This window comes from Synechococcus sp. CCAP 1479/10 (genome assembly GCF_019038515.1).
Taxonomy (GTDB): domain Bacteria; phylum Cyanobacteriota; class Cyanobacteriia; order PCC-6307; family Cyanobiaceae; genus Cyanobium.
On sequence record NZ_JAFKRJ010000032.1, the window covers coordinates 1 to 94613 of the forward strand.

Sequence of the window (94613 nt, forward strand, 5' to 3'; positions counted from 1 at the left end):
CAGCAGCAGACCGGACCACCCCACGAAAACGAAGCGGTCGCGCTTGAGCCAGTCGTCGAGGACGTCGAACCATCCACGCGTGGCCGGAGCACGCCCTAGGGCGATCGTCATGGGAGGTGCTTCACGAAGCGTTACAAGGCGATCGTAAGAGAAGAGCCCCTTTCTGTGCGGCCAAGGAGGCCGTTGCCATCAGGGAATGAGTACAAGTACCCACCTCTCCTGGACGGCCGGCGATTCGCCAGAGTGGCCTGGCTCGCCCTCTCCACCGTCCCGGCCCCCAGCCCCCTCCACCATGTACGTCGTCGAGATCTCCCTCCGGCTCAGCCCCATGCCCGTTGCCGTCCAGCGCAAGGAACTGGACGGCGCCCAGGCCCTGTACGGGGACGTGCGTCAGGCGCTCGAGAGCGGGCACCCCAAGGTGCTCGAGCTCACTTGCGAGAAGGACGAGCAGAAGCGCGTCAGTCTGCTGAGCGGCGAGATCGTCGCCGTGCAGATTTATGAGAAGTCGTCGGTCGCCGGCGGTGGCAAGCGTCCCGGCTTCAACTTCGAGCCTTGAGCGCATCGGCGACCTCCGGGGCGGTCGAGCCCCCCCTGGAGATCGAGGGACTCCGCTTCGGCTGGGGCGAAGGCGTTCCGGCCCTGCAGGACTGCCGGCTGCGGATTCCGGGGCCGGGCCTGTGGATGCTCGTCGGCAGCAACGGCAGCGGCAAGAGCACCCTGCTGCGCCTGGTCGCCGGCCTGCTCACGCCGACGGCCGGCCGCATCACCTGCCAGGGCCGACCGGCCCTGGTGTTCCAGAACCCCGACCACCAGCTGCTGCTGCCCAGTTGCGGCAGCGATCTGCAGCTGGCCCTCCCCGAGGGACTCGACGGCGCTGCCCGTGCCGGGCGGGTGGCGTCGGCCCTGGCCCAGGTGGGGCTGGAGGGCCTGCAGCAGCGCCCCATCCACACCCTGAGCGGCGGCCAGAAGCAGCGGCTGGCGATCGCCGGGGCCCTGGCCAGCGCCGCGACACTGCTGCTCCTGGATGAACCCACCGCCCTGCTGGATCCGGACAGTCAGAAGGAGGTGCTGGAGCTGATCCATCGGCTCTGCCACCGCAGCCCATCCCCCCTCACCGCGCTGTGGATCACCCACCGTCTCGAGGAACTGGAGTGCTGTGACGGGGCCGCCCGCATGGAAGCCGGTGCGGTCGGCCCCTGGCAGAGCGGCGAAAGCCTGCGCCGCTCCCTGGCCCCCTTGCCCGCCGGCGGGGCCGAAAGGTAAGGTCTTCGGATCCCGGCCCGCCGGGTGTCTTCCTCGGTAGCTCAGTGGTAGAGCGGTCGGCTGTTAACCGATTGGTCGCAGGTTCGAATCCCGCCCGGGGAGTTTCTCCTTCCGCCCGTTGCCGGGCCCCATCACTCCGGTAACGGCCGGTGGCAGTGGTCGGCTGAGCCGGATTCAGCCCCCGGCCAGGTGCGCACCTGCACCCTCATCCCTGCAGTGTCAACGCAAAACCGCGACACTGTCCTCTCCCGTCCCCGTGCTCCCTACCCAGGCACCCACGACGACTCGCCTCGCCTCGAACACCCATGAAGCCCTCCATCCTGCTCATCGAAGATGACGGCGACATGCTCGATCTCGTCGCCGGACACCTTGAGCACGGCGGCTTCGATGTCCAGAGGGCCGCTGACGGCATCAAGGGCCAGGCCCTTGCCGTTCAGTACTGCCCCGATGTGATCCTGCTCGACCTGATGCTCCCCAAGGTCGACGGTCTCACCCTCTGTCAGCGCCTCCGCCGCGACGAGCGCACCGCCAAGATCCCCATCCTGATGCTCACCGCCCTCGGCAGCACCAAGGACAAGGTCAGCGGCTTCAACTCCGGCGCCGACGACTACCTCACCAAGCCCTTCGATCTCGAGGAGCTCATGGTCAGGGTCAAGGCACTCCTGCGGCGCAGCGAGCGCGCACCCCTCTCCGCCAAGCACAACGAGATCCTCAGCTTCAGCTCCCTCACCCTCGTCCCCGAGCGCTTCGAGGCCATCTGGTTCGACGCGCCCGTCCGCCTCACGCACACCGAGTTCGAACTCCTCCACTGCCTGCTGCAGCGCCACGGCCAGACCGTTGCCCCTTCCCTGATCCTCAAGGAGGTCTGGGGCTACGAGCCGGACGACGACATCGAGACCATCCGGGTCCACATCCGCCACCTGCGCACCAAGCTCGAGCCCGATCCCCGCAAACCCCGCTTCATCAAGACCGTCTACGGCGCCGGCTACTGCCTCGAGCTGCCTCCCGTCGATCAGATCGAACCCCTCGCTGCCGCCATCCGCTCCGCCAGGGAGGCCAGGCTCGCCGCGGTTCCCAAGACGGGCGAAGGGGCGGTGGCCTGAAGGCAGCCCTCAGCCACCTAGATCCAGCAGGGCCACCTCCCAGGCCAGCCGCGGCTGCACGTAGGCCAGCAGGTGGCTGCGCAGCTGCTCGATGCGCCGCAGGGGTGCCGGTTCCTGGCGCCGCCGCCAGAGGTGCAGCTGCCACCAGTCGAGCAGCCAGAGCTGCTGCTCGCCATCGAGGGCCTCGCTGAGGTCGCGGGCCAGGCCCAGGGCCTCCATCGGCTCCCGGCCCAGGGCCAGCAAGCGCTCCGCCAGCCCCTCGGGCAGGCCCTGCCAGACCCGCCGGTGGTGCAGCAGGGCGCCGGGAGATCCGGCGGCCAGCTCCAGCAGCTCGGGGGGATCGGCCACGGCCCGCTCCGGTGTCCCCTCGGCCAGCGGCAGCCGCCCCAGCACCTGGCGCACCAGGGCGGGGGACAGCCGCGCGAAGGGGATGGCCTGGCAGCGGGAGCGGATGGTGCTCAGCAGCCGGTCCGGCGTCGCCGTGAGCAGGATCAGCAGGCCGTGGCCCGGTTCCTCGAGGGTCTTGAGCAGGGCATTGGCGGCCGCTTCGGCCATCGCCTCGACCGTCTCCAGCACCACCAGGGAACGCTCCCCCTCCACCGGTCGGCGGGCCAGGAACCGGGTCACCTCCCGCACCTGCTCCAGGCGCAGCTGGGGGGGACTGCGGCGGCTGAGGCCCTGGGCCTCGGCCTCGGAAGCCTTCACCAGCCGGCCCTGGTGCAGGTAGGTGGGCTCGACCCAGAGCAGATCGGGGTGGTTGCCCGCCGCCAGGCGTCGCCGCAGCGGCACCGAACCGGCGGTGCCACCGGCGAGCACCCCCTCGAGCAGGCGCAGGGCCGCCAGCCGCCGGCCCACCCCGTCGGGGCCGACGAACAGGTAAGCGGGCGCCAGCCGCCGCCGTTCGAGGGCGGCCGTGAGCAGGGCCACCGCCTGGGGCTGGCCCACCAGATCGGCGAACAGCTCGGCATCGGCGAGCAACTCAGCCATGGCCCCCTGCGCCGGCGGCACCCAGGTGTTCCGTGATCAGGGAGCGGCAGCGGCCCGTCACCTGCTCGATCGGCCCTCCGGCCGCGACGCGGTGCCAGCCCCTCTCGGCGGCCAGGCTGGCGAAGCCGTCGCTGACCCGCTGCAGGAAGGCCTCGCCCGCGGCCTCGATGCGGTCGGCGGGCCGGTCGCCGCGGCGCTGCAGGGACCCGGCCAGGGGGAGATCCAGCCAGAGGGTGAGATCGGGCTCCAGGCCGCCGGTGGCCATCACTTCGAGCTGCCGGATGGTGGCCAGGGGCAGGCCGCGGCCATAGCCCTGGTAGGCCGCGGTGGAGCCGCTGAAGCGGTCGCTCAGCACCCAGTCGCCGGCGGCCAGGGCCGGACGCAGGCACTCCTCGACGTGCTGGGCCCGGTCGGCGGCGTAGAGCATCAGCTCGCAGAGGCTGCAGGGGGCGGCCCCCTCCGGCGGCCGCAGCAGCAGGGCGCGCAGGGCCTGGCCCAGGGCCGTCCCGCCGGGCTCCCGCGTCACCACCAGCCGGGCGCCGGGCGCCATCAGGCCGCTGAGCGGCAGCCAGGCACGCAGGGCCTCGATCTGGGTGGTCTTGCCGCAGCCGTCGATGCCCTCCAGCACCAGGAAGCGCCCGCTCATGGCGCGGAATCCCTTGGGAGACCCTGCAGGAGCAGGGCGTTGCCGACCACCGTGATCGAGCTGAAGGCCATCAGCAGGGCCGCCAGTTCGGGCGAGAGGCTCAGGCCGAAGCCCGGCAGGAGCGCACCGGCGGCGATCGGCAGGACGATCAGGTTGTAACCGAAGGCCCAGGCCAGGTTCTGGCGGACCTTGGCCATGGTGCGCCGGGCGATCTCCAGGGCCCGGACGATGCCGTCGAGTCCCTCGCCCATCACCACCAGGGCCGCGCTCTCCTGGGCGATCTGGGTGCCCGTGCCGACGGCGATGCCCAGGTCGGCGGCGGCGAGGGCAGGGGCATCGTTGATCCCGTCACCCACCATCGCCACGGCCCCCTGGCGATGGGCCAGCAGGAGCCGTTCCAGCTTCTGCTCGGGTCGCAGTTCCCAGGCCAGCTCCTCGGGCCGCAGGCCCAGCCGGTGGCCCAGACCCTCGACGCTGGCGCGCCGATCACCGCTGAGCAGGCCCAGCCGCAGCCCCAGCCGCCGCAGGCGGGTCACGGTGGCGGCGGCATCGGCCCGGGGCCGGTCCTCCACGGCCAGGAGTCCCAGCAGCCGGCCCTCGGCGGCCACCGCCAACAGGGTGGCACCACCCGATTCCAGGTCCTGCTGCAAGGCCGTGGCGGCGGGCTCCGCCATCACCCCCTGGCGGACCAGCCAGTCCATCCGGCCCACCCGCACCAGGCCGGTGCCCTCCACCAGCCCCTGCACCCCTTCGCCGGGGAGGGCCTGGGCCTCGCTGACGCTCAGGTGGGGAAGCCCCCGGCACTGGGCCTCCTGAAGCACGGCGTGGGCCAGGGGATGGCGGCTGTGCTGCTCGAGGCTCGCCGCCAGCTGCACCAGCCCGTTGGCGCCAGCCCCCTCCTCGGGGCTGCCCGGGGCCGCCCCCACGACCCGGACGGCCGTCACCAGGGGACGGCCGATGGTGAGGGTGCCGGTCTTGTCGAACAGCACCGCCTCCAGCCGGGAGGCGGTCTCGATCGCATCGCCGCCCCGGAACAGCAGGCCGGAGCGGGCCGCCAGCCCGGAGCCCACGGTGATCGCCGTCGGCGTGGCCAGGCCAAGGGCGCAGGGGCAGGCCACCACCAGCACCGCGATGGCCAGCTGCAGCCCCAGGCTGAAGGGGGTGCCGGCTGCACCGCCGTCATGGGCCAGGGCGCCGTGGGCGTGGGAGAGGTGCCCATGGGCCCCGTGGCCAACGGCCGCGCCCATGGTGAGAACCTCGGGCCAGTGCCGGCATCCCCACAGCCACCAGAACAGCAGGGTGGCCAGCGCCAGCAGCAGCACCACGAGGGTGAAGCGGCCGGCGACCCTGTCGGCCAGGCCCTGGATCGGGGCCTTGCGGGCCTGGGCCCGCTCCACCAGGCGCACGATGCGGGCGATGGCGCTGTCGGCACCACGGCGGCGCACCTCCAGCACCAGGGAACTCTCGAGGTTGAGCAGACCGGCGGCCAGCTCGCTGCCCGGTTCGACCGACTGGGGCAGGGGCTCGCCGGTGAGGCTGGAGGCATCGACGCGCGAGCAGCCCTCCAGCACCACCCCATCCACCGGCACCCGGTCGCCCGGCAGCAGCCGCAGCCGGTCCCCCGGCCGCAGCCCGCCCACCCGGACCTGGCGGGGGGGGCCGTCGCCCAGGAGCAGCAGGGCATGGTCGGGCTGGAGGGCGCCCAGCTCCTCGATGGCCCGGCCGGTGCGGTAGCGGGCGCGCTCCTCCAGGAAACGGCCGGTGAGGACGAAGCCGAGCAGCATCACCGGCTCGTTGAAGTAGCAGGGCCAGCCGCTGGCCGGCCACAGCCAGCCCACCAGGCTGGAGAGGTAGGCGCTGGCCACCCCCAGTCCCACCAGGGTGTCCATGCCGGGCACCCCGGCCAGGGCCGAGCGGACGCCGCGGACCAGGATCGGCCGGCCGGGGAAGGCCAGGGCCAGGGTGGCCACCAGGGCATGGAACCAGGGGCTGCCCAGCAGCGGCCAGGGACCGCGCCAGGCCAGCAGACCGGCGTCGGCCAGGTGCCCCAGGCCGGAGACAAGCAGCAGCAGCAGGGCCACCAGCAGCTGGCGCCAGTGGCGCCACCACTGCTCGGCCTGGCGCTGCTCCCGCTGGCTGGCGGGCTCCGGCTCCTGGGGGCGCAGGCGGGCCTGGAAGCCCAGGCCCTCGAGGCTGCCCAGCAGGGCGGGCAGCGGATCCACGCCGACCCCATCGGGACCGTCAGAGCGGGGCTCCAGGTCGACCCAGGCCGTGCGGGTCAGCAGGTTGACGCTCGCCTGGCGCACCCCTTCGGTCTGCAGGAGGCGCTGCTCCACGGCGCGGACGCAGCCGCCGCATTTCATGCCCTCCACATCGAGGAGCAACGGCTCGCGGGAGCTGCTGGCGGGGGGGGTGGCGCTCAAGCGGGGGGTGCCGGTGCTGGGTGCCGGAGCGGGGGGCCGGGCCCCAGGCTAGGGAGCCGCCACGCCGTTGCCCCGGCCGCCCAAGGCAGGATGGGTGGAAGATCCGGACCTGGACCCTTGCCCCGCTCGCAGCGCAACGACAACTTCATCGACAAGAGCTTCACGGTCATGGCCGACCTGATCGTCAAGCTGCTGCCGATCGATCCCAAGGCGAAGGAGGCCTACGTCTACTACCGCGACGGCCTGTCGGCCCAGAACGACGGCGACTACGCCGAGGCGCTGGAGAACTACGAGGAGGCCCTCAAGCTCGAGGAGAACAGCATCGACCGGGGCGAGATCCTCAAGAACATGGCGATCATCTTCATGAGCAACGGCGAGGAGGAGAAGGCCCTCGACTTCTATCGCCAGTCCCTGGACGCCAACGGCAACTCCCCCTCCTGCCTCAAAAACATGGGGCTCATCTATGAGAAGTGGGGGCGGCTGGCGGAGGAGACCGGCGACCAGGACGCCGCCGACCGCTGGTTCGACGAGGCCGCCGCCTACTGGACCAAGGCGGTGCGCCTCTACCCGGGCGGCTACCTGGACATCGAGAACTGGCTCAAGTCCTCCGGCCGCAGCAACGTCGACGTCTACTTCTGAGCCGCGCTCCCTGGGCCGCTCTCACGCGGCGGGGTTGACCCCCAGGCCGGCCACCAGGGCCTCCGCCACCGTGGCCGCCTCCAGCAGCTGCAGGCCCAGGCCGGCCGCCACCGGCCCGAGGGCGCTGCCGCGGGGCACCACCGCCCGGGCGAACCCCAGCCGGGCCGCCTCCTGCAGGCGCAGCTCCAGCTGGCCCACGGGCCGCAGCTGCCCCCCCAGGCCCAGTTCCCCCAGCAGCACCGTGCCCGCCGGCAGGGTGAGGTCGCGGTAGCTGGCCACCACGGCGGCCGCCACCCCCAGGTCCGCCGCCGGCTCCTCCACCTCCAGGCCGCCCGCCACCGCCAGGTAGCAGTCGAAGCGGGACAGGGGCAGGCCCATGTGCTTCTCCAGCACCGCCAGGATCTGGTGCAGGCGGTTGGTGCCGATGCCGGTGGCGGTGCGCCGCGGGCTGGCATAGCTGGTGGGGCTGACCAGGGCCTGAACCTCCACCAGCAGCGGGCGGGTGCCCTCGCAGGCCACGATCGTGGCGGTGCCGGGGCTGGGGCCATCCCCGGCCAGGAACAGCTCGCTGGGGTTGCTCACCTCCACCAGCCCCGCCCCCCGCATCTCGAACACCCCCAGTTCATGGGTGGCGCCGAAGCGGTTCTTCGCCGCCCGCAGCAGCCGGTGGCTGGCGAAGCGGTCCCCCTCGAAGGTGAGCACCGCATCCACCAGATGCTCAAGCACCTTGGGGCCCGCCAGCATCCCCTCCTTGGTGACGTGCCCCACCAGCACCAGGGCGGTGTGCTGCCGCTTGGCGATGCGCTGCAGGGCGGCCGCACATTCCCGCACCTGGGACACCGACCCGGGGGCACTGCCCAGCTCGGCGTCGTGCAGGGCCTGGATGCTGTCGATGATCGCCACCTCGGGCCTCAGGGTCTCCAGCTCCTGCAGCACCAGCTCCAGGTCGGTCTCCGCCAGCAGGCGCAGGCCCCCGCTCTCGCCGTCACCCGCCTCCGGCAGGGCATCGGGTTCCGCTCCGGGGCCGTCCTCGGCCAGGCGCCGCCAGCGCAGCTTCACCTGCTGGGCCGACTCCTCGGCGCTGACATAGAGCACCACCGCCCGGGCGGCCATGGCCCGGGCGCTCTGCAGCAGCAGGGTGCTCTTGCCGATGCCCGGGTCGCCCCCCAGCAGCACCAGGGAACCGGGCACCAGGCCGCCCCCCAGCACCCGGTCCAGTTCGCCGTAGCCGCTGGCCAGACGCTGCAGGGGCCGGTCCCCCACCGCCTGGATCGGTTCGGAGCGGCGCGGCCGCCCCGGCGTCCCGGCCCCGTCAGCCCCCGGAGCGGCGGCGGCGGCCACCGGCCGGCGGCGGCGGCTGTCGCCGCTCGGCTCGCTCTGCTCCACCAGGGTGTTCCAGCCGCCGCAGCCGGAGCAGCGGCCGAAGAACTGCCGCGTCCTGGCCCCACAGGCCTGGCAGACGAACGAGGAACCGGGACGGGCCAAGGGGAGCGGGCGGTGTGTATGAAGAAAGGTGGCGTTCGGTGAATTCCCGACCTTCCGGCCGGTTCAGTGGGTCGGAACCGTGTTGCATTCTCCTCGCCGCGCAATGACGGCCTCCCCCACCGCCAAGGAAACGATCCTCGTCGTCGATGACGAGGCCAGCATTCGCCGGATCCTCGAGACGCGCCTCTCGATGATCGGCTATCAGGTGGTCACCGCCAGCGACGGCGAGGAGGCCATCGAGGCCTTCCACCGCGTCCTGCCGGACCTGGTGGTCCTCGACGTGATGATGCCCAAGCTCGACGGCTACGGCGTCTGCCAGGAGCTGCGCAAGGAATCGGACGTGCCGATCGTCATGCTCACCGCCCTCGGTGACGTGGCTGACCGCATCACCGGCCTCGAGCTCGGCGCCGATGACTACGTCGTCAAACCCTTCAGCCCCAAGGAACTGGAGGCGCGCATCCGCTGCGTGCTGCGGCGGGTCGAGAAGGACCCGGGCGCCGGGATCCCCAACTCCGGGGTGATCCAGGTGGGCGATCTCCGCATCGACACCAACAAGCGCCAGGTGTACAGGGGCGACGAGCGCATCCGCCTGACCGGCATGGAGTTCAGCCTGCTGGAGCTGCTGGTGAGCCGCTCCGGCGAGCCCTTCAGCCGCGGCGAGATCCTCAAGGAGGTGTGGGGCTACACGCCCGAGCGTCACGTGGACACCCGCGTGGTGGATGTCCACATCTCGCGGCTGCGCTCCAAACTGGAGGATGATCCGGCCAACCCCGAGCTGATCCTCACGGCGCGGGGCACCGGCTATCTGTTCCAGCGCATCGTTGAACCCGTTGCCACCGAAGGATCCTGAAGGCGCAGGGCGCGACGGCCGTCGCTTCGCCTCCAACCGCCCCAAACCCAACCGCACGATCCGCCGCCTGGTGATCTGGTACCGCCGCAATGCGGCTGTCACCAGCCTCGTGGGCACCGCCACCGCCACCGCCAGCGGCGCCGCCTCCGGGGCGGTGTCCGTGGCCGGCAGCATGGCCGGCGCCGCCACCAATGTGGCGGGATCCGTGCTCCAGCCCCTGGTGTTCGACCCCCTGCGGCGTCTGCAGCAGGGCAGCCACACCGGCGCCGCCATCGACGACCGCCAGCGCCTCTGGGTGGCCGTCGACGGCATGGGCGGAGACCACGCCCCGGGGCCGATCCTGGAGGGCTGCCTGAGGGCCGTGGCCCTGCTGCCCCTGCGCATCCGCTTCGTGGCCGAGCCGGAGCCGCTGCGGCAGGCGGTGACGGCCATGGGCCTGGGCCAGGAGCTGGAGGAGGCGGTGCAGCGTGGCCTGATCCAGCTGGTGCCCAGCGGCCCGTCGGTGGGCATGCACGAGGAGGCCACCGTGGTGCGCCGCAAGCGCGACGCCAGCATCAACGTGGCCATGGACCTGGTCAAGAAGGGCGAGGCCACCGCCGTCTATTCCGCCGGCAACTCCGGCGCCGTGATGGCGGCGGCGATCTTCCGCCTCGGCCGGCTGGCCGGCATCGACCGCCCGGCCATCGGCGCCCTGTTCCCCACCAAGGACCCCAGCCAGCAGGTGCTGGTGCTCGACGTGGGGGCCAACATGGACTGCAAGCCCGAATGGCTGCACCAGTTCGCCCTGCTCGGGAACATCTACAGCCGTGACGTGCTGCAGGTGAAACGGCCCCGCATCGGCCTGGTCAACATCGGCGAGGAGGAGTGCAAGGGCAACGACCTCTGCCTGCGCACCCATCCGCTGCTGGCGGCCGACGAGCGCTTCGTGTTCGCCGGCAACTGCGAGGGGCGCGACATCCTCTCCGGCGACTTCGACGTGGTGGTCTGTGACGGCTTCACGGGCAACGTGCTGCTCAAGTTCCTCGAATCGGTGGGCAGCGTCCTGCTGGACGTGCTGCGGGCCGAGCTGCCCCGGGGACGCCGGGGCAAGGTGGGCTCTGCGTTCCTGCGCAGCAACCTGGTGCGGATCAAGAAGCGCCTCGACCACGCCGAGCACGGCGGCGCCCTGCTGCTCGGGGTCGATGGCATCTGCGTCATCGGCCACGGCAGCAGCCGGGCCCTCTCGGTGGTGAGCGCCCTGCGGCTGGCCCACTCCGCCGCCAGCCACGGCGTCATGGACGACCTGCACGCCCTCGGCGAGGGGAGCGCCGGAGTGGCAACCACCTGTGGTTGACTGTGGCCACCTGTGAACCGAATGGGTGCCGCTCGGCTCAGACACGACGGTGACCACGGCCGCCTTGCGGGGCATGGCCCTGGTGGGCTGCGGACGCGCCCTCCCCGCCGCCAGCATCAGTAACGACCAGCTGAGCGAGCGGGTCGAGACCAACGACGACTGGATCCGCAGCCGCACCGGCATCGGTGCCCGGCGCGTGGCCGGCCCCGGGGAAACCGTCACCAGCCTGGCCGCCGAGGCGGGTCGGGCGGCCCTGGCCCATGCGGGCTGGGCCCCCGAGCAGGTGGATCTGATCCTGCTGGCCACCTCCAGCCCGGACGACCTGTTCGGCACCGCCCCGCGGGTGCAGGCGGCCCTGGGGGCCCACCGGGCGGTGGCCTTTGATCTCACCGCCGCCTGCAGCGGCTTCCTGTTCGCCCTGATCACGGCGGCCCAGTACATCCGCGGCGGCACGATGCGGCGGGTGCTGGTGATCGGCGCCGACCAGCTGAGCCGCTGGCTCGACTGGGACGACCGCCGCACCTGCGTCCTGTTCGGCGACGGGGCCGGTGCCCTGGCCGTGGAGGCCTGTGACCCCGCCGACGACGGCCTGGTGGGCTTCCGCATGCGCTCGGACGGCAGCCGCAACGCCTGCCTCACCCTGGCCCAGGTGGCCGAACACCAGCCGTTGGTGGGGGATCTCTCCGCCCAGGTGGGCGGCTTCGCGCCGATCCACATGAACGGCCAGGAGGTCTACAAGTTCGCCGTGCGCGAGGTGCCTGCCGTGCTGGCGGAGCTGCTGGAGGCCACGGGCACCGCCGCCACCGACGTGGACTGGCTGCTGCTGCACCAGGCCAACCAGCGCATCCTCGACGCGGTGGCCGATCGCTTCGCCATGCCCGCCGAGCGGGTGCTCAGCAACCTTTCGGCCTATGGCAACACCTCCGCCGCCACGATCCCGCTGATGCTCGACGAAGCCGTCCGCGATGGGCGGGTGGGCGCCGGCGACCTGATCGCCAGCAGCGGCTTCGGCGCCGGCCTCAGCTGGGGCGCCGCCCTGTTCCGCTGGAGCGGTCCGGGGGTCCCCCCAGCCGAGCCCTAATCTCCTGCCGTTGCACGGGAGGCTTGCATGGCCATCGCCTGGGTGTTTCCGGGACAGGGTTCGCAGAAGCCGGGGATGGCCGAGGGGGTGATCGACCTGCCGGGGGCCCGGGAGCGTTTCGATCGGGCCTCCGAGCTGCTCGGCCGTGACCTGCTGGCCATCTGCGCCGGAGACGAGCTCAACGACACCCGCAACACCCAGCCGGCCCTGTTCGTGGTCGAGAGCCTGCTGGTGGATGCGCTCCACGGCCAGGGCCGCAGCCCGCGGCTGGTGGCAGGCCACAGCCTGGGTGAGCTGGTGGCGCTCTACGCCGCCGGGGTCTTCGATGCCGAGACCGGCCTGAAGCTGATGCGCCGCCGCAGCGAACTGATGGCCGCCGCCGGCGGCGGCGCCATGACCGCCGTGATGGGCTTCGACCGGGACGAGCTCGAGCAGGCGGTGGCCGCCACCGAGGGGGTGGTGATCGCCAACGACAACAGCGCCGCCCAGGTGGTGCTCTCCGGCACCCCGGAAGCGTTGGCCAGTGTCACGGCGACGGTGCGCTGCAAGCGGGCCATCCCCCTGGCGGTGTCCGGCGCCTTCCATTCCCCCTTCATGGCCGGCGCCGCCGAGGCCTTCGCCGCCGAACTGGAGGCGGTGCCGTTCGCTGACGCCCGGATCCCCGTGCTCAGCAACGCCGATCCCCGGCCCGAGACCGACGCCACGGTGCTCAAGGAGCGCCTGCGGCAGCAGATGACCATGGGGGTGCGCTGGCGGGAGACGATGGACCGGCTGCAGGCCGAGGGGATCAGCACCGCCGTGGAGATCGGGCCGGGCAACGTGCTCTCCGGCCTGATCAAGCGCAGCTGCCCCGGGCTCGGCACCGCCCAGATCGCCACCTCCGGCGACCTGGGCCAGTGAGACGCCGCCGCCGCCCCCCCGCCGATCCCCCCGCCCTGCTGAGCACGCCGAAGCCGAGCCTGACCTACCGGCTGATCAGCTACCTGCTGGTGTTCCCTGTGTTCCGGGTGCTGTTCCGGGGCCGGACCACCGGCAACGACAACGTGCCCCTGGAGGGGGCCGTGGTGGTGGTGGCCAACCACGGCTCCCACCTGGATCCGCCGCTGCTGGGGCACGCCCTCGGCCGGCCGGTGGCCTTCATGGCCAAGGCGGAGCTGTTCCGGGTGCCCCTGCTGGGGCCGATCATCCGGGCCTGCGGCGCCTACCCGGTGGAGCGCGGTGCCGGCGACCGCGAAGCGATCCGCACCGCCACCGACCGGCTGCTGCAGGGCTGGGCCACCGGCGTGTTCATCGACGGCACCCGGCAGGCGAACGGCCGCGTCAATGCCCCCCAGCCGGGGGCGGCCCTGCTGGCGGCCCGGGCCGGGGTGCCGCTGCTGCCAGTGGCGATCATCAACAGCCACCGGGCCCTGGGACCCGGCGGCCACGGCCCGAGGCTGGTGCCGATCCACATCCGCATCGGCACACCGATCCCGCCGCCGGCCTCCCGGCGCCGCCCCGACCTGGACGCCGCCACCCGCGCCGCCCAGGAGCAGATCAACCGGATGCTCGACCTGGGTCCGATCAGCGGATCCCTGCTTTTTCCAGCCAGGGAGCCACCCGCTCTTCCACCCACGGCCTGATGTCCTGACCGCTGATCACCCAGAGGGCCGCCCGGGCGCCGTCGCCCCAGAGGCGCCGCCGGCCCTCGACGACGCAGAGCTCGCCGCATGACACCGGAACCGGGGTGAGATGGATGCCGCGGCTGCCGGCCACGATCCGTCCCACCAGCAGGGCCCGCTCCATGTGGTCGGCGGAGGTGACCAGCAGGGCATGGCGGATGCGTGCCTTGCGCAGGTCGTCCACCAGGGAGGTGAAGTTGGACATCGTGTCGCGGGCCCGGTAGTCGAGCTGGACCTGGCGGGCGGGCAGACCCTCCTTCTGCAGGAACAGCCAGTGGGCGTACTCGGGGTTGGTGCCGCCGGTGACCACCACCGGCAGGCCGTCCACACGGGCCAGGCGGGCCGCCGCCGCCTCCCGATCCGCATCCCCCCCCAGCACCAGGATCATCTGGGGCGGCGGCGGCGTGGGCCACCAGCCACCGCGCGACAGCCACAGCAGGGCCAGTCCCGCCAGGCCCGCCAGCACCACCCGCCCCGAAACCGGTCGCCGGCGGCGTGGCCCGCGGCGGGAGCGCTGGGGGGCGACGGGCGGGGGCATGGCGGCGGCGGCTGGGCGACGGGAGCGGCGACGGCGCGGCCGCGGCTCGGGGCGGGGTCCGGGGCGGCTCAGCATGGGAGCGCCTCCACCGGGCTGGTGGGATAGAGGGGCAGCACCGGTTGCCAGGGGGCGTCCCGCCCTTCCGCGGCGTTGGCAGCACCGATGCCCAGCAGCTGGATCACGTCCTCCGGCAGCTGCACCTCGGCCGGATGGATCGGGTACGGGGTCAGCGCCTCGCTGCCCCGATGGAGACGGGGCGCCTCCAGCTCGGCGACGCCACCGGGCTGGTCCGGGTCGGCGCCGTAGAGCCCGGCCACCACACCGCGCCGCGGCAGTTCCTGCAGCAACCAGAAGGGGCCTTCGCTGGGGGGCTCGGATCCGGTGAGCAGGCGGCGGGCCATCAGGCGGAAACTGCTGATCCCGTCCAGGGGCAGCGCCAGCTGCTGGGCCAGGGTGCGGGCCAGCACCACCGTCAATCGGGTGCCGGTGAAGCCTCCGGGGCCGGTGGCCACCGCCAGGCGGCCCAGCCGGGGCCAGGCGCTGGCCGGCAGCACCGACTCCAGACACTCGAACAGTCCGTTGGAGAGGGAGCGGCCGAGGGGGAACGTCTCCAGCCGCTCGGGCGCCGCCGCCCCGAGGCGCTGCAGCCCCACGCCGAGGCTCTCGCTGGAGCTGTGCAGCGCCAGCAGCCAGGGGCGCCCGTCCGGATCGGGGAGGACACTCATCGGGGCAGGGGTCCGTCGGGGCGACAGCGACGCCAGCGGCCCGGGTCGGAGCGGAAGTCGGAGCAGGCGCGCACGTCCCACTCCACCCCGACGCTGGTGCCGGCGGTGTCGAGATCGATCACCTGCACGTGGATGCGCGGCTGGCGGGGGCTGAAGTCAGGATGGGGATTGAGATGGGCGACGCCATGCTGGCGCTCGACCGCGTGGTAGGCCTGACACCGCTCGACCCAGTGGCAATCCACGCAGATGCACATGCCGCCGCGGCCCAGCAGGGCGCCCATTGTGGCGTGGGAGCCGGGACGTCAAGTCCCTGAACTGTGGCGGGCCCTGGCGCCCGAGACCTGGCCGGTGGCCCTCCACCAGCTGCCGGCGGGCACGGCGCTGGTTGGGGGGGCGGTGCGGGACGGCCTGCTGGGCCGCCTGAGCGCCCGGCCGGATCTGGACCTGGTGGTGCCCGTGGACGCCATCGACCTGGCCCGGCGCCTGGGGCGGCAGCTGGGCGGCAGCTGTGTGGTGCTGGACCAGGAGCGCTCGATCGCCCGGCTGGTGCTGCAGGGCTGGACGATCGACCTGGCCCGCTGCGCCGGTGAGGATCTGGCCGCCGATCTCACCCGCCGGGACTTCACCGCCAACGCCATCGCCCTGCCCCTGGAGGGAGCGACGCCGTCAGGCCGCAAATCGGCCGCGGATCTGCGGCTGATCGACCCCTGCGGCGGCCTGCCGGATCTGGCGGCAGGCCGGCTGGTGGCCATCAGCGAAGCCAACCTGCTCGATGACCCCCTGCGGCTGCTGCGGGGGGTGCGGCTGGCCTGCGAACTGGCGTTCAGCATCGCTCCGGCCACCTGGGAGCTGATCGGGCGCCATCGGCAGCGGATCACCGCCGTGGCCGGGGAGCGGGTGCTGGCGGAGCTGGAGCGGCTGGCCGCCGCTCCCGAGGGGCACCGGGGGCTGGAGCTGGCCCTGGAGGCGGGGCTGCTCCAGCCCTGGGGGGCCGCCGACGGGTCCGGGCCCCAGCTGGAGCCCCTGGGGCCGCAACGGCCGGAAGCCTGCGGCCTGATGCCGCCGGAGGCGGCCTGGGCCCTGCCGCTGGCGCGGCTGGCGGCCGTGCTCGACGGCCCGACCCTGGAGCGGCTGCGGGCCAGCCGGCGCCTGCAGCAACGCTGCCAGCGGCTGCGTCACTGGCACGACCGTCTCCAGCGCAGCGATTCGCCCCGGGGCGGGCCGTCCCTGGAGGCCCTGGACGAAGCGGATCGGCTGCAGTTGCACCGCCAGCTGGAGGAGGATCTGCCCGCCCTGCTGTTGCAGCTCGATCCCATGGCGGCAGGGGCGGCCATGGAGCGGTGGCGCAACCCGGCGGATCGCCTGTTCCACCCCCGCCCGCCCCTCGACGGCCGCCGGCTGCAACAGCTCCTGGCCATACCGCCAGGGCCCCGTCTGGGCCAGCTGATCGATCACCTGACGGCCGAACGGGCCTTCGGTCGACTTGGCGGAACCGCAGCGACGGACACAGCGGAGTTGACCGACCCGCATGCAGTTGATGAGGCCGTTGCCGCGGCCCGGCTCTGGCTTGACCGCCGGGGACCCGGCGCGGACCCGGACCCACGGCGTGATTAACTGCTGGATGCAATGGCGCGATCGCACCGCCTGCCAGAGTTTTTTCCTTTCCTGAGCCCCTCCCCATGAGCGTTCGTCTCTATGTCGGCAACCTGCCGCAAACCTTTGATGCCAAAGAGCTGGATGCTCTCTTCTCGAGCGTGGGAGAAGGGGTTCGCTTCAAGGCCGTGAACGACCGGGAGACCGGAACCTGCCGTGGCTTCGGCTTCGCCAACGTCGACGACCTGGCCCAGGCTGAGGCCGTGATCGCCCAGCTCAACGGCAAGGACTTCGGCGGCAGCACCCTGCGCATCGAGATTTCCGAGCAGCGCCGTGAGGTCCGCGGTGCCGCCGGCAACGACCGCCGCCCCGGCAGCGCCCCCACCGCAGCCCGCAAGAGCGTCAACAAGGTGGTCCATGCCGACGCCGTCGGCGAAGGCGCCCCCGATCCCCGCTGGGCCGGCGAGCTGGCCAAGCTGAAGAGCCTGCTGGCCAACCAGAAGGCCGCGGTCTGATCCGGCACCGCCACTCCCCTGGCTCACCATCCCGCCGGAGCGGAGGCGGTGTCAGGGGAGAAAGGCCATCAGCCCGACCACGCCCACGAAGATCGCCAGGAACAGAAAGCCCATGCGGCTCATCCTGCGCTCGTGGTTGTCGATGCCGGCCTCGACGTCGGCACTGATCAGCTCCCGGAATTCGGAGAGGGCGTGCTCCTTGTCTTCAGGGGGGACCGGCTGGATGCTCATGGAACGGGACCAGTGGTGATGGGCTGCGTGAACGGGGCTCAGCCCCGGTGAAAGTACCAGTAGGAACCGATCGCCAGAAGCACCATCAGCACGATCGGAACGGCGATGGCAGCCATGCCGCTGTGGCTGCGCACCACCCGGCCCTCATGGGCGACGACCGCATCGCGGATGCTCGCCTGCATCTCCTCGCGCAGCCGGGCCAGGTCGGACTCCAGGGTCTCGTTGGTGTAGAGGTCCCGGAGGCGGTCGAAGACGCTGCGTCCGAGCACCAGGCTGCGCTCGGGATGCTCGAACAGCAGGTCCATCAGCTCGTCGCGGTTGAAGACGAGCAGCTCGGTGGGCTGGGAGGCCCTGGCGGTGTGGGTGCGGGCCCGGCCGTCGATGAGCTCCACCTCACCGAACACGTGGCCCGGGCCATGGCGCCCGTCGATGCCTTCTCCGGTTTCGGGATAGAGGGTGACCAGTTCGATCGCCCCGGTGCGGACGAGATACACCTCCTGACCACTGTCTCCACTTCGGTAGGCGAACTCACCGGGGTCCAGGTGAAGCTTGCGCAATGGTCGCCACTCAACAGAAACCGATTCTAAATCGTTCAGCAATTCCTTCAGCCGGTTCATCTTGGATCCAGGCCCCATCGGTGCTAAACAGGGTCGGTCGGCCCGTGGAACCCGTGTCGCACCCAGCTCAGGAACGACCTGAAGAACCCCCTGAAGCACGACCCGAGGAATGACCCAGGGACTCGAGAACTTCTGGTATGCGGTGGAGCATGCCCACGGGCTTCGCGACCAACCCGTCTCCGTCACCCTCCTGGGGCGCCGCTACCTCCTCTTCCGTGATGCGGCCGGCCAGGCCCATGCACTGGCCGACTACTGCGCCCACCGCGGCGCCAGCCTGGCCAGGGGATGGGTGGAGGGCTCCTGCGTGCGCTGCCCGTACCACGGCTGGAGCTATGACGTGGATGGGCACTGCGTCCGGATTCCGGCCGACCCCCCGGGAACACCCATCCCGGCCCGGGCCCGGATGGCCACCTTCCCCATCCGGGAGCAGTCCGGCTTCCTCTGGATCTTCCCCGGCGAGGCCGATCGGGCCTCCGAGGTGCCCATCCCCCCATTCCCGGAACTGGGTCAGCCGGGCTGGCGGGCGGTGAGCGGGTCCTACACCTGGAACGCCCACTTCAGCCGGGTGGTGGAGTCGGCGCTGGACACCTCCCACGCCCCCTTCGTGCACCGGCCCTTCTTCGGCAACCGGGAGGACGCGAGCGTGGAAAGCCTGGAGATCGTGAGCGAACCGGGCCTGGTGTCCACCCATCACAAGCTGAAGCCGCCGGCCCGGGTGGGCCTGCTGAAGTACATCGTCAAGAGGAAAAGGAGCCACTCCAGCTCCACCCTCACCGGCTACCTTCCCAACGTCAACAGAATCGCCCTGGACTTCAACTGGAAGGGGTATCAGTACATCTATTTCGCCAGCAACATCCCCGTCGACGACCACACCACCCTCACCAAGTGGATCGGCGTGCGCAATTTCCTGCCCTACGGCTGGGCCGACGGCAACTCGATCCGCAACACGGTCGACACCTACGAGGAGGACAAGGCGGTGGTGGAAACCCAGCCCCCGGGCCCGTCCTGGAGCACCCAGGGGGATGAGCTGCTGCTGGCCTCCGACCAGCTGATCCTGGCCTACAGGCGTGCCCTGGCCCGGGCCTGCCCGGCCACCGCCCCCGTGCCCACGCCCCCGGTCCCCACGCCCTGAGATGCCGACGCCGTCCCCCTGGCCCACCGACTGCTGGTATGCCGTCGGACTCTCCAGCCAGGTGAGCGACCAGCCCCTGGCCCACCGCTTCCAGGGCCGGGAGGTGGTGCTGATGCGCGATGGCGGCGGCCGGGTGCTGGCCTTCGATGGCCGCTGCGCCCACCGGGGCTGCTCCCTGGCGGGGGGCTGGGCGAAGGGGGACAGCCTGGTCTGTCCCTACCACGGCTGGCAGTACGACGCCCAGGGCACCTGCGTGCACATCCCGGCCCTGCGGGCCGAGGAGTCGATCCCGCGCCAGGCGCGGCTGCGCACCTTCCCCACCCGGGAGCGGCACGGGTTCGTCTGGCTGTGGCTCGCCGGCGGCCAGGCCAGCCCCGATGGCGATGTGCTCGACATCCCGGAACTGGACGGGCTGACCCTGCGGGCCGGCGGTGACATGGCCTACACCTACGCCACCCATTTCACCCGCACGATCGAGAACGGCATCGACCCCACCCACGCCGCCTTCGTGCACGGCAAAAGCATCGGACGGGTGGACCCGACCACCGATTTCAGCCTCGAGCACTATCCGGTGCAGGTGGAACCCGGCAGCCTCTACGGGCGCATGCCGATCAAGGTCAAGAAGCTCAACGGGCTCACCCGCCTGCTGCTGAAGGGGGACAGCGCCAATGCCTACAAGGAGTACCGCTTCCTCTACCCCAACGTGGTGGTCTCGATCATCCATTTCGGCGCGGTGACCCTGGCGGCCCTGCAGGCCCATGTGCCCGACAACGACGGCGAAACCACCGTCCGGGTCACCAACGGCCGCAATTTCCTCACCGCCACGCCGGTGCTGAATCGCCTGTTCGATCGCGTCACCCTGGACACGGGCCTGCAGATCTCCAAGGAGGACGCCGCCGTGATCAGCGAGCAGGAACCCAAGAGGGTGAGCTTCCGGGGCTCGAATGAGGTGCTGATCGAGTCCGACCTGATCCTGGTGGAGTACCGGCGGATGATGCGCGAACACGCCCGCGCCTGAGACGCCGACATCAGAGCGCCAGTTCAGCCGGCGATGTCGACGGGGACAGCCGCCGGCTCCCTGACGCCGCGCAGCAGGGGCGCCCCCAGCAGGCAGACCACCGCCTGGAGCAGGAAGCAGAGGGTGGGGGAGAGGTCGTAGAGCACCCCCGCCAGCATCGGACCCAGGGCACTGGCCAGGCCCGTGAGGGCCAGCAGGCTGCCCAGCATCACGCCCTGCCGGTTCTCCGGGACCAGCCGCGAGACCAGGCTGCGGGCCGTGGGGATCACGCAGGCCGCCCCCACCGACAGCATCACGGCGGCCGTGACGATCACGACGGCGGCGCCGGCGCCGAACACCCGGGCCAGGGGGATCAGGGCGATGCCGGCGGCGACCGCCAGCAGACCGTAGATGTTGAGGCGGGCCTCCCCATGGCGCCGCACCAGCGGGCCGGTGAGGGCCACCTGCACATAGGTGACGGTGAGGCCGACGATCACGAAGATGCCGCTCGACTGCGAGGCCGACCAGGAGAACTGATCCTTGAGATAGAGCACCAGCAGGGTGGTGAAGCCGCTGAAGGCGAAGTTGAAGCAGCAGAAGGCCAGCGCCACGCGGTTCGCCTTCGGCAGCGCCAGCAGGGCCATGACCGGGGCCAGTCCGTTGATCTGGGACCACTGGAAGCGGGGCCTGTTCTGGAGCGGCAGCGTCTCCTTGAGATACAGAAACGCCATCAGGAAGTTGTAGGCCGCCAGGGCGGCGGCCACGAACACCGGAATGCGCATGCCGAATCCCACGAGCGCCCCCCCCAGGGCCGGGCCGGCGATGGCCCCGAGGCCGAAGGCGGCGCCGCTGATGCCGAAGTTGCGGGCCCGGTTCGCCGGGGTGGAGATATCGGAGATGTAGGCCTGGGCGGTGCCGACGGTGGCCGTGGAGACGCCGTTGATCGCCCTGGAGAGAAAGATCAGCCCCAGGGTTCCGGCCAGGCCGAACATGAACAGGGACAGACAGTTGATGGCCACGCAGAGAAGGATCACCGACCGCCTGCCGCAGGCATCACTGAGGGAACCGATGATCGGTGACGCCAGCACGGAAAACAGGGTGGCCGTGGAGGCCAGCAGCCCCAGGGTGAGTCCGTCGGGAGAGAACTTCTCGAGGATGAAGGGAAGCAGGGGATAGACGATGTTTTCGCCCAGCTTGTCCAGCAACAGGGTGAGAAACACGATCGCCAGGGGACTGCGCAGCTTGCGAATCACTTGCGAATCATTCGGACGGCAGTGTGGGGCGACCCAACCTTGGCGGCGGCGCCAATCTAGGGGGTGTCGCTCTCTCGATCGGGACGCTTCGCTTAAGATCCGCGCAGCATCGGCAGAGCATGTCATTGGCTGGGAGCGCCTCAGAGACATCCCCTCCCCAGGTGTCTCAACTGGCCCGGAACTGCTGGTACGCCGTCGCCTCTTCGTTCGCCTTCCGCCAGGGTCCGGTGGCCGTCCCCTTCGCGGGCCACGATCTCGTGCTCTTCCCGGATGCCGAAGGCCGGCCCAGGCTGTTCAGCGACCGCTGTCCCCACCGGGGGGCCTCCCTGGCCCTGGGGCGGCTGGAGGAGGGCGGCTGCCTGCGCTGCCCCTTCCACGGCTGGAAATTCGCCGCCGACGGGACCTGCCTTGAGGCCCCCGCCGAGCCGGCCGGCTCCAGCCCTCCGGCGCGCAGCGACCTGGTGGGTGAGCGGCCGGCCGTCGAGTCCCGGGGCTTCATCTGGATGTGGTGGGGCGAGGGCCCGCCCGATCCGGCCCTGCTGCCCGATCTGCCCGTCTTCCCGGACGACGCCTGGGGCCATGTGGAGAGCAGCTTCGACTGGGACACCCACTTCAGCCGGGTGATCGAGTCCAACCTCGACAATTCCCATGCTTACTGGGTGCACAAGAGCACCTTCGCCAGCCAGGATTCACCCCTGTCGATCCCCGTCGATCTCCGCAAGGAGGACCGCATGATCGCCGCCACGGTGAGCTTCGAACTGCCGGTGAAAGGGGTCCTGAAGCTGCTGCGCACCCTGAGCGGCCAGAGCGGCCCCCTCTGCGCCACCACCACCTTCAGCTTCTATTACCCCAACCTCAACATCGTCGACACCAGCATCGGCGACCAGCTGCGCTTCGTCTTCTTCAACGCCAGCCTTCCCCAGAGCGACACCCACACCCTGGCCCGCTGGGTGAAGTATTCCAAACGCAAGCGCCTGCGGCTGCCCGGCAGCGAAGCCCAGTCGATCGCCATCTCCCGCACCATCTTCCAGGAGGACCATGGGGTGGTGCGCAGCCAGCGACCGACCCCCGTCCCCCTGGATCTCACCCAGGAGCGGCATGTGGCCTCCGACATCCTCTCAATCGAGTACCGCCGCATGCACCGCCGCTGGCTGGGCGCGGATCCCGCGGTTACCATGGCGCGCCCGGAGCCCCTCGGTTCGTGACGGAAACGCCGCACGGCGACAGGCTGGAGGGCCTGCAGCGCACCTGGCGGGAGCGGGCCTGGGGCAGCGGCCGCCGCAAGGTCGTCACGGTGTCGGTGCTGGCCGTGCTGGGGCTGGCGGGCTGGCAGCTGACCCACCGCCCCGCCCCGCCGCCACCGCCCCTGGCGCCCCGGGCCGTGACCGCCCTGGGACGCCTCACCCCCCAGGGGGGCGTCGTGTCCCTCTCCACCGCCTCGGGCAACAGCGGCGGCTCGGAGGTCGTCGACAAGTGGCTGGTGCCCGAGGGGGCGGCGATCCGCCGCGACCAGCTGCTGGGGTTCCTCAGCAGCTGGGCCAGTCTCCGCAAGGGGGTCGTCCAGGCCGAGAGCCAGCTGGCCCTCAGCGAGGCCAAGCTGGCCCAGGTGGATGCGGGGGCCCGCCAGGGGGCCCGTGCCAAGGCCGAGGCGGATCTCAAGGCCGAGCAGGTGGTGATTCCCTATCTCAAGATCAGCCAGCAGAAGAGCGTGGAGCTGTTCAAGGCCGGGGCGATCTCCGAGGAGGAACTCGGCAAGGCCGATGCGGCCCTCGCCCAGGGCCAGGCCAACATCCAGGCCCTCAAGGGCACCCTCTACGACAACCTCACGGTCCGCCCGGTCGACCGGGAGGTGGCCCTCGCCGACGTGGCGGTGGCCAAGGCCAACCTGGCCCAGGCCCGCAGCCAGCTGCGGAACGCCGAGATCCGCTCCCCCCTCGACGGCAAGCTGCTGCGGATCTACAGCTGGCCGGGCATGAAGGAAACCGACCAGGGGCTCGCCCAGATTGGCCAGATCGGCGCCATGCAGGTCTGGGCCCAGGTGTTCCAGAGCGACATTCCCCAGGTGCGACCTGACCAGCCCGTCGAGATCTGGCCGGAGAGCGGCGGCTTCAGCGGCAAGCTGCAGGGCCGGGTCCTGGACATCACCGGGGAGGTCTCCGACCGGGATCTTTTCAGCGTCAATTCCAACAACAACGTCAATGCCCGGGTGGTGCTGGTGAAGATCGCGCTGACCCCCGCCGACTCCGCCCGCCTCGCCAAGCTCAGCGGGCTGAACGTGAACGTCCGCTTCCTGCCGTGATCGGCCGCTCCCTGAAACGCAGCCTGGGCGATCTGCCGGTGGCCTGGCTGCAGCTGAAGCGCCAGCCGATCCGCTACCTGGTGGCCGTCACCGGCATCGGCTTCGCCGCCCTGTTGATGTTCATGCAGCTGGGCTTCCAGTCGGGTCTGCTCACCAGCGCCACCACCTTCTACCAGGCCCTGATCACGGATCTGGTGGTGATCAGCCCCGGCACCCGGGACAGCGGCGCCTTCCAGCAGTTCCCCCAGTCCCAGCTCTATCAGTCGCTGGGGGTGCCGGGGGTGGCCGATGTCATCCCCGTCTATGTCGCCAATGTGAACGCCCAGCAGATGGGCGGGATCAAGCCCACCAGCCTGCGCCTGATCGGTTTCGATCCCGACCAGCAGATTCTCGATCTGGCGCCGGTGCGCGAGCAGATCGACCGCATCCGCACCCCCGGCTACGTGCTCTTCGACGCGGCCGGCAACAGCAACACCGGACCGGTCGCCGCCGCGGTCAAGGCCCAGGGGAGCCAGACGATGATCCTCTCCGACTACTCCAAGACCTTCCGGGTGGTGGGCCTGTTCCGCCTCGGCTCCACCTTCGCCGCCGACAGCAACCTGATCAGCAGCGACACCACGGCCCTGCAGCTGGCCTACAAGCAGATCAACGAGGGCGAGATCTCCATGGGCCTGATCCGCGTCAGCGATCCGGCCGCCATCGCCCCCGTTCAGCGTCACCTGCGGGCCCTCTACGGCAGCCAGCTGCAGGTGTTCACCAAGCCCGAACTGATCGCGAACGAGCAGAACTACTGGAACACCAGCTCCTCCTTCGGCATCATCTTCGGCTTCGGCACGATCATGGGTCTGCTGGTGGGTGGGGTGATCGTCTATCAGGTGCTGTACACCGATGTCAGCGACCACCTGCACGAGTACGCCACCCTCAAGGCCCTGGGCTTCCGCAACCGATTCCTGCTGATCCTGGTGCTGCAGGAGGCCTCGATCCTGGCGATCTCCTCGTTTGTTCCCGCCCTGGTGGCTAGCGCCGCCCTCTATGCCTTCCTCACCGCCGTCTCCGGCATCCAGATCGTGATGACCACCGACAAGACCGTGCTGGTGTTCAGCCTCACCATCGGGGTCTGCGCCGTGGCGGCCGCCATCGCGCTCAACAAGCTGCGGGACGCGGATCCGGCCAGCGTCTTCTGATCCCGATGCTGCCTGTCGTCGCCGAGAATCTGCGCCACGCCTACGGGGAAGGTCCGCTGCGCAGCGAGATCCTGCACGGGATCAGCTTCACCGTGAACCCCGGTGAGATCACCCTGCTGGTGGGGCCCTCCGGCAGCGGCAAGAGCACCCTGCTCACCCTGGTGGGGGCGCTGCGATCCGTCCAGGAGGGCTCCCTGCGGGTGCTGGGCAGTGAGGTGCGGCGCTCCAGCGAGCGGATGCGGGTGGAGATCCGCCGCCGCATCGGCTTCATCTTCCAGAGCCACAACCTGGTGGCCTCCCTCACCAGCCTGCAGAACGTGGCGCTCGTGCTGCAGCTGAGCGAGCCGGACCCCGAGCGGCGCCGGCACCGGGCCACCGCCCTGCTCGAGGCGGTGGGTCTGGGCCACCGTCTGCACCACTTCCCCTCCGAGCTCTCCGGCGGCCAGCGGCAGCGGGTGGCGATCGCCCGGGCCCTGGCCCCCGAGCCCGATCTGGTCCTGGCGGACGAACCCACCGCCTCCCTCGACAGCAGCTCCGGCCAGGAGGTGGTGGCCCTGCTGGGCGACCTCTGCCGCAAACGGGGCAGCTCCGTGCTGCTGGTGACCCACGACCTGCGCCTGCTGGATGACGCCGATCGGATCTGGGCCATCGAAGATGGCAGGGTCGAACCCTGGAAGGGGTCCCATTGAGTCCCCCGACCCCAGGCCCCATGACCGTCACACTCCCGGCCGACGACGGCACGATCTTCCCGGCGGACTGGCTGGGCAGCTGGTCGTGGCAGGGGCAGACGATCAGCTACGTGACCCAGGCATCGGCGGCCCCGGAGGCGAGCGGGGCGCTGCCCGTGCTGCTGATCCACGGCTTCGGCGCCTGCAAGGAGCACTGGCGCCACAACCTGCCGGCGCTGGCCGGCCGGCGCCCGGTCTACGCCATCGACCTGGTGGGTTTCGGGGCCAGCAGCAAGCCCCCCTCCCGGCTCGAGGATGAGCCGGAGGATGGGCTGGCGCTCCGCTACGGCATCGACCTGTGGGCCGACCAGGTGGCCGCCTTCGTGCGGGAGGTGATCGGCACGCCGGTCCAGCTGGTCGGCAATTCGATCGGGGGCGTCGTGGCCCTGGCCGCCGCCGCCAGGCTCGGCGACGACGCCCGCCAGGTGATCCTGATCGACTGTGCCCAGCGCAGCCTCGACGACCGCCGCCTGAGCGAGCAGCCGCCCCTGCGCAGGATCGGCCGGCCCCTGCTCAAGCGCCTGGTGCGCCAGCGGTGGCTCACGGGCCGCCTGTTCCGCTGGGTGGCCAACCCTGGCGTGATCCGCCGGGTGCTGGGCGCCGCCTACCCCTCCGGCGAGGGCATCGACGACCAGCTGGTGCAGCTGCTGCTGACCCCGGCGCGCAGCCCCGGCGCCGACGAGAGCTTCCGGGGCTTCATCAACCTCTTCCGCGACCGCCTCGCCCCCGACCTGCTGGCGGAACTGACCATCCCGGTCCGGCTGCTGTGGGGGGAGGCGGATCCATGGGAGCCGGTGGCCGAGGCGCGGCGCTGGGCCGGGGCCTTCGCCGCCGTCCGCGACCTGCGCGTCCTGAGCGGCCTCGGCCACTGCCCCCACGACGAAAATCCCTCCCTGGTGAACCCGGCGCTGGAGGAGTGGCTGGCGCTGGCGGATCAGCCCTGAGTTGGCGCCGCCGGCCTGGTGGCGCCCAGCCGGGTGCGCCAGCGCTGGCGATCGGGATCCCAGGCCAGCCAGCCCCGCTCCTGCAGAAGGGCCCGCAGCTCCGCCGGCGCCTCACCCGGGGCCACCGCGGCCGCACAACCGGCGTCGAGCTCGGCCTCGGCCAGTCCGGCCCGCAGGCCCGTCGTCAGCAGCTGGCGCAACGCGGCGGGTTCGAGCGCCAGCAGCCGGGCCATGGTCAGCGGGCCGGCGGCGGCGGGATCAGCACCGTTGTCGGGCTCAGAGGAGCGCATCGGCGAGGTCAGCCGCGAGTTGGGTCACCCCGGTGCTCCAGGGATGGGTGGGGACATCCATCAGGGCCAGGCTGCCACTGGCGATGGTGAGCAGGTCGTCGCTGAGGGGCAGGATCGCTCCGACGGGAATGCCATAGCTCTGGGCCACCCGGGCGCGCACCTGTTCGGCGTCGAAATGGGCCGGCAGCTTGTTCACCACCAGGCGGGCCTCGGGCACCATCAGCCTCTGGGCCACTTCGATCGCCACGGCCGTGCCGAGGTAGTCCTGCTGGTCGGGGCGCATCACCATCACCAGACAGTCGGAGATGGCGGTGGTGAGCAGGGTCTCCTCGTTGATCCCGGGGTGGGTGTCCACGATCAGCAGATCCAGGTGCTGGCTCTGGCCCAGGCTGAACAGGGCATCGTTGAGCCGCTCCACTTCATAGCCTTCCCGCAGCAGCCGGGCGATCCGGTCGCCCTCCATGGCGGCAGGCACCAGAAAGATGCGCCCCTTGCCGCCCGCCATCGAGGCGGGGGTGACGTCATGGGAGCACTGTTCAATCGGAATGGAGCCCTGAAGATGATCATTGAGCGTATGGGATTCCGGCCCTGCCGTGAACCCAAACAGCACATGAATACCTGGTGAAGCAAGATCGGTGTCGAAGACGCCGACCCTGAGTCCGCGGGCCGCGAATGCGGCCGCCAGATTCGCCGAGAGGTTGGATTTTCCCGTTCCACCGCGGAAGGAATGGACGGAAAGGATCCTGGTCATGAAGCGATCCATCTCACGGACGTGGGAAAATCATAGGCATGGCGTTGAAGGCCCTTTTGACGATTCGCCAACGGCTCGCGGGACGGCCTCAACGGACAGCGGGGGTGAGGAGGGGGCGACCCTTGCGCCTGTCCGTGCGGCTGATGCTCCTGGGGGTCAGCGGCCCGCTCGTGAGCCTGGCGATCTTCCTGGCGCTGGCCACCATCGGCTCGATCCGCCTGGCCCAGAAGGCCCGGATCGAGATCAGCACCATGTTCGACCACGACAACCTCTCCTCCCTGGCGGTCACCACCTCGATCATCGAGAAGTCGGCGGAGGAGTTCAGCCGGGTCATCCGTCAGGACTCCAAGGACCTGCGCAAGGCCCTGGCGCCGTTGCGGATGGACACCGAAGGCCGCCTGTCCTGGAAGGGCCAGCCCCTGACGCAGGCCCAGGCCCCGGCCCTGCTCAACGACCGGCTGCGACTCCCCCTGGCCCTGCTGCGGGAGCGGGCCGCCGTCTACTACCGCGACCGCAGCGGCACCTGGCGCCGGCTCACGGGCATCACCAGCCAGGGCCAGGCCCTGGAGCCCGGCGCCCCTGCCCTGCCAGCCACGGTGGACGACTTCCAACACCTCTTCAAGGGCGCTCCGGCTGCGGAGATGAGTCGCAGCGCCATGCTGCAGCTGGATGGGGAATGGCGGATGGCCCGGCTGACCGTCCTTTCGGGTCGGCAACCCGGCGAAGGCCACCTGGCCCTGCTGGTGGACGTCAGCACCCAGGCCGCTTCCAAGCTCCTCGCCGCCGGCTCCAGCCTCTTCCCCGCCGAGACCCACCAGGCGGCCTTCTTCGGCATCACCCCCACCGGTGGGCTGTACTGCAGCTACCAGACCGTGGACACCCAGGCCTGCATCGACCTGGCCATGGCCCTGCGCCAGAACGGCGGCATTCCCGATCCACGCACCCTCGGCCATAGCGAGCCCTTCGAGCGCAAGGCCATGGTGCGCCCCCCGGGCTCCACCACCCCGGTGCTGCAGCACCTGTACATCGCCGCCTTCCCGGAGTGGAACTGGCTGGCGGTCGTCTCCGTGGAGGAGGAGGCCCTCGCGGATGCCCTCCTGCCGATGCAGGAGGCCAAGGACGAGATGGTCCGCCGGCTGGTGATCCTCACCCTGATCCTGATCAGCGCCAGCGGCGTCGCCGCCTGGCTGATCGCCCGCGGCATCCGGCGGGAGCTGCGGGAGCTGGCGACCGCCGCCGATGCCATCGCCGACGGCCAGGGCCATCAGGCCCTCACCTACCCGTCGGACGACGCCATCGGCCGGCTGGTGCGGGCCTTCAACCGCATGTCGGGGGCGGTGGCGGACCGGGAGAACTCCCTGCGGGACCAGATCCGGCAGATGGAGATCAACATCAACGCCAGCGAACTGCAGGGCCAGGTCTGCTCGATCCTCAACGACCCCGGCTTCGAGCAGCTCAGTGCCCGGGCCCGGGCCATGCGCCAGCGACGCCTGGAGCAGATCAGCGCATCTGCCCCATCCGGGTCGGCAGACGCAGGGTCTGCAGGGGATTGCCCACCGCCTGGAGCAGGGCGGGATCAGGCTGAACCTGCAGGCCGCTCGAGCGGCTGAGCTGCACCAGGGTGTCGTTGTAGGTGGCCAGGTTCTGGATGTAGGAGCTCACCGCCTGGCTGATCTCCTGCTGGGCCTGCACCACATCGGTGATCGTGCCGTAGCCGGCGTTGAAGCGCAGGGTCTGGAGGCGCAGGGCCCCGTTGGCCGCTTTGACCCGTTCGGCGCCGGCCAGCACGATGCTGCGGCCGGAGCGGGCCTGGGCCACCAGGGATTGCACGTCGCTGCGCACCTGCAGCACGGTGGCGCTGTAGGTCTCGGCGGCGGCCGCCGCCTGGCGGCGGGCGGCGGCGGCGTTCATGCGGGCCTGGCCGCCGTCGAAGCCTGTGAACGTCAGTTGCAGCAGGGCCGATCCGTTCCATTCGTCGGAGCGGGCGTTGGGCACGAACGGCGGGCCCTGGTTGAGATAGCCCACCCCCTTCGTCCAGTAGAGGGAGGTGATCAGCTGCAGGGTGGGGCGGTAGGTGGCCAGGTAGATCCGCGCCTGGGCCTCGTTGGTCTGGACGGCGAGGAGCTGCTGCTCGAGCACCTTGCGGTAGGCGAGACTCGCCGTGATCGAGTCGTCGAGGGAATGGTCCCAGGCGCCGAGGGGCGCAAAGGGCGTGGCGGGGGTGAGGGCGTCGGGACTGGGGGTGGCCAGAAGCTGGGCGAGGTTGGCCCGGGCGGTCTCCACCTGCTGCTCGGCGGCCAGCAGGGCCTGGCGATCGGCCAGCAAAACCGTCTGCTGCTTATAGACCTCCAGCTTGGAGGCCACCCCCATCTGCACCCGGGTCTGGGCGAGGCGATACAGGAGCTCGTCGTTCTCGACGATCTGGCGGCCGGTCTGGACGGCGGCGAGGGCCCGCTGCAGATCGATGTAGGCCGACTGGGTCTTGAGGCGCTGGTCGCGGCGGGTGATCACATAGGTGTCGGCCGCCTGGCGGACCAGGTACTTGTTCTGCCAGATCGTGGCCGACCGGGTGGGATCGATCAGGTTCCAGGTGGTGTCGATCTGGCCGATCGCCTGGAAGTAGCTGGCCTCGAACACCCTCTGACTGCTGAGACCGGAGCCCGAGATGGAGAAGCCCGCGGAGGCACTGAAGGGGTAGTTGTAGAAGGTCTTGGAGGCGTAGGGCCCGCCATTGAGGCTGAGGTTGAGGGTCGGCCACCAGCTGGCGTAGGCGGCGCCGAGGCTGTTCTGGGTGGCCACCAGCGACTGATAGGCGGAGCGCACCACGGGATTGCGATCCACGGCCCAGGCTGCCGCCTGCTCCATCGTCAGGGCCCCCAGGAGCTCTGGGGGCAAGGGGGGCAGGCGGTCGCCGCTGGGCATCGGGCCGGGCCATCCCGCCCCCAGTCCCTCCACCGCCTTGACCTCGGGAGGGCTGACCGTGGCCGGCAGGGACTGGGCCAGGGCCGGGCCCGGCAGCGTCAGCCCGGCGGTGGCGGCGAGGGTGAGGCGTACAGACACAGGCAGCAGCAGCTTCAGCGGCCCGATGGCCTGGCGGATGGGGCGCCGCTTCATCGCGTCTGGGCGATCACATAGGAGAGGGGGAGATCCAGCAATTTGCCGACCCTGGGCACGAAGGCGCGGTGATTGAAGACGTCATAATCCAACCTCTCGATGACATCAAGGATCCCCCGATACAGCCGCAGCGATGCCCACACCGGCCAGCGGGCATCCGGAGCCAGCCAGCGCACCCCGGCCTCGGAGCGGTTGAACCAGTCCCGGGCCCGCTCCAGCTGGAACCGCATCAGGGCCTGCCAGTTCTCATTGAGACGCCCGGCCATCAGATCGGCTTCGGAGTAACTGAAGCGGTCGAGATCCTCCTGGGGCAGGTAGATGCGGCCACGACCGCGATCCTCACCCACATCCCGCAGGATGTTGGTCAGCTGGTTGGCGATGCCCAGGGCCACGGCCGCTTCGGAGGTGTCGGGACGCTCGCTCCAGGGAGCGGAGGTGTAGGCCGCATCGACCCCCATCACCTCCTGGGTCATCAGACCCACGGTGCCCGCCACCCGGTAGCAGTAGAGCTGGAGATCGGAGAAGCTGGCGTAGCGGTCGCGCAGCACGTCCATCCGCTGACCCTCGATCATGTCGAGGTAGGCCTGCAGGGGCTGGGGAAAGCGCTCGATCGTGTCCAGCATCACCCGGTCGAGGCCATCGACGGCATGGCCGGCGAACAGAGCGCGCGTGCGCTCCTCCCAGGCATCGAGACGCTCCAGCAGGACCTCGGCCGACAGCGTCTGGGCCTGGGCGCTGTCCATCAGTTCGTCAGTGCGGCGGCACCAGACGTAGATCGCCCAGATCGCCCGGCGCTTGGCCGGCGGCAGCAGCATCGTGCCGAGATAGAAGGTCTTGGCCCACTGCGCCGTCTCCTGTCGGCAGGATTCGTAGGCCTCCTCCAGGTCGGAAGCGCGGTCGAGGGGCAGCGGGGCCAGCACACTCACACCGTCGCCAGGCTCTGGGCGGGGGCCGGACCCTGGCCACTGCCGGAGAGGTGTGCGTCGACAGCGGCGGCGCAGAGCTTGCCGCTCAGCACCGCCCCCTCCATCGAGGCCAGGTAGCGCTGCATGGTGAAGCAGCCCGCGAGGAAGAAGTTCGGGATGGGGGAGTCCTGGGAGGGCCGCAGCTGCTGGCAGCCCGGCACGGTCTTGTAGACGGAGAGGGGCGTCTTGACGACCACCGACTTGCGCAGCACGGCCGGGGTGTCGCCGGTGAAGTGGATGGGGAACAGACGCTTGAGCTCCTCCATGGTGGCGGCCACGATCTCCGCATCGGGGCGACCGATCCAGTCGGCGGCCGGGGCGAACACCAGCTCCAGCATGGAGCGGTCGGGATCCTCGTACTCCCGGCAGGTGTTGCTCATGTCGGCATAGACGCTGAGCAGGTCGGAACGGCTGAACAGCAGGTGGTCGATGTCCGTGAGCTTGCGGTCAAACCAGAGATGGATGTTGATCACCGGCACCCCCCGCAGCCCCTCGAGCTTGCTGAAGTAGGGCAGCGACTTCCAGGCGTCCGGCAGCAGCAGCTTGAGCGGATCAACGGGCATGGCGCTCACGTAGGCGTCGGCCTGGATCTCGCGCTCGGGCCGCCCCTTGATGCCGCCGATGCGGAAGCCCGTCACGGCGCCGTCCTTGTCGATGCGGATCTCCCTGAGGGGCGACTCCAGATGAACCTCACCCCCCCGGGCCTCGATGTACTCGACCATCGGCTGGCAGAGCCGCTCCGGCGGGTTGCCGTCCAGGAAGGCCATTTTGGAGCCGTCCGTTTCCTGGAGGAAGCGGTTGAGGGCGGTGAGCACCACCGTGCTGGAGATCTCTTCGGGATTGATGAAGTTGAGCGCCTTGCTCATGGCGAGAAAGACTTCATCGTTGACGCGCTCGGGGATATTATGAATCCGCAGCCATTCGCTCCAGCTGTACTTGTCGCATTCCTCCACATAGGCCTGGCCGCGCAGCATGGCCGGCACCAGGCCGAGGCCGAAGGCGATCTTCTCCGGCCAGGTGAGCATGTCGTTGTTGCCCAGGATCGCCGCCACCCCGTTCAGCGGAGCCGGCAGAGCCGGAAAATCGAAACGGCTATAGGTGCCGGGAACTTCCTTCTGGTTGAAGATCATGGAGTGGGACTTCCACTGCAGGCGATCCTCGATGTCCAACTCGGCGAAGAGTTGGCGCATGTTGCGATAGGCGCCGAAGAAGATGTGCAGACCGGTTTCGTACCAGTCGCCATCGGCGTCCTGCCAGGCCGCCACCTTGCCGCCCAGCACGTCTCTGGCTTCGAGCACGATCGGGGTGTGGCCGGCGTCGCAGAGGTATTTGGCGCAGGACAGACCGGCCAGACCGGCCCCGGCGATGACAACCCGCATGTCGTACCCGAGATCAGCAGCAACCTTATCGGGCCTCCCAGGGCAGGGGTGACCGGCGCCGGGGGGCCGCGGCGACGGAATCGGCCGCCGACCTACCTAAAGTTGCGGCAGCACTCAATGGGTGCCACCCCCTTCTGACGATCCCCGCCCCCGAGGCCGAGCCCATGGTCGAGACGCTGCTCAAGTCCACCACCCGCCACATCCGGCTGTTCACGGCGCGGGTCGAGAACAACGACCTCATCCCTGACCCGGATCAGCTCACCCTCGACATCGATCCCGACAACGAGTTCCTCTGGGACGAGGCGGCCCTCGAGAGGGTGCGCGCCCGGTTCCGGGAGCTGGTGGCGGCCCAGGCCGGCCAGGAACTGAGCGACTACAGCCTGCGCCGCATCGGCTCCGAGCTCGAGGGGCTGGTGCGTCAGATGCTCCAGGCCGGTGAACTCAGCTACAACCCCGAGGCCCGGGTTCTGAACTACTCGATGGGCCTGCCCCGCAGCCCGGAAACCCTGTGACCCGCTCCCGCAGCAGCGCCGGCCGCCCCGAACCGGGCGGCTACGCGCCCCGACCCGACCGCACCGATCCCCGCTACGACCCCCGGGCCGACGCGCGCTCCGGCCGCTACGACGACCGGGCCGATCGCTTCGCCACCGGCTATGACCGCCGGGAGGATCCCCGTTACGGGCCCCAGGGCCGCCGCGGCAGCAACGGTGGCGGCGGCGGCCGGCCCCCCGCCGGCAACGGCGGTGGCGGCGGGGGGGGCGGCGGACCCAACATCCAGCTGAACGTGGCCACGGTGGCGGTGCTGGCCGGCGTGCTGGTGGTGGGCATCGGCATCGGCAGCGCCGTGACCAGCACCACCCAGGGGAACCAGGGCAACATCGCCAGCGCCCAGCAGCTCGACATGGCGGTGCCCGACCCCGAGTTCTGCAAGCAGTGGGGCGCCAGCGCCTTCGTGATGGACATCGAGCTGTACACCACGATGAACCCGAGCAGCAGCTTCGTGACCCAGCCGACCCTCCAGCCCGGTTGCGTCATCCGCCGGGAGAACTGGTCGGTGCTGCAGAAGGAGGGCGCCGTGACCGCCGAGCAGATGCGCCAGTGCAAGCAGCGCATGAACACCTTCGCCTACATCGGCTCGGTGCGCGACAAGCCGATCGTCCGCTGCGTCTACCAGACGGACATCACCGGCAACAAGTTCCAGACCCGCGGGGTCGCCGGGGCCGCCGATGACGCCGTCGGCATCACCCCTGAGGCCGATCAGTTCTGACGCCGTTGCGCTCGGCCAGCCCCGGCGTGGTCTGCACCTGGCGCAGGGGGCTGTCCGGGCTGGCGAACACCGGCAGCACCTCCCGGCGGAAGGCGTCGGCGGCCCGCGAGCAGTAGCGGGCCGGGTGGGTGATCAGCTTCAGCTGGCGCCGCACCATCAGGTCGGCCACCTGGGGGCGGTGCAGGGTGCCGGCGGCCAGCTCCCGCTCGATCGACACCACCGGCAGGAACGCCGCCCCCAGGCCCGCCTGAACGGCGTTCTTGATGGCCTCGAAGGAGTTGAGCTCCATCTCGATCTTGAGCCGCTGCACGTCGAGCTTGGAGCGGCTGAGCAGCTGGTCCACCATCTTGCGGGTGGTGGACTGGGCGTCGAGACAGACGAAGCCGAGGCGGTAGAGATCGTCCTTGGTGAGCTCGGGCAGGCGGGAGAGCGGGTGCTTGGGGGGCAGCACCAGGGCCAGTTCGTCGTTGGCGTAGGGCACCACCTGCAGCAGGTCGTTGAGATCCGCCGGCAGCTCACCGCCGATGATCGCCAGGTCGATCTGGCCGTTGGCCACGCTCCAGCCGGTGCGGCGGGTGCTGTGCACCTGCAGCTGCACCGCCACGTCCGGGTACTTCTGGCGGAACAGGCCGATCATCCGGGGCATCAGATAGGTGCCCGTCGTCTGGCTCGCCCCCACCACCAGGGAGCCGCCGCGCAGGTTGTGGAGATCGTCGAGGGCCCGGCAGGCCTCCTGGCACTGGCTCAGGATCCGGTCGCAGTAGCTGAGCAGCAGGTGGCCGGCCTCGGTGAGCTGGGCCTTGCGGCCGCCGCGGTCGAACAGGGAGACATCGAGCTGCTTCTCCAGGTTCTGGATCTGCAGGCTCACCGCCGGCTGGGTGACGTAGAGGCTGTCGGCCGCCTTCTTGAAGCTGCCCTCACTGGCGATGGCGCGCAGGATGCGCAGCTGGTCGAGGGTGAAAGGCAGATCTGCCATGGGTCGGGGAGGCCGCGGGGGGACCGTTCGCCGGAGCCGGCAGGCCGTGCGGAACTCTAGGGGGCTCTCCCGGTGGCAAGAATCGGCCTGTCACATCCGCTCCAGGACGCCCCATCCCATGGCCTCGCTTCCCCTGCTGACCGCGGGCCCCCAGCACAGCAGCGTGGTGATGCTGGCCCTGCTGGTGCTCTTCGCCCTGATCCACAGCGGCGGGGCCTCCCTGAGGGTCTGGGGGGAGGAGCGGATCGGGGCCCGGCTCTGGCGCCTGCTGTTCGCCGGGCTCAGCATTCCCTCGGCGGTGGTGGTGGTGGGGTACTTTCTCGCCCACCGTTACGACGGGGTCAGGCTCTGGAACCTGCAGGACCAGCCCTGGGTGGTGCCGCTGGTCTGGACCGGCACGGTCATCAGCTTCCTGTTCCTGTATCCCGCCACCTACAACCTGCTGGAGATCCCGGCGGTGCTCAAGCCCCAGGTGCGTCTGTACGCCACGGGGATCATCCGGGTGAGCCGCCATCCCCAGGCCGTGGGCCAGGTGCTCTGGTGCGCCACCCACCTGCTCTGGATCGGCACCAGCTTCACCCTGGTGGCCTCCGTGGGGCTGATCGGCCACCACCTGTTCGCCGTCTGGAACGGGGACCGGCGCCTGCGCCACCGCTTCGGCGCCGCCTTCGAGGAGCTGCGGGCCTCCACCTCGGTGCTGCCCTTCGCCGCCGTTCTGGACGGCCGCCAGACGCTGGTGGCGGCGGAATTCCTGCGGCCCTCCCAGCTGGGGATCGCCATCGCCATCGGCGTGTTCTGGTGGGCCCACCGCTGGATCGGCCTCGGCGCCACCACCTTCTCGCGCACGGCCCTCGCCCACTGGCTGGGCTGAAGCCCCCACCAGCCGGCGGGGGTCGATGGGCAGGCCACCACAGAGGCGGAGCCAGACCGACGGGCCTGCCTAAACTCGCGCCAACAGAGCCCCCAGGATGCCCGCCGCTTCCGAACTTGCCTGGCTGATCCCGGTGCTTCCCCTGCTGGGGGCCTGCCTCACCGGGCTGGGGCTGATCACCTTCAACCGCACCGTCAACCGCCTGCGCAAGCCGGTGGCCCTGCTGCTGATCACCAGCGTGGGCATGGCTGCGGTGCTGAGCTTCGCGATCCTGGCCGAGCAGCTGGCCGGAGCCGGTGCCACGGAGGTGCTGTTCGACTGGGCCGGCGCCGGCACCTTCCACCTGCAGATGGGCTTCCGCGTCGACGCCCTCGGGGCGGTGATGCTGTCGCTGGTCACCACCATCGCCCTCCTGGTGATGGTCTATTCCGACGGCTACATGGCCCACGACAAGGGCTATGTCCGCTTCTTCACCTACCTGGCCCTGTTCAGCAGCTCGATGCTGGGGCTGGTGATCAGCCCCAACCTGCTCGAGATCTACGTGTTCTGGGAGCTGGTGGGCATGTGCTCCTACCTGCTCGTCGGCTTCTGGTACGACCGTGACGCCGCCGCCAACGCCGCCCAGAAGGCCTTCGTGGTCAACCGGGTCGGCGACTTCGGCCTGCTGCTGGGGATCCTCGGCCTGTTCTGGGCCACCGGCAGCTTCGGCTTCGAGGAGATCGGTGAACGGCTCTCGGCCGCCGTCGCCGGTGGCGGCCTGCCCACCGGGGTGGCCGTGCTGCTCTGCCTGCTGGTGTTCATGGGTCCGATGGCCAAGTCGGCCCAGTTCCCCCTGCATGTGTGGCTGCCCGACGCCATGGAGGGCCCCACCCCCATCTCGGCCCTGATCCACGCCGCCACCATGGTGGCGGCCGGCGTCTTCCTGGTGGCCCGGCTGCAGCCGGTCTACGAGCCCTTTCCGCAGGTGCAGCTGGTGATCGCCGTGATCGGCACCATCACCCTGTTCCTGGGGGCCTCGATCGCCCTCACCCAGATGGATCTGAAGAAGGGGCTGGCCTACAGCACCGTCTCCCAGCTCGGCTACATGATGCTGGCCATGGGCTGCGGCGCCCCGGTGGCCGGCATGTTCCACCTGGTCACCCACGCCTTCTTCAAGGCGATGCTGTTCCTGGGCTCCGGCTCGGTGATCCACGCCATGGAGGAGGTGGTGGGCCACGAGCCCGTGCTGGCCCAGGACATGCGCCTGATGGGCGGCCTGCGCCAATACATGCCCATCACCTCCGCCACCTTCCTGATCGGCTGCATTGCGATCAGCGGCATCCCCCCCCTGGCAGGTTTCTGGAGCAAGGACGAGATCCTCGGCCAGGCCTTCAACAGCTTCCCGCTGCTCTGGGCCATGGGCTTCCTGACCGCCGGGATGACCGCCTTCTACATGTTCCGCCTCTATTTCCTCACGTTTGAGGGCTCCTTCCGCGGCCAGGACGCCGGCATCCGCGCCCAGCTACTCAGCGCCGCCGGCCAGCCCTCCGGCGGATCCGCCGACGACGACCACCACGCCCACGCCAGCCACCCGCACGAGTCGGGCTGGCAGATGGCGGCCCCCCTGGTGGTGCTGGCGGTGCCGTCGGTGATGATCGGCCTGCTCGGCACCCCCTGGAACAGCCGCTTCGGCAACCTCGTCGACCCCGTCGAGGCCGCCGAGGTGGCCAAGGAGTTCAGCTGGGGCGAGTTCCTGCCCCTGGCGGGCGCCTCGGTGGCCATCTCCAGCCTCGGCATCGGCCTGGCGGTGCTCGCCTACGCCCTGCACCGCATCGACCTGGGCACCGCCGTGGCGGGTCGCTTCCCGGCCATCAACCGGTTCCTGGCCAACAAGTGGTACCTCGATGCCATCAACGAGAAGCTGTTCGTGCAGGGCAGCCGCCGCCTGGCCCGCCAGGTGCTCGACGTCGACTCCAAGGTGGTGGATGGGGTGGTCAACCTTACCGGCCTGCTCACCCTGGGCAGCGGCGAGGGCCTGAAATACTTCGAGACCGGCCGGGTCCAGTTCTATGCCCTGATCGTCTTCGGCGGGGTCATCGGCCTGGTGCTCCTGTTCAGCGCCTTCGGCTGAGTCCCTCTGTGTGTGACAACGCCCATCCGGTGGGTGGGTCGGAGGCAGGGATTTCTACACTCCGGCCAGATGGACAGCACCGTTTCTGTGCCCTTTCCCTGGCTGAGCACCGCGATTCTGTTCCCGATCGGCGCCGCTCTGCTGATCCCCTTCGTGCCCGACAAGGGCGATGGCAAGCAGGTCCGCTGGTACGCCCTCGGCGTCGCCCTCACCACCTTCCTGGTGACCGTGGCGGCCTACCTGCGCGGCTATGACCCGGCCGATCCCGGCCTGCAGCTGGTGGAGCGGGTGCAGTGGCTGCCCGACCTGGGGCTGGCCTGGTCGGTGGGGGCCGACGGCCTCTCGATGCCGCTGATCCTGCTCACCAGCTTCATCACCTCCCTGGCCTGCCTGGCCGCCTGGCCGGTCACCTTCAAGCCCAAGCTCTTCTACTTCCTGCTCCTGGCCATGGACGGCGGCCAGATCGCCGTGTTCGCCGTGCAGGACATGCTCCTGTTCTTCCTGGCCTGGGAGCTGGAACTGCTGCCGGTGTACCTGCTGCTGGCCATCTGGGGCGGAAAGAAGCGCCAGTACGCCGCCACCAAGTTCATCCTCTACACCGCCGGCAGTTCCCTGTTCATCCTCCTGGCGGGCCTGGCGATGGCCTTCTACGGCGGCGGCGCCCCCAGCTTCGAGTACACCGTGCTGGCGGCCAAGGAGTTCGGCACGGGCTTCCAGGTGCTCTGCTACGCGGCCCTGCTGATCGCCTTCGGCGTCAAGCTGCCGGTGGTGCCCCTGCACACCTGGCTGCCCGATGCCCACGGTGAGGCCACCGCGCCGGTGCACATGCTGCTGGCGGGCATCCTGCTCAAGATGGGCGGCTACGCGCTCTTGCGCTTCAACGTGCAGCTGCTGCCCGAGGCCCACGTCCAGTTCGCCCCCCTGCTGGTGATCCTCGGGGTGGTCAACATCATCTACGCCGCCCTCACCTCCTTCGCCCAGCGCAACCTCAAGCGCAAGATCGCCTACAGCTCGATCAGCCACATGGGCTTCGTGCTGATCGGCATCGGCAGCTTCAGCGCCCTCGGCACCAGCGGCGCCATGCTCCAGATGATCAGCCACGGCCTGATCGGGGCCAGCCTGTTCTTCCTGGTGGGCGCCACCTACGACCGCACCCACACCCTCCAGCTCGACGAAATGGGCGGGGTGGGCCAGAAGATGCGCAAGATGTTCGCCCTCTGGACCGTCTGCTCCCTGGCCTCCCTCGCCCTGCCGGGCATGAGCGGCTTCGTCTCCGAGCTGATGGTGTTCGTGGGCTTCGCCACCAGTGAGGCCTACAGCCTCAGCTTCCGCATCGTCATCGCCGTCCTGGCGGCCATCGGCGTGATCCTCACCCCCATCTACCTGCTGTCGATGCTGCGGGAGATCTTCTTCGGCAAGGAGAACCCCGAGCTGGCCTCCCACACCCACCTGGTCGACGCCGAGCCGCGGGAGATCTATGTGATCTCCTGCCTGCTGGTGCCGATCATCGGCATCGGCCTCTACCCGCGCCTGGTCACCGACAGCTACCAGGCCGCGATCGAGGCCCTGGTGGAGCGGGAGTCCGTCGCCCTGGTGAAGGTGGGCCGCGCCCCGGTGCCGGCGGTGATGGCCACCGGCGCCTTCGGCCACCTGCCGCCGGCCCTGCTGCACGCCCCGGCCGTCGGCTGAGCCCAGGCCGGCCGCTGAGCCCCGTCCACGCCACGGCGGGGGGCCGGTTGGGGGCCGGTTACGAAACCCTGCGCAGGCCCGGGGCCATGGCGCCATCCTCCGGGGAGGATGCCTACGCTCCTCCATCGCACAGCGAGGGTCTCCATGCGGCAGATCAACTTCCTTCTGATCTTCAGCTTCGGCTTGGCCACGGTGATGTTCACCCTGGAGAACACCACGGCCACCACGGTGCATTTCCTGCCGGGCGTGAGCACCACCCTGCCGCTGGCGGCCCTGCTGCTGCTGGTGGGCGGTCTCGGTGCCACCGCCGCCTGGATCTACGCCGTCTGGAGCGGCGTGGTGCGCAAGGTGGAAACCCTGCAGACCGCCGGCGAAGCGGAGGCCCAGCAGGTGCGGATCAGCGAGCTGGAGAACGATCTGCGCCGCTACCGGGCCACCGTGGATGCCCAGCTGGGGCTGCTGCCGGCCGCCGGCGAGAGCTCGGCGTCGTCCCGTGATGAGGGGGGCGACGGCAGCCTCTCGCTGGCCGCCGACTGAGGCCCCGGGGCCGGTTCGGTCATCACCGCGACTGGTGCCATCGGGCCGCAGCCGGTAGCTTGCCCAGGGACGGCACCCTCCGAGCAGGACATCGCGCGTGGCAGAAGCGGGCGCCAGACTCGCCATCCGGTTGCTCCAGGACGCGGCCGAACGGGGCGACATCGATCCCTGGGACGTCGATGTGATCGCCGTCGTCGACGGTTTCCTCGACCAGCTGCGCCAGCGCATCGAGCTGCCCAGGCGCCTGGAACCCCAGGGAGGGAGCTACGAACGGGATCTGGCCGAGTCCAGCGAGGCCTTCCTGGCCGCCTCGGTGCTGGTGGGGCTCAAGGCGGAACTGCTGGAATCGGCCACCTTCCCGCCCGAGCCGCTGCTGGAGGACCCCTTCGCCGCCGAGGACGACGGCGGCTGGGGCCCCTCCGCCGTGGCCCTGCCGCGGCGGCCCGAACGGCACCTGCAGCGCCGGCCGGTGGCGCCACCCCCCCTGCAGCGCCCCGTCACCCTGGGGGAACTGATCCGCCAGCTCGAGGACATCGCCGAGCGGCTCGAGCAGGAGGGAGGGGAAGGGCGGCACAGGCCCCGCGCCCGCCGTTACAGCGAGCGGGCGGCGATCGCCCAGGTGGCCTCCCTGGCCCACCGGGAGAAACTGCCGGAGACCACCGCCGCCCTGAGCCGCTTCCTGCTGGCGTGGGAGCCCACCGCCGAGGCCCTCGCGTGGGTGACCTTCGACGCCCTGGTGGGCGCCTGGGCGGAGGCCCTGGCCAGCCCCCTCGCCGGCTCTGCGGAGGACGCCGATCTGGACAGCGACCGGGTGGGGGTGTTCTGGGCCCTGCTGTTCCTCTCCTCCCAGGGCAAGGTGGAACTGGCCCAGGAGGGCGGCCTCTACGGTCCCCTCAGCCTGTGCCGCCGCGGGGAGGAACGGGTCGAAGCGCTCAGCCTGCCGCGGCTGCCGGGGCAGGGGTCAGATAGGGGGCCGGCTCTGGAGGCAGTGGCCGCCTGAGTTTTCTCCGTAGGCTGAGTCTTCACCTCCGACCTGAAACGACGCCGATGAAGGCGATGATCCTGGCGGCAGGCAAGGGAACACGGGTGCGTCCCATCACGCACACAACGCCCAAGCCGATGATTCCGATCCTCCAGAAACCCGTCATGGAGTTTCTGCTCGAGTTGCTCCGGGAGCACGGTTTCAACGAAATCATGGTCAATGTCTCCCACCTTTCGGAGGAGATCGAGAACTACTTTCGCGACGGCCAGCGCTTCGATGTCCAGATCGCCTACAGCTTCGAGGGGCGCATCAAGGACGGTGAGCTGATCGGCGAAGCCATGGGTTCGGCCGGGGGCCTGAAGAAGATCCAGGACTTCCAGTCCTTCTTCGACGACACCTTCGTGGTGCTCTGCGGCGATGCCCTCATCGATCTCGACCTCACGGAAGCCGTGCGGCGGCACCGCGAGAAGGGGGCGATGGCCAGCCTGATCACCAAGCGGGTGCCCCGCGACCAGGTCAGCAGCTACGGGGTGGTGGTGACCGACGAAGCCGGCCGGGTGCTCTCCTTCCAGGAGAAGCCGTCGGTGGAAGAGGCCGCCAGCGACATGATCAACACCGGCATCTACATCTTCGAACCGGCCGTCCTGGATTTCATCCCCAGCGGCGAACCCTTCGACATCGCCGCCGACCTGTTTCCCAGGCTGGTGGAATCCGGGGCCCCCTTCTACGCCCTGCCCATGGAATTCGAGTGGGTGGACATCGGCAAGGTGCCGGATTACTGGCAGGCGATCCGCAGCGTGCTGCAGGGGGATGTGCGCCAGGTGCAGATTCCTGGCAAGCAGGTGCGCCCCGGCATCTACGCGGGCCTCAACGTGGCGGCCGACTGGGACCAGATCCACGTCGAGGGGCCGATCTTCGTGGGCGGTATGACCCGCATCGAGAACGGCGTCACGATCATCGGGCCGGCCATGATCGGGCCGAGCTGCCACATCTGCGAAGGGGCCACGATCGACAACTCGATCATCTTCGACTACTCCCGGATCGGCCCCGGGGTCCAGCTCGTCGAGAAGCTGGTCTACGGCCGCTACTGCGTCGACCGCAACGGCGACCACTTCGATCTCCAGGAGGCCGCCCTCGACTGGCTGATCACCGATTCGCGCCGCCAGGACGTGGGCACCCCCTCACCTCAGCAGAAGGCCATGGCCGAGCTGCTGGGCACCGACCTCGCCGCCAGCGGCGCCCCCTAGGCCCGCCAGCCGCAGGATCTGGGGAATGCGGTGTTCGGCCTTGATGGCCATCAGGTGCACCCCCTGGGCGATGGAGCGGTAGGCGGCCACCTGTTCGGCGGCGATCGCCACCCCCTCCGCCGCCGGATCGGCCGCGCCGGCGAGGCGGTCGATCAGGGACTGGGGGATGCAGGCCCCCGGCACGACGCGGTTGATGAACTGGGCATTGCGGGCCGACTTGAGCAGAAACACCCCGGCCAGCACCGGCAGTCCGAGGGGGCCGGTGATCTCCTCCACGAAGCGGCGCAGGGCGGCCGCATCCATCACCATCTGGGTCTGGAGGAAACGGGCGCCCGCCTCCTGCTTGCGGCGCACCCTGGAGAGAAGCCCACTCCAGCTCCGCGACTGGGGATCGGCGGCGGCGCCGGGGAAGAGGGCCGTGGCCCCATCGGGCAGCTCCCCCTTCACCGGATCCTCGCCGGCGTTGAGGCCCCGCACCAGCTGCAGCAGCCGCACCGCCTCCAGCTCGTTCACCGCCCGGACCCCGGGCTGATCGCCGGCCCGCACCGGGTCACCGGTGAGGCAGAGCAGGTTGCGGATGCCGAGGGCATGGGCGCCGAGCAGATCGGCCTGCAAGGCGATGCGGTTGCGGTCGCGGCACGTCATCTGCAGCACCGGCTCGATGCCGGCCTCCAGCAGCAGACGGCACACCGCCAGGCTGCTCATCCGCATCACGGCCCGGCTGCCATCGGTGACGTTGACCGCATGCACCAGACCCCGCAGCGCCGTCGCCGCCTCGAGGGTGCGCGTGGCATCGCCCCCCCGGGGCGGTGTCACCTCCGCCGTCACGGCGAACCGACCGTCCGCCAGGGCCTGTCGAAGCTGCAACGGCCATCTCCAAGACAGGGGCATCATGGAGCAGCCGCTGCCTAGAGTGAAACAGCCCTCGCCGAGGAGCCGATGGCTGAGCGCAGGTCCATGGCGGCTTCCAGCTCACTGTCCCCATCCCCGTCCCTGGAGCGGCCCATGGTGCATCCACACAGCGAGTTATCTGAGCGGGAAATCGAGATCATCGAGCTGGTGGCCACCGGACTGACCAACCTCGAGATCGCCGGCCAGCTCACCATCAGCAAGCGCACGGTCGACAACCACGTCAGCAACATCTTCACCAAGACCGGCGCCAAGAACCGGGTGGCCCTGCTGAACTGGGCGATGGATCACGGCAAGATCTGCCGTGACGGATTCAACTGCTGCGCCCTGCCCCCTGACGCCGGCACCGGCCCCGGCTGAGCGGCACCGGTGGGGTCCTCAGTCGGGTCCTCCGTGGGCCTGGACCAGCAGGGCCTGACGGTCGGCCTCCGGCCACATCGCCAGGGGACGGTGGGCCAGGGCGGCATTGCTGAGCTCACGGCGGCCGGTGATCTCCAGGGCGCACCAGGGGGGAACGGCCACCGGCTCGTCGGCGCGCTCCAGTTCCACCTCCGCCACCACCAGGGGCGCATTGGCCCCCTCGAACACATCCAGGACCCAGTCGCCCCCGGGCAGGTCCAGGCCGAAGCGGATCTTGCCGAGCCGATGGTCGCACCGCTCCAGCAGGGCCTCGGCGTCGGCGGCCGGAATCGGATACTCATACTCCTGCCGCGTCAGGGCCTGACCGGCAGCCGGGATCAGCTCCCCATGCTCCGGCCCCATCAGGCCCCCGCCGGCGGCCGGCAGCTTGAGGGTGAGAAAGGCCGCCATCGGGCCCTCCGGGGGGCGCGCCAGCCGCACCCGCAGGGTGAGGTCGTCACGGCCGCTGGCCAGATACCCCTGGCGGATCAGGTTCTCTCCGACCGCATGGGGGCGCCACAGCTCGCCACGGACGAGGAAGCGGCGCTCGATTTCCAGGGCCATGGGTCAGGGGGGCGTCGGGGCGTGGATGGGCGCGGATCAGTTGCGGGACGGTTCGCCGGCGGTGAGGCTGCCGGCCCAGTGGAGCTTGTGGGTGAGGGTGCTGTAGTACGAGGGGCTCTGCTCGAGCTGGAGCATCAGCACCGGATGGCGACCCCGCTGCAGGACGCAGCGATCCCCGGGTTCCAGCACGGTGGCATGGGCCCCGTCCTTCCAGAGCTTCACCCGGCGGCTGGCCTCCCCCAGGGGCCACACCGACAGCCTGGAGCCGGGGGGCACCACCACCGCCCGGCTGGAGAGACTCATCGGGCAGATCGGCGTGACCACGATCGCTTCGATGCCCGGGTGGAGGATCGGCCCCCCGGCGGCCATCGCGTAGCCCGTGGAGCCGGTGGGGGTGGCGATGATCAGCCCGTCGCCCCGGTACTGATCCACCACCTCCCCGTCGATCTCGAGTTCGAGCATGCAGGTGGGGGAGAGCTCGTCGAGGGCGGGGCGGAAGTAGAAGTCGTTGAGGGCCGTGTGGGGGCCATCGCCGCCCCCGCTGAGGTCGACGTCGGAGGCCACGTCCCCCTCCTGGGGCACGCCGTCGCCGCGGTCGACCCGGGCCTCCAGCATCATGCGCCGCTCGATCGCGAAGCGGTCGTCGCGCAGGCGCTGCCAGAGGGTGTCGTCCGGATCGTGGCCCGGCTCTCCGTGGCCATCGCCCTGCAGCCTGAGCAGGCGCCGCTCGTGGGTGAGGAAGCCCAGGTGGCCGCCGACGTTGAAGCTGAGCACCGGCACCCCGTAGCTGGCCAGATGACGGGCCGCGGCGAGCACGGTGCCGTCTCCGCCGAGCACAACGGCCAGATCCGGCAGCTCGGCCTCGGTGGCCAGAAGGCCGGGGAAGGGGTTGAGCCCCAGACCGCTGACGGCGGTGGTGACGCTGGCCCCCTGGGAGCGCAGGTCCTGGGCACAGCGACGGGCCTGGCGCTGGGCAGCCTGGCTGCCCTTGCGCAGGATCAGCCAGACCCTCTCAAGCCGCATGGGCGGAAGCCGGGGACGCTGGCACCGCTACCAGCGCAGCAGGTTGAAGCGCTCCATGTCGACGGTTTCGCGGTTGCGATAGAGCGACAGCAGGATGGCCAGACCGACGGCCGCCTCGGCCGCGGCCACGGTGATCACGAAGATCGCGAACACCTGCCCCCGGATCAGCTGACCATCGAGGTAGTCGGAGAAGGCCATCAGGTTGATGTTGACGGCGTTGAGCATCAGCTCGATGCTCATCAGCACCCGCACGGCATTGCGGCTGTTGATCAGCCCCCAGACACCGACGCAGAAAAGCATCGCCGCGACGGCGAGAAAGGCCTCGAGGGGGATCGGGGAGGCGGCGTCGGAGATCATGGCTTGGTGAGCAGGGTGGGGGCGTTGGCGGAGGTCTCGATCAGCAGGGGGGTGCGATCCTTCTCGATCAGACCCTGATCGGCCGGCTCACCGGTGATCACGTCGGTGCTGAAGACGTCGCGGCGGGCCAGGACGATGGCCCCGATCATGGCCATCAGCAGCAGCACCGACGCCAGCTCGAAGGGCAGGAGATAGTCGGTGAAGAGGTGCTCGCCGATGCGGATGGTGGCTTCCTCGCCGACAGGGGTGGGACCCGGCAGCGCCCACGGGGTGGTGAAGGCCACCCGCAGCAGCAGGGCGAACAGGCCGGCGCAGACGGCACCGGACAGCAGACGGCGGACCAGCAGGCCGGGGATCGCGGCGAGGGTTTCCTTCTTGTTCACGAGCATGATCGCGAACAGGATCAGGACATTGACCGCCCCGACGTAGACGAGGATCTGGGCGGCCGCGACGAAGCTGGCGTTGAGCAGCAGGTAGAGGCCGGCCACCGAGAGGAAGACGCCGCCGAGCAGGAAAGCGGAATAGACGATGTTGGGCAGCAGGACAACGCCCAGGGAGCCGATCACCGTGGTGGCCGAGAGCACCAGGAAACAGATCTGCTGGGTGGTGGAAGCGATCGACATCAGGACTCTGCGGTGCTGTCGGAGGGGAGGGTTTCCAGCACCTGGGACGGCAGCCGGCCGGCCCGGGGCTCGCTGGCGGGAACCCCATGGGGATCCATGGCGCCCTTGGGAAGGTAGGCCAGTTCCCGCAGGGCGAACACCGCCGGGTCGGAGGTGACGCTAGTGGGCAGGCGACCGAGGGCGACGTTGTCGTAGTTGAGGCTGTGGCGATCGAAGGCCGCCAGCTCGTACTCCTCGGTCATGGAGAGGCAGTTGGTGGGGCAGTACTCCACGCAGTTGCCGCAGAAGATGCACACCCCGAAATCGATCGAGTAGTTGCGCAGCTCCTTCTTCTTGGTGGCCTTGTTCATCACCCAGTCCACCACGGGCAGGTTGATGGGGCAGACCCTCACGCACACCTCGCAGGAGATGCACTTGTCGAGCTCGTAGTGGATCCGGCCCCGGTACCGCTCGGAGGGGATCAGCTTCTCGTAGGGGTACTGGACCGTGATCGGCCGCCGCCGCAGGTGATCGAAGGTGACCGCCAGCCCCTGGGTCATCGTCTGGGCCGCGCTCACCGCCTCCCGGGTGTAATCACCGACTTGCTTGAGAAACCCGAACATGGCTAGGGCGAGGGGGTTACGGGATGGGGACCATGATGGCCCCGAGGGGGCCGCTGTGTTGGTATCCGGGGAACGGGTTCAGCCGCCGAAGGCCACCGGGAAGGCCAGCTTGAGGCCGGCGGTGACCAGGAGGTTGACCAGGGCGATCGGCAGCAGGAACTTCCAGCCCAGGTCGAGCAGCTGGTCGATCCGCACCCGCGGAGTGGTCCAGCGCAGCAGGATCGCGAAGAACACCAGCAGATAGGCCTTGAGGATCGTGCTGACGATGCCGATCGAGCCGGTGATCACCTGGACCAGCGGGGCGTCGGGGGAGAGACCCAGCCAGCCGGTGATCCACTCGACGGGCAGCGGGAAGCCCCAGCCGCCCAGGTAGAGCACCGACACCAGCAGGGCCGAGAGCACCAGGTTGATGTAGCTGCCCAGGTAGAAGAGGGCGAACTTCATGCCGGAGTACTCGGTCTGATAGCCGGCCACCAGCTCCTCCTCCGCCTCAGGAAGGTCAAAGGGGAGGCGCTCGCATTCCGCCAGGGCACAGATCCAGAAGATCACGAAACCGACGGGCTGACGCCAGATGTTCCAGCTGAAGATGCCGGCCCCGGTCTGCTGGGCGACGATGTCGACGGTGCTGAGGGAGTTGCTCATCATCACCACCGCCAGCACCGCCAGGGCCAGGGGGATCTCGTAGCTGATCGACTGGGCGGCGGCCCGCAGACCACCCAGCAGGGAGTACTTGTTGTTGCTGGAGTAGCCGCTCATCAGCAGGCCGATGGGCTGGATGCTGCTCAGGGCGATCCACAGGAAGATGCCCACCCCCACATTGCTGATCAGGAGGTTCTGGCCGAAGGGCACCACCAGCCAGGACAGAATCACGGGCACCACCACCAGCACGGGGCCGAGGCTGAACAGCAGGCCATCGGCCCGGGCCGGGATGATGTCCTCCTTGAAGACGAGCTTGAGGCCATCGGCCAAGGGCTGGAGCACCCCCAGGGCGCCGGCGTACTCAGGGCCGATGCGCTGCTGCACGGCCGCCGAGATCTTGCGCTCGAGCCAGACACTCACCAGCACGCCGACGACGGCCCCCACCAGCACCAGGACCATCGGCAGGGGCAGCCACAGCAGGCGGGCCGCCCCGGGGGTGAGGCCCATGGCCTGGGCGAGGTCGAGGAAGCTCGACTGGAGGTCGAGACCGGGGGGAGCAACGGCGGCACCCAGCAGGCCAGTGGACAGCATCAGAGAACTCCGTTGGGGGGGAACCTAGGGGGAAAAGGGTCAGCCAGTGACTCAGCCAGGAACCGGACGGCTTTCCAGGGGGAGCCAGCCCCGCTCGGTGGGGCCGGTGTAGATCTGCGAGGGACGGTAGATGCGGTTGGCACCCAGTTGTTCCTTCCAGTGGGCCAGCCATCCTGCCGTACGGGCGATGGCGAAGATGGGGGTGAACAGGTCGCGGGGAATACCGAGCTTCCGGTAGACGAGACCGGAGTAGAAGTCGACGTTGGGGTAGATCCCCTTCGGCCCCAGCCGCCGGCCGGCCACCTCCTCCAGCTTCAGGGCCACGTCGTACATGGCGTCGTGGCCGAAGCGCTGGAAGAGCTCCTCCGCCAGGCCCTGCAGGATCACGGCCCGGGGATCCTTGACCCGGTACTCCCGGTGGCCGAAGCCCATGATCTTCTGCTTCTGGGCGATGGCCCGGTCGAGCCAGGGTTCCACCTGGTCGATGCTGCCGATCTGGTCGAGCATGTCGAGCACATCCTCGTTGGCGCCGCCGTGCAGGGGGCCCGCCAGGGTGCCCACCGCCGAGGCCACCACCGCGTAGGGGTCGGTGAGGGTGCTGGCCGTGACCCGGGCGCTGAAGGTGCTGGCGTTGAGGCTGTGCTCGGCGTGCAGGATCAGGCAGGCGTCGAAGATCCGCGCCGCCAGGGGATCGGGCTCCCGCTCGGTGAGCATGTAGAGGAAGTTGGCCGAGTAGGCCAGGTCGTCCCGGGGCTGGATCGGGTCCTGGCCCTTCCGGATCAGCTGGAACGCCGCCACCATCGTCGGGATCTTGGCGATCAGCCGCACCACCGCATCGACGATGTACTGGGGGTCGTAGAGGGCGCGGCGGGAATAGAAGAGCCCCAGGGAGGCCGCACTGGCCTGCAGGGCATCCATCGGGTGACCCGTGGCCGGGAAGCACTTCATCATGTCCCGGATGCGGAAGCTGAGCCGCCGGTGCATCTGCACCTCCTGCTCGAACTCCCGCAGCTGGAAGATGGTGGGCAGCTCACCCCAGATCAGCAGGTAGGCGGTTTCCAGAAAGCTGCTGTGACTCGCCAGCTGCTCGATCGGGTAGCCCCGGTAGGTGAGCAGGCCCCGCTGGCCTTCGATGTCGCACACCGCCGACTGGGTGGCCGGGACCCCTTCCAGACCGGGGCGGAACGTGGGCATGGCCGGCGCCGGGGGCGATGGAGAGGGAGGGGTGCCCTGAGGGTCGTTGGCCTCTGGGGTGCTCACCGCCGCCATGCCGAATCCTGTGGATGGGACGAACTTAGGCGCAGGAACGGGCTTCTGCCGTAGCGCCGGCTGCCGGCTCAGGGGCGGGGCAGCCAGAGCTTGGGCCGCACCAGCCATTCCAGCCGGGCGCTGCCGGCCAGCGCCGCCCCGGTCGGCACCACGGGCAGGCGCAGCAGAGCCAGGCCTGCCTTGCGCAGGGTGATGGCCCCCGGCGGCGCCCCCAGGAGGCGGGCCGCCAGCAGCCCCAGGTCCGGTTCATGGCCCACCAGCAACAGCCGGAAGGGCGCCGCCGCGTCCCCCTCCGCCTGGGTCCGCCAGGCCGGCAGCAGGGGCAGGGGGTCACCCCCCGGCTCCAGGGCCTGGGCCAGTTCCAGGGCCCCGGCCAGCCCGGCCTCCCGGGCGATCTCGCCGGTCTGACGGGCCCGGGCCAGGGGGCTGGAGAGCAGGCGATCCGCCCGCAGCCCCAGGCCGGCGGCGTGCTCCAGCACGGCCCGGGTGCGGGCCCGGCCGGCGGCGGTGAGTTCCCGCTCGGCATCGACGCGGTCGGGGCTGCGCTCCTCGGCGATGCCGTGGCGCAGCAGCAGCAGGTCCCAGCCCAGGGGCGCCATGGTCAGGCGTCCCCGAAGTCGAGACGGGCGTCCACCGCCAGCACCCCGGACTCCCCCGTCAGGGCCAGGGCCAGCCCCGCCACCGGGTCACTGAGGGGGCCTCCTGCCAGGGCGGTGAGGCGCTGCCACGGCTGCCAGGAGGCCAGCAGGTCGCGGGCCCGCGGACCATCGAGGGCCCACTGCAGGGCCGCCTCCGGGGCCGCGAGGACCTCCAGCGGGTCCTTGGGCTGTGCAGCGCCCTTCGACCCTGGTGCGTCGAGGCTCTCCAGCTGCCCCAGGGACTCCCCCCACCAGGCCTGGTCGCCCCGTTGCCAGCGCCAGCCCAGCAGGGGGGCCTGCAGCTGCTCGGCCCTGTCGTCGCGGCGGCCGGTGCCGGCCCGCAGCCGCGTCCAGACCTGCAGCGAGCGGCCCTCCACGTCCAGGGGAGCGGCGATCAGGCCATCGGCCGCCAGGGAGGCCTCGACGGCGGCCGCCGCCGGGCGATCGGCCGCGGTCCCGAGCAGCCAGCGCTCGCCGCTGGCGGCCGCCAGCAGGGGGCCTGCGTCGGCCCCCACCACCAGGGCGGGCAGGGGCCCCGCCGCCCCGGCCCCTCCCGCCATGCGGCTGAGCAGCGGCTGCAGCAGGGGAATCGCGTCGATGGCGGCGGGGTCCTGCACCACGGCGAGACTGGCGGAGGGGCGGTGCAGGGCGGCCCGCAGGGCCCGGCCCAGGTCGCCGTCGGCACCGACCTCGGGCAGCGTCGTCTGTGGCGGCAGCTCCAGCAGGCCCGACAGCCGCAGGCTGCGGCCGTCGGGCCGCAGGGCCAGCAGCAGGCCGCCGGGCCGCTGGTCGGCCGGGGCCGGCAGCGGCAGCCCCAGCCAGCGCTCCAGGGCATCCGGGGCCGCCTGCACCAGGGCGGCCCCGGTGCCAAGACGCCGCAGACCCTCCTGGAAGCCGGGCTGGCCGGCCTGGTTGAGCTCGTCGATCTGGGACACGTCGAGGGCCTGCTCCAGCACCCCCCGTCCCGAGGCGATCAGGACGAGGTCGTCATCCACCAGGGCCGTGGCCAGGGGCATCGGCGTCCGGCCCAGCAGGGCTCCCCGGCCGCTGATCAGACCCAGGCCCCGGTACGTGCTGATCTGGAGATCGGTGCCCGCCAGGCTGCGGGTCTGCCAGAACCGCTGCAGAAAGCGGCGGGCGCCACCGTCGTCCCGGCTGCCCAGCACCAGCAGCCAGCCTCCACGCCGGGTGGCCCCCGCCGCGCCGCCGGTGTCCGCCTCGAACAGGGCCAGGCCCACCGGTGATGCCAGCCAGGAGCTCAGCTCCGTGCCGTAATCGAGACCGGCCGCAGCGAAGGCCCCGTCGCGCAGCCGGCCGACCGCCTCCGCCGCCTGGCGTCGCCGGCGGGGCGGCGCGACGGCACGGGCATAGTCGAGGGGCTGCTCACCATCGGTGAACAGGTGGAGGCTGAAGGGGGCGTCCCGGGGCACGAACCGGGCCGCCCGCGGCACCTCCAGCGGCAGCCGCTGGAGACGCAGGGCACTGCGCTGCCACACCAGCCACCAGCCACCGAGCCCCAGACCGAACACCACCAGCACCAGCGCCAGCAGCACCGCCAGGAATGGGCGGGCCTTCATCTGTTCTCAGCAGGATGGGACCATCCTGACGCCACCCCCCCTCCGACGCCCGCCATGGACGAGCCGACCCCCCCGGGCACCCCCCGCACCCTCTCCGCCGTGGAGCTGCAACGGCGCCTGGCGGAGGGGGAACCGCTGCGGATCGTGGACGTGCGGGAGGACGGCGAACTGGCCCTGGCCACGTTGCCGCTCGCCTTTGTGCACCTCCCGCTGAGCCGTCACCGCGAGTGGCTGCCGGAGCTGGAGACCCACCTCGACCGCGAGCAGCCGGTGGTGGTGCTCTGCCATGCCGGCATCCGCAGCTGGGACTTCGCCTGCTGGCTGATCCAGGAGAAGGGCTACGCCGACGTCTGGAATCTGAAGGGGGGCATCGACGCCTGGAGCCGGGAGGTGGATCCCCAGATTCCCCGTTACTGAGTCCCCGCCCCGGGCCGGTGGCGGGTCCAGCGCACCTAGGATCAATCTTCTGTTTATCTTTTCAACTTTTCCCCCATTCCTTGGATACGCTGCCGCGCCGACAACAGGAGGTCCTCCGGGCCACGGTGCGGCACTACGTGGACACCGTCGAACCCGTGGGCAGCCACACGCTGGTGCGGCGTTTCGGCCTGCCGGCCAGCCCCGCCACGGTGCGGACGGCCATGGGGGCCCTGGAGCAGCGCGGCCTGCTGACCCAGCCCCACACCTCCGCCGGCCGGATCCCCAGCCAGCGCGGCTACCGCCTCTACGTCGACCAGCTGCTGCCGGCCCCGGGGGCCGCCGCCCTGCAGCTGGAGCGTGAACTGGCCGGGATCAGCCTGCAGTGGGCCGCCCTCGATGACCTGCTGCTGCACCTGGCCCGCCGCCTGGCCGATCTCACCGGCCTGCTCAGCCTGATCACCCGCCCCCAGCGGCCCAGCCCCCTGCTGCAGGCCGTGCGGCTCGTGCCCAGCGGCGACCGGCTGCTGGTGTTTCTCGTCCAGGGGCCCGACTTCAGCACCAGCCTCAACCTGCGCCTCGGCGCCGGCCTGGAGGAGGAGCTGCCGATCCTGGAGCGCTGGAGCAACGAGCAGCTCCGCGCCGGAGGCGACGGCCGCATCCCCTGGGAGCGGCTGCCGGCGGAACTGCGCCGCAGCGGCGGTCTGCTGCGCCAGGCCCTCGAGAGCCACGGCCGCATCCGCAGCGAGGAGCTCGATGCCGTGGTGGCCGCCGGCCTGGGCGGCCTGCTGGCCCAGCCCGAATTCCGCCACAGCTCCAGCGTGCTGCCCGTGGTGCAGCTGGTGGAGCACGGCCCCCGTACCCTGCTCGGGTTCACCGGCGCCCAGGACCCGGTGTTGAACGAAGCGATCTGGATCGGCACGGAGCATCCCCATGCGGCCCTCGGCCAGTGCGCGGTGGTGCAGGCCACCTACCGCACCGGGCACGGCGGCCGCGGCCAGGTGGGCCTGGTGGGGCCGATGCGCATGGCCTACGCCACCGCCCGCGCCGCGGTCCAGTCGGTGGCCTCGATCCTGGAGAGGCTGCTCAGCTGATGACCTACTGCCTCGGCTTCCTCCTCCACAGCGGCCTGGTGTTCGCCTCCGACTCCCGCACCAATGCGGGCGTCGACTACATCTCCAGCTACAGCAAGATGCACGTGCTGGCACCGGCGCCCGACCGGCTGTTCGTGCTGATGGCGGCGGGCAATCTGGGCACCACCCAGGCGGTGCTCAACCGGATCCGCCGTGACATCGAGAACCATGGCGCCGGCCCCAGCCCCCAGTGGACCCGCCAGGACGACCCGCCGGCCGGGCCGAGCATGCTCACGGCCCGCTACCTGTTCGAGGTGGCCGACTACATCGGCCGGCTCAACGTGATGGTCCAGAAGGAGTTCAATCCCAACCTGCGCCAGGCGGGCGCCAGCGGCGAGGCCAGCTTCATCCTCGGCGGCCAGATCGCCGGCCAGCCCCATGGGCTTTACATGATCTACCCCCAGGGGAACGCGATCATGGCCACCGACGACACGCCGTTCCTGCAGATCGGCGAGACCAAGTACGGCAAGCCTCCCCTCGATTACATCGGCCGCCCCGACCTCTCCCTGGAGGATGCGGCGCGCCTCTGCCTGGTGTCGGAGATCGTCACCCGGCGCTCCAATCTGACCGTGGGGCCACCCTTCGAGATCGCCATGGTCCCCCGCGACGCCTTCAAGGTGAGCCGGCACCTGAAGCTCGAGAAGGAGGCACCGGAGATCCAGCACACCATGGACGTGTGGGCCCGCCACATGCAGGAGGGGCTCCACAAGCTGCCCCGCTTCCCCTGGGAGCACGACCCCCTCTGAGGGCCTAGCCCGCCAGGCCGTCGCCCAGCTTCTCGGCCACCGTGTTGACGTCCTTGTCCCCGCGGCCGGAAAGATTGAGCACCACTTCGGTGCCGGGCGCGAGGGTGGGGCAGAGGGACTCCAGCCAGGCGAAGGCATGGGCCGTCTCCAGCGCCGGGATGATGCCCTCCAGTTCGCTCACCCGCTGCAGGGCCTCGAGGGCCTGGGCATCGGTGACGGCGGCGTACTCGGCCCGGCCGATCTGGCGCAGATAGCTGTGCTCCGGGCCCACGCCTGGGTAGTCGAGGCCGGCACTGATCGAATGGGCCTCCTGCACCTGGCCCTCGTCGTCCTGCAGCAGCAGGCTCATGGCGCCGTGCAGCACCCCCACCCGGCCTTCGGTGATGGTGGCGGCATGGCGACCGGTGGCCACGCCCTCCCCGGCCGCCTCCACCCCGATCAGACGCACCGAGGTGTCCTGGACGAAGGGATGGAACAGGCCCATGGCATTGGAGCCGCCGCCCACACAGGCGATCAGCACATCCGGCAGCCGGCCGAAGGCCTCCAGGCACTGGGTCCGGGCTTCCTGGCCGATCACGGCATGGAAATCCCGCACCAGCATCGGGTAGGGGTGCGGGCCGGCCACCGAACCGAGGATGTAGTGGGTGCTCTCCACGTTGGTGACCCAGTCGCGGATGGCTTCGCTGGTGGCGTCCTTGAGGGTGGCGGTGCCGGCGGTGACGGGCTGGACCGTGGCCCCCAGCAGCCGCATCCGGAACACGTTCAGGGCCTGGCGGCGCATGTCCTCGGCGCCCATGTAGATGACGCACTCCAGCCCGAAGCGGGCGCAGACCGTGGCCGTGGCCACGCCGTGCTGGCCGGCGCCCGTTTCGGCGATGATCCGCTTCTTGCCCATGCGCAGCGCCAGCAGGGCCTGGCCCAGGGCGTTGTTGATCTTGTGGGCGCCGGTGTGGTTGAGGTCCTCGCGCTTCAGCCACAGGCGCGGACCGCCCTCCGGGCGGGCGTAGTGGGCCGTGAGCCGCTCGGCCTCATAGAGGGGCGTGGGCCGGCCCACGTAGGTGCGCAGCAGGTGATTCAGCCGGGCGGTGAAGGCGGGATCGGCCCAGGCTTCGGCCGCGGCCGCCTCCAGCTCCGCCAGGGCGGGCATCAGCGTTTCGGGGACGTACTGCCCGCCGAAGGGGCCGAAACGGCCCAGGCCATCCGGGCGGACCGACGGCTGCAGCTCGGCAGGATCGGCGCTGCGGGTTGGGGCGGTGCTGGTCACCGGCGCTGCGCGAGGGGAGATAATTCACCTTAGGGAGCCGCCACCCAGGGCGGCAGCGGCGGAGCGGAGATCCGGTTGCCACCGGAGAACCATCCGCCCGAACTGCTGCCGACCGCGTCGCCCACGAACGTCAGAGATGCTTCCCGCCGACTACCTGACCTCCCTGCCTCTGGCGGAACGCCTGTATCGACAGCAGCCCGATCTGGCCGGCCGGATCTATTCAGGCCCGGTGCTCGATTTCCTGCGGGATGGGGTGGTGATCTTTCCTCAGGCGCTGGACCCTGAGCTTCTCGATCGGATGGACGGCGACCTCGAGGACCTGCCGGGTCTGGCCCGCACCTCACTGCTGCACGGCATGATCGGCATCGATGGCAAGGCGGAGCATTACGACGCCCGGGTTCTGCGCAATCTGCCCCGGCTCGGCATCACCGATCTCCGTACGGCCCCCCCGGGGCTGAAGCTCAACGACCTGCACCGCTACTTCGAGGCGGCCCGTTCACTGGCCTTCGCCGATCCCATCATCCATTTCCTCGATGAGCTGTTCGGATCGTCGCCGGGGCTGATCCAGTCGCTCACCTTCTGGAAGAGCAGCGAGCAGTCCCTGCACCAGGACTTCTCCTACGTGCATCACCACAGCCGGCTGGGCCACCTGGCCGCCGCCTGGATCCCCCTGGAGGACATCAGCGATCAGGCCGGACCGCTCGTCTACTACAAGCGCTCCCATCTGCTGACGAGCGATCAGTTCTACGACTGGGGCGGGGGTGGGATCCTGGCCAGTCGCGACGGCGACCCCCACACGGCGGCGGGTTACGGCCCGTACCTGGAGGCCCTGATCAAAGCCCAGGGATGGACGCCGAGCATCTACCTGCCCCGGCGCGGCGATGTGCTGATCTGGCACGGGGCCCTGATCCACGGCGGCACGCCGATGGGCGACCCCGCGCTCACCCGCCGCTCCTACGTCTGTCACTACACGGCCGCCGCCAACCACAAGGCCATGGCCCCGCACCGCGTCGGAGACGGCTACGACTTCTCCGAACCGCCCGCCCTGCCCGAGACGATGCGCCCCAGGTCCCTGCCCACCCGGCTGGTCGCCGCCGCCGGCCGCCGCCTCAAGCGACTGATCGCGGGAGGGCCCACCCGTGCCTAAGGGGGGCTGGCAGGAGTTCAGCGGGCCGGACAGCCTGCAGCGACCCGAGGCCGCCTCGGCCACGACGCCCAGGGGGCTCCAGAAGGTGCGGGTGCAGCGCACCCGGGCGGGCAAAGGCGGGAAGCTGGTCACCACCATCACGGGCCTGGAGGCCCCCGAAGCAGAGGCGCGCCAGCTGCTCAAGCGGCTCAAGGCCGGCACGGGCACCGGCGGCACCTTCAAGGACGGGGTGATCGAACTGCAGGGGGATCACGTGGCGGCGGCCCTGGCCGCCCTGGAGAAGGACGGCTACCGGCCGAAGCAGGCGGGGGGGTAGGGGAGAATGCGGCCCGAAGCCCCCGCCCCGTTTCCGTGTCCGAGATGACCTCGCCGGCCAAGGCCACCAACATCGTCTGGCACCACTCCACCGTGACCCGCGCCGCCCGGGCCCACCAGCGGGGCCATCGCAGCGCCATCCTCTGGTTCACGGGGCTCTCCGGGGCTGGCAAGAGCACCCTGGCCAATGCGGTGAATTCGGCCCTGTTCGAGCAGGGACTGGCCTGCTACGTGCTCGATGGCGACAACGTGCGCCATGGGCTGTGCAGCGACCTGGGCTTCTCCGACGCCGACCGGGAGGAGAACATCCGCCGGATCGGTGAGGTGGCCAAGCTGTTCCTGGATGCGGGCGTCGTGGTGCTCACCGCCTTCGTCTCCCCCTTCCAGGCCGACCGCCAGCGGGCCCGCGCGCTGGTGGAGGACGGTGATTTCCTGGAGATCCACTGCGCCGCCGACCTGGCGGTCTGCGAAGAGCGGGACACCAAGGGGCTCTACGCCAAGGCCCGGGCGGGGGAGATCAAGGAGTTCACCGGCATTTCCAGCCCCTACGAGGCCCCCGAGGCCCCCGAGCTGCGGGTGGCCACCGGGGAGCAGAGCCTGGAGGATTCGGTCGCCCAGGTGATGGCCGAACTGGAGCGCCGCGGCATCATTCCGGCTCCGGCGGAAGCCTGAGCGGCCCCGGTTCTGACCACTCCCTGCGCAGGCGCAGGGCCCAGGCATCGAGGAAGGTCTTGGAACAGCTGGCGACCGGCACCGCCAGCAGCAGGCCCAGCAGCTCCCCCAGCCCCATCAACGCCCCCAGCCGGGCACCGATCGGCAGGCTGATCAGCAGCCAGGCCGGCTGCAGCCCCACGATCGAGCCCATCAGCCGCGGCTGGATCACCTGGTCGACCACCTGGCCGACACTGATCGCCACCGCCAGCACCTCGAGGCCGGTGCGTGGATCCTCGAGCGCCAGCAGCACGCTCACCCCCACGATGGTGAGGGCACTGGCGTAGGGGATCAGGGTGGTGAAGCCGATCGCCACGGCGAACAGCACGCCGTAGGGAATCCCCAGCAGGGTGAACACCAGACTCTGGGCGCCGCTGAGGATCAGGGCCAGCACCACCTGGCCGGCGAAGTAGCCCCGGAAGGTGCGATCGAGGGTGCTGAGCACCAGGGCGCGGGTGCCGGCGGGAAGCCATTCCGCCAATCCCCTGGCGATGCCTTCGCCCCCCAGCAGCAGGAACACCGCCAGCACCAGCACGATCACCGTGTTGACGGTGATGCTGACGGTGGCACCCAGGATCCCCAGCACCTGCTGGCTCAGCTGGGAGGCGATCTTGCTGGTGCGGGTGATCAGGTCGCTGCTCAGCCCGCCGAAATCGGTGGGCAGCCCCCGTTCGGTGGCCCAGCTCTGCAACTGCCCCAGCAACGTTTCCCCCTCCGCCAGCCAGCCCGGAAGGGCGAGCACCAGGTCGCCGAGCTGCTCCACCAGGCGCGGCACCAGCACCAGGGCCGCCAGCACCACCGCCGAGAGGCTCAGCCCCAGCACCAGCAGCAGGGCCAGGGCCCGCGGCAGCCCCCGCCGGATCAGCCAGCGGCTGGGGATGTCGAGCAGGAAGGCCAGCAGGGCCGCCGTCAGGAACAGGGCCGGGAACGGCGCCAGAGGCACCAGCAGCTGGCGCAGCACCCAGAGGTTGAGCACCAGAAGGGGCAGGGCCAGGGAGAACCGCAGCCAGGGGGGCAGGACCAGCCGCTCGAGCATCAGCGGGAGCGGGGCCTGGCCCCGGAGGATCGACGATCGTCGACCAGCTTGGCCTGCCGGGCCGGCGACGGCGAGCGTCTCATCCCTGGCCCATCGCCGCCAGGTAGGCGGCACTGCCGAGGGCCTGCAGGCGCGCATCCTTGGCCACCACCTGATCGTGCAGCCCCCGGCGGTAGGCCTCCAGGGCCTCCGCCAGCCGGGCATCGGCGGTGGCCAGGATCGCGGCCGCCAGCAGGCCCGCGTTGAGGCCGCCGCCGATGGCCACCGTGGCGACGGGGATCCCCGCCGGCATCTGCACGATCGAATGGAGGGAGTCCACCCCGGAGAGGGCCTGGCTGCGGACCGGCACGCCGATCACCGGGAGCATGGAGAACGCCGCCACCATGCCGGGCAGGTGGGCGGCGCCGCCGGCCCCGGCGATGATCACCCGCAGGCCCCGGGACGCGGCAGCCTCGGCGAACTCCGCCATCTCCCGCGGCGTGCGGTGGGCCGAGAGCACCCGCACCTCGCTGGCCACCCCCAGCTGCTCCAGGATCCGCACGGCCGGCTCCAGCGTCGGCAGGTCGGAATCGCTGCCCATGACGATCGCCACCCGGGGGGCTGGGGTGCTGGCGGACGGGGCGGGTTCGGGGTCCATGGGACGGGGGCGGCGAGGATGGCATTGTCCCGTCCCGCCGCTGCCCGGATGCGCTGGCTGACCAACCTGCGACTGGCGGGCGATGACCCGGTCCTGGCCGAGGCGGGCTGGCGCTGGCGGGTCGGGGTCGACGACGAGGGGCGGATCGCCCGGGTGCGGCCCACGCCGCCGGGCAGCCGGGCCGGTGGGGAGGACTGGGGCGGCGACTGGCTGTCCCCGGGGGGGGTGGACCTGCAGATCAACGGTGGCCTGGGGCTGGCCTTCCCCGAACTGAGCCTGGACGATCTGCCCCGCCTGCAGGCCCTGCTGGAGCTGCTGTGGAGGGATGGGGTGGATGCCATCTGTCCCACCCTGGTGACCTGTGCCCCGGAGGCCCTGCGCCGGGCCCTGGCGGTGCTGGCCGAGGCCCGTCGCCACCATCGGCCCGGCCGCTGCCGGCTGCTGGGCGCCCACCTGGAGGGGCCCTTCCTGGCGCCGGAGCGCCGGGGCGCCCATCCGGCCCAGCACCTGCAGACCCCCAGCCGGGCTGCCCTTGAGCGGCTGATCGCCGGCTTCCAGGGGGGCCCGGAGGCCGATGTGGCCCTGGTGACCCTGGCCCCGGAGCTGGAGGGGGCCGCCGAGGTGATCGCGGCGCTGCGGGCCGCCGGCGTGGTGGTGAGCCTGGGCCACAGCGGCGCCGATGCGGTGCAGGCCCGCCGGGCCTTCTCGCAGGGCGTGGGCATGCTCACCCACAGCTTCAATGCCATGGCCGGGCTGCACCACCGCGCCCCGGGACCGGTCGGAGAGGCCCTGTTGCAGGGAGAGGTGGCCCTGGGGCTGATCGCCGACGGCGTCCACGTGGACCCCATCATGGCGGTGCTGCTGCAGCGGCTGGCGCCCCGGCAGGTGGTGATCGTCAGTGACGCCCTGGCCCCCTACGGACTGGCCGACGGCCGCCACCGCTGGGACGAGCGCGTCCTGCTGGTGGAGGACGGCAGCTGCCGGCTGGAGGACGGCACCCTGGCCGGGGTGACCCAGCCGCTGCTGGAGGGGGTGCGGCGGCTGGCCGGCTGGAGCGGCCAGGTAGCCGCTTCGATCGCCGCGGCCACCCTGGCCCCGCGGCGCCTGCTGGGGGAGCGGCAGCCGCTGGAGCAGCTGCTGCTGGGGCGGCCCCTGGCGGACACCCTGCGCTGGAGCACGGCGGCCGACGGGCGTCTGGACTGGCGGCGCCCCCACGCGGTGGCCGGCGGATCCGAAGCGGGGACCCTGGCCCCCGCTCCCTAGGATCCGGCCCACCTGAACGGCCCTGCGCCCCATGCCCCCGGAACTGCAACCCCCCGCGCCCACCGAGGCACAGGCTGAGACGCAGGCCGAGAAGGCCGAGGTGCAGGCCTACTTCGAGAGCACCGGCTTCGAGCGCTGGAACCGCATCTACAGCGACAGCGAGGAGGTGAACCGGGTCCAGCGCAACATCCGCATCGGGCACCAGAAGACCGTGGACGCCGTGCTGGCCTGGCTGCAGCAGCAGGGCGACCTGGCCAGCCGCAGCTTCTGCGATGCCGGCTGCGGTGTCGGCAGCCTCAGCCTGCCCCTGGCCGCCCTCGGGGCCGGTTCGATCGCCGCCAGCGATCTCTCCGCCGCCATGGTGGCCGAGGCCAGCCGCCGGGCCAGCGAGGCCGGTCTGGCCTCGGAGCGGCTGAGCTTCACCGCCTCCGATCTGGAGAGCCTCCAGGGCCGCTACGACACGGTGATCTGCCTGGACGTCTTCATCCACTACCCCCAGGCGGCCGCCGAAGCGATGGTGCGGCACCTGGCCGCCATGGCCGATCGGCAGCTGATCGTCAGCTTCGCCCCCTACACGCCGCTGCTGGCGGTGCTCAAGCAGATCGGCCAGCTGTTCCCCGGACCGAGCAAGACCACCCGCGCCTACACCCTGCGGGAAGACGGCATCGTGGCGGCGGCCGCCGCCGCCGGGTTCCGCCCCGTCCACCGCAGCCTCAACCAGGCGCCGTTCTACTTCTCCCGCCTGATCGCCTTCGAGCGCGACCCGGCCTGATCAGCGGCCTGATCAGCACCGGAGGCGGTGTTGCCGGGTCTTTCCCGATTCTGTACAGCCTGTACAGGAACGGGGAAACCCGCCTTGAAACGGTCACACCGATCTGCGACTGAGTTCTGCGGCTCAGCCGGCCTGGGACGCCGCCGCCGTGGCCAGGTCCTGCGCCGGTGGGGCCTCCAGCTCCAGGACCGACCCGTCCGGCCGCTGCAACCGCAGCCAGCGGGCCTGGAGCCGGTAGCCACCCTCGCCCGGCAGTCCCCCGGGGCGGGCCCACCCACCCGGCCGATACAGCGGATCCCCCAGCAGCGGCGCTCCGACGGCGGCGCAGTGGATGCGGATCTGGTGGGGACGTCCGGTGACGATTGCCACCTCGACCAGATCGGCCTCGCCGCCGCTCTCCAGCAGGGTGAGCTGGCTGTGGGCCGCCAGGGCGGCCGGGTCGCCGGCCTCGGCCGCGCACCAGATCTCCCCAAGCGGCGGGTGGGGGCGCCGGCCGATCGGCGTGGTGATCGCCAGGCTGTCGCCGGCCGCCAGCTCCAGCCGGCCCGGCACCAGCAGGGCCCGGTAGAGCTTGCGGCAGGGCGGGACCCCGCCACCTTGGTCGCCACCGCCACCCACACCCACGCCCCCACTGGCGCCGCTGGCCAGTGAACCGGTGCTCTCCCGCAGCTGGGCGCTCAACCAGGCGCGGGTGGCCGGGCGGCGGGCACACACCAGCAGGCCGGAGGTGAAGCGCCCCAGGCGGTGCACCGGCCGCGGAACGCCGGTGGGGTCGTCGCCATGGCGGCGCTCCAGCAGCCGCAGCACGGTGTGCTCCAGGAAGCCGCCCGCCGGCAGCACGGGCAGGCCGCTGGGCTTGTCGATCACCAGCAGATCGCCGTCGTCGTGGATCACGCCCCAGCGGGCCAGGACGGCGGGCTCCGGCCAGGGTGGCCGCTGCCAGACGAGTCGATCGCCGCCAACCAGAACCGCGTCGGCCCGCAGGGGCACCCCGTTGCGGCTGATCTCGCCGGCCGCCAGACGCCGTTCCCAGGCCTCCGCGCTGGAGTGGCCGTAACGCCCGGCGTAGAAGGCCACCACCCCCATACCGGCTGCTGCGGGGGTAATGCGGTCGCGGTAGGCCCAGCCGCCGTTGGGGCGGGAGGGCAGCCAGCCCGGCGGCAGGGTCAGGGGTGGGGACGGGGGGGCATCAATCCACCAGCCCATGCTCGAGGGCGAAGCGCACCAGCTCGGTGCGGCTGGCGGTGCCGGTCTTGATGAACAGCCGGCTGACGTACTTCTCGACGTTGCGGATCGACGTCTCCAGCCGGCGGGCGATCTCCTTGTTCATCATCCCCTCGGCCACCAGCTGCAGCACGCTCGCCTCGCGGGGGGTGAAGTCGAGCTTGACGTCGCCGACGGGCTTGCGGGTGCTGCCGCCGCTGCCGGTGCCGGAGCCACCACCGCCGCCCAGCATCGAGCGGATCTCGGTGATCTGGCGGGCCATGGCGCCGATGTCGGCATCGGCGAAGCGGGCCGCCTCCGCCAGCAGCCGCTCCTGACGGCGCACCACGTTGCGCACCCGGGCCACCAGCTCGTCCGGATCGAACGGCTTGGGGATGTAGTCGTCGGCCCCGGCCTGGAAGCCGGCGATGCGATCGGCCGTCATGCCCTTGGCGGTGAGGAAGATCACCGGCGTGCCGCCGAGCCGCTCGTCGGCACGCAGACGCTTCAGCAGGCCGTAGCCGTCGCAGCGGGGCATCATCACGTCGGTGATGACGACGTCGGGCATCTGGGCCTGGGCGGCCGTCCAGCCCTCCTCGCCGTCATTGGCGGTGGTGACGGCGAATCCCTCGTCCTCCAGGTAGGCCTTGACCGCCGTGCGCAGTCCGGGTTCGTCATCGACCAGCAGCAGCCGCACCGGGGTGCTGACGGCGGCTTCGTCCCCCTCCGGCGGCCCGGACGGCTCGGGGATGGGGCCGGCGGCGGCGGAGGGTTCCTGGCTCATGGGGGAAATCTATCGACCGGGACCGAGCACCACCTGTTCCCGCTCGGGCAGGAGGCCGCTGTAGCCCAGCTGGCGGGCCACCGGACCGAGGCTGGCGGGATCCCTGCCGGCCTGCTCAGGGAAGCAGACGGCCCACCACATCAGGTGATCGAGGCGGTTGGCCGGGGTGATCACCCCGCCCGGATTGAGCTCGCGGATGACCAGCCGGCGGGAGCTGCCGGTGATCCGCAGGGGGGCGGTGACGCTGCAGCCGATCTTGTCGGTGGCGACGGTCACCCGGTCATCGAGCTCCTCCCAGACCTGCACGCGCCACATGCCCGGCTGGGCGGGCTCGGCCACCAGGCCGTAGATGCCCACCACCTCCCGCCCCCGGTGGGTGACCCTGTCCAGCAGCACCCGGAAGCCCTTGGGCCGGCTCTCCTCGTTGCTGCGGGACTCGCCCTGGGCAGCCGCCGGGCGGGGCAGGGCCAGGGGCCAGGCCGCCGTCAGAGCAACCGCCGCCAGGGTGAACGCCGCCAGTGGGGCCATCGGGACGGCCGACCCCAGCCGCGGGAGGGGGACACCGAAGGAGCGGGGACGGATCAGCATGACCCCATGCTGACGTACCTCGACCACCACGCGAGCACCCCGTGCGATCCGGCGGTGGTGGCGGCCATGGCGCCCTGGTGGACGGCGAACGCCGCCAACCCCTCCAGCCGGCTGCACCGGCCGTCCCTGGAGGCGGGCGCGGCGGTGGACATCGCCCGCAGCCGGGTGGCCAAGGCGCTGGGCATGGCCGACGACGCGGTGGTCTTCACCAGCGGCGCCACCGAAGCCAACAACCTGGCGTTGCGCGGGGTTGCCGAGGCGGCCCTGGAGCGGGGGGAACCCCGCCGCCGGCTGGTGACCCTGGCCACCGAACATCGGGCCGTGCTGGAGCCGCTGGCCTGGCTGGAGCGCCATGGCTTTCCGCTCACGGTGCTGCCGGTGGGGGCCGATGGCCTGGTGGACCCCGGGCGCCTGGCGGCGGCCCTGGGGCCCGACACCCTGCTGCTGTCGGTGATGGCGGCGAACAACGAGATCGGTGTGCTGCAGCCCCTGGCCGCCATCGGCGCCCTCTGCCGCGATCGCGGCGTGCTGTTCCACTGCGACGCCGCCCAGGCGGTGGGCCACATTCCCCTCGCCATGGCCGACCTCGGCATCGACCTGCTCAGCCTCAGCGGCCACAAGCTCTACGGACCCAAGGGGGTGGGCGCCCTGCTGCGGCGCCCGGGGGTGCCCCTGGCCCCCCAGCAGCTCGGCGGCGGCCAGGAGGGCGGGCTGCGGGGCGGCACCCTGCCGGTGCCCCTGATCGTGGGCCTTGGCGCCGCCGTCGCTGGCGCCCTGGCCGACCGGGAGGAACGGGCCGGACGGCTCGGGGCCCTGCGGGACCGGCTGTGGGAGGAGCTGGCGGCCCTGGGCGGGGTGCACCGCAACGGCCACCCGCGCCAGTGCCTGCCCCACAGCCTCAATGTCAGCGTCGAGGGGGTGGACGGCACCCGCCTGCACCGCCAGCTGCGCCGGGTCCTGGCGGTGAGCAGCGGTTCGGCCTGCAGCCAGGGCAGCCCCTCCCACGTGCTGGCCGCCCTCGGCCTCGACCGCCGCGCCGCCGGCGCCGCGATCCGCTTCGGCCTGGGTCGGGGCACCACGGCGGCGGACATCGACGTCGCCGTGGCGGCGGTGACGGAGGCGGTGGCGGACCTGCGAGTGCCTGTCTAGCTTTCGGGTCTATGGCCTGGCATGGATGAGCACACCCGGCGGTCGACAGGGGCCCCGGCTCAACTTCGGTGATGCGCTCCAGGAGGGCTGGCGTGCCTTCAGCCGCAGCCCGGGTCCCTTCGTGGGCTTCCCGCTGGTGGTGGTGGCCCTCCAGTTCCTGATCCAGCCCCTGCAGAGCCGCATCAGCAACGGCGGCGTGGCCTCCAGCGACCCCCTCGACTGGGTGCTGTACCTGATCGGGCTGACGGCGAACCTGCTGCTGAATCTCTGGTGCGCCATCGGGCTGGTGCGCGGCGCCGGCAGCGCCCTGCAGGGCGGCCACCCCTCCCTGGGGCAGCTGATGCGCTGGGACGGGGAGGTGTTCGGGCGGCTGCTGCGGGCCTGGCTGCTGCTGGCGGCGGTGGTGGCCGTGCCCCTGATCGGCCTGCTGCTGCTGGTGGGCGGCCCCCTGGCCCTGCTCAGCTTCTACGCCGACCAGCTCGTGCCCTTCAGCCGCACCCTGGTGGAGGTGCTGGGACTGAGCCTGGCGGTGGTGTTCGCCCTGCTCCTGGGGGTGCTGCTGCTGGGCGTGATCTACCTGGCGATCAACCAGAGCTTCCTCACCCAGATCGTGCTGTTCGAGCGCGCCGGCTCCCGCACCGCCATCCAGCGCGGGCGGGCCCTGGTGGATCCCAGCTGGCTGATGGTGCTGCTGCTCACCCTGATCGGCGGTCTGCTGGTGCTGCTGGGTCTGCTGGCCTGCCTGGTGGGGGCCTTCGTGGCCTGGCCCCTGGTGGTCTGCATCGCCACCGCCGCCTACCGGCAGCTGGCGCTGGCCGGCGGCGGCCCCGATCCCCTGCCGCCCCTGCCCGGCCGCTGAGGGATCTCAGCCGGCGGGCCCGGGGGCGAAGGGGCCCACCGTCAGCAGCACGAAGCCCAGGACCCCCACCAGGGCCAGCAGCAGCTGGGCCACCCGGCTGACGAGCATCCCGGCCACCACCGCCAGGCCCACCAGAAGGGAGCGCCGCAGCCGGCCCAGGCCGGGCGGGCCGAGGGATGGCGGGGCGGTGATCAGCTCCCCCAGGCTGGCGCCCAGCAGCGGACCCACCAGGGCACCCAGCAGGGGCCCGCCCACCGGCAGGGCCGGCAGCAGCCCCAGCAGACCCACCACCAGCCCGATGCCGGCACCGACGTAGCTCCAGCGGGTGGCCTGCAGCCGGGCCGGGCCGAGCAGCAGGCCCAGGGCCTCGGCCCCCCAGCCCAGGAGCAGCAGCACCACGGCCAGCGCCAGGGCCGGCCAGCCGGCGGCCCAGCCGACGGCCCAGCACCAGAGCAGGGCGCCCAGGGGCAGCAGGGTCAGGCCGGGCGCCACCGGCAGCACGGTGCCGGGAATCGCCAGGGACTGGATCAGCAGGGCGATCCACCAGAGCAGATCGGCGCGGTCGAGGCTGGGCAGGCTGGCCAGGGACATGGCGGCGGGGTCAGGCCAGACGTCGGGCCACCCTCAGCTTGGCGGAGCGGCTGCGGGGGTTGGCCTGCTCCTCCTCCTCACTGGCCACCAGCGGCTTGCGGGTGAGCCGCTCCAGGCGGGGATCGCTGAGGAAGGCCGTCTTGACGCGCCGGTCCTCGAGGGAGTGGAAGCTGATCACCGCCAGCAGCCCCCCCGGCACCAGCCAGTCGGGGGCCCGCTCCAGCAGCCGGTCGAGGGCGCCCAGCTCGTCGTTGACCGCGATCCGCAGGGCCTGGAAGGTGCGGGTGGCCGGGTGGATCCGGCCATGGCGCGCCTTGGGGGGGAAGCAGCCGGCCACGGCGTAGGCCAGATCGGCGGTGGTGCGGCCGCTGCCGGCCCAGGGGCGTTCGGCCACCAGGCGCCGGGCGATGCGGCGTGACAGCCGCTCCTCGCCATAGCCGTGGATCAGGTCCGCCAGGGCCGACTCCTCCAGCCGGTCGATCAGCTCGGCGGCGGTCTCACCGGCGTCGGGATCCATGCGCATGTCCAGGGGGCCGGGGGCGCGGAAGCTGAAGCCCCGGGTGGGCGCGTCCAGCTGGGGACTGCTGACCCCGAGGTCGGCCAGCACCCCCACCAGGGGGGCCGGCGGGGTGAAGTCGGCGAAGTTGGCGGCCTGGATCACGGCCCGATCGCCGAAGGGGGCGAGCCGCTCGGCGGCCGCGGCGCGGGCGGCGGGGTCCCGGTCGAGGCCGATCAGGCGCAGAGCGGGGTGGGCCGCCAGCAGCAGGGCACTGTGGCCGCCCCCGCCGAGGGTGCAGTCGAGCAGCAGCGCTTCCCCGGCATCGGCACCGGCTGGTTGTCCAGGCAACCCGGAGAAGGCCTCAACCACCGAATCGGCCAGAACCGGGAGATGGGCGAACGAAACGGCCATCTCACCTTCCTAAGATCCCGGCACTCCGTTCCTTGCGAAGGGCATGACCCAGCTCGAGACCCGCACCGAGCCGATGGTGGTCAATTTCGGCCCCCACCACCCGTCGATGCATGGGGTGCTGCGGCTCGTGGTGACCCTCGACGGCGAGGACGTGATCGACTGCGAGCCGGTGATCGGTTACCTCCATCGCGGCATGGAGAAGATCGCCGAGAACCGCACCAACGTCATGTTCGTGCCCTACGTGAGCCGCTGGGACTACGCGGCGGGCATGTTCAACGAGGCGATCACGGTCAATGCCCCGGAGAAGCTCGCCGACGTGCCGGTTCCTAAGCGCGCCAGCTACATCCGGGTGCTGATGCTGGAGCTCAACCGCATCGCCAACCACCTGCTCTGGCTTGGCCCCTTCCTCGCCGACGTGGGCGCCCAGACGCCCTTCTTCTACATCTTCCGGGAGCGGGAGATGATCTACGACCTGTGGGAAGCGGCCACCGGCCAGCGGCTGATCAACAACAACTACTTCCGCATCGGCGGGGTGGCCGTTGATCTCCCCTACGGCTGGCTGGAGAAGTGCGCCGACTTCTGCGACTGGTTCGGCCCCAAGATCGACGAGTACGAGAAACTCATCACCAACAACCCCATCTTCCGCAAGCGGATCGAGGGGCTCGGTGTGATCGGCAGGGAGCAGGCGATCAACTGGAGCCTCTCCGGTCCGATGCTGCGGGCTTCCGGCGTGCCCTGGGATCTGCGCAAGGTGGATCACTACGAGTGCTACGACGATTTCGAGTGGTCGGTGGCCTGGGAGAAGGAGGGTGACTGCTACGCCCGCTACCGGGTGCGGATCGAGGAGATGCGCCAGTCCCTGAAGATCCTGCGCCAGGCCATCGCCATGATTCCCGGTGGCCCCACCGAGAATCTCGAGGCCCGGCGGATGGCCGAAGGCAAGAAGAGCGAGTGGTACGGCTTCGACTACCAGTACGTCGCCAAGAAGGTGGCACCCACCTTCAAGATCCCCGATGGCGAGCTCTACTGCCGGGTGGAATCGGGCAAGGGTGAACTGGGCGTCTTCATCATGGGCAACAACGACGTCACCCCCTGGCGCTGGAAGATCCGCGCCGCCGATTTCAACAACCTCCAGATCCTGCCCCACATCCTCAAGGGGGCGAAGGTGGCCGACATCATGGCCATCCTCGGTTCGATCGACGTGATCATGGGATCGGTGGATCGGTGAGCACGGCCGGCCGGCGCTGGATCCGCCGGCTTGAACGCTGCGGCCCCCTGCTGCCGCTGGGGGCCACCGGCTTTCTGGTGCTCAAGGGGCTGCATCCGGGCCTGCCCGGCTTCATCTGCCCGTTGCGGGCCCTCACCGGCATCCCCTGCCCCACCTGCTACCTGACCCGGGCCACAGCGGCGAGCCTGGTGGGTCGCCTGGATGACGCCGTCGCCCTGCACGCCTTCGGGCCCTTGGTCGCGGCTGGCCTGGTGCTGTGGTCGCTGGCGGCCCTGCGCACCGGCCGGCTGGTGCCCCGGGTGCTGCGGGGCTGGCATCTGGCGGCCATGGGCATGCTGCTGCTGCTCTACTGGGCCGGGCGGATGGGGCTGACCTACGGCATCGGCCGGCAGGCGTTTCCGCTCAGCTGAGCCACGCCGACCGCTGTCCCTGGGGCAGGCCCAGACAGCGCAGTGGGGCGATCGGGCCCCCTAGCCTGCAACCCGGTCGGCCCTCCCTCCTTGCTCTCCGGGCCGCCCAAGGAACTGCTTGCATCACCCGTCCGGCACCGTCGCCCCCGTTGATCCCCAGAACCTGATTGCCCAGCCCGACTACGCCAAACAGCTTCGCCCCTTGTTGCCGGACGAAGCCTTCACGCCCGATCGGGCCACCCCCATCGTTCTCGGCCTCAATGGGGCGATCCTGCTGCTGGGCTGGGCCATGGCCCGCCAGCTGGATGCCAGCCACTGGCAGGGCCTGCTGATCTTTCTGCCCTTCGCCCTGGTGATGGGCAATGCCGTGGTGGTGCTGCTCTTCGCCACCCATGACCTGATGCACAGCAAGGCGATCCGCCAGCCCCAGCTGCGCCAGGCCGTTCAGGTGCTCGGCCTGGCGCTGCTGTGGATGCCCCCCACCCTGTGGAAAGCCGTTCACAACAGAGAGCATCACGGCAAGACGAATTCCGAACAGGATCCGGATCGCAACTACACCCTTCAGCAACCGCCCAGCTGGGGCAAGTGGATCCAGAACCTCTTCGTTCCCTCGCTGGAAGTTCACCCCTTCTGGCTGTGGGTGGGGATGACCTCAGCCTGGGGTGTGCATGCCTTCCGCAACCTGACCTCCGTGCTGCTGTTCAACAACGGATCCACCCGTTACCCCGTGTTCTCCTTTCAGGTGAGCCGCCGGGAGCGGCGGCGGATCGCCATCGAACTGGCCGTCGTGGTGATGGTCCACCTGGCCATCATCGGCTTCATCGGCCTGCGGCCGCTCCCGCTGCTTCTCGGCTACTTCCTGCCGATCTGGATCGGCTACAGCGTCGTGATTGCCTACATCTATACCAATCACATGGCCTGCCAGCTCACCGAGACGAACGATCCGCTGATCAACAGCATCTCACTGAAGATGCCAGCCTTCTTCGACACTTTGCATCTCAACTTCTCCTATCACACGGAACACCACATCTTTCCGGGAATGAATCCGGCGTACTACCCCCAGGTGAGGGCCCTGCTGCTGGAGCACTATCCCGAACGCTTCAATCTCCTGCCCCCCCGCGACGCCTGGCAGATGCTGATGCGGACCCCAAGGCATTACGTGGATGCCACCACCTTCGCCAGCAGTTGCGGCAGCATCACCCGGCCCTGCCCCCTCAGCTGAGCACCCCCCGGTGGTAGGCCGCGTTCTGGATGTAGAAGGTGGCCACCGGCACCGCCACCAGCGAGCCCAGGAAGCACGTGAAGACCGATACCACCAGCACCAGCAGCCAGGCCAGCAGCTCGATGCCGGCGAAGATGCGGCCCTGGGGGGATCCGTAGACGGCCTGGAACGAGGAGGAGAAGGCCTCGGGGATGGGGCTGTCGGTGAGGAAGATCTTGTTCACGTAGACCGGCATCACCAGGGTGACGGCGATGCCGGGCAGGATGCAGAGGACGAAGCCGATCGCGGCGACGATCGTGAACAGCGCGCCGGCCAGGATGTAGCGCACCGGTCGGTGCATCAGCACCCGCAGGGCGGCTTCGGCGTCGATCGTTTCGCCACTGGCGTAATGCATCGCTGGAACCGCCACAAACAGCACCCCCACCAGGTTCGAGAGGATCGTGAACGGCAGCTGCACCAGGTTGCCGAGGACCGCCGCGAGGCCGGCGGCACTGTCTGCCCCGGCGGCGCCGCTGGAAAGACCCACCCCCAGGGTGGTGAGCGCCAGGGAGACCACGAAGCCGATGACGCCGATGACGATCGTGACCACCCAGATCAGCAGGATGGTGGGGATGTGGGCCAGGAAGGCGTCCCAGGCCTTGGAGATGCTGGGCGGCTCGTAGGCGATCGCGGCGGCCAAGGGGAAGGTTGCGTACTGGGCGGAACCTAGGGGCGTTCCGGCAGGCCAGCAACGACTTCGGGCCTGCCCGGGGCAGAAGGGGGCGTCAGCATGGGTCGAGGAGCGCCCCTGAGGCTGCATGTCCCCATCCGACCCGGCCGACTGGCTGCTGCTCTGCCGCACGGTGCGCTTCGGTGACACCGATGCCGCCGGGGTGATGCATTTCCACCAGCTGCTGCGCTGGTGCCATGTGGCCTACGAGGAAAGCCTGGAGCGGTTTGGCGTGGTGGCCGGCGAGATCTTCCCCGGGCCGGGCCGAACCCCGGCCGTGGCCCTGCCGATCGTGCACGTCAGCGCCGACTACCGGCGGCCCCTGGCCTGCGGCGATCCCCTGGCGATCGAGCTGCTCCCCCTGCAGCTCGACGGCGGCAGCTTCGAGATTCGCTACCGCTTCCTCCACGACGGCCAGGAGGCGGCCACCGGGCTGACCCGACACTTGGCCATAGAGGCGGCCAGCCGGCGGCGGACGGCCCTGCCCGCCGACGTTGTCCGGTGGCTGGAGGCCAGCCGGACGGGCCCCTAGCGGCGGTGCATCCCGGCCCAGGCCAGGGCGGCCAGCTGCAGCGGCAGCAGCGCCGCCATCAGGGCCAGGGGGTGCAGGCCGTCATGGGGCGTGGCCGCCAGGGCCAGGAAACTGACCAGCCCACCTCCCGCCACCAAGGCGAGGGCCAGCCGTCGTGGCTTGGCCCCGGCAGGCCGGAGCACGGGCATCAGAACCACTCCCGGGTGGCGTCGATGTACTGGGCCTGGAACTCGTCGGTGGACTTGGTGAGATAGATGACGCCTTCGATCACCCCGATGATCCCCATCACCGAAGCACCGAAGCCGCAGGTGAGCACCGTCACCAGCAACATGATCAGCCCGGCTTTGCTGTAGCCGAGGACGAACTTGTGGATGCCCAGCGATCCCAGGAAGATGGCCAGCAACCCTGCCGCCAGCTTCTTGTTGCTGGTCTCGACCTGTTGACTTTCGGTCATGGCGGCAGGGGCGGTTCAGAAGGCTTCTAGCGAGTCCAGCCACCGCTGCCAACGTCCCCGTTCCCATTTGCCTGCGGCGGAGGGCGCCAGCGAGGGGCAGAGGTGCCAGCTCCGGGGCCGCTCGGCGGGGGCCCAGGCGGCCGTGATGGCCTGCAGAAGAGCCAGCAGCTCGGCCCCTTCCGCCTGCCGCCGTGGCCGCACCAGGGCCACCAGCCGTTCCCCCCATTCCGGATCGGGGCGGGCCAGCAGCAGCAGGGCCTCCACGTCAGCCCCGTCGCGGGCCGCCTCGGCCTGCAGCCGTTCCTCCAGCCGCTCCGGGAACACCGTCTCGCCGCCGCTGTGCAGGGCCCCATCGAGGCGGCCGAGCAGCTCCAGCCCCTCGGGCCCGATCCGGCCGCCGTCACCGCTGCGCCACCAGCCGTCCGGCTGCAGCGGCAGGGGCTGCAGACGCCCCCCCACCAGCCGGCCGGGGCTGAGGCGGGCGCAGCGCACCTCCACGGCCCCGGTGGCGCCATCGAGGCGCAGGGCCACGTCCGCCAGCGGCGCGCCGCAGCCCGGCACGCCGGCCAGGAACCGCTGCGGCCGCAGGGCACACACCATGGCGGCGGTCTCGGTGGCGCCGTAGCAGGGGGCCAGGGGCAGGCGGGCGCGGCGGGCGGCGGCCGCCAGCGGGGCCGGCAGGGCGGCGCCACCGACCCAGATCAGGGCGCAACCGGCCAGCCAGGCCGTGGCCGCGGGGCTGGCCATCAGCCGGGCCAGCTGGGTGGGCACCAGGGAGAGCAGCACGGGCCGCCCCGCGGGCAGGGGACAGGCCTCGGGCAGGAGCTCCGGACGGCGCAGCAGCGCCGGGGCCAGCCAGCGCAGCTCCCCCCCCCAGCGGCGGGCGCGCACCAGCGGCAGCAGGCCGCTGACGTGGTGCAGGGGCAAAGGGTCGAGATGGAGGCAGGACGCCGGATCCAGGCCCAGGCCCTCCAGCCAGGCGGCGCTGGCGTCAGCGGAGGCCTGCAGGTGGGCCAGGGGCTGCAGACACCAGTGGCGCCCGCCGCTGCTGCCGCCGCTGCCCACCACCACGGCGGCCCCGAACCGTGCCAGCTCCGCCAGCTCCTCCGGGGCGCCGCCGAGGGCCGCGGCCAGCTCCCCCTGCTGCCCCGGGCCCGCCAGGGCCACCAGCCGCTGCCGTTCCCAGGCCTGCTCCAGGTGAGCCGCCGCCGCCGCGGGGTCGGCCCGGGCGGCATCGAGCAGCAGGGGCGCCCAGGGGGGATCGGCCACGCGGGGTCTCGGCGGAGCGCCACGGGCAGGCGGCGCTTTCGGGCACGGTAGGGCTGGTGAGGGGCGCCAGCGCCGGCCCCGGCTCAGGCCGCCGCCGCCCAGACCCGCTCGGGGTCCGCATCGAACAGGGGGCCTGCGGGCGTCCAGTCCGGCGCCAGGCCAGGGGCCACCGGCGTCGGGCCCCGCCACTGCAGGGCCGCCAGGTGGGCCGTCCAGCGGGCACCGATGCCGGTCTCGAAGCCGGTGCTGACCATCAGCCGGGGCACCCCCCGGCCCAGCTGGGCCAGCAGGGGCCGGGGGTCCCCGTCCTGGGACGGACGCCGCACCTGCCAGCCCGCCCAGCGCCGGCGCAGCTGGGGCCACTGGCCCAGGGATTCATCCAGGGCCACCGGAACCCGCAGGGCCAGCGCCTCGAGGCCCTCCTGGTCGCCCGGGGCCAGGGGCTGCTCCAGCCACTCCAGCCGCGGCTCCTGCTCCAGCCGCTCCGCCCAGGCGGCTGCGGTGGTCCGGTCCCAGCCGCCGTTGGCATCGAGCCGCAGGCGGCCGTGGGCCGGCAGCCGCTCCAGCAGCCGCTCCAGCAGGCGCCGCTCCAGCCCATCGGCCGCCGCCGCCACCTTCCACTTGAAGGTGGGCGGGCCTGGAGGGCCGGCGAGCCCCCGCTCCAGGGCCTCGAGCATCGCATCGCCGGCGGGGAGCAGCCAGGCCGAGGGCGGAGCGGCCAGCCAGCCACCGGCGGCCACACCCACCTCCCCGTCGATCTCGGCCAGGCCCCCCCCCAGGGCGAAGGCCAGGCTGGGCGGCAGGGCGGGCAGGCGCCGCTCCAGATCGTTCCGTTCCAGGTCGGGGGCGAGGCCCTCCAGCGCGGCGGCCACCGCGCCCGTCTCCCCCGGGTCGAGCGGCGCCGCCTCCCCCCAGCCGACGCCGCCGTCGGGGCCCTGCAGCCGCAGCAGCCAACCCCGCTTGGCCGCCACCGCGCCCGCGGCCGTCTGCAGCGGCCTGGGCAGCCGGAAGGCGAAGGGCCGGATCTGCAGGGCCAGCCGACCCCCAGGGCCCCCGATGGCCGCGCCCGCGCTCACCGGCCCGCCAGCGCCGTCAGCCAGGGGCCGAGGGCCAGGCCGCAGGCGAGCCCGAGGCCGTTGAAGGCCTGGAAGCGCAGGGCCAGGAACTTGCTGCCGATGATGCGCTCGGGCTGGTGGTGCTCCTCGCCGAGGAGCCGGATCAGGGCCCGGGCCGGCGGCAGGCCGATGGCCCCCAGCAGAGCCGTGAGGGGCCACCAGCCCAGCAGCACCGGCGCCCACTGCAGCGCCAGGGCCGCGGCCACGAACCAGGGCACCAGGCCGGCGGCGCGCTGGGTGCCGAGGCGCACCACCGGCGAGCGCTTGCCGTGGGCGGCGTCCTCCTCCACCTGGTGGAAATGGGAGCAGAACAGCACCAGGGTGGTGGCCAGGGCCGGTCCGCTGCCCAGCAGCAGGGCGGCCCCCCAGGGCACCCCGCCCGCCCCCTCACCGGCCGGGGCCAGGGCCAGCAGGGCGGCGGCGGTGGCGCAGGGGCCGAAGGCCAGCCAGCAGAGGGGTTCCCCCAGGCCCCGGTAGCCGAGGCGGAACGGGGGCCCCTGGTACAGGTAGCCCAGGCCGCAGCAGAGCAGCACCAGCAGCAGCACGGCGGTGCTGCTGCGCAGGGCCACCAGGGTCATCAGGGCCAGCCCCACCACCAGACAGCCATTGGCCAGAGCAAGCACCCGGTCGCGCCGGCCGGTGAGGTTGACCACCGAATGGGGCTTGCCGTGGGTGTCGACGCCGGTGTCGGCATCGAAGACGTCGTTGGCGAGGTTCTCCCAGGCCAGCAGCAGCACGGCGGCCAGCAGGAACAGCAGCAGCTGCTCGGGCCGCAGGCCCAGACCCTGGCCCAGCCGCCAGCCCGCCGCCAGCAGCACCGGCATCACCGCCACGGCGTACATGGGCCACTTCACCGCCGCCCGCCAGAGGCGGCCGCGAGAAGAGGCCCCAGAGGCGGCCCCACCCCCCGCGGCGTAACGGCTTGCGACGACCTGTGGCTCAGACATGGGGGCCGCGGGCGTTGGGCGGGGAAAGGCCCATACATTTGAGCAGCCTTCCGCCCCGGTCCCGCGGCCCCTTGGTGCAGGCCCCTGCCACCTTCTCCGCGCTGCTCTCGGCAGCCACCGCCGCCAGCCGGCGTCTGGAGGAGGAGGGAGTGCTCAGCCTGGCCCTGCCGATGGCCGCCCTTGACCCCCTCGTGGCCCTGACCCACCTGGGCACGGGCGGCGACTTCCGCTTCCTCTGGGACGGTGCCCCGGGGCTCAGCATCGCCGCCGCCGGCCAGTGCAACAGCCTGGAGCTGAGCGGTCCGCGGCGCTTTGAGCTGGCCCAGCGCTTCAGCAGCCTCAGCCTCAGCCGCCTGGCCCGCGAACCGGCCCCCTGCCCAGCCCTGGCCCGGCCCCGGGTGCTGCTGGCCTTCGCCTTCTTCGAGAGCCCCCTGCATCCCGGCACTGGAGCGGCGGGGGTGCAGGCGGTCCTGCCCACCTGGCAGCTGAGCCGCCAGGGCCGCCACTGCTGGCTGCGGCTGCAGCGCAGCCTCGGGGGCGATGTCACGGCCCGCAGCGTGGCCGAGGAACTCTGGGACGCCCGCCAGCGGCTCGAGGCCCTGGCCGTGGGCAGTCCTTCCGTGGCGGGCCGGGGCACCCCGGTGGGCATCGCCCATGGCTCCCACTGGCACGCGGGCTACCGCTCCGCCCTTGACCGGGCCCTGGAGCTGGTGGAGCGGGGTGAGCTGCAGAAGCTGGTGCTGGCGGTGCGCCAGCAGCTGTTGCTCGATGGTCCCCTCGATCCCCTCAGCCTGCTGTCGCACCTGCGCCGCAGCCAGCCCGGCAGCTGCCGCTTCCTCTGGCAGCGCTCGGAGCGGGAAGCGCTGGTGGGGGCCTCGCCGGAACGGCTGCTCACCCTGCGGCAGGGCCAGCTGCGCAGCGATGCCCTGGCCGGCACCGCGCCGCTGGGGGAGCCGGCCGATCTCCTGCTCCAGTCGCGCAAGGACCGCCACGAACACGAGCTGGTGGTGGAGACGATCACCGCCGTGCTGCAGAAGGCGGGCCTCGATCCGCGGCGGCCGCGGCGGCCGCGGCTGGCCCGCCACGGCTCCCTGGTCCATCTGCACACCCCGATCACGGCGTCGCTGCGCGGTCAGGCCCCGCTGACCCTGGCCGAAGCCCTCCACCCCACCCCGGCGGTGGCGGGCCTGCCCCGGCGCGAGGCGATGGCCTGGCTGCGCAGCCTGGAGCCGTTCGAGCGGGGGCACTACGCCGCCCCGATCGGCTGGATCGACACCGAAGGCGACACGGACCTGCGGGTGGCGATCCGCAGCGGCACCCTGCGGGGGCGGCAGCTGGAGCTCACTGCCGGTGCGGGGCTGGTGCGGGGCTCCCACCCCGAGCGGGAGCTGCAGGAGGTGGCCCTCAAGCTCGGGGTGCTGCAGCAGCAGCTCAACCTGCCGCTGGCGGCCGGCTTCGGCTGAGCCGGGCCCCCCTCAGCCGGCCAGCAGGCGCTCGATCACCTGATCGGCCAGGGGCTTGCGGCCCAGCCGTTCCACTTCCCGCACGCCGGTGGGACTGGTGACGTTGATCTCGCTGAGCCGGCCGTCGATGACGTCGATGCCGACGAAGAAGAGCCCCTCGGCCCGCAGCACCGGCGCCAGCACATCGCAGATGCGCCGCTCGGCGTCGGTGAGGTCGGCGGCGACGGGAGCGCCCCCCAGGGCCAGGTTGCTGCGGAAGTCCCCCGCCTTCGGCACCCGGTTCACGGCGCCGAGGGGCTCCCCGTCCACCAGCAGGATCCGCTTGTCGCCGGCAGTGACCGCGGGCAGAAAGGCCTGGACCATCACGGGCAGCGTCTCCTGGAGGGTGACCAGCTCCAGCAGGGACCGCAGGCCGGGGGCCGCCGCCGCGGTCCGCACCACCCCCTGGCCGGCCCGCCCCGCCAGGGGCTTGAGCACCACCTCCTGGTGGCCGGCGGCGAAGGCGGCCAGCTGCTCCACCCGGGCGCTGACCAGCGACGGCGCCATCAGATGGCTGAAGCGCAGGGCGCCCAGCTTCTCGTTCCAGGACCGCAGGGCCGCCGGGCGGTTGAGCACCCGCACCCCGAAGGGCTCGGCCAGCTCCAGCAACTGGGTGGCGTAGAGGTAGGCCTCGTCGACGGGCGGATCCTTGCGCATCCAGATCCAGCGGAAGTGATCCAGCGACATGTCACGGGGCTCGTCGGCCTCGACCCAGGGATCGGGCACGCTCCAGCCCTCGGCGGTGGCGGCCATCGGGGCCATTCGCACCGGCTGGGCCCAGGCCCGGGGCCGGTGGCGGCCGTCGTCCGCCGCGGCACTGGAAAGATCGGCCTGGGTGCAGACCCACACCGCCAGACCGGCCCGCTGGGCCGCCTGCATCAGGGCCACACTCGAGTCCTTGGCCGGCCGCAGGCGCGTGATCGGATCGACCACGAACAGCTGGGCGTCCCGATCGCGGCTCACGCGGTCAGACGCAGGATGGGTCCGAGCTCACCGGCCGTGTTGAGCTTGGCGAGTTCGACATAGCCGCCGATGGCGATGCCGTCGATGAAGATCTGGGGCACGCTGGTGCGCCCGCCGGACCGCTTCATCATCACCTCCTTGTTGATTTCGTCGTCGTCGATGATGAATTCGTTGTAGGTGACCCCGAGCCTGTCCAGCAGACCCTTGGCCCGGATGCAGTCGGGGGAGAAGCGATAGGTGTAGATCTCCACCTTGGCCGGCGGCTTCACCTCCACGGCGTCCTGCCCGGATTGCTCTGGGGGGACTCCTGGGATCTCCATCCGGTCACTCGTGGGGCGTCGTGGCGCAGCTTAAGGGGACCGTCCACGCCCCACCAGATCCGCCCATGCCGATCAGCCCAGGCACGGCATCCTGTGGCCTGATCTCCCGACGGTGCATCGTCCGTCGGCTCGATGCTCCCCCGTCCCCCTTCGCCCCAGCAGATCCGCAACGCCCTGCAGGTGGGGTTCGCCGGTTTCCTCGCGGCCGGCATCCACGCGGCGGCCGGACCGGACGTCAACGCGATCGACGGTTTCTATGTGGTCTACGGCGCCGCCCGCAGCCTGCTGCCCACACCGGAGGCGTCGCGGGAGGCGGCCTGGGCGCGGATCGTGGGCACCGTGTTCGGGGGCGCCGTGGTGGTGCTGCTCACCCAGGCCCTGCACAACTGGCTCGCCATCGGGGTCGGCTACGTCCTCATCCAGTTGCTGGGACGCCGGCTGGGGCTGAGTCCGGCCACGCTGATGAACGCGGTGATCATGACCGTGCTGATCCTGGCGGTTCCCGCCCACGAGCGGATGGGGGGCTGGTACGTCGTCGACAGGACCGGCTGGCACCTGCTGGGGCTGCTGCTGGGCATGGCCGTCGAACGCCTGTTCTGGTTCCGCTCACCGCTGCAGCGCCTGGAGGACAGCGAGCGGGGTCTGCTGGGCCGGATCGAAGCCCTGCTGGCTGGAACCTCCCACGACGGGGAGGAGGAACTGATCAGCGCCTACGGCGCCCACTGCGCCGTGCGCAGCACGGTGCTGCGCAGCCCCCAGGCCCACGGCCTGGCGAGTGACGGGATGCAGCAGCGGCATGAGGCGCTTGAGCAGGCGCTGCGCCACGCCGTCGCCATGGTCCGGGTGCCGGCCGTGCTGCGCTCCATCGACGCCGAGGCCTGCCGCGAGGCCCTGCTGCGGCTGCGGAGCCTGGCGGCAGCGCCATGACAGCGCCGGGGCGATCGGCCGTGATCGTGCGCAACGGGGCGGTCCTGGCGCTGGTGGTGGCCGCCTGCAACCACCTGGCGCTGCCGGAGGGCCTGTTTCTGGCCCTGGGGGTCCTGATCATTCTCGAGACCGACCTCGGCGGCGGCGTGCTGGCCGGGCGCGAGCGGATCATCGGCACCCTGCTGGGACTGCTTGCCGTGGTGATCGCCGCGGGGGTCCTGGGCGGCCTGTCCAGCGCCCTCGGGGTATTCCTGGGACTGACCCTGGTGCGGCTGTTCGGCTTCGCCGCCGGCCTGACCAGCGGCTTCGTGGTGGGCGGGCACATGGTGGCGGGCAGCCTGATGAACCACGGCGACGCCTGGTGGCACTACGTGTTCTGGCGGATGGTGATGACGATCCTGGGCGTGATCATCGGGGTGCTGGTGTCGCGCCACATCTACAGCCAGCGGTCCTCCAGCGCCTGGCAGGCCTCCTGTGACGGCTGGCTGCTCGATCTGGCCCGCCTGCTGGAGCGACTGCCGGACAGTCCCGAGCCGGAGGAGGCGTTCGCCGCCCTGCGGGAGCGCCGCAATGGCCTGCGCCGCCGCTTGCCCCAGCTGGCGGCCGAGCGGACGCTGATCCACGGCCAGCCGGACGAGGCCGTGCTGCGGGCCCAGCAGCAGCTGCAGCACGGCAGCACGGTGATGAGCGCGGCGCGGGATCTCGGCCTGCTGCTCAAGGAGGCGGCCCCGGCGGCCTGGGTCCCGCCCGGGCTGGTCCCGCGGCTGCTGGACGACGGCCGGACCCGGATCGAGGCGCTGGTGCAGGGACGGGACGCCCCTGACGCGGTGGCGGACCTGGGCCGCTGCCGGGACCTGCTGAGCGCGGCGCTGCCGCCGTCGCCGCCGGCGCCCCAGGGCGACCGCACCCCGCTGCTGATCGCCAGTCGGCTGCTGCTGCTCGCGGACGCCCTGATCCGCCTGCCCCGCTCCCCCCAGCCGCCGGGGCGACCGGAGGCGGGGCGCTGATAGGGTCGAGCCATCGCCGGATTCGCTTCCCCTTGCTGGATCTCACCGACTTCAAGCGCGACCTCTCCGAGCTCACCGACCGCCTGGGCCATGCCCAGGACTGTCTTTGACGTACCGGCCCTGAAAGCCCGCCAGCGGGACCTGGAACAGCTAGCCTCCCAGCCCGGCTTCTGGGACGACCAGCTGCAGGCCCAGAAGCAGATGCGCCATCTGGATGAGGTGAAGGCCCAGCTGGAGCAGCTGCTGCAGTGGCAGGCGGCGATCGACGATGCCCGCGCCACCCTGGAGCTGTACGACCTGGAGCCCGATGAGGAGCTCCTCAGCGAGGCCAACGGCGGCCTGCAGAGCCTCAAGGGGGCCCTCGACCGCTGGGAGCTGGAGCGGCTGCTGAGTGGCCCCTACGACAAGGAGGGGGCGGTGATCTCGATCAATGCCGGTGCCGGCGGCACCGATGCCCAGGACTGGGCCCTGATGCTGATGCGGATGTACACCCGCTGGGCCGAGGACCACGGCATGAAGGTGACCGTGGACGAGCTCTCGGAAGGGGAGGAGGCGGGCATCAAGAGCTGCACCATCGAGATTGACGGCCGCTACGCCTACGGCTACCTGCGCAACGAGAAGGGCACCCACCGGCTGGTGCGGATCTCGCCCTTCAACGCCAACGACAAGCGCCAGACCAGCTTCGCCGGCGTGGAGGTGATGCCCAAGCTCGAGGAGGACGTCAAGCTCGACATCCCCGAGAAGGACCTGGAGGTCACCACCTCCCGCTCCGGCGGCGCCGGCGGCCAGAACGTCAACAAGGTGGAGACGGCCGTGCGGATCCTGCACATCCCCACGGGCCTGGCGGTGCGCTGCACCCAGGAGCGCTCCCAGCTCCAGAACAAGGAGAAGGCCATGGCCCTGCTGATGGCCAAGCTGCTGGTGATCGCCCAGGAGCAACGGGCTGCCGAGATCGCCGACATCCGCGGCGACATCGTCGAGGCGGCCTGGGGCAACCAGATCCGCAACTACGTGTTCCACCCGTACCAGATGGTCAAGGACCTGCGCACCGCCCAGGAGACCACCGACGTGCAGGGGGTGATGGACGGGGATCTGGATCCCTTCATCCAGTCGCTGCTGCGCCAGGGTGTGGAGATCGCCGCCGACGCGGCCGCCTGATCCCTTCCGCAGCGCCCCCCATGCCCGAGCGCCCCAGCCCCCAGCCCACCCCCACCGCCGAGGCCGGGGGCGAGAACCCGAGCTTCGTGAAGCTCGCCATGCGCAACATGGTGCGCAAGGGCCGCCAGAGCCTGCTCCATTTCGGCCTCACCGCCCTGGGCCTGAGCGGCTTCCTGCTGCTGATCGCCTGGCTGGGTCGCCCCAGCCTGCCGGGATGACCACCCCACAGGCGGCGCCGGAGATCGACCTGGCCTTCAGCCTGGAGTCCGGCGTCGCCGCTGACGCCCCGTCCCCGGAGCCCCTGGCGGACCCCGCCGGGGCCGAGGCGCTCTGGTGCTCCCACCTGGGCGCCTGGCTGGCCCAGCTGCGGCCGGAGCTGCCGGCCCCCCTGCGCGCCGAGGGCTACAGCCTGGGGCTGGAGCTCACGGACGACGCCACGATCGCCGAGCTCAACCAGGCCTGGCGCCAGCACAGCGGCCCCACCGACGTGCTGGCCTTCGCCGCCCAGGAGGAGGCGCCGCCGGCCCCACCGGGGGCGGAGCCGGAGTGGCTGGAGCTGGGCGACATCGTCATCTCCCTCGACACGGCCCGGCGGCAGGCCGAGGCGGCAGGCCACGGCCTGGAGGAGGAGCTGCTGTTCCTGGCCAGCCATGGCCTGCTGCACCTGCTGGGCTGGGATCACCCCGATGACGACAGCCTGGAGGCGATGCTGGCCCGGCAGACGGCCCTGCTGGCGGCGTCCCCCTCCTGACAGGGGCTGTTCCCAGCGGTCATCGGCGGTAGGGTGCCGCTTGTCCCTCCAACGGCGGTGCGATGCCGATGCTCGTTCCAGAGGAACATCCGCCGGCCCTCCGCGAAGTGACCAGCGACGTGACCAACGACGTGCATCGCCGCGGCAGGCGCCTGCGGGTGGGGGCGTGGAAGGTGGCGGGCGACCTGCCGGCGAGCTTCCGCTACGCCGCCCAGGGCCTGGCCTACGGCTTCGCCAGCCAGCGCAACTTCCGCATCCATGTGTTCACGGGGGCCGTGGTGTTCGGCCTGGGGCTGTGGCTGCGCCTGGCCGCTGACCGCCTGGCGGTACTGGTGCTCACGGTGGCGGCGGTGCTGGTGCTGGAGCTGCTCAACACCGCCACCGAGGCGGTGGTGGACCTCGCCATCGGCCGCCAGTTCCACCCCCTGGCCCGCATCGCCAAGGACTGCGCCGCCGCCGCCGTGCTCGTCGCCGCCCTCTCGTCGCTGCTGATCGCCCTGCTGCTGCTCGTGCCCCCCCTGCTGATCCGCCTCGGCGTCTAGACCGTCCCCATGCTCCTGGTCCTCGACAACTACGACAGCTTCACCTTCAACCTGGTCCAGTACCTGGGTGAACTGGCCGCCGACCACCCCCTCGCCGCCACGGTGCGGGTGGAACGCAACGACGCCCTCGACCTGGAGCAGATCCGGGCCCTCGACCCGGCGGCGATCCTGATCTCCCCCGGGCCCGGCGACCCGGACCAGGCCGGGGTCTGCCTGGAGGTGCTGCGGGACCTGGGACCCACCGTGCCGGTGCTGGGGGTGTGCCTGGGGCACCAGTGCCTGGCCCAGGTGTTCGGCGGGCGGGTGGTGCGGGCCGGTGAGCTGATGCACGGCAAGACCTCACCGGTGCACCACCGGGGCGCCGGGGTGTTCGAAGGCCTGCCCGAGCCCCTCACCGCCACCCGCTACCACAGCCTGATCGCCGAGCGGGAGACGTTGCCCGACTGCCTGGAGATCACCGCCTGGCTGGAGGACGGCACGATCATGGGCCTGCAGCACCGGGAGCACCACCACCTGCAGGGGGTGCAGTTCCATCCGGAGAGCGTGCTCACCCAGGCCGGTCACCAGCTGCTGGCCAATTTCCTGCGCCTGGCCTCCCACTGCTAGTTTCGCGCCACATCCCGGGCCCGGTGGGGCCAGACGCGACTCCATGGTTGACCCCACCAGCCGGTCCGCGACAGCGCTGACCGGATCCGCGACAGCGTTGCGTCGCACCACCACCACGGCCCTGCGCCTGGGTGCGGGTCTGGCCCTGGCGGCCGGACTCACCCTGCCGATGCCGGCCCTGGCCCAGAAGGGCGGCGGCGTCTCGATCACCCACCTGGGCCACAGCGCCCTGATGATCCAGGGGGGTGGCGCCCGGGTGCTGGTCAACCCGTTCCAGGCCGTGGGGTGCGCCGCCGGCCTGCCCGTGCCCCGCGTCAGCGCCGATGTGATCCTGGCCAGCAGCCTGCTCAAGGATGAGGGCGCCCAGGTGGCCAGCGGCAAGTTCCTGGTGAAGCCGGGCTCCTACCGGCTGGCCGGCCTGCAGATCGAGGGCATCGCCGCCCCCCACGACCGGGTGGGCGGCCGCCGCTTCGGCAACGCCACCCTCTGGCGCTGGCGCCAGGGCGGCCTCGACATCGCCCACCTCGGTGGCACCGCCGGCCGCCTCGGCCCCGCCGACAGGGTGCTGCTGGGACGACCCGATGTGCTGATCATCGGCGTGGGCGGCGGCGGCAAGGTCTACACCGGCCAGGAGGCGGCCGAGGTGGCCCGGGAGCTGCAGGCCCGTCGGGTGATTCCGGTGCAGTACACCACCGGCAAGCCCCCCGCCGGCTGCGACCAGGGGTCGGTGGAGCCGTTCCTGAAGGCGATGGTGGGGGCCACGGTGCGCCGCAGCGGCCGCACCATCTCCGTGGTTCCCCCCCTGGGGGATGGGGTGGTGGTGGAGGTGATGCGCTGAGGCTGGCCCACGGCCATGCCGGCCGCCAGGGTCAGCTCAGCTGCTCGATGGCCCGATAGGCCTCCCAGAAGCGCTCCATCTGGGCGCCGGTGCCGAGGCTGACCCGCAGGGAGCCGTCGATCAGCGGCTTACCGGCCATCGAGCGCACCAGGATGCCGGCCTGGCGCAGGTCGGCCTCCACCGCCTCCGCGGAATGGCGGGGCCAGAGCAGCAGGTAGTTGCCGCCGGCGGCATGGTGGCGCACACCCGCCTGGCGCAACTGGCTCAGGAGCTGGTCGCGGGCGCGCAGCACCTCGGCCACGTAGGCATCCACATAGGCCTGGTCGGCCAGGGCGGCATGGGCGGCGGTGACCGCGAAGCTGTTGATGTCGTAGGGCCCGCAGACCCGGCCCACCCGCTCCACCAGCGCCGGCGCGCCGATGGCGAAGCCGATGCGCAGGCCCGCCAGGCCGGCCGTCTTGGCCAGGGAGCGCAGCACCAGCAGGTTGGGGGCCACCGCGAAATCGGCGACGGGCAGCACGCTGTCGCCGGTGAAGGCCTCGTAGAGCTCATCGACCACCACCAGGGTGTCCGGCGCCGCCGCCGCCAGCTCCAGGATCCGCTCGGGCGCCAGCCGGGTGCCGGTGGGGTTGTTGGGGTTGCAGATCAGCAGAATCCGTGGGGCGCCCGCCGCCGCGTCCGGGGCCTCCAGGGCCGCCCGGATCGCCTCGAACGGGAAGCCGAAACCCGGCAGGCTGTAGGGAATCGCCTCGATCGCCATGCCCTGCATGCGGGCACAGGGCGTGTAGTAGCCGAAGGTGGGGCTGGTGGTCAGCAATCGGTCGCCCGGCGAGCCGAAGGCCTGGAAGACGGCATGGATGGCCGCGTCCACGCCGTTGAACAGGCCGATGTGGGCCGGCGTCAGGCCCCGGCCCCCGAGCGAGCGCACCACCGCCTCCCGCAGGCCGTCGTACTCCGGATAGATGGCGTAATGATCGGCCGGGATGGCGCGGATCGCCTCCACCACCCGGGGGCTGGGCCCGACGGTGTTCTCGTTGAAGTCAAGCCGCAGCAGGCCGCGGCGCCCCTCCAGGGGGGCGCTGTAGGCGGTGAGGGTCTCCACCTCCGGCCGGGCCCGGGGGCAGGGGGGAACGGCCGGGCTCTCGCCTGGGGTGGGGCTGGTCACGGCGGCGGAGCTCAGATCGCTGCGACTGCCATCCTGCAGTGCAGCCCTACCGTCTGTGCAGGACGATCTGGAATCCGGTGGCGAGAGCGGAGCTGACCCTGCGGGCCCTGGAGCGGGGGGATCTGCGCTTCATCCACGACCAGGTCAACAACCGCAGCGTGATGGCCTACTGGTTCGAAGAGCCCTACGAGTCGTTCGATGAGCTTGAGGAGCTCTACAACCGCCACATCCACGACAATGCCGAGCGCCGCTTTGTCGTCGAGAATCGGGGCGCAGAGAACGGGGCCAGGGAGCTGATCGGCCTGGTGGAGCTGATCGAGATCGACTACATCCACCGCCGGGCGGAATTCCAGATCATCATCGCCCCGGCGCACCAGGGCAAGGGCTACGCCAGGTTCTGCATCCACAAGGCCCTTGACTACTCCTTCACCATCCTGAATCTCCACAAGATCTACCTGTCCGTGGCGGTGGACAACGAAAAGGCCCTGCACCTCTATCAGCAGTGCGGCTTCGTCGAAGAGGGCCATCTGGTGGGCGAGTTCTTCATCGAAGGCCAGTACCGGGACGTCAAACGCATGTACATCCTTCAGGAGGATTATCTGGCCAGAACGCCCAAGGGCTGAGGCCCGAGGCGGCGCGCTGGCCTCCTTCGCGCCCGGGGGCTCAGAGGATCCCGGAGGCGGCGATCGTGGCCCTCGAGATGTCGAGTTTCAGAGCCAGCTGATTGGCGATCTGGGCACCAAGCCAGACGCCACCGGTATGGCCCAGCTCCCTGGGAGTGGGAGGAACACCAAAGATGTCTTCGCTGGTACCGGGAAGGCGGCTGGTGATGCCATCGAATTGCCAGTGCACACCCAGGTAGACCCGGCTCAGCGAGTTATCCACCATCGCCTGCCACAGATTGTCGTAACTCAGGGTGAGAAGTTCCCGCGGCCGCAGCGTGCGGGGGTCCATGTTGCGGCCATCGAACTCATCGGAGACGAATTCGAAGCGCACATCATCCAGGCCGCTGCCGCCGGAATCGAAGCTGCTGACACCCCTCTCCACCAGGAACAGCCGCAGCAGCTGGAAGGCCGCCGCCCCGAAGGTGGCATGGCCGGAGGGGTAGGCGGGAAAATCGGGCGTCAGCCCCGTGCCGGCGCCGTTGGTATCTGGGCGCCCCAGGGGCAGCCAGTCGGGGTCGGCGACCCCGTTTCCGGCAACGGCCTCCCGGATCCCCACCGCCGGCCGCCACATCATGTGGGTCCGGGCGTACTTGTAGTGCCAGGCATCGATGCCCGCATCGGCCATGGCCACGGCCGCGCCCGCGATCACACCCAGTTCATCCAGCTCCTCGAGCTGGCCGGGATTGCGTTCCTCGATGGAGTCCAGAACCGTCAGCACCACCTGCAGGTAGAGGCGGGGCGGGGTTCCGAGTTCCTGGGGGCCGTCGTACCCCCAGGCGATGCCGATGACCTCTTCGGCGAGGGTCCGGAAGGCCGGGTCGCCGGGGGCGCGGTTGATCTCACCCTTGGCCGCCACTCTCCCGAAGTCATCGCGATAGTGCTGGGTGGCGGTGACGGTGTCGGCGTCGAGGCGACCGGGCGGTGGCGGAAAGTCCATCACCCGGACCGCGGCCAGGGGTGTGGCGCTTCCCCAGACGCCACCCAGAAAACCCTGGGTCGGCTGGGTGGGTGGCGCCTTGTGGTTGTAGGGCGTGCCGTCAGGCGTGTAAGCGGCGCGCGCCTTGTTCATGTCGTCCATGCCGAACTGATGGACGGCCGTGCCGTAGGCCCTGCCGGCCATCTCCACCGGCGTCCTGGCAGGACCCATGTCGAAGTAGTCGAGCCAGTTGATCCAGGCCGGCTCCAGCATGGAGGCCTGGTTGGGATAGCGCAGCCGGAGCACCTGGTGACAGGCGGCAGCGGCGGCCAGATCCCTTTCCTTATGGCTGGGAAACGGCAGCAGGCCGGCGGGGATCGGAAGGCTGAGCAGCTTGGTGGCGGAGCCGGCGACCACGGCCCTGACGTCATGCAGAGCCGCCAGGGCCATCCCGAGGGCCCGAGCCGTGAGAAAGGGTCCCCTCTGGTCACCGGAGGACAGGGAATTGGTGTGATCCCTGCGAACACACTCCAGGCTCATGTCAATCCAGAACCGTGTTCTGATGCCACCTGCCGTCATGGTCCTGTCCGTGAAGGGCCCCCCGAGTGTGAAGAGGACGATCAAAAAGACCTGGACCCGCGATCACGCCCTCCTGTCCTGTTGATGGTGGCTGGCTGTCATCAAGGTGACAGGCCGATGGCCAGGCCCTGAACACGCCCGTGAGTCATCAGCGGCGGTGCTGATGCACCAGCCTGGCGCGCACAGGTGGCTCGATCGCCACCGACGCAGCCGCCACCGACCCAGCCCGGGCGTGCCCAGCCGCGCGGGCCTTCGGCGGGGTGGCCGTCAACGGCTTCGGACGGCTCTGGGAGGTCCACCAGTCGAAGCCCAGCCCCGGGAACATGGCCACCCGGCGGGCCATGGCATGGAAGAACACATAGGCGGCCAGCAACCGCCGGAGGGATCCGAAGCGGGATTCCCGGATCGCTTCGATGCCATCGTCGCTGGGGAGGCGGATGCCGTTGCCGCAGCCCCCATGGATCGGGCTGGGGATCACCAGGGCCGCATGAAAGCGCTCGGCGGTGATGCAGGGATCGGAACTCAGGGCGACGATGTCGGGGCCGGCGCCCAGGTGGCGGAGGCCATCGGCCTGCCGTGCCGCCTGGATCACCGCATCGGCGTGGGCACGCTGCCTTTGGCTGCAGCGGCCGTCCGGGACGCCCAGGAACAGCAGCGTGCCGCGCACCAGCCGATGGCCATAGCCATGCAGCAGGGAATCGATCGGATCAGTGCCATGCACATCGAGGGCCGTGAGGCCATAGCTCAGGGCGAAGAGCTTGCTGACGTAGTTGCTGAGCAACTGGTGCAGCCCCTCGGCCTCCCCGATCACCAGGGTGCGCCGGCCGGTACGGGCCAGGAGCTGGCGCCCCTGCAGGAACCTCAGGCCCAGGGTCCAGCACCAGGGACCCAGGACGTAGAGGGCCACGTCGGCGGGCAGGCTCAGGGCCAGCAACAGGGCCCCCATCCCTTGCCCTTCGGCAAGGCCGAGCAGTGGCAACAGGGCCAGGGTGACGCCCCGGAACAGCGGCGTCCCCCATCCCAGGCTGCCCAGGACGTAGAGCGCGTGGATCAGCCAGGCGGTCGGGGTCTCCAGGACATGCCAGGCCCATTGCCGTCCCTCCTGCACCAGCTGACGGGAGACGGCGCTGGTGAGGGGCTGCCCCCCTTCATCGGCACCGATGATCTCGCGGACATCGTTGACCAGGAGCTGGTCCTCCATGGTCTCCAGGGCCAGCAGGGCCTCGGGTCGCAGCCGCAGTCCCAGGGGGCGCTGCTCCGGGAAGGCCTGCTGGACCTGGCGGCAGAGGCAGAACAGCAGCTCGGTGAGGGTCTGGTGCATGGCGGCCACCGTGGCGGTGGCCGCTTCGGAGCTGCGGCGTCCCGCGGCCGTGGTGAACAGGCGATGGTGGAAGGCCTGGTCGGGGGCCTCGGGGCTGCCGGGGCCGTCGGGGGCGTCGGGGGCCAGCGACGAAGCCCCCGGGAGGCTGGCCGGATCACCGATGACCAGGAACACGTCCTGGATCACGGCCTCGCTCACCAGCCGATCGCAGGCGTCCAGCACCTGCCGGCAGGGGGTGCTCTGGCCGGAATCGCTGAGCACCAGCACGATCGACCGGCGGGACAGATTCAGGGACGATGGGTCGCGGTGCAGCTGCTGGAGCACGCAGCTGGCGGAGAGCGTGCTCACATGCAGCAAGGGCATGAGCCGTTCCAGATCCCGTGCGAAGTGGGCACCCAGCCAGAGGTTGTTCTCGATGCCGGTGACCAGGAGGTCCACATGGCTGGACCGGGCCAGGGCCGGATCCAACCCCTCACGGCCGAGCGATGCCTGCTGGTCATGCCGTCGCGTCGCCGTGCCGATCAGCAACCGGGCCAGGGCCTTGGCGCTGGCGCGATTGGCCGAGCGGGGATTGATCCAGTCGTCCTGGATCCTGGACAGCAGGCCGGGGATGGCCGCCAGGTCCGCGCCGACCGGGTCCAGGCGCAGGCGGCCGTGCCTGGATGGGGCCCCCGCTGGTCCGGGGCCGTCGCTGCAGAGTTGGCGGCGGCGACGGATCTCCTCCAGGGTCAGCTCCCGTTCCTGCGACAGCGAGTGGATGGTGAGGTCCGTGGGGGACAGAAGGGCGATCTCGCCGGCGATGGGGTCCAGATCGATGCGGTGGCAGCCGGGCCGGCCCGCCAGCACCGCCTCCACCGCGGCCGGTTCGGAGGCGTAGAGGGCCGTGGCGCCGGGTCCATCGAAACCGATGCTGATCGGCTGCCCCTGGCTGCAGAGCACAAGCCGGTCGGGCCAGGTCGAGGAGATCACGACCAGCCCGAAGCGGCCCCGACCGCAGGCCATGAACTGGCGGGCCGCGGCAAAGGGATCGTTGTGCAGGAACGCGCCGATGGCCGCGCGGATCCAGCGCTGCGTCCGCGCGGAGCTGTAACGCCGCAGCCGGGGATCGGCCTCCAGCCGCTGCTGGATCCGCAGGGTCAGCTCCTCGAGCACCCCGGGGTGATCGAGGCCGGCGTCCGGGCGGGAGGCGATCTGATCCTGGAAGGCGGCTTCGAAGCCCGTGGCCCACGGCCCGAACGCGTCGGTGGCCGGGGCGGTGGCGGGCTCCGCCAGAAGGCGAAGGGAAGCCAGCCGCACGGAGGCGAACCAGTCGCCCTTGCAGATCAGCAGATCCATCAGTCCGGCCATCGTCGTCGAGGCGCCGGCCGCCGGATGGCCGCAGCGGAGGGCAACCGCCAGCCAGGCCCCCAGTTCGTTGACGTCCGCCTCGGTGCCGAACAGGGTGAAGCCTTCAAAGCTGCCGTCGTGGGCGATGCGGTGCTGCACCGCCTGCCAGTCACTCACCCAGCGTCCCTGCCGCCTGGACCAGAGACGGCGGCGCTGGGGCGGGGACCATTGGTGCCAGTGGGACGCCAGGTTGCCGGGGGCGCCGCTGGAGCCGGAGCCGTAATGCCAGGCCGCGATCAGCCCGGAAGGCAGCGTTCGTCGGCCCGTCCGCAGGGCCCGGTGTCCGGCACGGCGAAGGCCGCGCTCCAGCGATCGGGTGAGGTGGCCGCGCTTGCCGTTGGCCATCCCGTGCCCGACGAAGCCGATCCGGCCCTTCCGATCGCGCACCAGCACCAGACCGGCTCCCGCGGGGGCTCCCCGGGTTTCCATCTCCAGGCCCATGGCCCGGAAGCGCTCGATCGCAGGCGGCGACAACAGCTCCCCCCGTGCCGCCGGATCGTCTGCACAGATGAAGCCGAAATGGCCGCAGTGGAAGCAGGCGGCCCGGCCGCTGCCGATCGCCTGCCAGTCGGTGCGTGAGGCCAGCAGCAGCGCGCCGTTGGCCGCCGCCACGCTGACCAGCAGGGCCCGGACCGGGGCGGAGCCATCGGCGGGCAAGGCCACCAGGACGCCCCAGGCCAGGGCGAGGGCCAGCAGGTTGAACAGCAGTCCGCCGCTGGCCTTCAGTCGCACCCGCCAGGGCGTCGGGTCACCGACGGCCACCCAGGGCAGCGATCGCACCCCGCCGTCGGCCGGACCGATCGGCCCCAGGGGCGCCAGGCTCCGGAGGGTCTCGCCAGGGGAGCGATGCTCCAGGAGGTTGACCACGGCCAGGGCGGCGCCATCGCTGTCAACCATGGCCCGCAGCAGCCCATGGCCGGCCCCATGGAGGAGTTCGGCCGAGCACCAGCTCAGCCGGATCAGGGAGGGCAGCAGAAGCCACCACGCGGTGGCCTGGCCCGACGAGCCGGCGACCACCAGGGCGAGCAGTTCCGGCCAGCAGCAACCGACCCACCCAGGCGTCCCAGCGGGCACGGGCCACCGACGCCGCGCATGGAGGACGGGGGAGGACATGACAGGCGAGCCCACGCAATGGCGCCACTGTCCGGGGATCGCTCCCGGCGTGTGTTGATCCCCATCGCCTCCAGGCGGGAGATCGGTGCCACCCAGCTGTCACCTGGATGACAACCCAGGCAAACCATGGGATGGTGGCGTCGCCGTCGGAGGGTGATGGGGGGCTTCGAGGCCAGTGAGTTGAGGTCCTTCCCGCTGTTCGCGGGCCTTGAGATCAAGCAGCTGGAGAGCCTTCTCGGCGAGCACAGGACCCTGCAGGTGCCGGCGCAGCATCAGCTGGTCTTCGAGGGCGACTGGAACGATGGCTTGTTCCTGATCCGCTCGGGAGTGGTCAAGGTCCGGCGCTTCACCCTGCAGGGGGAGGAAGTGGTGATCGCGCTGATGGGCGCCGGAGAAATGTTCGGTGAGCTGGCGATGCTGCTCGGGAACAGTCGACGCTCCGCCGATGTGGTGGCGCTCACCCCGCTCGAGGTGGTGAAACTGCGCTGGAAAACGGTTCAGGACGAACTGGATCGCTCAACGGACTTCGCCTTGGAGATGGCTCGGCTGCAGGCACGACGACTGCTCTGCCTGGGGCGGCGCTTCAGCCTGCGGGGCGAGGATGCCTCCACCCGTGTCCTGGCCACCCTGCTGGAGCTGGCCTTCTGCAGCGGCTATGGAAACGATCCGCTCGCCCCGATTCCCGACCTGAAGCAGACGGAGATCGCCACCATCGCCGGCCTGGCCCGGGGCACCACCTCCCGGATCCTCACCCAGTTCCGCTCCCGGGGAACCATCGTCCAGACGGCCGAGGGGCTGCGACTGGCGAATCTCGAACCGCTGCGGCGGAGGGGGCTGCTGGAACCTTGACGAACCCGTGGTGACGCCCGATTCCGGGTGGCCGGAAATGACAGAACGCCCACGGAAAAAGTTCACAAAGGCTAAGATCGCCGCCAGCAATCGGCACGTTTCAGCGTTGGCCGCAGGCCCGGGCCAAGCGACGAATCTTCAATGAATCGGCGATGAACCAGCGATGGGCACAAGCGTGAAACCTGTCAAGCGTCCACCGGAACGGCGTCAGGTCACCGTGCTGTTCTGTGACCTGGTCAACTCCACAACCTTGGCGGAGCAACTCGACCCCGAGGAGCTGATGGAGTTGGTCGAGTCTTACTATGCCATTTGTGATGACATTGTGTCCTCACACAGTGGCTACATGGCCCAGTATCTGGGTGATGGCATTCTGGCGTACTTCGGCTATCCCGATGCCTCGGAAGAAGCGGCCCCCAATGCCGTCAGGGCCGGTCTGCGGCTGCGGGAAGCGATCCGGCGCCTCCCGTCGCCCACCTGCGACCCCCTGCGCTGCCGCATCGGCATCGCCACGGGATCCGTGGTGGCCACCAGCATCCGCGATATCGAAACGCCCCACAAGGCCGGGCTGATGATGGGGAAAACCCCGAATCTGGCCGCCAGGCTGCAATCGGAAGCCGGGCCCAACCAGATCCTGGTGTCGGAGAGCACGCATCGGATCACACGGGAGTTGTTCCATCACCAGAGCCTGGGCTCAAAGGAACTGAAGGGCTTCAATCAAGCCATGCAGGTCTATGCGGTGCTGGAGGAAACCGACGTCTCCTGCCGTTCCCAGGCCCGCTGTAAAACGAGCGATCTGCCGCTGATCGGCCGCCAGCAGGAGATGGAGCTGCTGCGGAAGACATGGCAGACCGCCTCTGCAGGGCAGGGCCAGCTGGTGCTGCTCCAGGGGGAAGCCGGCATCGGCAAGTCCCACCTCGTCGGTGAACTGAAGCGATCCCTGCTGGATCAGGGCCATCGTCAGATGAGCTGGTACTGCGGCCCGAACACCAGGGAAAGCACCCTGCATCCCATCGCCGAGCAGATCAACAAGGCCGCCGGCTTCGAGAAGGGCGAACCCGATGAGAGCCGCCACGAGAAGCTGGCCCGGATGATGGAGCGCTATGGCGCCACGGAAGCCAGCGGCCTGGAGGTTCTGGCCGATCTCATCGGCCTGCGCGGTGGGGACCGATCAGCGCTGGACGGACTGACCCCCGAGAAGAAACGCCAGATTCGACTGGACACCCTGCTGGCGATGATCCAGGCCTGGAGCGATGGTCAGCCGAGCCTGATCGTCGTGGAAGATCTCCACTGGATCGATCCCACAACCCTGGAGCTGCTCGATCGTCTGATCACCGCAGCCCATCGGCAGCCCTTGATGGTTCTGGCCACGGCGAGGCCCGAATTCAAGCCGCCCTGGCCATCGGGCGACAGCGGCGTCCATCTCAACCTCAAGCGACTGGACCGCGCCGCCTCCGAACTGATCTGCTCCTGCCTGAACGCCGATGAAGTCCTCTCTCCCCAGCTGACCAGGCGCATCGTCGAACGCTGCGATGGGATTCCCCTGTTCGTGGAGGAAACGACGAAATCGATGCTCGAGCAGCTGCGTGCCAACGGCTCCAGCGGCGGTGATGGCACCGACCCCATCCCGGAAACGCTGCAGGACTCCCTGGCCGCCCGCCTCGATCGACTCGGGCCGGCCCGAAGGCTGGCCAGTATCGCGGCGGTCATCGGCAGAAGCTTCACCTACGAACTTCTGGAGGCCGTCTCCAGCGAACCGGAGGCGGTGTTGCGCGAGCAGATGGATGATCTGCTGATTTCCGGGCTGCTGCAGTTCTCTGATCAGACCGCCGGTGAGGCCTATGAATTCAAACATGCGCTGATTCGTGATACGGCCTACGAAACGATGCTGAAGCGGGAGCGACAGACCCTTCACGAACAGATCGCCACGACACTCTCGGCTCAGTTTCATGAGCTCATCGACGCGGAACCCCAGCTGCTGGCCCATCACTTCACCCGCGCCGGTTCCTTCGAGCAGGCCATCCCCCACTGGATCAGTGCGGGGCGTCGATCCGCTGAAATGGCCTCCCATGAAGAAGCCGTGCAGCATTTCCAGACGGCCCTGGATCTGCTGCGCCACGACGCCTGCCGACCGGAGGGTCTGCCCGCCTCCCTGGAGCTGATGCTGCTGCTGGGCCTGGCCATGAGCCTGGCGGGATCCCGCAGCTACTCGGCGCCCGAAGTGGGCCAGATTCTGGAGGAGTCCCGATCGTTGGCAGAGCGACTGGAGGACAGCCAGTCGTCGTTTGCGATCCTGCGGGGAATCTGCAATTTCCACATCGTCTCCTGCGATCTGGACAACGCCGAGCGCTCGGCAGGCCAGTGCATCCAGCTATGGAACCAGGGCAGGGATCCCATCCATGGCATCGAAGCCCATTTCTCCATCGGCTACGTCCATTACGTCAAGGGATCGATGGCCCTGGCGCGCCAGCATCTGAGCGAAAGCATTGACCTTTACCATCTGCACGAGGGCTGGGATCTCAGTTTTCCCTCCACCCATGATCCGATGACCGGCTCACTCACGGCCCTCGCCATGGTGGAGCAGGCCTGCGGCGATCCGGATCAGGTGGCCGCCACCCTCGAACAGGCGCGGCGGCATGCGGAACGCCTGGGAAGGAACTACGAAACGGTCTACACGCTGAGCCATGAACTGTTGATTCTGGTGCTGCAGGGCCGCTACTTGGAGGCCATCGCCGTCAGCGATTCCATCCTGAGGATCTCCGATGCCTATGGCTACCTGACCTGGCGCGCCATTGCCAAGGTGTACAAAGGGGTCGCCCTGGCGCAGGCAGGCCAGGCCGAGCCCGGGGGCGAGGCCCTGGCGATCGCGATGGAAGGCATGCGAGAACAGCAGCGCCTGGGTGTGATGACACTGGAGGTGACGTGACCCCCTTTATCGGTCCAGGCCTTATGAGAGTGGTTGGTTGTGATCATGCGGCAGCTCCCTGTTGAGCTGCCTCCAGGG

At 70.8% G+C, this 94613-nt stretch carries 99 protein-coding genes, 1 tRNA gene and 1 pseudogene; 55 read left to right on the forward strand and 46 right to left on the reverse strand.

The features are described from left to right. Positions 1-111 (reverse strand): annotated as a pseudogene (locus KUG39_RS11965) (photosystem II D2 protein (photosystem q(a) protein)); the annotation flags it as partial. Between the two features lie 181 nt (positions 112-292). On the opposite strand from KUG39_RS11965, the gene KUG39_RS11970 reads away from it, so the two are divergent. From KUG39_RS11970 to KUG39_RS11985, 4 genes are all read left to right on the forward strand, one after another. After that, complete coding sequence (locus tag KUG39_RS11970) at positions 293-556, forward strand: UPF0367 protein family (protein ID WP_094586658.1); 264 nt, start codon at positions 293-295, stop codon at positions 554-556. Next, a complete protein-coding gene (locus KUG39_RS11975; RefSeq protein ID WP_216915111.1) occupies positions 553-1263 on the forward strand; it encodes an ABC transporter ATP-binding protein in 711 nt (236 codons plus the stop codon). The genes KUG39_RS11970 and KUG39_RS11975 overlap by 4 nt, the downstream gene beginning before the upstream one ends. Positions 1264-1293: 30 nt before the next feature. Further along, a tRNA-Asn gene (locus KUG39_RS11980) sits at positions 1294-1365 on the forward strand. 203 nt (positions 1366-1568) lie between these two features. Then, positions 1569-2366, forward strand: a complete 798-nt coding sequence (locus KUG39_RS11985) for a response regulator transcription factor (RefSeq protein ID WP_190610518.1) — start codon at positions 1569-1571, stop codon at positions 2364-2366. A 9-nt stretch (positions 2367-2375) separates the two neighbouring features. On the opposite strand, the gene KUG39_RS11990 is transcribed toward KUG39_RS11985, so the two are convergent. From KUG39_RS11990 to KUG39_RS12000, 3 genes are read right to left on the reverse strand one after another with little or no spacing between them, the layout of a single operon-like run. After that, positions 2376-3353 (reverse strand): DNA polymerase III subunit delta', encoded by a 978-nt coding sequence (locus tag KUG39_RS11990; RefSeq protein ID WP_216915114.1) that lies wholly within the window; start codon positions 3351-3353, stop codon positions 2376-2378. After that, on the reverse strand, positions 3346-3999 hold the full coding sequence (gene tmk / locus KUG39_RS11995; protein WP_094586664.1) for a dTMP kinase: 654 nt from the start codon (positions 3997-3999) through the stop codon (positions 3346-3348). Before tmk ends, KUG39_RS11990 begins: the two co-directional genes overlap by 8 nt. After that, positions 3996-6422: a heavy metal translocating P-type ATPase gene (locus tag KUG39_RS12000; RefSeq protein ID WP_286193127.1), complete on the reverse strand. Its 2427-nt coding sequence runs from the start codon at positions 6420-6422 to the stop codon at positions 3996-3998. Before KUG39_RS12000 ends, tmk begins: the two co-directional genes overlap by 4 nt. Before the next feature lie 117 nt (positions 6423-6539). On the opposite strand from KUG39_RS12000, the gene KUG39_RS12005 reads away from it, so the two are divergent. Further along, the gene (locus KUG39_RS12005) at positions 6540-7061 is read left to right on the forward strand and encodes a photosystem I assembly protein Ycf3 (protein ID WP_094586668.1); all 522 of its coding nucleotides are present in this window, start codon (positions 6540-6542) and stop codon (positions 7059-7061) included. A 21-nt stretch (positions 7062-7082) separates the two neighbouring features. Here the strand turns inward: KUG39_RS12005 and radA are convergent, their stop codons facing one another. After that, a complete protein-coding gene (gene radA / locus KUG39_RS12010; protein WP_216915116.1) occupies positions 7083-8546 on the reverse strand; it encodes a DNA repair protein RadA in 1464 nt (487 codons plus the stop codon). 103 nt (positions 8547-8649) lie between these two features. On the opposite strand from radA, the gene rpaB reads away from it, so the two are divergent. The 5 genes from rpaB (at position 8650) to KUG39_RS12035 (ending at position 13432) form a co-directional block, all read left to right on the forward strand. After that, on the forward strand, positions 8650-9396 hold the full coding sequence (gene rpaB / locus KUG39_RS12015) for a response regulator transcription factor RpaB (RefSeq protein WP_015110442.1): 747 nt from the start codon (positions 8650-8652) through the stop codon (positions 9394-9396). After that, positions 9377-10729 (forward strand): phosphate acyltransferase PlsX, encoded by a 1353-nt coding sequence (plsX, locus tag KUG39_RS12020; protein WP_094586672.1) that lies wholly within the window; start codon positions 9377-9379, stop codon positions 10727-10729. The genes rpaB and plsX overlap by 20 nt, the downstream gene beginning before the upstream one ends. A 73-nt stretch (positions 10730-10802) precedes the next feature. Continuing rightward, the gene (locus KUG39_RS12025; protein ID WP_216915121.1) at positions 10803-11810 is read left to right on the forward strand and encodes a beta-ketoacyl-ACP synthase III; all 1008 of its coding nucleotides are present in this window, start codon (positions 10803-10805) and stop codon (positions 11808-11810) included. A gap of 27 nt (positions 11811-11837) precedes the next feature. Then, positions 11838-12710: an ACP S-malonyltransferase gene (gene fabD / locus KUG39_RS12030; protein WP_216915117.1), complete on the forward strand. Its 873-nt coding sequence runs from the start codon at positions 11838-11840 to the stop codon at positions 12708-12710. Then, on the forward strand, positions 12707-13432 hold the full coding sequence (locus KUG39_RS12035) for a lysophospholipid acyltransferase family protein (RefSeq protein ID WP_094586678.1): 726 nt from the start codon (positions 12707-12709) through the stop codon (positions 13430-13432). Before fabD ends, KUG39_RS12035 begins: the two co-directional genes overlap by 4 nt. Here the strand turns inward: KUG39_RS12035 and KUG39_RS12040 are convergent. From KUG39_RS12040 to KUG39_RS12050, 3 genes are read right to left on the reverse strand one after another with little or no spacing between them, the layout of a single operon-like run. Then, positions 13374-14084: a YdcF family protein gene (locus KUG39_RS12040; RefSeq protein ID WP_353617380.1), complete on the reverse strand. Its 711-nt coding sequence runs from the start codon at positions 14082-14084 to the stop codon at positions 13374-13376. The genes KUG39_RS12035 and KUG39_RS12040 overlap by 59 nt on opposite strands. Next, entirely contained in the window at positions 14078-14734 is a 657-nt protein-coding gene (gene tsaB / locus KUG39_RS12045) for a tRNA (adenosine(37)-N6)-threonylcarbamoyltransferase complex dimerization subunit type 1 TsaB (protein ID WP_190610513.1), read from the reverse strand. Before tsaB ends, KUG39_RS12040 begins: the two co-directional genes overlap by 7 nt. Beyond that, positions 14731-14988, reverse strand: a complete 258-nt coding sequence (locus KUG39_RS12050) for a Ycf34 family protein (RefSeq protein ID WP_094586684.1) — start codon at positions 14986-14988, stop codon at positions 14731-14733. The genes tsaB and KUG39_RS12050 overlap by 4 nt, the downstream gene beginning before the upstream one ends. A 94-nt stretch (positions 14989-15082) precedes the next feature. Between KUG39_RS12050 and KUG39_RS12055 the strand changes: the two genes are divergently transcribed. Both KUG39_RS12055 and KUG39_RS12060 read left to right on the forward strand, forming a co-directional pair. Then, positions 15083-16348, forward strand: coding sequence for a tRNA nucleotidyltransferase/poly(A) polymerase-related protein (locus KUG39_RS12055; protein WP_353617642.1), 1266 nt, complete (start codon positions 15083-15085; stop codon positions 16346-16348). A 65-nt stretch (positions 16349-16413) separates the two neighbouring features. After that, complete coding sequence (locus KUG39_RS12060) at positions 16414-16842, forward strand: RNA recognition motif domain-containing protein (protein WP_094586688.1); 429 nt, start codon at positions 16414-16416, stop codon at positions 16840-16842. 51 nt (positions 16843-16893) lie between these two features. Here the strand turns inward: KUG39_RS12060 and KUG39_RS12065 are convergent, their stop codons facing one another. After that, positions 16894-17073: a hypothetical protein gene (locus KUG39_RS12065; protein WP_216915125.1), complete on the reverse strand. Its 180-nt coding sequence runs from the start codon at positions 17071-17073 to the stop codon at positions 16894-16896. A 38-nt stretch (positions 17074-17111) separates the two neighbouring features. After that, positions 17112-17630, reverse strand: a complete 519-nt coding sequence (locus KUG39_RS12070) for a Crp/Fnr family transcriptional regulator (RefSeq protein ID WP_094586692.1) — start codon at positions 17628-17630, stop codon at positions 17112-17114. 169 nt (positions 17631-17799) lie between these two features. Between KUG39_RS12070 and KUG39_RS12075 the strand changes: the two genes are divergently transcribed. Both KUG39_RS12075 and KUG39_RS12080 read left to right on the forward strand, forming a co-directional pair. Further along, positions 17800-18822 carry an aromatic ring-hydroxylating dioxygenase subunit alpha gene (locus KUG39_RS12075; RefSeq protein ID WP_216915127.1) on the forward strand — a complete coding sequence of 341 codons (1023 nt, stop codon included), beginning with the start codon at positions 17800-17802 and terminating at the stop codon, positions 18820-18822. Between the two features lies 1 nt (position 18823). Further along, a complete protein-coding gene (locus KUG39_RS12080; protein ID WP_216915129.1) occupies positions 18824-19840 on the forward strand; it encodes a Rieske 2Fe-2S domain-containing protein in 1017 nt (338 codons plus the stop codon). A 23-nt stretch (positions 19841-19863) separates the two neighbouring features. Here KUG39_RS12080 and KUG39_RS12085 read toward each other — a convergent pair whose 3' ends face one another. After that, positions 19864-21072 carry an MFS transporter gene (locus KUG39_RS12085; RefSeq protein WP_216915131.1) on the reverse strand — a complete coding sequence of 403 codons (1209 nt, stop codon included), beginning with the start codon at positions 21070-21072 and terminating at the stop codon, positions 19864-19866. A 161-nt stretch (positions 21073-21233) separates the two neighbouring features. Between KUG39_RS12085 and KUG39_RS12090 the strand changes: the two genes are divergently transcribed. The 5 genes from KUG39_RS12090 to KUG39_RS12110 are packed head-to-tail and all read left to right on the forward strand — an operon-like array spanning position 21234 to position 26227. Further along, positions 21234-22277, forward strand: coding sequence for an aromatic ring-hydroxylating dioxygenase subunit alpha (locus KUG39_RS12090; RefSeq protein ID WP_216915133.1), 1044 nt, complete (start codon positions 21234-21236; stop codon positions 22275-22277). Further along, complete coding sequence (locus KUG39_RS12095) at positions 22274-23371, forward strand: DevB secretion protein (RefSeq protein ID WP_216915135.1); 1098 nt, start codon at positions 22274-22276, stop codon at positions 23369-23371. The genes KUG39_RS12090 and KUG39_RS12095 overlap by 4 nt, the downstream gene beginning before the upstream one ends. Continuing rightward, a complete protein-coding gene (gene devC / locus KUG39_RS12100) occupies positions 23368-24555 on the forward strand; it encodes an ABC transporter permease DevC (protein WP_216915137.1) in 1188 nt (395 codons plus the stop codon). Before KUG39_RS12095 ends, devC begins: the two co-directional genes overlap by 4 nt. Positions 24556-24560: 5 nt before the next feature. Further along, positions 24561-25244 carry an ABC transporter ATP-binding protein gene (locus KUG39_RS12105; protein WP_094586704.1) on the forward strand — a complete coding sequence of 228 codons (684 nt, stop codon included), beginning with the start codon at positions 24561-24563 and terminating at the stop codon, positions 25242-25244. A 20-nt stretch (positions 25245-25264) separates the two neighbouring features. Next, entirely contained in the window at positions 25265-26227 is a 963-nt protein-coding gene (locus tag KUG39_RS12110) for an alpha/beta fold hydrolase (RefSeq protein WP_216915139.1), read from the forward strand. Here KUG39_RS12110 and KUG39_RS12115 read toward each other — a convergent pair. Then, positions 26218-26517, reverse strand: coding sequence for a hypothetical protein (locus tag KUG39_RS12115; protein ID WP_216915141.1), 300 nt, complete (start codon positions 26515-26517; stop codon positions 26218-26220). The two genes, KUG39_RS12110 and KUG39_RS12115, sit on opposite strands and share 10 nt — an antisense overlap. After that, on the reverse strand, positions 26504-27268 hold the full coding sequence (locus tag KUG39_RS12120; RefSeq protein ID WP_094586755.1) for a MinD/ParA family ATP-binding protein: 765 nt from the start codon (positions 27266-27268) through the stop codon (positions 26504-26506). Before KUG39_RS12120 ends, KUG39_RS12115 begins: the two co-directional genes overlap by 14 nt. Before the next feature lie 122 nt (positions 27269-27390). Here KUG39_RS12120 and KUG39_RS12125 point away from each other — a divergent pair, with 122 nt between their 5' ends. Then, entirely contained in the window at positions 27391-28878 is a 1488-nt protein-coding gene (locus KUG39_RS12125) for a HAMP domain-containing protein (protein WP_216915143.1), read from the forward strand. Here the strand turns inward: KUG39_RS12125 and KUG39_RS12130 are convergent. From KUG39_RS12130 to pds, 3 genes are read right to left on the reverse strand one after another with little or no spacing between them, the layout of a single operon-like run. Continuing rightward, the gene (locus KUG39_RS12130) at positions 28769-30382 is read right to left on the reverse strand and encodes a TolC family protein (protein WP_216915146.1); all 1614 of its coding nucleotides are present in this window, start codon (positions 30380-30382) and stop codon (positions 28769-28771) included. The two genes, KUG39_RS12125 and KUG39_RS12130, sit on opposite strands and share 110 nt — an antisense overlap. Continuing rightward, positions 30379-31308, reverse strand: a complete 930-nt coding sequence (locus KUG39_RS12135) for a phytoene synthase (RefSeq protein WP_502988648.1) — start codon at positions 31306-31308, stop codon at positions 30379-30381. Before KUG39_RS12135 ends, KUG39_RS12130 begins: the two co-directional genes overlap by 4 nt. Then, the gene (gene pds / locus KUG39_RS12140; protein WP_216915148.1) at positions 31305-32726 is read right to left on the reverse strand and encodes a 15-cis-phytoene desaturase; all 1422 of its coding nucleotides are present in this window, start codon (positions 32724-32726) and stop codon (positions 31305-31307) included. The genes KUG39_RS12135 and pds overlap by 4 nt, the downstream gene beginning before the upstream one ends. Before the next feature lie 164 nt (positions 32727-32890). Here pds and KUG39_RS12145 point away from each other — a divergent pair, with 164 nt between their 5' ends. Together KUG39_RS12145 and KUG39_RS12150 are read left to right on the forward strand one after the other, a co-directional pair. Beyond that, complete coding sequence (locus KUG39_RS12145; protein WP_216915150.1) at positions 32891-33238, forward strand: NAD(P)H-quinone oxidoreductase subunit M; 348 nt, start codon at positions 32891-32893, stop codon at positions 33236-33238. Next, positions 33235-33993 (forward strand): DUF3172 domain-containing protein, encoded by a 759-nt coding sequence (locus KUG39_RS12150; RefSeq protein ID WP_216918315.1) that lies wholly within the window; start codon positions 33235-33237, stop codon positions 33991-33993. Before KUG39_RS12145 ends, KUG39_RS12150 begins: the two co-directional genes overlap by 4 nt. Here KUG39_RS12150 and KUG39_RS12155 read toward each other — a convergent pair. Continuing rightward, complete coding sequence (locus KUG39_RS12155) at positions 33968-34969, reverse strand: LysR family transcriptional regulator (RefSeq protein WP_190610497.1); 1002 nt, start codon at positions 34967-34969, stop codon at positions 33968-33970. The two genes, KUG39_RS12150 and KUG39_RS12155, sit on opposite strands and share 26 nt — an antisense overlap. Positions 34970-35087: 118 nt before the next feature. Here KUG39_RS12155 and KUG39_RS12160 point away from each other — a divergent pair, with 118 nt between their 5' ends. From KUG39_RS12160 to KUG39_RS12185, 6 genes are all read left to right on the forward strand, one after another. Beyond that, the gene (locus tag KUG39_RS12160; protein ID WP_216915156.1) at positions 35088-35840 is read left to right on the forward strand and encodes an NnrU family protein; all 753 of its coding nucleotides are present in this window, start codon (positions 35088-35090) and stop codon (positions 35838-35840) included. Positions 35841-35937: 97 nt separating this feature from the next. After that, a complete protein-coding gene (locus KUG39_RS12165) occupies positions 35938-37950 on the forward strand; it encodes an NAD(P)H-quinone oxidoreductase subunit 5 (RefSeq protein ID WP_216915158.1) in 2013 nt (670 codons plus the stop codon). A 69-nt stretch (positions 37951-38019) separates the two neighbouring features. Continuing rightward, positions 38020-39639 carry an NAD(P)H-quinone oxidoreductase subunit 4 gene (locus KUG39_RS12170; protein WP_216915160.1) on the forward strand — a complete coding sequence of 540 codons (1620 nt, stop codon included), beginning with the start codon at positions 38020-38022 and terminating at the stop codon, positions 39637-39639. A gap of 144 nt (positions 39640-39783) precedes the next feature. Then, complete coding sequence (locus KUG39_RS12175) at positions 39784-40176, forward strand: lipopolysaccharide assembly protein LapA domain-containing protein (RefSeq protein WP_094586728.1); 393 nt, start codon at positions 39784-39786, stop codon at positions 40174-40176. A 97-nt stretch (positions 40177-40273) separates the two neighbouring features. Then, positions 40274-41176 carry a segregation/condensation protein A gene (locus KUG39_RS12180; protein ID WP_216915162.1) on the forward strand — a complete coding sequence of 301 codons (903 nt, stop codon included), beginning with the start codon at positions 40274-40276 and terminating at the stop codon, positions 41174-41176. A 47-nt stretch (positions 41177-41223) separates the two neighbouring features. Then, entirely contained in the window at positions 41224-42405 is a 1182-nt protein-coding gene (locus KUG39_RS12185; RefSeq protein ID WP_094586732.1) for a nucleotidyltransferase family protein, read from the forward strand. Here KUG39_RS12185 and KUG39_RS12190 read toward each other — a convergent pair. Next, the gene (locus KUG39_RS12190; RefSeq protein ID WP_502690439.1) at positions 42340-43296 is read right to left on the reverse strand and encodes a methylenetetrahydrofolate reductase; all 957 of its coding nucleotides are present in this window, start codon (positions 43294-43296) and stop codon (positions 42340-42342) included. The genes KUG39_RS12185 and KUG39_RS12190 overlap by 66 nt on opposite strands. 114 nt (positions 43297-43410) lie before the next feature. Between KUG39_RS12190 and pedR the strand changes: the two genes are divergently transcribed. Further along, positions 43411-43674 carry a photosynthetic electron transport-dependent transcriptional regulator PedR gene (pedR, locus tag KUG39_RS12195; protein ID WP_094586736.1) on the forward strand — a complete coding sequence of 88 codons (264 nt, stop codon included), beginning with the start codon at positions 43411-43413 and terminating at the stop codon, positions 43672-43674. Positions 43675-43692: 18 nt separating this feature from the next. Here the strand turns inward: pedR and KUG39_RS12200 are convergent, their stop codons facing one another. The 9 genes from KUG39_RS12200 to KUG39_RS12240 all read right to left on the reverse strand — a co-directional run bounded on the left by KUG39_RS12200 (position 43693) and on the right by KUG39_RS12240 (position 51596). After that, a complete protein-coding gene (locus KUG39_RS12200) occupies positions 43693-44277 on the reverse strand; it encodes a CYTH domain-containing protein (RefSeq protein ID WP_216915164.1) in 585 nt (194 codons plus the stop codon). 36 nt (positions 44278-44313) lie between these two features. Beyond that, entirely contained in the window at positions 44314-45300 is a 987-nt protein-coding gene (locus KUG39_RS12205) for an NAD(+) kinase (protein WP_094586740.1), read from the reverse strand. 27 nt (positions 45301-45327) lie between these two features. After that, positions 45328-45657 (reverse strand): NADH-quinone oxidoreductase subunit NuoK, encoded by a 330-nt coding sequence (nuoK, locus tag KUG39_RS12210; protein ID WP_094586742.1) that lies wholly within the window; start codon positions 45655-45657, stop codon positions 45328-45330. After that, entirely contained in the window at positions 45654-46280 is a 627-nt protein-coding gene (locus KUG39_RS12215; protein ID WP_094586744.1) for an NADH-quinone oxidoreductase subunit J, read from the reverse strand. Before KUG39_RS12215 ends, nuoK begins: the two co-directional genes overlap by 4 nt. Next, positions 46280-46882, reverse strand: coding sequence for an NAD(P)H-quinone oxidoreductase subunit I (gene ndhI / locus KUG39_RS12220; protein WP_094586745.1), 603 nt, complete (start codon positions 46880-46882; stop codon positions 46280-46282). Before ndhI ends, KUG39_RS12215 begins: the two co-directional genes overlap by 1 nt. 78 nt (positions 46883-46960) lie before the next feature. Continuing rightward, entirely contained in the window at positions 46961-48112 is a 1152-nt protein-coding gene (nuoH, locus tag KUG39_RS12225) for an NADH-quinone oxidoreductase subunit NuoH (protein WP_190610489.1), read from the reverse strand. 51 nt (positions 48113-48163) lie between these two features. After that, entirely contained in the window at positions 48164-49306 is a 1143-nt protein-coding gene (locus tag KUG39_RS12230) for a citrate synthase (protein ID WP_216915166.1), read from the reverse strand. A gap of 143 nt (positions 49307-49449) precedes the next feature. Then, a complete protein-coding gene (locus KUG39_RS12235) occupies positions 49450-49980 on the reverse strand; it encodes a SixA phosphatase family protein (RefSeq protein ID WP_216915168.1) in 531 nt (176 codons plus the stop codon). Between the two features lie 2 nt (positions 49981-49982). Beyond that, entirely contained in the window at positions 49983-51596 is a 1614-nt protein-coding gene (locus KUG39_RS12240; protein ID WP_216918318.1) for a DUF3352 domain-containing protein, read from the reverse strand. Positions 51597-51650: 54 nt separating this feature from the next. Here KUG39_RS12240 and KUG39_RS12245 point away from each other — a divergent pair, with 54 nt between their 5' ends. The 3 genes from KUG39_RS12245 to KUG39_RS12255 all read left to right on the forward strand — a co-directional run bounded on the left by KUG39_RS12245 (position 51651) and on the right by KUG39_RS12255 (position 53889). Continuing rightward, complete coding sequence (locus KUG39_RS12245) at positions 51651-52013, forward strand: rhodanese-like domain-containing protein (protein WP_216916226.1); 363 nt, start codon at positions 51651-51653, stop codon at positions 52011-52013. 80 nt (positions 52014-52093) lie between these two features. Continuing rightward, the gene (locus KUG39_RS12250; protein WP_286193231.1) at positions 52094-53104 is read left to right on the forward strand and encodes an HrcA family transcriptional regulator; all 1011 of its coding nucleotides are present in this window, start codon (positions 52094-52096) and stop codon (positions 53102-53104) included. Further along, positions 53104-53889, forward strand: coding sequence for a proteasome-type protease (locus KUG39_RS12255; RefSeq protein WP_094587418.1), 786 nt, complete (start codon positions 53104-53106; stop codon positions 53887-53889). Before KUG39_RS12250 ends, KUG39_RS12255 begins: the two co-directional genes overlap by 1 nt. A gap of 4 nt (positions 53890-53893) precedes the next feature. Here KUG39_RS12255 and trpB read toward each other — a convergent pair whose 3' ends face one another. Then, positions 53894-55153: a tryptophan synthase subunit beta gene (gene trpB, locus KUG39_RS12260; protein WP_216916225.1), complete on the reverse strand. Its 1260-nt coding sequence runs from the start codon at positions 55151-55153 to the stop codon at positions 53894-53896. Between the two features lie 136 nt (positions 55154-55289). Here trpB and KUG39_RS12265 point away from each other — a divergent pair, with 136 nt between their 5' ends. From KUG39_RS12265 to cysC, 3 genes are read left to right on the forward strand one after another with little or no spacing between them, the layout of a single operon-like run. Beyond that, positions 55290-56300 carry a phytanoyl-CoA dioxygenase family protein gene (locus KUG39_RS12265; RefSeq protein ID WP_216916224.1) on the forward strand — a complete coding sequence of 337 codons (1011 nt, stop codon included), beginning with the start codon at positions 55290-55292 and terminating at the stop codon, positions 56298-56300. Then, complete coding sequence (locus KUG39_RS12270; protein WP_216916223.1) at positions 56293-56616, forward strand: translation initiation factor; 324 nt, start codon at positions 56293-56295, stop codon at positions 56614-56616. Before KUG39_RS12265 ends, KUG39_RS12270 begins: the two co-directional genes overlap by 8 nt. A 44-nt stretch (positions 56617-56660) precedes the next feature. Continuing rightward, entirely contained in the window at positions 56661-57287 is a 627-nt protein-coding gene (gene cysC / locus KUG39_RS12275) for an adenylyl-sulfate kinase (RefSeq protein ID WP_094587422.1), read from the forward strand. Here the strand turns inward: cysC and KUG39_RS12280 are convergent. Both KUG39_RS12280 and purE read right to left on the reverse strand, forming a co-directional pair. Continuing rightward, entirely contained in the window at positions 57262-58362 is a 1101-nt protein-coding gene (locus KUG39_RS12280) for an AI-2E family transporter (protein WP_216916221.1), read from the reverse strand. The two genes, cysC and KUG39_RS12280, sit on opposite strands and share 26 nt — an antisense overlap. Before the next feature lie 79 nt (positions 58363-58441). Continuing rightward, positions 58442-58999: a 5-(carboxyamino)imidazole ribonucleotide mutase gene (purE, locus tag KUG39_RS12285; RefSeq protein ID WP_216916218.1), complete on the reverse strand. Its 558-nt coding sequence runs from the start codon at positions 58997-58999 to the stop codon at positions 58442-58444. A gap of 48 nt (positions 59000-59047) precedes the next feature. Between purE and KUG39_RS12290 the strand changes: the two genes are divergently transcribed. Both KUG39_RS12290 and bchM read left to right on the forward strand, forming a co-directional pair. Beyond that, entirely contained in the window at positions 59048-60262 is a 1215-nt protein-coding gene (locus KUG39_RS12290) for an N-acetylglucosamine-6-phosphate deacetylase (protein ID WP_216916215.1), read from the forward strand. A gap of 31 nt (positions 60263-60293) precedes the next feature. Then, positions 60294-61034, forward strand: coding sequence for a magnesium protoporphyrin IX methyltransferase (gene bchM / locus KUG39_RS12295; RefSeq protein WP_216916212.1), 741 nt, complete (start codon positions 60294-60296; stop codon positions 61032-61034). A gap of 123 nt (positions 61035-61157) precedes the next feature. On the opposite strand, the gene KUG39_RS12300 is transcribed toward bchM, so the two are convergent. The 3 genes from KUG39_RS12300 to KUG39_RS12310 are packed head-to-tail and all read right to left on the reverse strand — an operon-like array spanning position 61158 to position 63609. Further along, positions 61158-62240, reverse strand: a complete 1083-nt coding sequence (locus KUG39_RS12300; protein WP_216916210.1) for a pseudouridine synthase — start codon at positions 62238-62240, stop codon at positions 61158-61160. After that, on the reverse strand, positions 62224-63021 hold the full coding sequence (locus tag KUG39_RS12305; protein ID WP_094587411.1) for a response regulator transcription factor: 798 nt from the start codon (positions 63019-63021) through the stop codon (positions 62224-62226). Before KUG39_RS12305 ends, KUG39_RS12300 begins: the two co-directional genes overlap by 17 nt. Before the next feature lie 9 nt (positions 63022-63030). After that, the gene (locus tag KUG39_RS12310) at positions 63031-63609 is read right to left on the reverse strand and encodes a hypothetical protein (RefSeq protein WP_216916208.1); all 579 of its coding nucleotides are present in this window, start codon (positions 63607-63609) and stop codon (positions 63031-63033) included. A 6-nt stretch (positions 63610-63615) separates the two neighbouring features. Between KUG39_RS12310 and KUG39_RS12315 the strand changes: the two genes are divergently transcribed. Continuing rightward, a complete protein-coding gene (locus KUG39_RS12315; protein WP_216916202.1) occupies positions 63616-64758 on the forward strand; it encodes a cysteine desulfurase family protein in 1143 nt (380 codons plus the stop codon). Between the two features lie 25 nt (positions 64759-64783). Beyond that, complete coding sequence (locus tag KUG39_RS12320; RefSeq protein WP_094587408.1) at positions 64784-65617, forward strand: hypothetical protein; 834 nt, start codon at positions 64784-64786, stop codon at positions 65615-65617. A 6-nt stretch (positions 65618-65623) separates the two neighbouring features. On the opposite strand, the gene KUG39_RS12325 is transcribed toward KUG39_RS12320, so the two are convergent. Then, entirely contained in the window at positions 65624-66208 is a 585-nt protein-coding gene (locus tag KUG39_RS12325; RefSeq protein WP_216916198.1) for a DUF456 family protein, read from the reverse strand. Positions 66209-66218: 10 nt separating this feature from the next. Beyond that, complete coding sequence (gene rsmH, locus KUG39_RS12330; RefSeq protein ID WP_216916197.1) at positions 66219-67118, reverse strand: 16S rRNA (cytosine(1402)-N(4))-methyltransferase RsmH; 900 nt, start codon at positions 67116-67118, stop codon at positions 66219-66221. A 43-nt stretch (positions 67119-67161) separates the two neighbouring features. Here rsmH and KUG39_RS12335 point away from each other — a divergent pair, with 43 nt between their 5' ends. From KUG39_RS12335 to KUG39_RS12345, 3 genes are all read left to right on the forward strand, one after another. After that, entirely contained in the window at positions 67162-68346 is a 1185-nt protein-coding gene (locus KUG39_RS12335; protein ID WP_190610465.1) for an NAD(P)H-quinone oxidoreductase subunit H, read from the forward strand. Then, complete coding sequence (locus KUG39_RS12340) at positions 68343-68756, forward strand: DUF2752 domain-containing protein (RefSeq protein ID WP_216916195.1); 414 nt, start codon at positions 68343-68345, stop codon at positions 68754-68756. Before KUG39_RS12335 ends, KUG39_RS12340 begins: the two co-directional genes overlap by 4 nt. A gap of 118 nt (positions 68757-68874) precedes the next feature. Continuing rightward, complete coding sequence (locus KUG39_RS12345; protein ID WP_216916190.1) at positions 68875-69978, forward strand: fatty acid desaturase family protein; 1104 nt, start codon at positions 68875-68877, stop codon at positions 69976-69978. On the opposite strand, the gene KUG39_RS12350 is transcribed toward KUG39_RS12345, so the two are convergent. After that, positions 69971-70657 (reverse strand): hypothetical protein, encoded by a 687-nt coding sequence (locus KUG39_RS12350; RefSeq protein ID WP_216916188.1) that lies wholly within the window; start codon positions 70655-70657, stop codon positions 69971-69973. The genes KUG39_RS12345 and KUG39_RS12350 overlap by 8 nt on opposite strands. 118 nt (positions 70658-70775) lie before the next feature. On the opposite strand from KUG39_RS12350, the gene KUG39_RS12355 reads away from it, so the two are divergent. Continuing rightward, positions 70776-71219: an acyl-CoA thioesterase gene (locus KUG39_RS12355; protein ID WP_216916186.1), complete on the forward strand. Its 444-nt coding sequence runs from the start codon at positions 70776-70778 to the stop codon at positions 71217-71219. Here KUG39_RS12355 and KUG39_RS12360 read toward each other — a convergent pair. The 5 genes from KUG39_RS12360 to menA form a co-directional block, all read right to left on the reverse strand. Continuing rightward, on the reverse strand, positions 71216-71407 hold the full coding sequence (locus KUG39_RS12360) for a hypothetical protein (RefSeq protein WP_190610457.1): 192 nt from the start codon (positions 71405-71407) through the stop codon (positions 71216-71218). The two genes, KUG39_RS12355 and KUG39_RS12360, sit on opposite strands and share 4 nt — an antisense overlap. Then, entirely contained in the window at positions 71407-71673 is a 267-nt protein-coding gene (locus KUG39_RS12365; RefSeq protein ID WP_094587399.1) for a TM2 domain-containing protein, read from the reverse strand. Before KUG39_RS12365 ends, KUG39_RS12360 begins: the two co-directional genes overlap by 1 nt. A 15-nt stretch (positions 71674-71688) precedes the next feature. After that, positions 71689-72942: an AMP-binding protein gene (locus tag KUG39_RS12370; protein ID WP_216916184.1), complete on the reverse strand. Its 1254-nt coding sequence runs from the start codon at positions 72940-72942 to the stop codon at positions 71689-71691. 83 nt (positions 72943-73025) lie between these two features. Beyond that, positions 73026-74018: an o-succinylbenzoate synthase gene (locus KUG39_RS12375; RefSeq protein ID WP_353617401.1), complete on the reverse strand. Its 993-nt coding sequence runs from the start codon at positions 74016-74018 to the stop codon at positions 73026-73028. Beyond that, positions 74015-75004: a 2-carboxy-1,4-naphthoquinone phytyltransferase gene (gene menA, locus KUG39_RS12380; protein ID WP_216916181.1), complete on the reverse strand. Its 990-nt coding sequence runs from the start codon at positions 75002-75004 to the stop codon at positions 74015-74017. Before menA ends, KUG39_RS12375 begins: the two co-directional genes overlap by 4 nt. 74 nt (positions 75005-75078) lie before the next feature. Between menA and KUG39_RS12385 the strand changes: the two genes are divergently transcribed. Beyond that, positions 75079-76467 carry an isochorismate synthase gene (locus KUG39_RS12385; RefSeq protein ID WP_502988649.1) on the forward strand — a complete coding sequence of 463 codons (1389 nt, stop codon included), beginning with the start codon at positions 75079-75081 and terminating at the stop codon, positions 76465-76467. A 12-nt stretch (positions 76468-76479) separates the two neighbouring features. Here the strand turns inward: KUG39_RS12385 and gshB are convergent, their stop codons facing one another. Further along, positions 76480-77469, reverse strand: coding sequence for a glutathione synthase (gene gshB, locus KUG39_RS12390; RefSeq protein ID WP_216916175.1), 990 nt, complete (start codon positions 77467-77469; stop codon positions 76480-76482). Further along, positions 77466-77789 (reverse strand): glutaredoxin domain-containing protein, encoded by a 324-nt coding sequence (locus KUG39_RS12395; protein WP_216916173.1) that lies wholly within the window; start codon positions 77787-77789, stop codon positions 77466-77468. The genes gshB and KUG39_RS12395 overlap by 4 nt, the downstream gene beginning before the upstream one ends. A gap of 132 nt (positions 77790-77921) precedes the next feature. Here KUG39_RS12395 and KUG39_RS12400 point away from each other — a divergent pair, with 132 nt between their 5' ends. The 8 genes from KUG39_RS12400 (at position 77922) to KUG39_RS12435 (ending at position 83618) form a co-directional block, all read left to right on the forward strand. Then, positions 77922-78716 (forward strand): FUSC family protein, encoded by a 795-nt coding sequence (locus KUG39_RS12400; RefSeq protein ID WP_216916170.1) that lies wholly within the window; start codon positions 77922-77924, stop codon positions 78714-78716. Beyond that, positions 78713-79723 (forward strand): FUSC family protein, encoded by a 1011-nt coding sequence (locus KUG39_RS12405; RefSeq protein WP_216916167.1) that lies wholly within the window; start codon positions 78713-78715, stop codon positions 79721-79723. The genes KUG39_RS12400 and KUG39_RS12405 overlap by 4 nt, the downstream gene beginning before the upstream one ends. Before the next feature lie 32 nt (positions 79724-79755). After that, positions 79756-80881, forward strand: a protein-coding gene (prfB, locus tag KUG39_RS12410) for a peptide chain release factor 2 (protein ID WP_216916164.1) whose coding sequence is annotated in 2 segments (ribosomal slippage) — positions 79756-79830 and positions 79832-80881 — 1125 coding nt in all. Because the reading frame shifts where the segments join, the coding sequence is not laid out codon by codon here. Between the two features lie 20 nt (positions 80882-80901). Then, positions 80902-81099, forward strand: coding sequence for a DUF3285 domain-containing protein (locus KUG39_RS12415; protein WP_190610445.1), 198 nt, complete (start codon positions 80902-80904; stop codon positions 81097-81099). Then, on the forward strand, positions 81096-81632 hold the full coding sequence (gene ybeY / locus KUG39_RS12420) for an rRNA maturation RNase YbeY (RefSeq protein ID WP_216916161.1): 537 nt from the start codon (positions 81096-81098) through the stop codon (positions 81630-81632). Before KUG39_RS12415 ends, ybeY begins: the two co-directional genes overlap by 4 nt. A gap of 68 nt (positions 81633-81700) precedes the next feature. Next, positions 81701-82174 carry a diacylglycerol kinase family protein gene (locus KUG39_RS12425; RefSeq protein WP_094585812.1) on the forward strand — a complete coding sequence of 158 codons (474 nt, stop codon included), beginning with the start codon at positions 81701-81703 and terminating at the stop codon, positions 82172-82174. Positions 82175-82183: 9 nt separating this feature from the next. Then, positions 82184-82780, forward strand: a complete 597-nt coding sequence (locus tag KUG39_RS12430) for an anthranilate synthase component II (protein WP_190610441.1) — start codon at positions 82184-82186, stop codon at positions 82778-82780. A 43-nt stretch (positions 82781-82823) separates the two neighbouring features. After that, on the forward strand, positions 82824-83618 hold the full coding sequence (locus KUG39_RS12435) for an MBL fold metallo-hydrolase (protein WP_190610440.1): 795 nt from the start codon (positions 82824-82826) through the stop codon (positions 83616-83618). Between the two features lie 31 nt (positions 83619-83649). Here the strand turns inward: KUG39_RS12435 and KUG39_RS12440 are convergent, their stop codons facing one another. After that, a complete protein-coding gene (locus KUG39_RS12440) occupies positions 83650-84783 on the reverse strand; it encodes a pyridoxal phosphate-dependent aminotransferase (protein ID WP_216916159.1) in 1134 nt (377 codons plus the stop codon). 77 nt (positions 84784-84860) lie between these two features. Here KUG39_RS12440 and speG point away from each other — a divergent pair, with 77 nt between their 5' ends. Beyond that, positions 84861-85406, forward strand: a complete 546-nt coding sequence (gene speG, locus KUG39_RS12445; protein ID WP_094585811.1) for a spermidine N1-acetyltransferase — start codon at positions 84861-84863, stop codon at positions 85404-85406. A gap of 40 nt (positions 85407-85446) precedes the next feature. Here speG and KUG39_RS12450 read toward each other — a convergent pair whose 3' ends face one another. Together KUG39_RS12450 and KUG39_RS12455 are read right to left on the reverse strand one after the other, a co-directional pair. Further along, a complete protein-coding gene (locus KUG39_RS12450; protein ID WP_216916157.1) occupies positions 85447-86904 on the reverse strand; it encodes a vanadium-dependent haloperoxidase in 1458 nt (485 codons plus the stop codon). Positions 86905-87091: 187 nt separating this feature from the next. Beyond that, positions 87092-90667 (reverse strand): hypothetical protein, encoded by a 3576-nt coding sequence (locus KUG39_RS12455; RefSeq protein WP_216916155.1) that lies wholly within the window; start codon positions 90665-90667, stop codon positions 87092-87094. A gap of 276 nt (positions 90668-90943) precedes the next feature. Between KUG39_RS12455 and KUG39_RS12460 the strand changes: the two genes are divergently transcribed. Both KUG39_RS12460 and KUG39_RS12465 read left to right on the forward strand, forming a co-directional pair. Next, positions 90944-91612, forward strand: a complete 669-nt coding sequence (locus KUG39_RS12460) for a Crp/Fnr family transcriptional regulator (protein ID WP_233133955.1) — start codon at positions 90944-90946, stop codon at positions 91610-91612. Between the two features lie 163 nt (positions 91613-91775). Next, entirely contained in the window at positions 91776-94535 is a 2760-nt protein-coding gene (locus tag KUG39_RS12465; RefSeq protein ID WP_286193230.1) for an adenylate/guanylate cyclase domain-containing protein, read from the forward strand. Positions 94536-94613 lie beyond the last annotated feature (78 nt).

What these genes read in the sequence shown, in the direction of transcription:
- KUG39_RS11970 (WP_094586658.1), top strand. Translation starts at nt 293, where the DNA reads ATGTACGTCGTCGAGATCTCCCTCCGGCTCAGCCCCATGCCCGTTGCC.
- KUG39_RS11985 (WP_190610518.1), top strand. Translation starts at nt 1,569, where the DNA reads ATGAAGCCCTCCATCCTGCTCATCGAAGATGACGGCGACATGCTCGAT.
- KUG39_RS11990 (WP_216915114.1), bottom strand. Translation starts at nt 3,353, where the DNA reads ATGGCTGAGTTGCTCGCCGATGCCGAGCTGTTCGCCGATCTGGTGGGC.
- tmk (WP_094586664.1), bottom strand. Translation starts at nt 3,999, where the DNA reads ATGAGCGGGCGCTTCCTGGTGCTGGAGGGCATCGACGGCTGCGGCAAG.
- rpaB (WP_015110442.1), top strand. Translation starts at nt 8,650, where the DNA reads ATGACGGCCTCCCCCACCGCCAAGGAAACGATCCTCGTCGTCGATGAC.
- KUG39_RS12025 (WP_216915121.1), top strand. Translation starts at nt 10,803, where the DNA reads ATGGCCCTGGTGGGCTGCGGACGCGCCCTCCCCGCCGCCAGCATCAGT.
- fabD (WP_216915117.1), top strand. Translation starts at nt 11,838, where the DNA reads ATGGCCATCGCCTGGGTGTTTCCGGGACAGGGTTCGCAGAAGCCGGGG.
- KUG39_RS12040 (WP_353617380.1), bottom strand. Translation starts at nt 14,084, where the DNA reads ATGCTGAGCCGCCCCGGACCCCGCCCCGAGCCGCGGCCGCGCCGTCGC.
- tsaB (WP_190610513.1), bottom strand. Translation starts at nt 14,734, where the DNA reads ATGAGTGTCCTCCCCGATCCGGACGGGCGCCCCTGGCTGCTGGCGCTG.
- KUG39_RS12050 (WP_094586684.1), bottom strand. Translation starts at nt 14,988, where the DNA reads ATGTGCATCTGCGTGGATTGCCACTGGGTCGAGCGGTGTCAGGCCTAC.
- KUG39_RS12060 (WP_094586688.1), top strand. Translation starts at nt 16,414, where the DNA reads ATGAGCGTTCGTCTCTATGTCGGCAACCTGCCGCAAACCTTTGATGCC.
- KUG39_RS12065 (WP_216915125.1), bottom strand. Translation starts at nt 17,073, where the DNA reads ATGAGCATCCAGCCGGTCCCCCCTGAAGACAAGGAGCACGCCCTCTCC.
- KUG39_RS12075 (WP_216915127.1), top strand. Translation starts at nt 17,800, where the DNA reads ATGACCCAGGGACTCGAGAACTTCTGGTATGCGGTGGAGCATGCCCAC.
- KUG39_RS12080 (WP_216915129.1), top strand. Translation starts at nt 18,824, where the DNA reads ATGCCGACGCCGTCCCCCTGGCCCACCGACTGCTGGTATGCCGTCGGA.
- KUG39_RS12105 (WP_094586704.1), top strand. Translation starts at nt 24,561, where the DNA reads ATGCTGCCTGTCGTCGCCGAGAATCTGCGCCACGCCTACGGGGAAGGT.
- KUG39_RS12110 (WP_216915139.1), top strand. Translation starts at nt 25,265, where the DNA reads ATGACCGTCACACTCCCGGCCGACGACGGCACGATCTTCCCGGCGGAC.
- KUG39_RS12115 (WP_216915141.1), bottom strand. Translation starts at nt 26,517, where the DNA reads ATGCGCTCCTCTGAGCCCGACAACGGTGCTGATCCCGCCGCCGCCGGC.
- KUG39_RS12120 (WP_094586755.1), bottom strand. Translation starts at nt 27,268, where the DNA reads ATGACCAGGATCCTTTCCGTCCATTCCTTCCGCGGTGGAACGGGAAAA.
- KUG39_RS12130 (WP_216915146.1), bottom strand. Translation starts at nt 30,382, where the DNA reads ATGAAGCGGCGCCCCATCCGCCAGGCCATCGGGCCGCTGAAGCTGCTG.
- pds (WP_216915148.1), bottom strand. Translation starts at nt 32,726, where the DNA reads ATGCGGGTTGTCATCGCCGGGGCCGGTCTGGCCGGTCTGTCCTGCGCC.
- KUG39_RS12145 (WP_216915150.1), top strand. Translation starts at nt 32,891, where the DNA reads ATGGTCGAGACGCTGCTCAAGTCCACCACCCGCCACATCCGGCTGTTC.
- KUG39_RS12155 (WP_190610497.1), bottom strand. Translation starts at nt 34,969, where the DNA reads ATGGCAGATCTGCCTTTCACCCTCGACCAGCTGCGCATCCTGCGCGCC.
- KUG39_RS12160 (WP_216915156.1), top strand. Translation starts at nt 35,088, where the DNA reads ATGGCCTCGCTTCCCCTGCTGACCGCGGGCCCCCAGCACAGCAGCGTG.
- KUG39_RS12165 (WP_216915158.1), top strand. Translation starts at nt 35,938, where the DNA reads ATGCCCGCCGCTTCCGAACTTGCCTGGCTGATCCCGGTGCTTCCCCTG.
- KUG39_RS12170 (WP_216915160.1), top strand. Translation starts at nt 38,020, where the DNA reads ATGGACAGCACCGTTTCTGTGCCCTTTCCCTGGCTGAGCACCGCGATT.
- KUG39_RS12175 (WP_094586728.1), top strand. Translation starts at nt 39,784, where the DNA reads ATGCGGCAGATCAACTTCCTTCTGATCTTCAGCTTCGGCTTGGCCACG.
- KUG39_RS12185 (WP_094586732.1), top strand. Translation starts at nt 41,224, where the DNA reads ATGAAGGCGATGATCCTGGCGGCAGGCAAGGGAACACGGGTGCGTCCC.
- KUG39_RS12190 (WP_502690439.1), bottom strand. Translation starts at nt 43,296, where the DNA reads ATGCCCCTGTCTTGGAGATGGCCGTTGCAGCTTCGACAGGCCCTGGCG.
- pedR (WP_094586736.1), top strand. Translation starts at nt 43,411, where the DNA reads ATGGTGCATCCACACAGCGAGTTATCTGAGCGGGAAATCGAGATCATC.
- KUG39_RS12200 (WP_216915164.1), bottom strand. Translation starts at nt 44,277, where the DNA reads ATGGCCCTGGAAATCGAGCGCCGCTTCCTCGTCCGTGGCGAGCTGTGG.
- KUG39_RS12205 (WP_094586740.1), bottom strand. Translation starts at nt 45,300, where the DNA reads ATGCGGCTTGAGAGGGTCTGGCTGATCCTGCGCAAGGGCAGCCAGGCT.
- nuoK (WP_094586742.1), bottom strand. Translation starts at nt 45,657, where the DNA reads ATGATCTCCGACGCCGCCTCCCCGATCCCCCTCGAGGCCTTTCTCGCC.
- KUG39_RS12215 (WP_094586744.1), bottom strand. Translation starts at nt 46,280, where the DNA reads ATGTCGATCGCTTCCACCACCCAGCAGATCTGTTTCCTGGTGCTCTCG.
- ndhI (WP_094586745.1), bottom strand. Translation starts at nt 46,882, where the DNA reads ATGTTCGGGTTTCTCAAGCAAGTCGGTGATTACACCCGGGAGGCGGTG.
- nuoH (WP_190610489.1), bottom strand. Translation starts at nt 48,112, where the DNA reads ATGCTGTCCACTGGCCTGCTGGGTGCCGCCGTTGCTCCCCCCGGTCTC.
- KUG39_RS12230 (WP_216915166.1), bottom strand. Translation starts at nt 49,306, where the DNA reads ATGCCCACGTTCCGCCCCGGTCTGGAAGGGGTCCCGGCCACCCAGTCG.
- KUG39_RS12235 (WP_216915168.1), bottom strand. Translation starts at nt 49,980, where the DNA reads ATGGCGCCCCTGGGCTGGGACCTGCTGCTGCTGCGCCACGGCATCGCC.
- KUG39_RS12240 (WP_216918318.1), bottom strand. Translation starts at nt 51,596, where the DNA reads ATGAAGGCCCGCCCATTCCTGGCGGTGCTGCTGGCGCTGGTGCTGGTG.
- KUG39_RS12245 (WP_216916226.1), top strand. Translation starts at nt 51,651, where the DNA reads ATGGACGAGCCGACCCCCCCGGGCACCCCCCGCACCCTCTCCGCCGTG.
- KUG39_RS12255 (WP_094587418.1), top strand. Translation starts at nt 53,104, where the DNA reads ATGACCTACTGCCTCGGCTTCCTCCTCCACAGCGGCCTGGTGTTCGCC.
- KUG39_RS12265 (WP_216916224.1), top strand. Translation starts at nt 55,290, where the DNA reads ATGCTTCCCGCCGACTACCTGACCTCCCTGCCTCTGGCGGAACGCCTG.
- cysC (WP_094587422.1), top strand. Translation starts at nt 56,661, where the DNA reads ATGACCTCGCCGGCCAAGGCCACCAACATCGTCTGGCACCACTCCACC.
- KUG39_RS12280 (WP_216916221.1), bottom strand. Translation starts at nt 58,362, where the DNA reads ATGCTCGAGCGGCTGGTCCTGCCCCCCTGGCTGCGGTTCTCCCTGGCC.
- purE (WP_216916218.1), bottom strand. Translation starts at nt 58,999, where the DNA reads ATGGACCCCGAACCCGCCCCGTCCGCCAGCACCCCAGCCCCCCGGGTG.
- KUG39_RS12290 (WP_216916215.1), top strand. Translation starts at nt 59,048, where the DNA reads ATGCGCTGGCTGACCAACCTGCGACTGGCGGGCGATGACCCGGTCCTG.
- bchM (WP_216916212.1), top strand. Translation starts at nt 60,294, where the DNA reads ATGCCCCCGGAACTGCAACCCCCCGCGCCCACCGAGGCACAGGCTGAG.
- KUG39_RS12300 (WP_216916210.1), bottom strand. Translation starts at nt 62,240, where the DNA reads ATGGGCTGGTGGATTGATGCCCCCCCGTCCCCACCCCTGACCCTGCCG.
- KUG39_RS12305 (WP_094587411.1), bottom strand. Translation starts at nt 63,021, where the DNA reads ATGAGCCAGGAACCCTCCGCCGCCGCCGGCCCCATCCCCGAGCCGTCC.
- KUG39_RS12310 (WP_216916208.1), bottom strand. Translation starts at nt 63,609, where the DNA reads ATGCTGATCCGTCCCCGCTCCTTCGGTGTCCCCCTCCCGCGGCTGGGG.
- KUG39_RS12315 (WP_216916202.1), top strand. Translation starts at nt 63,616, where the DNA reads ATGCTGACGTACCTCGACCACCACGCGAGCACCCCGTGCGATCCGGCG.
- KUG39_RS12320 (WP_094587408.1), top strand. Translation starts at nt 64,784, where the DNA reads ATGAGCACACCCGGCGGTCGACAGGGGCCCCGGCTCAACTTCGGTGAT.
- KUG39_RS12325 (WP_216916198.1), bottom strand. Translation starts at nt 66,208, where the DNA reads ATGTCCCTGGCCAGCCTGCCCAGCCTCGACCGCGCCGATCTGCTCTGG.
- rsmH (WP_216916197.1), bottom strand. Translation starts at nt 67,118, where the DNA reads ATGGCCGTTTCGTTCGCCCATCTCCCGGTTCTGGCCGATTCGGTGGTT.
- KUG39_RS12335 (WP_190610465.1), top strand. Translation starts at nt 67,162, where the DNA reads ATGACCCAGCTCGAGACCCGCACCGAGCCGATGGTGGTCAATTTCGGC.
- KUG39_RS12355 (WP_216916186.1), top strand. Translation starts at nt 70,776, where the DNA reads ATGTCCCCATCCGACCCGGCCGACTGGCTGCTGCTCTGCCGCACGGTG.
- KUG39_RS12360 (WP_190610457.1), bottom strand. Translation starts at nt 71,407, where the DNA reads ATGCCCGTGCTCCGGCCTGCCGGGGCCAAGCCACGACGGCTGGCCCTC.
- KUG39_RS12365 (WP_094587399.1), bottom strand. Translation starts at nt 71,673, where the DNA reads ATGACCGAAAGTCAACAGGTCGAGACCAGCAACAAGAAGCTGGCGGCA.
- menA (WP_216916181.1), bottom strand. Translation starts at nt 75,004, where the DNA reads ATGTCTGAGCCACAGGTCGTCGCAAGCCGTTACGCCGCGGGGGGTGGG.
- KUG39_RS12395 (WP_216916173.1), bottom strand. Translation starts at nt 77,789, where the DNA reads ATGGAGATCCCAGGAGTCCCCCCAGAGCAATCCGGGCAGGACGCCGTG.
- KUG39_RS12400 (WP_216916170.1), top strand. Translation starts at nt 77,922, where the DNA reads ATGCTCCCCCGTCCCCCTTCGCCCCAGCAGATCCGCAACGCCCTGCAG.
- KUG39_RS12405 (WP_216916167.1), top strand. Translation starts at nt 78,713, where the DNA reads ATGACAGCGCCGGGGCGATCGGCCGTGATCGTGCGCAACGGGGCGGTC.
- KUG39_RS12415 (WP_190610445.1), top strand. Translation starts at nt 80,902, where the DNA reads ATGCCCGAGCGCCCCAGCCCCCAGCCCACCCCCACCGCCGAGGCCGGG.
- ybeY (WP_216916161.1), top strand. Translation starts at nt 81,096, where the DNA reads ATGACCACCCCACAGGCGGCGCCGGAGATCGACCTGGCCTTCAGCCTG.
- KUG39_RS12425 (WP_094585812.1), top strand. Translation starts at nt 81,701, where the DNA reads ATGCTCGTTCCAGAGGAACATCCGCCGGCCCTCCGCGAAGTGACCAGC.
- KUG39_RS12430 (WP_190610441.1), top strand. Translation starts at nt 82,184, where the DNA reads ATGCTCCTGGTCCTCGACAACTACGACAGCTTCACCTTCAACCTGGTC.
- KUG39_RS12435 (WP_190610440.1), top strand. Translation starts at nt 82,824, where the DNA reads ATGGTTGACCCCACCAGCCGGTCCGCGACAGCGCTGACCGGATCCGCG.
- KUG39_RS12450 (WP_216916157.1), bottom strand. Translation starts at nt 86,904, where the DNA reads ATGAGCCTGGAGTGTGTTCGCAGGGATCACACCAATTCCCTGTCCTCC.
- KUG39_RS12465 (WP_286193230.1), top strand. Translation starts at nt 91,776, where the DNA reads ATGGGCACAAGCGTGAAACCTGTCAAGCGTCCACCGGAACGGCGTCAG.